Origin of the sequence: Achromobacter sp. HZ01 (assembly GCF_003267925.1) — a bacterium.
Classification (GTDB): Bacteria; Pseudomonadota; Gammaproteobacteria; order Burkholderiales; family Burkholderiaceae_B; genus Achromobacter; species Achromobacter pulmonis_A.
In genome coordinates this window covers 1,143,773-1,256,004 of sequence record NZ_LWKV01000002.1, presented here as the reverse complement: position 1 = coordinate 1,256,004, position 112,232 = coordinate 1,143,773, and the positions used below count along the sequence as shown (strand labels likewise).

General features: G+C 68.2%; 107 protein-coding genes (2 of these 107 running past the window's edge). 74 read left to right on the top strand and 33 right to left on the bottom strand.

Annotated elements, in window-relative coordinates; translation table 11 throughout:
* The 3 genes from A6B37_RS14805 to A6B37_RS14795 all read left to right on the top strand — a co-directional run.
* Window positions 1-1,022, top strand: the 3' portion of a protein-coding gene (locus A6B37_RS14805) for an MFS transporter (protein ID WP_102773077.1). Its footprint begins 358 nt before the window's first position; 1,022 of the gene's 1,380 nt are visible here — the last part of the coding sequence; its start codon lies beyond the left edge, outside the window; the stop codon is at window positions 1,020-1,022.
* A gap of 91 nt (window positions 1,023-1,113) precedes the next feature.
* Window positions 1,114-2,436 carry a UDP-glucose/GDP-mannose dehydrogenase family protein gene (locus tag A6B37_RS14800; RefSeq protein ID WP_111826181.1) on the top strand — a complete coding sequence of 441 codons (1,323 nt, stop codon included), beginning with the start codon at window positions 1,114-1,116 and terminating at the stop codon, window positions 2,434-2,436.
* A complete protein-coding gene (locus A6B37_RS14795; protein ID WP_102773079.1) occupies window positions 2,433-3,491 on the top strand; it encodes a glycosyltransferase family 4 protein in 1,059 nt (352 codons plus the stop codon). Before A6B37_RS14800 ends, A6B37_RS14795 begins: the two co-directional genes overlap by 4 nt.
* A gap of 9 nt (window positions 3,492-3,500) precedes the next feature.
* On the opposite strand, the gene A6B37_RS14790 is transcribed toward A6B37_RS14795, so the two are convergent.
* Window positions 3,501-3,989: an Lrp/AsnC family transcriptional regulator gene (locus A6B37_RS14790; protein ID WP_102773080.1), complete on the bottom strand. Its 489-nt coding sequence runs from the start codon at window positions 3,987-3,989 to the stop codon at window positions 3,501-3,503.
* A 151-nt stretch (window positions 3,990-4,140) separates the two neighbouring features.
* Here A6B37_RS14790 and glmS point away from each other — a divergent pair, with 151 nt between their 5' ends.
* The 14 genes from glmS to A6B37_RS14720 all read left to right on the top strand — a co-directional run bounded on the left by glmS (window position 4,141) and on the right by A6B37_RS14720 (window position 16,818).
* Entirely contained in the window at window positions 4,141-5,973 is a 1,833-nt protein-coding gene (gene glmS / locus A6B37_RS14785) for a glutamine--fructose-6-phosphate transaminase (isomerizing) (RefSeq protein WP_102773081.1), read from the top strand.
* A gap of 392 nt (window positions 5,974-6,365) precedes the next feature.
* Entirely contained in the window at window positions 6,366-7,031 is a 666-nt protein-coding gene (locus A6B37_RS14780; RefSeq protein WP_246842476.1) for a Crp/Fnr family transcriptional regulator, read from the top strand.
* A gap of 97 nt (window positions 7,032-7,128) precedes the next feature.
* Window positions 7,129-7,878 carry an SDR family NAD(P)-dependent oxidoreductase gene (locus tag A6B37_RS14775; RefSeq protein ID WP_111826179.1) on the top strand — a complete coding sequence of 250 codons (750 nt, stop codon included), beginning with the start codon at window positions 7,129-7,131 and terminating at the stop codon, window positions 7,876-7,878.
* A gap of 67 nt (window positions 7,879-7,945) precedes the next feature.
* Complete coding sequence (locus tag A6B37_RS14770) at window positions 7,946-8,923, top strand: tripartite tricarboxylate transporter substrate binding protein (protein ID WP_111826178.1); 978 nt, start codon at window positions 7,946-7,948, stop codon at window positions 8,921-8,923.
* Window positions 8,924-9,116: 193 nt separating this feature from the next.
* Window positions 9,117-9,617 carry a cupin domain-containing protein gene (locus tag A6B37_RS14765; protein WP_111826177.1) on the top strand — a complete coding sequence of 167 codons (501 nt, stop codon included), beginning with the start codon at window positions 9,117-9,119 and terminating at the stop codon, window positions 9,615-9,617.
* Window positions 9,618-9,656: 39 nt separating this feature from the next.
* Window positions 9,657-9,971, top strand: a complete 315-nt coding sequence (locus tag A6B37_RS14760) for an NIPSNAP family protein (RefSeq protein ID WP_111826176.1) — start codon at window positions 9,657-9,659, stop codon at window positions 9,969-9,971.
* A gap of 10 nt (window positions 9,972-9,981) precedes the next feature.
* Window positions 9,982-10,923, top strand: a complete 942-nt coding sequence (locus tag A6B37_RS14755) for a 3-hydroxyacyl-CoA dehydrogenase (protein ID WP_111826175.1) — start codon at window positions 9,982-9,984, stop codon at window positions 10,921-10,923.
* Window positions 10,920-11,444 (top strand): TRAP transporter small permease, encoded by a 525-nt coding sequence (locus A6B37_RS14750; RefSeq protein ID WP_111826174.1) that lies wholly within the window; start codon window positions 10,920-10,922, stop codon window positions 11,442-11,444. Before A6B37_RS14755 ends, A6B37_RS14750 begins: the two co-directional genes overlap by 4 nt.
* 2 nt (window positions 11,445-11,446) lie before the next feature.
* Entirely contained in the window at window positions 11,447-12,715 is a 1,269-nt protein-coding gene (locus A6B37_RS14745; protein ID WP_111826173.1) for a TRAP transporter large permease, read from the top strand.
* 27 nt (window positions 12,716-12,742) lie between these two features.
* Window positions 12,743-13,726, top strand: coding sequence for a TRAP transporter substrate-binding protein (locus tag A6B37_RS14740; RefSeq protein WP_111826172.1), 984 nt, complete (start codon window positions 12,743-12,745; stop codon window positions 13,724-13,726).
* A gap of 13 nt (window positions 13,727-13,739) precedes the next feature.
* Window positions 13,740-14,534 carry an alpha/beta hydrolase gene (locus A6B37_RS14735; protein ID WP_111826171.1) on the top strand — a complete coding sequence of 265 codons (795 nt, stop codon included), beginning with the start codon at window positions 13,740-13,742 and terminating at the stop codon, window positions 14,532-14,534.
* Window positions 14,531-15,337, top strand: a complete 807-nt coding sequence (locus tag A6B37_RS14730; protein WP_111826170.1) for an aspartate dehydrogenase — start codon at window positions 14,531-14,533, stop codon at window positions 15,335-15,337. Before A6B37_RS14735 ends, A6B37_RS14730 begins: the two co-directional genes overlap by 4 nt.
* 10 nt (window positions 15,338-15,347) lie before the next feature.
* Window positions 15,348-16,115 carry an SDR family oxidoreductase gene (locus A6B37_RS14725; protein ID WP_111826169.1) on the top strand — a complete coding sequence of 256 codons (768 nt, stop codon included), beginning with the start codon at window positions 15,348-15,350 and terminating at the stop codon, window positions 16,113-16,115.
* 82 nt (window positions 16,116-16,197) lie between these two features.
* Window positions 16,198-16,818: a TetR/AcrR family transcriptional regulator gene (locus A6B37_RS14720; protein ID WP_111826168.1), complete on the top strand. Its 621-nt coding sequence runs from the start codon at window positions 16,198-16,200 to the stop codon at window positions 16,816-16,818.
* 95 nt (window positions 16,819-16,913) lie between these two features.
* On the opposite strand, the gene A6B37_RS14715 is transcribed toward A6B37_RS14720, so the two are convergent.
* Window positions 16,914-17,219 (bottom strand): hypothetical protein, encoded by a 306-nt coding sequence (locus A6B37_RS14715; protein ID WP_146748011.1) that lies wholly within the window; start codon window positions 17,217-17,219, stop codon window positions 16,914-16,916.
* Between A6B37_RS14715 and A6B37_RS14710 the strand changes: the two genes are divergently transcribed.
* The 7 genes from A6B37_RS14710 (at window position 17,218) to A6B37_RS14680 (ending at window position 25,341) form a co-directional block, all read left to right on the top strand.
* Window positions 17,218-18,627 (top strand): PLP-dependent aminotransferase family protein, encoded by a 1,410-nt coding sequence (locus A6B37_RS14710; RefSeq protein ID WP_111826166.1) that lies wholly within the window; start codon window positions 17,218-17,220, stop codon window positions 18,625-18,627. The genes A6B37_RS14715 and A6B37_RS14710 overlap by 2 nt on opposite strands.
* 96 nt (window positions 18,628-18,723) lie before the next feature.
* Complete coding sequence (locus tag A6B37_RS14705) at window positions 18,724-19,902, top strand: acetyl-CoA acetyltransferase (RefSeq protein WP_111826165.1); 1,179 nt, start codon at window positions 18,724-18,726, stop codon at window positions 19,900-19,902.
* Window positions 19,903-19,919: 17 nt separating this feature from the next.
* Window positions 19,920-21,470 carry an AMP-binding protein gene (locus tag A6B37_RS14700; protein WP_111826164.1) on the top strand — a complete coding sequence of 517 codons (1,551 nt, stop codon included), beginning with the start codon at window positions 19,920-19,922 and terminating at the stop codon, window positions 21,468-21,470.
* A gap of 37 nt (window positions 21,471-21,507) precedes the next feature.
* Window positions 21,508-22,602 (top strand): C4-dicarboxylate TRAP transporter substrate-binding protein, encoded by a 1,095-nt coding sequence (gene dctP, locus A6B37_RS14695; protein WP_102773097.1) that lies wholly within the window; start codon window positions 21,508-21,510, stop codon window positions 22,600-22,602.
* A gap of 72 nt (window positions 22,603-22,674) precedes the next feature.
* Entirely contained in the window at window positions 22,675-23,208 is a 534-nt protein-coding gene (locus A6B37_RS14690; protein WP_102773098.1) for a TRAP transporter small permease, read from the top strand.
* 9 nt (window positions 23,209-23,217) lie between these two features.
* Window positions 23,218-24,534 (top strand): TRAP transporter large permease, encoded by a 1,317-nt coding sequence (locus A6B37_RS14685; RefSeq protein WP_102773099.1) that lies wholly within the window; start codon window positions 23,218-23,220, stop codon window positions 24,532-24,534.
* Window positions 24,535-24,561: 27 nt separating this feature from the next.
* A complete protein-coding gene (locus tag A6B37_RS14680; RefSeq protein ID WP_111826163.1) occupies window positions 24,562-25,341 on the top strand; it encodes an SDR family NAD(P)-dependent oxidoreductase in 780 nt (259 codons plus the stop codon).
* Between the two features lie 16 nt (window positions 25,342-25,357).
* On the opposite strand, the gene A6B37_RS14675 is transcribed toward A6B37_RS14680, so the two are convergent.
* Window positions 25,358-25,918, bottom strand: coding sequence for a LuxR C-terminal-related transcriptional regulator (locus A6B37_RS14675; protein ID WP_102773101.1), 561 nt, complete (start codon window positions 25,916-25,918; stop codon window positions 25,358-25,360).
* Window positions 25,919-26,035: 117 nt separating this feature from the next.
* On the opposite strand from A6B37_RS14675, the gene A6B37_RS14670 reads away from it, so the two are divergent.
* Window positions 26,036-27,385: a sodium:alanine symporter family protein gene (locus A6B37_RS14670; protein ID WP_102773102.1), complete on the top strand. Its 1,350-nt coding sequence runs from the start codon at window positions 26,036-26,038 to the stop codon at window positions 27,383-27,385.
* Between the two features lie 19 nt (window positions 27,386-27,404).
* Here A6B37_RS14670 and A6B37_RS14665 read toward each other — a convergent pair whose 3' ends face one another.
* Window positions 27,405-28,517: an FUSC family protein gene (locus A6B37_RS14665; protein WP_246842475.1), complete on the bottom strand. Its 1,113-nt coding sequence runs from the start codon at window positions 28,515-28,517 to the stop codon at window positions 27,405-27,407.
* 114 nt (window positions 28,518-28,631) lie between these two features.
* Window positions 28,632-29,099 carry a GNAT family N-acetyltransferase gene (locus A6B37_RS14660; RefSeq protein ID WP_111826162.1) on the bottom strand — a complete coding sequence of 156 codons (468 nt, stop codon included), beginning with the start codon at window positions 29,097-29,099 and terminating at the stop codon, window positions 28,632-28,634.
* Between A6B37_RS14660 and A6B37_RS25980 the strand changes: the two genes are divergently transcribed.
* From A6B37_RS25980 to A6B37_RS14595, 14 genes are all read left to right on the top strand, one after another.
* Window positions 29,098-29,337: a hypothetical protein gene (locus A6B37_RS25980; protein WP_146748010.1), complete on the top strand. Its 240-nt coding sequence runs from the start codon at window positions 29,098-29,100 to the stop codon at window positions 29,335-29,337. The two genes, A6B37_RS14660 and A6B37_RS25980, sit on opposite strands and share 2 nt — an antisense overlap.
* Before the next feature lie 175 nt (window positions 29,338-29,512).
* Window positions 29,513-32,464, top strand: a complete 2,952-nt coding sequence (locus A6B37_RS14655; RefSeq protein WP_111826161.1) for an autotransporter domain-containing protein — start codon at window positions 29,513-29,515, stop codon at window positions 32,462-32,464.
* A 186-nt stretch (window positions 32,465-32,650) separates the two neighbouring features.
* Window positions 32,651-33,178: a sigma-70 family RNA polymerase sigma factor gene (locus A6B37_RS14650; RefSeq protein WP_111826160.1), complete on the top strand. Its 528-nt coding sequence runs from the start codon at window positions 32,651-32,653 to the stop codon at window positions 33,176-33,178.
* Complete coding sequence (locus tag A6B37_RS14645) at window positions 33,175-34,137, top strand: FecR domain-containing protein (RefSeq protein ID WP_111826159.1); 963 nt, start codon at window positions 33,175-33,177, stop codon at window positions 34,135-34,137. The genes A6B37_RS14650 and A6B37_RS14645 overlap by 4 nt, the downstream gene beginning before the upstream one ends.
* 75 nt (window positions 34,138-34,212) lie before the next feature.
* Window positions 34,213-36,678: a TonB-dependent siderophore receptor gene (locus A6B37_RS14640; RefSeq protein ID WP_111826158.1), complete on the top strand. Its 2,466-nt coding sequence runs from the start codon at window positions 34,213-34,215 to the stop codon at window positions 36,676-36,678.
* Window positions 36,679-37,234: 556 nt separating this feature from the next.
* Entirely contained in the window at window positions 37,235-38,494 is a 1,260-nt protein-coding gene (locus A6B37_RS14635; protein WP_111826157.1) for a nucleotide sugar dehydrogenase, read from the top strand.
* 39 nt (window positions 38,495-38,533) lie between these two features.
* Window positions 38,534-41,014 carry a hypothetical protein gene (locus tag A6B37_RS14630; RefSeq protein ID WP_111826156.1) on the top strand — a complete coding sequence of 827 codons (2,481 nt, stop codon included), beginning with the start codon at window positions 38,534-38,536 and terminating at the stop codon, window positions 41,012-41,014.
* Window positions 41,011-43,068, top strand: a complete 2,058-nt coding sequence (locus A6B37_RS14625) for a glycosyltransferase (protein ID WP_111826155.1) — start codon at window positions 41,011-41,013, stop codon at window positions 43,066-43,068. Before A6B37_RS14630 ends, A6B37_RS14625 begins: the two co-directional genes overlap by 4 nt.
* Before the next feature lie 42 nt (window positions 43,069-43,110).
* The gene (locus tag A6B37_RS14620; protein ID WP_102773112.1) at window positions 43,111-44,271 is read left to right on the top strand and encodes a polysaccharide biosynthesis/export family protein; all 1,161 of its coding nucleotides are present in this window, start codon (window positions 43,111-43,113) and stop codon (window positions 44,269-44,271) included.
* A 7-nt stretch (window positions 44,272-44,278) separates the two neighbouring features.
* Complete coding sequence (locus tag A6B37_RS14615; protein WP_102773113.1) at window positions 44,279-45,616, top strand: ABC transporter permease; 1,338 nt, start codon at window positions 44,279-44,281, stop codon at window positions 45,614-45,616.
* A 9-nt stretch (window positions 45,617-45,625) separates the two neighbouring features.
* Window positions 45,626-46,345 carry an ATPase gene (locus A6B37_RS14610; protein WP_102773114.1) on the top strand — a complete coding sequence of 240 codons (720 nt, stop codon included), beginning with the start codon at window positions 45,626-45,628 and terminating at the stop codon, window positions 46,343-46,345.
* Window positions 46,346-46,466: 121 nt separating this feature from the next.
* A complete protein-coding gene (locus A6B37_RS14605) occupies window positions 46,467-47,495 on the top strand; it encodes a sugar ABC transporter (protein WP_168202219.1) in 1,029 nt (342 codons plus the stop codon).
* Complete coding sequence (locus A6B37_RS14600; RefSeq protein WP_111826154.1) at window positions 47,488-49,392, top strand: CDC27 family protein; 1,905 nt, start codon at window positions 47,488-47,490, stop codon at window positions 49,390-49,392. The genes A6B37_RS14605 and A6B37_RS14600 overlap by 8 nt, the downstream gene beginning before the upstream one ends.
* Before the next feature lie 13 nt (window positions 49,393-49,405).
* Window positions 49,406-50,623, top strand: a complete 1,218-nt coding sequence (locus A6B37_RS14595) for a polysaccharide lyase family 1 protein (protein WP_111826153.1) — start codon at window positions 49,406-49,408, stop codon at window positions 50,621-50,623.
* Window positions 50,624-50,668: 45 nt separating this feature from the next.
* On the opposite strand, the gene A6B37_RS14590 is transcribed toward A6B37_RS14595, so the two are convergent.
* From A6B37_RS14590 to A6B37_RS26335, 3 genes are all read right to left on the bottom strand, one after another.
* Window positions 50,669-51,163: a DUF305 domain-containing protein gene (locus A6B37_RS14590; protein WP_111826152.1), complete on the bottom strand. Its 495-nt coding sequence runs from the start codon at window positions 51,161-51,163 to the stop codon at window positions 50,669-50,671.
* Window positions 51,164-51,189: 26 nt separating this feature from the next.
* On the bottom strand, window positions 51,190-52,059 hold the full coding sequence (locus tag A6B37_RS14585; RefSeq protein ID WP_111826151.1) for an alpha/beta hydrolase: 870 nt from the start codon (window positions 52,057-52,059) through the stop codon (window positions 51,190-51,192).
* 109 nt (window positions 52,060-52,168) lie between these two features.
* Window positions 52,169-52,393, bottom strand: coding sequence for a CrpP-related protein (locus A6B37_RS26335; protein ID WP_111826150.1), 225 nt, complete (start codon window positions 52,391-52,393; stop codon window positions 52,169-52,171).
* 170 nt (window positions 52,394-52,563) lie between these two features.
* On the opposite strand from A6B37_RS26335, the gene A6B37_RS14575 reads away from it, so the two are divergent.
* Entirely contained in the window at window positions 52,564-53,367 is an 804-nt protein-coding gene (locus A6B37_RS14575) for a nucleotidyltransferase domain-containing protein (protein WP_111826149.1), read from the top strand.
* Window positions 53,368-53,370: 3 nt separating this feature from the next.
* Here A6B37_RS14575 and A6B37_RS14570 read toward each other — a convergent pair whose 3' ends face one another.
* Complete coding sequence (locus A6B37_RS14570) at window positions 53,371-54,171, bottom strand: LuxR C-terminal-related transcriptional regulator (RefSeq protein WP_102773123.1); 801 nt, start codon at window positions 54,169-54,171, stop codon at window positions 53,371-53,373.
* Between the two features lie 150 nt (window positions 54,172-54,321).
* Between A6B37_RS14570 and A6B37_RS14565 the strand changes: the two genes are divergently transcribed.
* Genes A6B37_RS14565 through A6B37_RS14545 form a run of 5 tightly spaced genes read left to right on the top strand, consistent with a single transcriptional unit; the run spans window position 54,322 to window position 58,673 of the window.
* On the top strand, window positions 54,322-55,911 hold the full coding sequence (locus A6B37_RS14565) for an FAD-dependent monooxygenase (protein WP_111826148.1): 1,590 nt from the start codon (window positions 54,322-54,324) through the stop codon (window positions 55,909-55,911).
* Window positions 55,911-56,111 (top strand): hypothetical protein, encoded by a 201-nt coding sequence (locus A6B37_RS14560; protein ID WP_102773125.1) that lies wholly within the window; start codon window positions 55,911-55,913, stop codon window positions 56,109-56,111. The genes A6B37_RS14565 and A6B37_RS14560 overlap by 1 nt, the downstream gene beginning before the upstream one ends.
* A gap of 31 nt (window positions 56,112-56,142) precedes the next feature.
* Window positions 56,143-57,117: a tripartite tricarboxylate transporter substrate binding protein gene (locus A6B37_RS14555; protein ID WP_111826147.1), complete on the top strand. Its 975-nt coding sequence runs from the start codon at window positions 56,143-56,145 to the stop codon at window positions 57,115-57,117.
* A gap of 18 nt (window positions 57,118-57,135) precedes the next feature.
* A complete protein-coding gene (locus A6B37_RS14550; RefSeq protein ID WP_102773127.1) occupies window positions 57,136-57,669 on the top strand; it encodes a VOC family protein in 534 nt (177 codons plus the stop codon).
* Window positions 57,670-57,686: 17 nt separating this feature from the next.
* A complete protein-coding gene (locus A6B37_RS14545) occupies window positions 57,687-58,673 on the top strand; it encodes a fumarylacetoacetate hydrolase family protein (protein WP_210405806.1) in 987 nt (328 codons plus the stop codon).
* A gap of 39 nt (window positions 58,674-58,712) precedes the next feature.
* Here A6B37_RS14545 and A6B37_RS14540 read toward each other — a convergent pair whose 3' ends face one another.
* The 5 genes from A6B37_RS14540 to A6B37_RS14520 all read right to left on the bottom strand — a co-directional run bounded on the left by A6B37_RS14540 (window position 58,713) and on the right by A6B37_RS14520 (window position 63,553).
* A complete protein-coding gene (locus tag A6B37_RS14540; protein ID WP_111826145.1) occupies window positions 58,713-58,931 on the bottom strand; it encodes a hypothetical protein in 219 nt (72 codons plus the stop codon).
* Window positions 58,932-58,961: 30 nt separating this feature from the next.
* A complete protein-coding gene (locus tag A6B37_RS14535; RefSeq protein ID WP_111826144.1) occupies window positions 58,962-59,183 on the bottom strand; it encodes a hypothetical protein in 222 nt (73 codons plus the stop codon).
* 230 nt (window positions 59,184-59,413) lie between these two features.
* Entirely contained in the window at window positions 59,414-60,502 is a 1,089-nt protein-coding gene (locus tag A6B37_RS14530) for an HlyD family secretion protein (protein ID WP_111826143.1), read from the bottom strand.
* A gap of 4 nt (window positions 60,503-60,506) precedes the next feature.
* Window positions 60,507-62,036 (bottom strand): MFS transporter, encoded by a 1,530-nt coding sequence (locus A6B37_RS14525; protein ID WP_281492766.1) that lies wholly within the window; start codon window positions 62,034-62,036, stop codon window positions 60,507-60,509.
* Window positions 62,033-63,553, bottom strand: a complete 1,521-nt coding sequence (locus A6B37_RS14520) for an efflux transporter outer membrane subunit (protein WP_348639090.1) — start codon at window positions 63,551-63,553, stop codon at window positions 62,033-62,035. Before A6B37_RS14520 ends, A6B37_RS14525 begins: the two co-directional genes overlap by 4 nt.
* Before the next feature lie 168 nt (window positions 63,554-63,721).
* Here A6B37_RS14520 and A6B37_RS14515 point away from each other — a divergent pair, with 168 nt between their 5' ends.
* The 3 genes from A6B37_RS14515 to A6B37_RS14505 all read left to right on the top strand — a co-directional run bounded on the left by A6B37_RS14515 (window position 63,722) and on the right by A6B37_RS14505 (window position 66,809).
* The gene (locus tag A6B37_RS14515; protein WP_111826347.1) at window positions 63,722-64,519 is read left to right on the top strand and encodes a helix-turn-helix transcriptional regulator; all 798 of its coding nucleotides are present in this window, start codon (window positions 63,722-63,724) and stop codon (window positions 64,517-64,519) included.
* Between the two features lie 85 nt (window positions 64,520-64,604).
* Window positions 64,605-66,044, top strand: coding sequence for an MFS transporter (locus A6B37_RS14510; protein ID WP_111826142.1), 1,440 nt, complete (start codon window positions 64,605-64,607; stop codon window positions 66,042-66,044).
* 174 nt (window positions 66,045-66,218) lie between these two features.
* Complete coding sequence (locus tag A6B37_RS14505; protein WP_111826141.1) at window positions 66,219-66,809, top strand: YceI family protein; 591 nt, start codon at window positions 66,219-66,221, stop codon at window positions 66,807-66,809.
* A gap of 80 nt (window positions 66,810-66,889) precedes the next feature.
* Here A6B37_RS14505 and A6B37_RS14500 read toward each other — a convergent pair whose 3' ends face one another.
* Both A6B37_RS14500 and proP read right to left on the bottom strand, forming a co-directional pair.
* On the bottom strand, window positions 66,890-67,729 hold the full coding sequence (locus A6B37_RS14500) for a hypothetical protein (RefSeq protein ID WP_111826140.1): 840 nt from the start codon (window positions 67,727-67,729) through the stop codon (window positions 66,890-66,892).
* 98 nt (window positions 67,730-67,827) lie between these two features.
* Window positions 67,828-69,360, bottom strand: coding sequence for a glycine betaine/L-proline transporter ProP (gene proP / locus A6B37_RS14495; RefSeq protein WP_111826139.1), 1,533 nt, complete (start codon window positions 69,358-69,360; stop codon window positions 67,828-67,830).
* 155 nt (window positions 69,361-69,515) lie between these two features.
* Between proP and A6B37_RS14490 the strand changes: the two genes are divergently transcribed.
* The 6 genes from A6B37_RS14490 to A6B37_RS14465 all read left to right on the top strand — a co-directional run bounded on the left by A6B37_RS14490 (window position 69,516) and on the right by A6B37_RS14465 (window position 73,694).
* Window positions 69,516-70,526, top strand: coding sequence for a TerC family protein (locus A6B37_RS14490; protein WP_111826138.1), 1,011 nt, complete (start codon window positions 69,516-69,518; stop codon window positions 70,524-70,526).
* On the top strand, window positions 70,523-70,942 hold the full coding sequence (locus A6B37_RS14485; protein WP_102773140.1) for a universal stress protein: 420 nt from the start codon (window positions 70,523-70,525) through the stop codon (window positions 70,940-70,942). The genes A6B37_RS14490 and A6B37_RS14485 overlap by 4 nt, the downstream gene beginning before the upstream one ends.
* An 83-nt stretch (window positions 70,943-71,025) precedes the next feature.
* Window positions 71,026-71,787 carry a fused MFS/spermidine synthase gene (locus A6B37_RS14480; RefSeq protein ID WP_111826137.1) on the top strand — a complete coding sequence of 254 codons (762 nt, stop codon included), beginning with the start codon at window positions 71,026-71,028 and terminating at the stop codon, window positions 71,785-71,787.
* 146 nt (window positions 71,788-71,933) lie between these two features.
* Window positions 71,934-72,611 (top strand): CsgG/HfaB family protein, encoded by a 678-nt coding sequence (locus tag A6B37_RS14475; RefSeq protein WP_111826136.1) that lies wholly within the window; start codon window positions 71,934-71,936, stop codon window positions 72,609-72,611.
* Between the two features lie 10 nt (window positions 72,612-72,621).
* Window positions 72,622-73,047, top strand: coding sequence for a DUF4810 domain-containing protein (locus A6B37_RS14470; protein ID WP_111826135.1), 426 nt, complete (start codon window positions 72,622-72,624; stop codon window positions 73,045-73,047).
* Window positions 73,044-73,694: a GNA1162 family protein gene (locus A6B37_RS14465; protein WP_111826134.1), complete on the top strand. Its 651-nt coding sequence runs from the start codon at window positions 73,044-73,046 to the stop codon at window positions 73,692-73,694. The genes A6B37_RS14470 and A6B37_RS14465 overlap by 4 nt, the downstream gene beginning before the upstream one ends.
* 6 nt (window positions 73,695-73,700) lie before the next feature.
* On the opposite strand, the gene A6B37_RS14460 is transcribed toward A6B37_RS14465, so the two are convergent.
* Together A6B37_RS14460 and A6B37_RS14455 are read right to left on the bottom strand one after the other, a co-directional pair.
* Complete coding sequence (locus A6B37_RS14460) at window positions 73,701-74,642, bottom strand: ornithine cyclodeaminase family protein (protein WP_102773142.1); 942 nt, start codon at window positions 74,640-74,642, stop codon at window positions 73,701-73,703.
* Window positions 74,643-74,694: 52 nt separating this feature from the next.
* Window positions 74,695-75,630, bottom strand: coding sequence for an N-carbamoyl-D-amino-acid hydrolase (locus tag A6B37_RS14455; RefSeq protein WP_111826133.1), 936 nt, complete (start codon window positions 75,628-75,630; stop codon window positions 74,695-74,697).
* Between the two features lie 290 nt (window positions 75,631-75,920).
* Here A6B37_RS14455 and A6B37_RS14450 point away from each other — a divergent pair, with 290 nt between their 5' ends.
* Window positions 75,921-77,747, top strand: coding sequence for a tetratricopeptide repeat protein (locus tag A6B37_RS14450; protein ID WP_111826132.1), 1,827 nt, complete (start codon window positions 75,921-75,923; stop codon window positions 77,745-77,747).
* A gap of 43 nt (window positions 77,748-77,790) precedes the next feature.
* On the opposite strand, the gene A6B37_RS14445 is transcribed toward A6B37_RS14450, so the two are convergent.
* The gene (locus A6B37_RS14445; RefSeq protein WP_111826131.1) at window positions 77,791-78,900 is read right to left on the bottom strand and encodes a GTPase; all 1,110 of its coding nucleotides are present in this window, start codon (window positions 78,898-78,900) and stop codon (window positions 77,791-77,793) included.
* A gap of 49 nt (window positions 78,901-78,949) precedes the next feature.
* Window positions 78,950-79,747, bottom strand: a complete 798-nt coding sequence (gene panB, locus A6B37_RS14440) for a 3-methyl-2-oxobutanoate hydroxymethyltransferase (RefSeq protein WP_246842494.1) — start codon at window positions 79,745-79,747, stop codon at window positions 78,950-78,952.
* Window positions 79,748-80,085: 338 nt separating this feature from the next.
* Here panB and A6B37_RS14435 point away from each other — a divergent pair, with 338 nt between their 5' ends.
* Entirely contained in the window at window positions 80,086-81,090 is a 1,005-nt protein-coding gene (locus tag A6B37_RS14435; protein ID WP_102773147.1) for a hypothetical protein, read from the top strand.
* Window positions 81,087-82,229, top strand: coding sequence for a glycosyltransferase (locus tag A6B37_RS14430; RefSeq protein ID WP_102773148.1), 1,143 nt, complete (start codon window positions 81,087-81,089; stop codon window positions 82,227-82,229). The genes A6B37_RS14435 and A6B37_RS14430 overlap by 4 nt, the downstream gene beginning before the upstream one ends.
* A gap of 6 nt (window positions 82,230-82,235) precedes the next feature.
* On the opposite strand, the gene A6B37_RS14425 is transcribed toward A6B37_RS14430, so the two are convergent.
* The 3 genes from A6B37_RS14425 to A6B37_RS14415 form a co-directional block, all read right to left on the bottom strand.
* Window positions 82,236-84,176, bottom strand: a complete 1,941-nt coding sequence (locus A6B37_RS14425; RefSeq protein ID WP_111826130.1) for a 5'-nucleotidase C-terminal domain-containing protein — start codon at window positions 84,174-84,176, stop codon at window positions 82,236-82,238.
* Between the two features lie 151 nt (window positions 84,177-84,327).
* Window positions 84,328-85,437 (bottom strand): S-(hydroxymethyl)glutathione dehydrogenase/class III alcohol dehydrogenase, encoded by a 1,110-nt coding sequence (locus A6B37_RS14420; RefSeq protein ID WP_102773150.1) that lies wholly within the window; start codon window positions 85,435-85,437, stop codon window positions 84,328-84,330.
* Window positions 85,438-85,464: 27 nt separating this feature from the next.
* Window positions 85,465-85,755, bottom strand: coding sequence for a metal/formaldehyde-sensitive transcriptional repressor (locus tag A6B37_RS14415; RefSeq protein WP_102773151.1), 291 nt, complete (start codon window positions 85,753-85,755; stop codon window positions 85,465-85,467).
* A gap of 127 nt (window positions 85,756-85,882) precedes the next feature.
* Here A6B37_RS14415 and hutC point away from each other — a divergent pair, with 127 nt between their 5' ends.
* The 3 genes from hutC to hutI all read left to right on the top strand — a co-directional run bounded on the left by hutC (window position 85,883) and on the right by hutI (window position 89,643).
* Complete coding sequence (gene hutC / locus A6B37_RS14410; RefSeq protein WP_281492765.1) at window positions 85,883-86,626, top strand: histidine utilization repressor; 744 nt, start codon at window positions 85,883-85,885, stop codon at window positions 86,624-86,626.
* Between the two features lie 234 nt (window positions 86,627-86,860).
* Window positions 86,861-88,402, top strand: coding sequence for a histidine ammonia-lyase (gene hutH, locus A6B37_RS14405; protein WP_102773152.1), 1,542 nt, complete (start codon window positions 86,861-86,863; stop codon window positions 88,400-88,402).
* 14 nt (window positions 88,403-88,416) lie between these two features.
* Window positions 88,417-89,643 carry an imidazolonepropionase gene (gene hutI / locus A6B37_RS14400; RefSeq protein ID WP_111826129.1) on the top strand — a complete coding sequence of 409 codons (1,227 nt, stop codon included), beginning with the start codon at window positions 88,417-88,419 and terminating at the stop codon, window positions 89,641-89,643.
* Here the strand turns inward: hutI and A6B37_RS14395 are convergent.
* The 6 genes from A6B37_RS14395 to A6B37_RS14370 all read right to left on the bottom strand — a co-directional run bounded on the left by A6B37_RS14395 (window position 89,622) and on the right by A6B37_RS14370 (window position 96,563).
* Window positions 89,622-91,226: a methyl-accepting chemotaxis protein gene (locus A6B37_RS14395; protein WP_111826128.1), complete on the bottom strand. Its 1,605-nt coding sequence runs from the start codon at window positions 91,224-91,226 to the stop codon at window positions 89,622-89,624. The genes hutI and A6B37_RS14395 overlap by 22 nt on opposite strands.
* A 131-nt stretch (window positions 91,227-91,357) precedes the next feature.
* Window positions 91,358-92,782, bottom strand: coding sequence for an MFS transporter (locus A6B37_RS14390; RefSeq protein WP_102773155.1), 1,425 nt, complete (start codon window positions 92,780-92,782; stop codon window positions 91,358-91,360).
* A 7-nt stretch (window positions 92,783-92,789) separates the two neighbouring features.
* Window positions 92,790-94,475 (bottom strand): MFS transporter, encoded by a 1,686-nt coding sequence (locus A6B37_RS14385; protein ID WP_102773156.1) that lies wholly within the window; start codon window positions 94,473-94,475, stop codon window positions 92,790-92,792.
* Between the two features lie 100 nt (window positions 94,476-94,575).
* Window positions 94,576-94,905, bottom strand: a complete 330-nt coding sequence (locus A6B37_RS14380; protein ID WP_102773157.1) for a sulfite:cytochrome C oxidoreductase subunit B — start codon at window positions 94,903-94,905, stop codon at window positions 94,576-94,578.
* 10 nt (window positions 94,906-94,915) lie between these two features.
* Complete coding sequence (locus tag A6B37_RS14375; protein WP_111826127.1) at window positions 94,916-96,151, bottom strand: molybdopterin-dependent oxidoreductase; 1,236 nt, start codon at window positions 96,149-96,151, stop codon at window positions 94,916-94,918.
* A gap of 190 nt (window positions 96,152-96,341) precedes the next feature.
* Window positions 96,342-96,563 carry a hypothetical protein gene (locus A6B37_RS14370; RefSeq protein ID WP_102773159.1) on the bottom strand — a complete coding sequence of 74 codons (222 nt, stop codon included), beginning with the start codon at window positions 96,561-96,563 and terminating at the stop codon, window positions 96,342-96,344.
* 226 nt (window positions 96,564-96,789) lie between these two features.
* On the opposite strand from A6B37_RS14370, the gene A6B37_RS14365 reads away from it, so the two are divergent.
* The 4 genes from A6B37_RS14365 (at window position 96,790) to A6B37_RS14350 (ending at window position 98,567) form a co-directional block, all read left to right on the top strand.
* Window positions 96,790-97,521 (top strand): iron-containing redox enzyme family protein, encoded by a 732-nt coding sequence (locus A6B37_RS14365; protein ID WP_102773160.1) that lies wholly within the window; start codon window positions 96,790-96,792, stop codon window positions 97,519-97,521.
* A 67-nt stretch (window positions 97,522-97,588) separates the two neighbouring features.
* Window positions 97,589-97,888: a 2Fe-2S iron-sulfur cluster-binding protein gene (locus A6B37_RS14360; protein ID WP_102773161.1), complete on the top strand. Its 300-nt coding sequence runs from the start codon at window positions 97,589-97,591 to the stop codon at window positions 97,886-97,888.
* Window positions 97,889-97,893: 5 nt separating this feature from the next.
* Window positions 97,894-98,220 carry a ferredoxin gene (locus A6B37_RS14355; RefSeq protein WP_111826126.1) on the top strand — a complete coding sequence of 109 codons (327 nt, stop codon included), beginning with the start codon at window positions 97,894-97,896 and terminating at the stop codon, window positions 98,218-98,220.
* Complete coding sequence (locus A6B37_RS14350) at window positions 98,217-98,567, top strand: 2Fe-2S iron-sulfur cluster-binding protein (RefSeq protein ID WP_111826125.1); 351 nt, start codon at window positions 98,217-98,219, stop codon at window positions 98,565-98,567. The genes A6B37_RS14355 and A6B37_RS14350 overlap by 4 nt, the downstream gene beginning before the upstream one ends.
* Window positions 98,568-98,587: 20 nt before the next feature.
* On the opposite strand, the gene A6B37_RS14345 is transcribed toward A6B37_RS14350, so the two are convergent.
* Both A6B37_RS14345 and A6B37_RS14340 read right to left on the bottom strand, forming a co-directional pair.
* A complete protein-coding gene (locus A6B37_RS14345; RefSeq protein WP_102773164.1) occupies window positions 98,588-99,289 on the bottom strand; it encodes a GntR family transcriptional regulator in 702 nt (233 codons plus the stop codon).
* Between the two features lie 67 nt (window positions 99,290-99,356).
* The gene (locus A6B37_RS14340) at window positions 99,357-100,100 is read right to left on the bottom strand and encodes a sulfite exporter TauE/SafE family protein (RefSeq protein ID WP_102773165.1); all 744 of its coding nucleotides are present in this window, start codon (window positions 100,098-100,100) and stop codon (window positions 99,357-99,359) included.
* A 227-nt stretch (window positions 100,101-100,327) separates the two neighbouring features.
* Here A6B37_RS14340 and A6B37_RS14335 point away from each other — a divergent pair, with 227 nt between their 5' ends.
* The 4 genes from A6B37_RS14335 to A6B37_RS14320 all read left to right on the top strand — a co-directional run bounded on the left by A6B37_RS14335 (window position 100,328) and on the right by A6B37_RS14320 (window position 104,993).
* Window positions 100,328-101,860 carry a hypothetical protein gene (locus A6B37_RS14335; protein ID WP_102773166.1) on the top strand — a complete coding sequence of 511 codons (1,533 nt, stop codon included), beginning with the start codon at window positions 100,328-100,330 and terminating at the stop codon, window positions 101,858-101,860.
* Window positions 101,861-101,982: 122 nt separating this feature from the next.
* On the top strand, window positions 101,983-103,443 hold the full coding sequence (locus A6B37_RS14330) for an aldehyde dehydrogenase family protein (protein ID WP_111826124.1): 1,461 nt from the start codon (window positions 101,983-101,985) through the stop codon (window positions 103,441-103,443).
* Between the two features lie 47 nt (window positions 103,444-103,490).
* Window positions 103,491-103,970: a heme-binding protein gene (locus A6B37_RS14325; protein ID WP_102773168.1), complete on the top strand. Its 480-nt coding sequence runs from the start codon at window positions 103,491-103,493 to the stop codon at window positions 103,968-103,970.
* A 12-nt stretch (window positions 103,971-103,982) separates the two neighbouring features.
* A complete protein-coding gene (locus A6B37_RS14320) occupies window positions 103,983-104,993 on the top strand; it encodes a 2Fe-2S iron-sulfur cluster-binding protein (RefSeq protein WP_111826123.1) in 1,011 nt (336 codons plus the stop codon).
* A gap of 3 nt (window positions 104,994-104,996) precedes the next feature.
* Here A6B37_RS14320 and A6B37_RS14315 read toward each other — a convergent pair whose 3' ends face one another.
* Complete coding sequence (locus tag A6B37_RS14315) at window positions 104,997-105,434, bottom strand: universal stress protein (protein ID WP_102773170.1); 438 nt, start codon at window positions 105,432-105,434, stop codon at window positions 104,997-104,999.
* Window positions 105,435-105,670: 236 nt separating this feature from the next.
* On the opposite strand from A6B37_RS14315, the gene A6B37_RS14310 reads away from it, so the two are divergent.
* From A6B37_RS14310 to A6B37_RS14290, 5 genes are all read left to right on the top strand, one after another.
* A complete protein-coding gene (locus tag A6B37_RS14310) occupies window positions 105,671-106,981 on the top strand; it encodes a DUF3300 domain-containing protein (RefSeq protein WP_246842493.1) in 1,311 nt (436 codons plus the stop codon).
* Window positions 106,982-106,986: 5 nt separating this feature from the next.
* A complete protein-coding gene (locus A6B37_RS14305) occupies window positions 106,987-107,850 on the top strand; it encodes a DUF2950 family protein (protein WP_102773172.1) in 864 nt (287 codons plus the stop codon).
* 173 nt (window positions 107,851-108,023) lie between these two features.
* Entirely contained in the window at window positions 108,024-109,004 is a 981-nt protein-coding gene (locus tag A6B37_RS14300) for a YncE family protein (protein WP_168202196.1), read from the top strand.
* The gene (locus A6B37_RS14295; protein WP_111826120.1) at window positions 108,988-109,794 is read left to right on the top strand and encodes a polysaccharide deacetylase family protein; all 807 of its coding nucleotides are present in this window, start codon (window positions 108,988-108,990) and stop codon (window positions 109,792-109,794) included. Before A6B37_RS14300 ends, A6B37_RS14295 begins: the two co-directional genes overlap by 17 nt.
* Window positions 109,795-109,796: 2 nt before the next feature.
* On the top strand, window positions 109,797-110,753 hold the full coding sequence (locus A6B37_RS14290) for a sterol desaturase family protein (RefSeq protein ID WP_102773175.1): 957 nt from the start codon (window positions 109,797-109,799) through the stop codon (window positions 110,751-110,753).
* Between the two features lie 19 nt (window positions 110,754-110,772).
* Here A6B37_RS14290 and A6B37_RS14285 read toward each other — a convergent pair whose 3' ends face one another.
* Window positions 110,773-111,282 (bottom strand): acyl-CoA thioesterase, encoded by a 510-nt coding sequence (locus tag A6B37_RS14285; protein ID WP_102773176.1) that lies wholly within the window; start codon window positions 111,280-111,282, stop codon window positions 110,773-110,775.
* A gap of 130 nt (window positions 111,283-111,412) precedes the next feature.
* Between A6B37_RS14285 and selD the strand changes: the two genes are divergently transcribed.
* On the top strand, window positions 111,413-112,232 hold the 5' portion of the coding sequence (gene selD, locus A6B37_RS14280) for a selenide, water dikinase SelD (protein ID WP_111826119.1). It continues 242 nt past the right edge of the window; the window shows 820 of its 1,062 coding nt (coding positions 1-820); its start codon is at window positions 111,413-111,415; its stop codon lies beyond the right edge, outside the window.

Genomic DNA, 112,232 nt, shown 5'->3' with positions numbered 1-112,232 from the left:
CGGCGCGGGTGTTCCAGGGCATAGGCGCGGCCACGCTGATGTGCATGTTCGGCGGGCTGGTGCGCAACATCTATCCGCTCAAGCTGCTGGGCCGCGGCATCAGCATCAACGCCACCACGGTGGCCATCATGTCGGTGCTGGGGCCGACCATCGGCTCGGCCATTCTCTCGGTGGCGCCCTGGCCGTGGATCTTTGCGGTCAACCTGCCCATCTGCGTGCTGGCCATGCTGGGGCTGCGCCACCTGCCGGAAGTGCCGCGCAACGACGTCAAGCTGGACTGGATCAGCGCCTTGCTGTGCATGCTGACCCTGGGCGTCTTCATTTCCGGCGTGGACATGATGGGCGAGGACCTGCTGCGCGGCATCGGCCTGGTGGCCATCGCCACGGTGGTCGGCCTGCTGCTGGTGCGCCGCGCCAGCCGCCAGCCCGCGCCGCTGGTGCCGGTGGACCTGCTGCGCATCCGCCCGCTGGCCTTCGCCGTGGCGGCCTCGGCCTGTACCTTCGCGGCGCAGATGGCGTCGTATGTGTCGCTGCCGTTCTATTTCCAGCAGGTGCTGGGCCGGCCCTACCTGGAGGTCGGCATGCTGATGGGCGCCTGGCCGGTGGGCACCGCCATCATCGCTCCCGTGGCGGGACGGCTGTCCGACCGCTACTCGGCCGCCACGCTCAGCGGCGTGGGCGCGGCCACCATGGTCATCGGCATGCTGTGGCTGGCCGTGCTGCCGGCCAGCGTCTCGAACTGGCCGGTCATCCTCGGGATGTTCGTGGCCGGCGTCGGCTTCGGGTTCTTCCAGACGCCCAACAACCGCGCCCTGCTGTCGTCGGCGCCCCGCTCGCGCAGCGGCGCGGCCGGCGGCCTGCAGGCCACCACCCGGGTGTTCGGCCAGAGCTTCGGCACCGCGCTGGTGGCGATCGCGTTCAGCATCAGCCTGGCCCACGGTCCGGCCCTGGCCCTGGTGCTGGGCATGATCTGCGCCGGCCTGGCGGTGGTGGTCAATACGGTGCGCTTCGCCAAGCTGTAGGGCGTCGGCCCCGCGCCGCTTCTATAATGGCGGCCTGCGCCCGGCTGCCGATGCCGGGCGCGGGACTCGTCCATTTTTAAGGTGTGCAGGCATGAAGATCACGGTCGTGGGTACCGGTTACGTGGGTTTGGTGTCGGGGGCGTGCCTGGCCGATATGGGCAACGACGTCATGTGCCTGGACCTCGACGCCGACAAGATCGCCCTGCTGCGCCGCGGCGGCATCCCCATCTACGAGCCCGGCCTGGAAGACCTGGTGCGCCGCAACGTGCAGGCCGGCCGGCTGCATTTCACCGACGACGTGGCGCAAAGCGTGGCCTTCGGCGACGTGCAGTTCATCGCCGTGGGCACCCCGCCGGGCGAAGACGGCTCGGCCGACCTGAAGTACGTGCTGGCCGCCGCCCGCAACATCGCGCGCCACATGACGGCGCGCAAGCTGATCGTGGACAAGTCCACCGTGCCGGTGGGCACGGCCGACAAGGTGCGCGAAGTGGTCGCGCAGGAACTGGCCGCGCGCGGCGTGGACATTCCGTTCAGCGTCGCGTCCAACCCGGAATTTCTCAAGGAAGGCGCGGCCATCAACGACTTCATGAGCCCCGACCGCGTCGTGGTCGGCGCCGACGACGAATACACGATCGGCGTGATGCGCCGCATCTACGAGCCGTTCCAGCGCACCCACGACCGCCTGATGGTGATGGACGTGCGCTCGGCCGAACTGACCAAGTACGCCGCCAACGCCATGCTGGCCACCCGCATTTCGTTCATGAATGAAATGGCCAACCTGGCCGAGGCGCTGGGCGCCGACATCGAGCAGGTGCGCCGCGGCATCGGCGCCGACCCGCGCATCGGCTACCACTTCCTGTATCCGGGCGCCGGCTACGGCGGCTCGTGCTTTCCCAAGGACGTGCAGGCGCTGGTCAATACCGCCGCCGAGAACGCGCTGCCGATGCGCGTCATCGAGGCGGCCGAGGCCGCCAACCACGCGCAGAAATTCCGCCTCTCCGAGAAGCTGGTGAGCCACCTGGGCGAAGACCTGCGCGGGCGCAGGATCGCGCTGTGGGGCCTGTCGTTCAAGCCCAATACCGACGACATGCGCGAAGCGCCCAGCCTGACCGCGATCGCCGAACTCACGCGGCGCGGCGCCGAGGTGCGCGCCTACGACCCGGTGGCCATGCACGAGGCCGCCCGCGTGCTGGCCGGCCAGCACGGCGTCACCTTCGCCACCGACATGTACGACGCGCTGGACGGCGCCGACGCGCTGCTCATCGCCACCGAATGGAAAGTGTTCCGCGCGCCCGACTTCGATCGCGTGAAATCCCTGCTCAAGACCCCGCTCATCATCGACGGCCGCAACCTGTACACGCCGGCCGACGTGCGCGCGATGGGCTTCCAGTACTCCGGCATCGGGCGCGCATGAAAATCCTGCAGCTGAACTTCGAGAAAGGCTGGCGCGGAGGCGAACGGCAGACCCTGTACTGCATGCGCGCGTTCCGCAAGGCCGGCCACGAAGTCGAAGTCATGTGCCGCGAGGGCGCGCCGCTGGCCGAGCGCGCCCGCCAGGAAGGCTTCATCGCCCACACCTGCCGCAATGTGCCGGGGCAGCTGGCCTTTCTGGCCGGGGCCGGGCGCTACGACATCGTCCACGCCCAGACGGCCAACACCATCACCTGGGCGGTGCTGACCAAATGGCTGCACCGCCGCCCGGTGGCGTTCTCGCGCCGCACCTCGTTCGCGGTCAAGCCCGGCGACGAATGGAAGACCGGCTTCAAATGGCGCCACGCCGATCTGTTCGTGGCGATCAGCGAAATGGCCGCGGGCGAGCCGCGCCGCCTGGGTATCGAACCCGTCATCATCCGCAGCGCCGTCGAGCCGCACCGGATCGACGCCGAAAACGTCGCCGGTCTGGTGCGCGAATTCGATCTGGACGGCAAGAAGGTCATGGCCACCTCGGCCGCGCTGATCCGCGACAAGGACCCGGTGACGCTGGTGCGCGCCGTGGGCGAATTGGCCAGGACGCGCCGCGATTTCGTGTTCCTGCACTTCGGCGCCGGCGGCGACCGCGAACAGCAGGCCAAAGACGAGGCGCGCAGGCTGGGCATCGAGGACGTCTACCGCTTCGCGGGTTTTCGCAAAGGCGTGGAAGACTTCTACAGCATCCTCGACGTGTTCGTCATGAGCTCCGAGGAAGAAGCCCTGGGCAGCAGCGTGCTCGATGCCTTCCTGCAGCGGGTGCCGGTGGTGTCCACCGACGCCGGCGGCCTGAAGGAAAGCCTGGCCGACGGCCGCGGCGTGCTGGTCGCCGTGGGCGACTTCAAGGCCATGGCCCAGGGCATGGCGCGCTGCCTGGACGACGCGGCCTTCCGCCAGGAAGTCACCGAGCGCGCCTACGAATACGTGCGCAGCGAGCACGACGTGCAGGAAATGGGCAACCGCTACCTGGCGCAGTTCGAGCGCCTGCTGGCGCGCCGCTGAAGCCCGCGTTCAGGCGCGCAGGTCGATGCGCGTCTCGAACTTGGCGCGATGCACCGAGAAGAACGTGCGCACGTTGCGCACATTGGCCTGGGCGGTGAACGCCCGGTGCGCCAGCGCGTGATAGGCCGGCATGTCCCGGACCTGCGCGATCACCACGAAATCCGGCCCCGGCGAGACCCGGTAGCACTGCAGCACCGCGCGCTCGGCCTGCAGGCTTTGTTCGAACTCGTCCAGGCGCTCGGCCGCCTGCACGTCCAGCGTGATTTCCACGATGGCCGTCAGCGTGCTGCCCAGCTTCTCGGGCGCCAGGATCGCCACCTGCCGGTCGATCACGCCTTCGTCCACCAGCCGGCGCACCCGCCGCAGACAGGTCGGCGGCGAGGCATGCACGCGCAGCGCCAGGTCCTGGTTGGTCAGCGAGCAGTCTTCTTGTAACTGTTCAAGAATGCGCCGGTCCAGATCGTCCAGCTCAGGCAGCGTAATCGGCGGGTTTTGCATGATTAATTTCAAAATCGTCGTCTATACGAAAGATAATTTAATCACAAATATGTAAGGGAATTAACTTACATATATGGCCAGATAAAGAAATCAAATTTCTTGCCGTCGCGAGCACAATGCGTCCGTACCTGAACTTTCCGGAGCTCATCCTATGTGCGGCATTGTTGGCGCCGTCGCCCAGCGCGACATCACCCCGATCCTGGTCGAAGGCCTGAAGCGCCTGGAGTACCGCGGCTATGACTCCTGCGGCGTCGCCGTCTACGCCGACGGCCACCTGCGCCGCACGCGCAGCACGCAGCGCGTCTCCGAGCTGGCCGCCCAGGTCGAGCAGGACAAGCTGCAGGGCTATACCGGCATCGCCCACACCCGCTGGGCCACCCACGGCGTGCCCGCCACCCACAACGCCCACCCGCATTTCTCGCACCTGGGCAACGACGAGCCGCGCATCGCGCTGGTCCACAACGGCATCATCGAAAACCACGACGAACTGCGCGCCGAGCTGCAGGCCGTGGGCTACGTGTTCGAGAGCCAGACCGACACCGAGGTCATCGCCCACCTGGTCAACCACCTGTACGCCGGCGACCTGTTCGAAGCCGTGCAGAACGCCGTGCGCCGCCTGCATGGCGCCTACGCCATCGCCGTGTTCTGCCGCGACGAACCGCACCGCGTGGTCGGCGCGCGCCAGGGCTCGCCGCTGGTGGTGGGCGTGGGCCAGAACGAAAACTTCCTGGCCTCCGACGCGCTGGCCCTGGCCGGCACGACCGACCAGATCATCTACCTGGAAGACGGCGACGTCGTCGACCTGCAGCTGGCGCGCGTCTGGATCGTCGACGCCGCCGGCAAGAACGTGCAGCGCGAAGTCCACACCGTGCACGTGCACACCGGCGCGGCCGAGCTCGGCCCCTACCGCCACTACATGCAGAAGGAAATCTTCGAGCAGCCGCGCGCCGTCGGCGACACGCTGCAGGACATCGAGGCGATCACGCCCGAACTCTTCGGCGACGACGCCTACAAGATCTTCAAGGACATCGACTCCCTGCTGATCCTGGCCTGCGGCACCAGCTACTACGCCGGCCTGACCGCCAAGTACTGGATCGAATCGATCGCCAAGATCCCGGTGGCCGTGGAAATCGCCAGCGAATACCGCTATCGCGACAGCGTGCCCAATCCGCGCTCGCTGGTCGTCACCATCTCGCAGTCCGGCGAAACCGCCGACACGCTGGCCGCGCTCAAGCACGCCCGCTCGCTCGGCATGGAAAACACGCTGACCATCTGCAACGTGTCCACCAGCGCCATGGTGCGCGAGTGCAAGCTGTCGTACATCACCCGCGCCGGCGTCGAAATCGGCGTGGCCTCGACCAAGGCCTTCACCACCCAGCTCACCGCGCTGTTCCTGCTGACGCTGGCGCTGGCCCAGGTGCGCGGGCGCCTGAGCGACGAGCAGGAGGCCGAACACCTGAAGGCCCTGCGCCACCTGCCGGTGGCCATCGGCTCAGTGCTGGCGCTCGAACCCCAGATCATGGCCTGGGCCGACCGCTTCGCCTCCAAGGAAAACGCCCTGTTCCTGGGCCGCGGCATGCACTATCCGATCGCCCTGGAAGGCGCGCTCAAGCTCAAGGAAATCAGCTACATCCACGCCGAAGCCTACCCGGCCGGCGAACTCAAGCACGGCCCGCTGGCCCTGGTGACCGAGCACATGCCCGTGGTCACCATCGCGCCCAAGGACGAACTGCTGGAAAAGCTGAAGTCCAACATGCAGGAAGTGCGCGCCCGCGGCGGCGAACTGTACGTCTTCGCCGACGCCGACAGCAAGATCCAGAGCGCCGAAGGCATGCACGTGATCCGCATGCCCGAACACTACGGCAAGCTCTCGCCCATCCTGCACACGGTGCCGCTGCAGCTGCTGTCGTATCACACGGCTTGCGCGCGGGGGACGGACGTGGATAAGCCGCGTAATTTGGCTAAGAGTGTGACGGTGGAGTGAGGCGGGGAAGGGGTGCAGAAGGGCCGCTTGGCGGCCCTTCTTTTGTTGCCCCACGCTCATCACGCGGTATGCCATCAAATGACTTGGGCTGGGTCCAGGACTGGATGTGTATGAATGAAAGAAGGGCTTGTCTCGGCCGATAGCAAATTCATCGTGAGATGAACAGGCTCTTTCTCTACAGGAGGGGGACCGCTGAGGATGCCTCCCCCCAAAAGACATGCGGCGTCCGTGTACAACGCAACCCGCTAGCTTCTGCAATGGAAGCTGCAACCGACTCCATACCATCCTCGGTGTGATGCATCGCTTGGAAAAGGGCATTGGGATAATAGGCGCACCTTTTCAGGTAATCTGCGATCGCGCGTCGTCAGGCGCGCTTGCACGTAGGAGCGGCCGTGGTTATCGATGTCAATTATTCATCCTGGGATACATCGCGCAAATTCGGCGCAACCTGGCTGCTGCATACCGAGTTGGGGCGGGTGCGCGCGATCGCCGAAGGTCAGACGCTGTACAGGCAAGGCGATGTACATGATAGTTTCTTCCTGGTGCGGTCAGGTTTCTTGCATACGATCGTGCACGGCACCAATGGCGGAGTCCTGCTATTGGAAATCTTCGGGCCGGACGCGATTTTCGGCGAAGCCTCAGCCTTCGTCGGTGAGCCGCGCTATGTCACAGCCAGGGCGGTGACGCCCGCCGTTGTATCTGAGTATCGGGTCTCCGAGCTGTTGCCAGTGCTGGCCACCGAACCCGCTCTGGCCGTCTCGTTGATCCAATTGCTGGGCATCAAGCACCGTATTCTCATCGGTAAATTGCTGCGGGCTACATCGGCCAGTCCACGTGAGCGGCTGGAAGGCCTGCTCGGTCGCATTGCAGCAGGCTCGGAAGAGACCCGATCGCTGCGCTTAACGCACGAGCAGTTGGCCAGTATGACCGGCCTGAGCAGGGTGACGGTGACCCGTACGCTGAAAGCCATAGCCGCCGATGGGCTGATTTCCACACGTGGCAAAGGTGTGGAAATTCGCGACATCGAGCGCCTGCGCGAGCGGCTGGAGCTGTTCTAACGGCGCGGTGAAAATCCCGGCGATTTTGTAGCCTGCGATACAGGCTGTCGTCCGCTTCGCTTCTAGAGTGATGGCTTTCACGAGGAAAGCTGGCGGCATGCTGCTGAACAATGTACTTGCTTTGGTGACGGGCGCCGCGCAGGGCAACGGTCGAGCGATTGCGCAGGGCCTGGCCGCGCAGGGCGCGATGATCGCCGTGTGCGACATCAATCGGGCCGGCGCGCAGCGCACGGCCGCAGCATTGCGTGCCGAAGGTGCACGCGCCATAGCCTATGAACTGGATGTGCGCGACGCAGCGCGCTGCGTCGCGATCGCACGACAGATCGAAAAGGAAATGGGGGCGATTTCCGTGCTGGTGAACAATGCTGGGGTGCGTCCGAGGCATGCGTTCGATAGCGGCGAGCGCGATGCGCTTTGGCGCCAGGCCATGGATGTGAATGTAGACGGCATCCGCAGCATGACGTTTGCCTGCCTGGAGAGCCTGGCGGCCACGCGTGGCGCAGTGATCAACATCACCTCGATCGCGGCAAGCCGTGCCTCGGCGCAGTCCATTGCCTATTCAACGTCCAAAGCGGCTGCTCAGATGCTGACCAAGGTGCTGGCGCTTGAGCTGGCGCCGCGCGGCATTCGTGTCAATGCGGTGGCGCCCGGCGTGATCGAAACGGCCATGACGCAGTCCAGCAGAGACGATCCCGAGCGATGCCGCGCCCTGATGGCGCGTATTCCGATGCGCCGGTTCGGCAACCCGCAGGACCTGGTGGGTCCAGTGACGTTCCTCGCTTCGCCAATGTCGGCCTATGTCACCGGCGCCGTGCTGGCGGTCGATGGAGGATTTCTGGCTGTTTGAATACTGGCGCCCACGCCGATAACGAAGCCCGTCCAGGAGGACGGGCAAATACTGGAGGAGATCCACCATGAAATCGCTGTTCCGTACCCTCTCTGCTGCGACGCTCGCACTGGTCGTGGTGACGCCGCAGGCGCTGGCGCAGGACGTCTATCCAACGCGGCCGATCCGCATCGTGGTTCCGTATCCGGCGGGCAGCGCATTGGAGTCGGTGGCGCGTACCGTGTCGCAAACCTACAGCGATAACCTGGGTCAGCCGGCGGTCATCATTAACAAGCCGGGCGGCTCGGGAATCATCGGCACCCAGGAAGTAGCCCGCGCGCAGCCTGACGGGTACACCCTGCTGCTGGGCACGAACCAGACGCACGGCGCGAACTCTGCGCTCTATTCCAACCTGCCGTACGACGCGCTGGGCGATTTCACGCCCATCGCCGGGTTGGCGCGCATGCAGCACGTGCTGGTGGCGCGCAAAAACCTGGGCGTGGACAGCGTGCGCGGCCTGATCGAGCTGGCCAACAAGCCCGGCGCGAACCTGAACGTGGGCTCCAGCGGCAATGGCTCGGCCTCGCACCTGGTTGCAGAGATGTTCATGCGCAGCGCGGACGTGAAGATGGCCCATATCCCGTACAAGGGCTCAGGGGAAGTCGCCCAGGGCTTGCTGGGCGGGTTCGTGGATGTGTCGTTCGCCACTTTGCCCAGCGTCCTGCCCTTTATCAATGATGGCTCGATTGTGGCACTGGCCGTGGCCTCGAAGGACCGCGCGCCGCAGCTCGATCATCTGCCCACGCTGGCGCAGGAAGGTGTGCCCGATGTCGAGGCCGATGCCTGGACGGCGCTGTTCGCACCGGCCGGCACGCCGCCGGCGGTGCTGGCCAAGATTTCGGCGGTCACGATCAACGCTTTTAAGGATCCCGGCGTGGTTGAGAAGATCGGCGCCACCGGCTTCGTGCCGGAGGTCTCAGATGGCGGATCGTTCAAGGACTTCCTGGCGCAGGACATGCAGCGCTGGGCGTCCGTGATCGAGGCGGCCAACGTCAGGCTGGATTGAGCTTCGCGACGGCCTGCCAACCGGACGCACACTCGCTTTCCTGCGAAAAGGAATTCTAGAGCCGCTTCATAGGGCACGGAACCGTCGCCATAACTGACTTTCATGTCAGTTTTATTGGGGGAATTCCCTACTATATGCCGTTCTCGCCGCTCCCATATACTGACTATCATGTCAGTAATTTGCGGAGTGCGAGATGGTTTCTGAACATCAGCCCGGCGTGGCCGTGGTGATCGGCCCGGACGAGGGAGATAGCTATTGGCAGCCCGTACCGGCCAACGGTTTCGTGCGCACCTTGCTCAATCGCGCCAATACCGGCGCCTCGATCGACTTCAGCGCTGGCACGCAGACGGTGGCGCCTGGCTGCCACGTGCGCGAGCACTTCCACGACGACCGCGAAGAGGTGATCTACGTCACGGAAGGTCAAGGCCTCGCGTTCGTGGACGGTAAGGAATACCCGATGGCGCCCGGAACATGCCTGTTTCTGGGCAAGCAACGCAAGCACCGCTTTCACAACGATGGCCAACAGCCGCTGACTTTTTTCTGGATGCTGATGCCCGGGGGGCTGGACGATTTCTTCCGCCAGATCGGCCGGCCGCGCACACCGGGCGAATCCGCTCCCGCGCCTTTCCCGAGGCCGGACGATATCGAACGCATCGAAGCCAATACGGTTTTCGGCTGGACCGCCAAGTCCTGAGACTGCCGCCTCCCTCTTTTCCCTCGACGGATGTCCCCAGTGTTTATCGAAGAACGCGATTACCGCATCAAGCCCGGCAAGGCCGGCCTGTTCGTGTCCACCTATGAGCAATACGGCCTCGGGCTGCAAAAAAAATACCTGGGCAAATTCCTGGGCTATTTCATGACGGAAGTCGGCGAGCTGAACCACGTGGTGGCCTGGTGGGCCTACGACAGCCTGGACGAGCGAGATGCCGCGCGCACGCGCATGCTGGCCGATCCCGAATGGCAGTCGTACCTGGACCGGGTCACCGACCTGATCGACATCCAGCAAACCCGGATCCTGAAGCCGGTCTCGTTTTCTCCGATCCGCTGAGCAGCAAACCATGAAGCATGCAGTCGTTGTGGGGGGAGGCATCATCGGCGCCTCCTGGGCCGTCGTGTTCGCGCGCGCCGGCTGGCGCGTGACCGTCGTGGAGCGAGACACCGCCAGCCTGGTGGATCTGTCCGCGCGCCTGGTCAGGATGCTGGAAGACAGCGCGGGCCTGCTGTGCGGCGGCGATACACCGGCCATCGCCGCCGCGCGCATCGGCGCCACGGACGATCTGGCCGCCGCGGTTCCCCAGGCCGACTACCTGCAGGAAGCCGTATCCGAAGACCTGGAGCTCAAGCGCCGCCTGTTCGCCGACCTGGACGCGCTGGCGCCGCCGCATGCCGTGCTGGCCAGCTCCACCTCGACCTATGGCGCCAGCCAGTTCACCGCCGACCTGGCCGGGCGAAGACGCTGCCTGGTCGCGCACCCCATGACACCGCCGCACCTGTCGCCCGTGGTCGAAATGTGCCCCGCTCCCTGGACCGATCCGGACGTCCTGGCCCGGGCCGACGCTTTCATGCGGGAACTGGGGCAGCACCCGGTGCGCATCAATAAAGAGATTCCGGGCTTCGTGCTGAATCGCCTGCAGGGCGCCCTGCTGATGGAGATGTTCCGCATGATCGCGGGCGGCGTGATCGCGCCGGCCGACGCCGATGCGCTGATCAGCCAGGGACTCGGCCTGCGCTGGGCGACGCTGGGCCCGCTGGAAGGTGTGGACCTGAACGCCCCTGGCGGCATTGCCGATTATCTGCGGCGCTACGGCCACATCTTCAACGACATGGCCGCCGGGCAGGGCCTGCCGGCGCCCGTGGATGAAGCGCTGATCACGGCGCTGGACCAGGCCCTGCGGCAGGCGCTGCCGCTCGACGGGCTGGCTGCCAAGCGGCAATGGCGCGACCGGGCGATCGCCGGCGTGCGCGTGGCGCTAAGAGATTACACAGGGGAAAAACCATGAAATTGATAGGCGCCGTGGACGGACTCAACCGCCTGGTGTGCTGGCTGCTCGCGGCCATGATGCTGGGCATGACGCTATGCACGTTATGGCAGGTGGCCGTGCGCTTCCTGTTGACCGGGCTGGGATGGAATGTGGCAGCGCCATGGACCGAAGAGGTGGCTCGCTACCTGATGATCTGGATCATCTTCCTCGGCGCGGGTGTGGCTTGCCGCCATGCGCAGCTGATCGCGCTCGAACTCGTAGTCACGCGGCTGCCGGCGGCGCTGGGCCGCCTGCTGCGCTATGCCGCGCTGCTAGGCTGCCTGGCTTTCTTCGTCCTCATGATCGCGCTGGGCCTGCAGTTCGTGGAGTTCGGCGAGATAGAGACGAGCCCGGTGCTGTCGCTGTCCAAGGTCTGGGTTTACCTGGCGATGCCGTTCGGATTCGGCCTCATGTTCCTCAACACCCTGACGCTGATCGGCGAATGCCTGCTGCAGCGTGGCGATATCCGCCACACCGGTCAGGCCCATGCTGCGGAGTAATCATGCTATCTGCCGTCGTATTGCTGTTGCTGTTGTTCGCCGCCAGTATTCCGGTGGCGCTGAGTCTGGGCATCGCCCCGCTGCCGGCGCTGCTCGCGCGCGACGTCCCGCTGCTGGCGGTTCCCCAGACCATGTTCGAAGCGATGGACTCGTTCGCGCTGATGGCGGTGCCCTTCTTCGTGCTGGCTGGCCGCCTGATGCAGACGGGTGGCATCGCCAGCCGCCTGATGGACCTGGGGCTGGCGTTGATCGGCTGGGTCAAGGGCGGGCTGGGAGGCTCCGCGGTGCTGACCACGATGTTCTTCTCGACCATTTGCGGCTCCTCGTCGGCCACCACCGCCGCCATCGGTTCAGTGATGATCCCGGAGATGGAGCGCAGGGGCTATCCGCGTCCGTTCGCGGCGTCGGTGATCGCCTCCAGCGGCGAGCTGGGCGTGATCCTGCCGCCGTCGGTGCCGATGATCATCTACGCCATGCTCACTGGCGTTTCGGTGGCGGACATGTTCGTGGCCGGCGTTCCGGCGGGTCTGCTGATCGGCCTGTCGCTCATCGCCACCATCATGGTGATGTCGCGCCTGCACGACTACGGCGCCTCGCAAAAGCTCGGCTTCGGCGAATGGGCCGGCAATGTCTGGCGCGCGCTGCGCCATGCCAGCCTCTCGCTCTTGATGCCCGTCATCATCCTCGGCGGCATCTACGGCGGTTTCTTCACCGCGACCGAGGCCGCAGTCGTGGCCGTCGCGTACACCTTCATCGTCAGCGTCTTCATCTACCGCGAGATCAAGTGGAAGGACCTGCCCGCCATCTTCTGGTCATCGGCGGTCACGTCGGGCATCGTCCTGCTGATCGTGGGTTTCGCCTCGGTGTTCGCCTATGTGCTGTCGCTCTACCAGGCCCCGCAACAGGTGGCGCAGGCGCTACTGAGCGTGTCGGACAGCCCGCTGGTGTTCCTGCTGCTGGTGAACGTGGCCCTGTTGGTGGTTGGCCTCTTCATGGAGACCTTCGCCGCGATCCTGATCCTCGCGCCGGTCCTGGCGCCGGTCGCCGTCAGTCTGGGAATCGACCCCGTGCATTTCGGCCTGATCGTCATCGTCAACCTCGCGGTGGGCATGGTGACGCCGCCGGTCGGCGTGAACCTGTTCCTGGTTTGCGGCATCGCCAAGGTATCGATGGAGCGCCTGATGCGGCCGCTCTCGGTGTTCCTGGCCGTGCTGTTGCTGGACCTGATGATCATCACCTATGGGCCGACGCTCTACGCCCGCTTTTTTTAAACCCGTAAGTTCCAGAGGAAGTGCTCAATGACTATCGTCAAATCCCTGCTCGCCGCGCTGGCCCTGGCCGGTGTTTCCCTGGGCGCCGCCGCCCAGCCCATCCAGATCAACATCGGGCATGCCCTGGGCGACACCAGTTCGTACCAGGCCGCCGGCCTCCACTTCGCCGAGCTCATGAAGCAGAAAGTCGGCGACAAGGTCAATGTCACCCTCTATCCCTCGGGCGGCCTGGGCGGCGAGCTCAAGCTCGTCCAGGGCACGCGTACCGGGGTGGTGGATGCGATGATCGTCGCGCAGGCCTCGCTGGAGAACACGGTCAAGGAATACCGTGTGCTGTCGCTGCCGTACCTGTTCAATGACTACCAGGAGGCCAACCGCATCATCCAGGGACCGGTAGGTGACCGCCTGCTGGGCGTGCTACCCAAGTACAACATGGTGGGCCTGGGCTGGGGCGCGGTGTATGCGCGCAGCCTGGCCTCCATGAAGCCGATCCCGGACCTGAACGCAATGAAGGGTCTGAAAGTGCGCGTGATCCAGTCTCCCGGCTTCGTCGAGGCTTACAAGGCGTTGGGCTCGCAGCCCACGCCGACCGCCTACGCCGAACTGTTCCTGAGTCTGCAGAACGGCGTGGTGGACGCCGCCGAACTGAGCCCCGATCAGACCGTGGCCGACGGCTTTGCCGAAGTGATCAAGTACTACTCGGCAACCGCCGTGCACCAACTGCCCAGCCTGTTCATCATTTCCAAATCCAAGTTTGACCGCCTGCCCGAGGACGTGCGCGCGGCGGTGGTGGAAGCGGGACGTGAATCCATGAAGGTGGCCGTGCAGTTCCAGGACAAGAAGCTGGCCGAAGCCTTCGATGTGCTGAAGCAGCGCGGGGTGAACGTGCAGTATCCGGACCTGGCGCCGTTCCGCGCTGCCGCGCGCGGCTCCTGGCCGGAGATCGCGAAGGCGGCGCCTGGGGGCGAGCAGTTCCTGGCCGAAATCGAGGCCGCCCGGGCGGCGAAGTAAGGCGGCCCCGGCCATGACCGACTTCATCGTGCCCCTGCCGGACGGGGCCAGGCTGGCGGCGAGCGAGACGGGCGAAGGCGAGCCAGTGCTTTTGGTCAGCGGACTGGGCGGCACCGGCGGGTTCTGGGCGCCCGTCGTGGCCACCCTGCCGCGGCGCCGTTGCGTGGTGTTCGATCAGCGTGGCGTTGCGGCTTCGACCCGCGGCGAGGCTTGCGTCGACATCGCGCAGCTTGCCCGTGACGCCTGGGCTGTGCTGGACGCGCGCGGCATTTTCCGCGCACACCTGGTAGGCCACTCCACCGGGGGCTGTATCGCGCAGGAAATGGCCTTGCAGGCGCCCGACCGCGTGGCAGGCCTGGTGCTGGGCGGAACCTGGGGCGGGACCGACGCCTATATGCAGGCGCTGTTCGCCATGCGCCTGACCCTGCTGGATGCTTCCCCGGCCTTGTACGAACAGACCGGCGCCTTTCTTTCCTACCCGGCTCGATGGCTGATGGAACACCCCGCGGCCATCCAGCCGTCGGCGGGAGACTGGCCAGCGGCGCGCGTCGCCGTCGTGCGCGAACGCATTGCCGCACTGCTGGCCTACGACCGCCGGGCCGACCTGCCGCGCCTCGCCGCGCCCGCGCTGGTGCTGGGCGCGCGCGACGACCAGATCGTCCCGTTCGCGCTGCAGCAGGCGCTGGCCGCGGCGCTGCCCCGCGCGACGCTGCACGGCTTCGACGGCGGCGGCCACTTTTTCCCCGTCGTGCGCACCGCAGACTACACCGCGGTGCTCACGGATTGGCTTGGACAGTATTCCCTATGACGCACCGCATCGCATTCATCGGCCTCGGCGCCATCGCCTCGGACGTGGCCGCCGGCCTGTTCGCAGATCTCGGCTCGGCCTTCACCCTCGCCGCGCTTACCCACACGCCGGCCGCCTCCGGCCCGGATCCATGGGCCGGAAGGATCGCGCCGCTTGCCACGCTGGACGACCTGCTGTCCTGGCGACCCGACCTGGTCGTCGAGATGGCCGGCCAGCCCGCGGTCCAGCAGTACGGCGAGGCCTGCCTGGAGGCCGGCCTGGACATGGTGATCTGTTCCGTCGGCGCACTGGCCGACGACGGGCTGCTGGCGCGCCTGATCGCTGCCGCGGAGCGCGGCCGTGCCCGCATCCGCGTGCCGTCCGGCGCCGTGGCGGGCCTGGACTACCTGCAGGCGCTGGCGGGCCGGGCCGATGCCCAGGTGGTCTACGAATCCCGCAAGCCGGTGGCCGCGTGGCGAGCCGAATTACTGGCCCTGGGCATCGACCCGGAAACGCTGGACGCCAGCCGCGTACTGTTCAACGGCCCAGCGCGGGAAGCCGCGCTGCGCTTTCCGAAGAACCTGAACGTGGCCGCCACCCTGGCGCTGGCCGGCGTTGGCATGGAACGCACACGCGTGGAGGTCGTCGTCGATCCCCTGGCTTGCGGCAACCAGCACACCGTGCGGGTCACGAGCCCGTTAGGCGACATGCAGATCCAACTGGTCAACGCGCCGGCGCCAACCAATCCCAAGACCTCCTGGCTGGTAGCGCAGAGCGTCCTGTCCACCATACGGCGCCACCTGGCGTCTTTCACCATAGGCTGACGGAGCATCCATGTCTCAACGCTTGAAGGACAAGATCGCGATCGTGACGGGCGCGGGTTCCGGCATCGGCGAGGCCACTGCGCGCCTGATGGCGCGCGAAGGCGCCACCGTGATCCTGGCCGACCGCTTTGCGCCGGCCGCCGAAGCCGTGGCCCGCGACATCTGCACGCGGGGAGGCACCGCCGAAGCGCGCGAAGTGGACGTGGGCGACGCCGCCGCCATGCGCCGCATGATAGAGGCGGTCGCGCAGCGCCACGGACGCCTGGACGTGCTGGTCAACAATGCCGGCTATGGCATCGCCGCCAACGTCGTCGACACCGACGAGCACGAGTGGGCGAAGCTCATGCGCGTCAACGTCGATGGCGTCTTCCATGGCTGCAAGTACGCCATTCCCATCATGCGGCGGCAGGGCGGCGGCGCCATCGTGAACACCGCCTCCGCGGGCGCGCTTGTGGGCCTGCGCGAGCGCGCCGCCTATTGCGCCTCCAAGGGCGCCGTGGCCGCGCTGACCCGCGCGATGGCCCTGGATCACGCCGCCGAGGGCATACGCATCAACTGCGTGGCGCCCGGCACCATCGAGTCGCCGTACTTCCGCGACATCTACGCGCGCAGCCCCGATCCCGAGGCCTTGCGCGCCACGCTGGCGGCGCGCCAGCCCCTGAACCGGCTCGGCACCCCGGAAGAGGTCGCCCGGGCGATCGTCTTCCTGGCCAGCGACGACGCGTCTTTCGCCACCGGCAGCACCCTGGTGCTGGACGGCGGCCTGACCGCCGCCTAGCGCCGGCGACACGGATCGGATGCCCTAAAATGCGGCAGGTCCGCGCCTGGCGGAGCGCCCGCATGCAGGAGGAATTCATACGGTGAAAGAAACCCAGACTCAGGTGCCGATGAAGGAGCGCATCAAGGAAGTCGCCACCGATATGCTGATCGAGCATGGAAGCTCCGGCTTCCGTTTTCAGCAGATCGCGCAGGCGCTCGATTGCACCCGGGGCAACGTTCACTACCACTACCGGCACAAGCACGAGCTGGTGGAGGACGTCACCATCGAATACTGTCAGCGCACGATCGGTCATTTCGACCAGATCTGGCTGTCGGCCTCCTCGCTGTCCGAGAAAATCCGGCTCAGCATGCAATTCAACGAAATGCGCTACCTGAAGCGCAACCCGCAGGGCAACACCAGCAATCCGTGGAGCCTGATCGCGCGTATGCGTCTGGAAAGCGCCCTGATCACCCCGGCCGCGCGCGAAGCGCTGGCGCGCTATTCGCACGACCTGCAGCGCAGTGTGGTGGCGGGCGTGAGGCAGGCCGTGGAAGCCGGCGAACTCAAGCCCGACACACCGGTGGAACTGGTGGCGCTGCCCATCATCGAAATGGCCAATAGCGCCGACCCCATCACCCGGGACGCCGGGCGTTTCGATCGCCTGCGCCTGATGTACGAAGCTATCGACCGCCTGGTCCACGACGCCTACGGCGCGCTGTAGGCACCGGACAGACAGCGGCGCCGCTGTCACTGGTTGAGCATGGGCGCCGGAACAGGCCGCCGACAAACTCGCAGCTTAGCGACAAAGGACCGGCCCTACGGCGCCTTCATCTCCTGCTTTTTCTTCTTCTCCTCTTTTTCTCCGTCGTAATGGGACTTGATGGCGAGATACATGCCCGTGCCCAACACGAGGAGCTTGAACGTACCGAAGACTACAGGGATCCAAAAATTCATCATTTCCTCGAAACGAGCGCAGGTCGGACGCGCGGAGTGAACGCTATACTCCCTACAAACCAGCCGAATTTTAGCGTCAAAATCCATACAAACTGTTGAATTTCTCGGTTTGTATGTTTTTTCCTGCCTGTGCAGGGTGCAAAAACCCCATACATCAAGATAAGGCATGTCTCTCCCACGTCGCCTGAAGAAAGCAAACACGTCTTGGGTGCGGCCCCTGACCGCGGGCTCGGGCCCCCGGTACCAGCAGATCGCCGCGCAAATCGTCACGGCGGTGGAGGACGGCGTGCTTCGGGCGGGTGACCGCCTGCCCCCGCAGCGCGAGCTGGCCCAGGCATTGGGCGTCGATCTCACGACCGTCACCCGGGCGTACACGGAGGTCCGCCAGCAAGGCCTGCTGGAAGCCCAGGGGTCGGGCGGGACTTATGTGGCCTATTCGGACTCCGAAACGGCGGGGACGATCGACCTGGGCATGAATATCCCGCCGTTGCTCGGCAGCGCGGAGTTTCTGCACATGCTTGCGCAAGGCGGCGGCGCGACGCAGGCGGCGGCAAGCTCGATGGACCTGATGAGCTATCACGTGGGGGCGGGGGCCAGCCGGCATCGGGCAGCAGCGGCGAAATGGCTGCGGCCGATGATAGGCGACACGGAGATCGAGCGGATCGTGGTCTGCCCGGGCGCCCAGACCGCCATCGCGGCGCTGCTGCTGGCCAGGAGCCAGTCCGGAGACGCCATTGCATGCGATGAGCTGACTTATCCGGGTTTCCTGGCCGCGGTACGCGTACTTCAGCGCCAGGCCGTCGGGGTGAAGTCGGATGAACTCGGCATGGACCCCGCCGACCTCCAGCGCGTGTGCGAGCAGCATCGTCCCGCGATGCTGTACCTGAATCCGACGATCCAGAACCCCACTGCGCTGACGCTCTCCCACGAGCGGCGGACGGCGCTGTTGCGTGTTGCCGAGGAATACGCGCTGCCGGTGATCGAGGACGATCCCTACTGGCTGTTGAGCGATCGTGCGCCGAGCACGATGTTCTCATTGGCCGCCAACACGTCCGCGGCCCCGGTCTACTACGTCTCGACGCTATCCAAATGCATGGCGCCAGGGCTGCGAACGGCTTACCTGGTCGTGCCTGCCGGTGAGCCGTTGAGTCCGGTTCTCGATGCCCTGCGTTCGCTGGCCCTGATGCCCGCTCCCTGGATGACTGAAATGGCTTCGGCCTGGATAGCGTCGGGGGCTGCCGCTCAATGGCTTGCACAGGTCAAGAACGAGCTGCGGCATCGGCAGGCCATTGCCGCATCGATCCTGCCCGGCAATATCCAGGCCGACCCGAACGGGCTGCATCTCTGGCTCCAGTTGCCGCGTCATATCGACCTCTACCGGCTTACGCAAACGGCGCTGCAACAAGGGGTGAGCGTCACCGACTCGGAGTCGTTTTCCACGGAGGCCCACAGCCCCGCAGCGCTTCGTGTGTCGTTGGGCGGAGCCATCGACCGGAATCGCCTGACGCAGGGCCTGACCCGGTTGGCGGAGCTGCTCAAGGGCGATCTTGCCAGGCGGGTGTCCAACGTCGTGTGATCTTTCTGTACGTATTTTTGTACGTAGCTGCACGTATGGATATACGGGGTACGTCGTCCGATACTGAAAAAACCAGAAAAATCAACGGAGACGACGATGCCCGGCATACCGGTATCCATCGTGGGCAGCGGCCATACGCCCTTCGGCCGCCTGGACGCCCTGAACCTCGAACAGCTTATCGTCATGGCCGCCACGGAGGCGATCGAGGATGCCGGCGTGGACCCGGCCAGCATCGACGCAGTGTTCCTGGGCAATTTCAACGCCGGCCTGGTGCCTGACGCCTTCGCCGCCTCGCTGATCCTGCAGGCCGCGCCGGCGCTGCGCTTCAAGCCGGCCACCCGTTGCGAGAACGCCTGCGCCTCCGGCTCGGCGGCGCTGCATGCCGGCATGCGCGCCATCCAGGCGGGCGCTGCGCGCACCGTGCTGGTGGTGGGCGCCGAGAAAATGACCTCGCGCACCACGGCCGAGGTTACGCAAGCGCTGGCCGGCGCGGGCTACAAGAACGATGCCGCCGAGGCCGGGCTGAGCTTTCCGCAGCTGTTCGCCCTGGCGGCCGGCCAGTACGCCGAGCGATACGAAGATCCGCTGCCCGCCATGGCCCGGATCGCCGCCAAGAACCACGGCAACGCCATGGACAACCCGCTGGCGCAGATGCACCGGCCCATGGACGCGGACTTCTGCAATACCGTGTCCGACAAGAACCCCCTCATCGCGCCGCCCTTGCGCCTGACGGACTGCTCGCTGGTCACCGACGGCGCGGCGGCGGTCGTCCTGACCGCCGCCGAACATGCGGCGCCGTTCGCCCGCGAAGTGCGTATTCGCGCGGCCTGCCAGGTCAACGATTTCCTGCCGCTGCGCGGCCGCGACCTGCTGGCCTTCGAAGGTCCGCGCCGCGCGATTTCGCAGGCCTATGCCGACGCCGGAATCGGCGCGGGCGACCTGGATTTCGCCGAGGTGCACGACTGCTTCACGATCGCCGAGCTGCTGATCTACGAGGCGATGGGACTGGCCCCGGCGGGACAGGGGCGGCGGGCCCTGGACGACGGCACCGTGCTGCGCGACGGCAGCCTGCCGGTGAACCTGTCCGGCGGCCTGAAGGCCAAGGGGCATCCGGTCGGCGCGACCGGCGTGTCCATGCACGCGCTGGCGTTCCGCCAGCTCACCGGCCGCGCCGGCGGCATCCAGCGTCCCGGCGCCGAACTCGGCCTGGTGTTCAACATGGGCGGCGCGGCGGTGGCCAACTATGCCTCGATCCTGCAGGCAGCCCGGGCCTGAGTTTTCGCTCCCGCATCATGAATATTTCGAACTGGCTGCACGCCGCGGCCTTGCTGCATCCCGACAATCCGGCCCTGTTCCAGGGCGACCGCCTGCACGCCGACTACCGGTCCTTCGCGCTGCGCGCCGGCGGCCTGGCGCGCTGGCTGGCCGGACACGGCGTGACCGAAGGCGACCGCGTCGCGCTCTTCATGAAGAACCGGGTCGAGTACCTGGAGCTGTTCTACGCCTGCTGGTGGATCGGCGCCATGGTGGTGCCGGTCAATCCGAAACTGCATCCCAAGGAAGTGGCCTGGATTCTGGACGATTCGCAGGCCCGGGTCGTACTGACCGACACCGCGCAGGATCTGCCGGGCGATTGCGTGCCCGCGGCGTGCCTGCATTTGGAACTCGACGGCCCTGCCTATGAAGAGGCGGCCCGCGCCGGGCTGGCCGACGGCCTGCGCGCGCCGCTCGCCCTGGCGCCCCAGGCGCTGGCGTGGCTGTTCTATACGTCCGGCACCACCGGCCGTCCCAAGGGGGTGATGCTGACGCATCGCAACCTGGTGGCCATGTCGCTGTGCTACGCCGCCGACGTCGAAACGGTGGCGGCCGGCGACAGCATGCTGTATGCCGCGCCCATGTCGCACGGCGCCGGGCTGTACCACTTCGTGTACGTGCGCCGCGCCGCGCGCCATATCGTGCCCGCCAGCCGCGGCTTCGATCCGGCCGAGATCCTCGACACGGCCGAGGCCTGCGGTTCGCTGTCCTTGTTCGCGGCGCCCACCATGGTCAAGCGGCTGGTCGAGCAGGCGCGCCGCGACGGGCGCGACGGACGCGGCCTGCACACCGTCATCTACGGCGGCGGCCCCATGTACCAGGCCGACATCCTCGACGCCCTGCAGGTGCTGGGGCCGCGCTTCGCCCAGATCTACGGCCAGGGCGAAAGCCCCATGACCATTACCGCGCTGGCGCGCGAGATCATCGCCGACCGCGCGCATCCGCGGTGGCAGGCGCGCCTGGCCTCGGTCGGCGTGGCGCAGAGCTGCATGGAAGTGCGCGTGGTCGATGCGTCCATGGCGGACGCGCCGGCCGGCGTCGAAGGCGAAGTGATCGTGCGCGGCGACGCCGTCATGGCGGGCTACTGGAACAACGAAGCGGCCACGCGCGCCACGCTGGTCGACGGCTGGCTGCGCACCGGCGATATCGGCCGGCTGGACCAGGAAGGTTTCCTGACGCTGACCGACCGCAGCAAGGACGTGATCATCTCGGGCGGCTCGAACATCTATCCGCGCGAAGTGGAGGAGGTGCTGGCCCGCCATCCGGCCGTGCTCGAAGTGGCGGTCGTGGGGGCGCCCAGCGCCCAGTGGGGCGAGGAAGTGGTCGCCTTCGTGGTGTTCAGGCCGGGCGCGCAGGCGCCGGCAGAGGAGCTGGACCGCTGGTGCCGCGCCGAGATCGCCGCGTTCAAGACCCCCAAGCGTTATTGCTTTCGCGCGGAGCTGCCCAAGAACAGCTACGGCAAGATTCCCAAGACGGAGTTGCGCGAAGCGCTGCAGGCCGAAACGGCAGCGCGCCCCGGCACGGCCTGACGCACAGGCCGGCCCAATCAACCACCAGGAGACAACAATGAGAAGACGCGATTTCATCAAGACCGCCGGCCTGCTGGCCGGCGTCTCGGCCCCCGCGGTCTGGCCGTCCCGGCTGCTGGCGGCGGACAAGCCCGTATCCATCAAGTTCGACAGCTACATCGCCGAGACGGCCGGGCCTTCGCGCCTGGACGACTGGTTCCTCAAGCAGCTGGAGACGCGCAGCAACGGCGCCGTCAAGGTGCGCCGCTACTGGGCGCAGTCGCTGAATAAAGTGGGCGAGCACCTGTCGGCGGTGCGCGACGGCACCTCCGAGATGTCGCTGATCTCGCCGGGCTACTACCAGGCGCAGCTGCCGGTCACGCGCGGCCTGGAGTGGTACTACCGCATGAACCGCGCCGACGCGCTGCACCTGGTGTGCCGCGACGTCTACGAGCAGTTCCAGCCGCTGCGCGATGAATGGGAAAAGCGCTACCGCGCCAAGGTCATGTACTGGACCAACTGGTACTACGCGCCGCTGGTCACGCGCGAGCCGATCAAGTCGGTGGAGGACATCCGCGGCAAGCGTATCCGCGGCTACGGCGTGGCCAATGACGTGATCCAGCGGCTGGGCGGCACCGCCGTGCCGATGGCCGCGCCCGAGGTCTACACCGCGCTCGAACGCGGCGTGCTGGACGGCGTGTACGGGTTCGACTTCATCACGGCGGTCGGCTACAAGCTGCACGAGATCGCGCCTTACTTCACCGATATCGGCGACGGTCCGCACGGGCCGTCCGCCACCATCATCAACATGCGCACCTGGGAAGCCTTCCCGGAGCCGGTCAAGGCGCTGTGCAACGACATCGTGGGTGAAATCTACGGCGGCAAGTACACCGAGATTTTCGACGCGGCCGCGCGCCAGTACGTCAAGACGGCGCTGGCCGAAGGCGCGAAGTTCTCCTCGCTGTCCGACGAGGAAAAGCGCAAGGCCAAGGCGCTGGTGCAGCCCGCCGAAGTCCAGGCCTGGCTCGACAACGTCGCCAAGCCCGCGCGCATCGACGGCGCGCGCATGCAATCGCTGATCGACGCCGCCATCGCCAAGTACGACCCGCAGGGCACGCTCAAGCGCTTCGACGAGCTGGCCGCCCAGGCATGACCCACGGCGGCCGCGGCCAGGCGCCTCCTGCGGGGCGCCGCCGCGCCGCCTTCTTCTTCGAACGGCCTCCACATGAATGAAGAAACCCCGCTCGGCAAGCTGCTGCTTGCCCTCTCCAATATCATGGGCGCGATCGCCCTGGCTTTCCTGCTGTTCATGATGCTCGGCACCACCATCGACGCAGCGTTTCGCACCATCGCCGGCAGTCCGCTGCCGGGCCTGTTCGAGATGTCCGAGCTCAGCATGGTGATGATCGTCTTCATGGGCCTGGGCTGGACGCAGCTCGATGACGCGCACATCCGCGTGACCATGGCCCGGAAATGGCTGCCGGAGGCGGCCGGGCGCGCGCTCGACTGTCTGGCCTGGTTGCTGGCGGCCGCGATGCTGGCCGTGCTGGCCTATCCGGCCACCGGCGAGGCGATCGAATCGGTGGCGATCCGCGAGTTCCGCTGGGGCTATGTCGAGGTCCCGATCTGGTGGGCCAAGGCGGCCGTCGCCATCGGCCTGTGGTTCGGCGCGCTGCAGATGCTTTTCTGCGCCGTCCGGGCGCTGTGCAGCCGCGCGCCCAGGCGCGCGGCCGACGCCGCGACCGCCGCAATGCACTGAGGAGCCGGCATGGACACCACTACCGCCACGCTGATCGCCACCGGCCTGATCTTCGTCCTGATGCTGCTGGGCACGCCGGTGTTTGCCGCGTTGGGCCTGGCCGGCGTCGCCGGCATCGTCATGGTCGAGGACTTCGGCTTCGTCCTCAACCGCCTGAAATCGTTTTCGTACGCGCAGTCGGCCTCGTACCTGCTGACCGTCATCCCGCTGTTCATCCTGATGGGCGCGTTTGCGCATCATGCGGGCGTGGGCGCGCGCCTGTTCAACGTGGCGCGCAAATGGGTGGGCCATTTCCCGGGCGGCCTGGCGATGTCGTCGGTGCTGACCTGCGCCGGCTTCGCCGCCACGTCCGGCTCCAGCGTGGCCACCGCCGCCACGGTCGGGGCGGTGGCCATTCCGGAGATGAAGCGCGCGGGCTACGACCCGCGGCTGTCGGCCGGGGCCGTGGCCGCCGGCGGCGTGCTGGGCGTGCTGATTCCGCCCAGCGTGCTGCTGATCTTCTACGCCGCGCTGACCGAAGTCTCGGCCGGCAAGATGCTGGTGGCCGGCGTGCTGCCGGGCCTGCTGTCCACGCTGGTGTTCGTGGCGGGCATCTGGGTCGTCGCGGCCAGCGGCCGCGTCGGCGCGGCCCCGCTGCCGCGCCATGGCTGGGGCGAACGCCTGGCCTCGCTCAAGGACGGCTGGCAGGTGGTGATGCTGTTCGTGATCGTGCTGGGCGGCATCTACCTGGGCATCGTGACGGCCACCGAGGCGGCCGCCGTGGGCGCGCTGGCCGCGCTGATCATGCTGCTGTGCGCGGCGCAGGCGCGCGGTTCGCTGCGCGGCAAGCTGTACGAGAGCTTCCGCAACGCCATCACCACCACCGTGATGATCCTCTTCACCATGCTGGGGGCGGGCATCTTCAGCTTCTTCCTGAGCCTGGTGCAGGTGCCGCAGCAGATCGCCGAAGTGATCGTCGCATCCGACGTCTCGCCCACCCTGATCGTGATCCTGCTGCTGCTGGCCTATGTGCCGATGGGCATGTTCCTGGACGCATTCTCGATGCTGGTGATCACCTTGCCGATCATGTTCCCCACCGTCGTGTCGCTGGGATTCGACCCGATCTGGTTCGGCATCCTGGCGGTCAAGATGTGCGAAATCGGCCTGATCACGCCGCCGGTTGGCTTGAACGTCTTCGTCATCGCGGGCATAGACCGCAGCACGCCGCTGACCAAGATCTTCCAGGGCGCCTGGTGGTTCGTCATCATGGAATTCATCGCCACCGCCATCCTGTTCGCCTTCCCGGCCATTGTCACCCTATTGCCCGAAATGATGCTGGGCAAATGACGCCGCGCATCCGGCAAGGGAGCTTCCATGCAGCAAGAACGAACCCATGTCGCGCTGGTCACGGGCGGCGCCTCGGGCCTGGGCCGGGCCGCGGCCCAGGCGCTGGCCGCGCGCGGCGACAAGGTGGCGGTGGCCGACCTCCATCGCGACGGCGCGCTGGCATGTGCGCAGGAGATCGTCGCGGCCGGCGGCCAGGCCGTGGCGCTGGCCATCGACGTGACCGACGACGCCTCGGTGGCGCAGGCCTTCCGGGAAGCCGAGGCCGCGCTCGGCCCGATCGACGTCCTGGTCAATAGCGCCGGCATCATGGGCGTGGCGCCGCTGCTGGACTACCCCATCGCGGACTGGGAGCGGATTCTCGCCGTCAACGTCACCGGCACCTTCCGCTGCGCGCAACGCGCGGCCGCCGGCATGGCCGCGCGCGGCTACGGCCGCATCGTCAACCTCGCCTCGATCAGCGGCGTGCGCGCCGGCATCGGCCGCGCCGCCTACGGCACCTCCAAGGCCGCGGTCATCGGCCTGACCCGGCAACTGGCCATGGAGCTGGGCCCGCTCGGCATCACCGCCAATGCGGTCGCGCCCGGGCCGGTGGTCACCGCCATGACGGCCGACGCCTATACGCCGGAAACCCGCGCCGCGTTCGAGGCCATGCTGCCGGTGGGCCGCCTGGGCACCGCGCAGGAGATCGCCGAGGCCATCGTCTTTCTGGCCTCGCCGGGCGCGGGCTACATCAACGGCCACATCCTGGCCGTCGACGGCGGCTACCTGGCGGCCGGCGTGAGCCGCACCGGCAGCGTCTCGCGCTGACGGCCGGCCGCAAGCCTCAGGCCTTGCGGTCGACCATGATGATGCGCGAGACCAGCTCGGCGGTGTTCTTGACCTCCAGCTTGCGCATGATGCGGCCGCGGTGCACCTCGACCGTGCGGTGCGAAATCTTCAGGCGCGCGGCGATCTCCTTGCAGCTCAGGCCGTTGACGACGTAGCCGGAAATCTCGCGCTCGCGGCGGGTCAGGTTGGCGGTCTTGACCGGATTGTCGGCGATCCGCTCGAAGCTCCAGATCATCAGGTCGAAAGGATCGTCGGAGGTCAGCGTGATGCCGCGCGCGCGGGCCCAGAAAATTTCGCGGTTGCGATGCTGCATGAAGCGTTCGTCTTCGTAGTAGCAATTGCTCTGCAGGTGATTCAGGCAGCGCTGGCCGATCTCGTGGTAGTCCGCCCGCGACGGATACAGCTTGAGGATCGATTCGCCCACCAGCTCTTCGCGCTTGTAGCCGAACAGGTGCGCGAACGCGTGATTGCACTCGGATATCTTGCGCGAACGACAGACGACCTGCGGAGCAGGCGATTCCGTGAATGCCAACAACGCCAGATTGTGGTCCCGCATGCCTGTCTCCGTTTATCGCTCTATCGAGGACATATATACCGCAGCCGCGGCCGGCCCGACAACGGCCAGGCCGCGGGGCTCGTGCACAATCTAGGCTTGTTCCAAGAGGAGACACATATGGAGACTCTCGATTCGATAGTGAACGGCGTCAACGGCCTGGTGTGGGGGCCGCTGATGCTGGTGCTGATTCTGGGCACGGGCCTGTTCCTCATGCTGCGGCTGGGCTTCATGCCGCTGACCAAGATCGCGGCGGGCTTTCGCCTGGCGTGGCGCAGCCGCGCCAAGGGCGACGAATCCACCGGGGAGATCAGCCCGTTCCAGGCGCTGATGACCAGCCTGGCCGCCACGGTGGGCACCGGCAATATCGCCGGCGTGGCCACCGCCATTTTCCTGGGCGGTCCGGGCGCGCTGTTCTGGATGTGGGCGACGGCCCTGGTGGGCATGGCCACCAAGTACAGCGAAGTGCTGCTGGCCGTGCACTTCCGCGAGAAGGACCCGCGCGGCGAATTCACCGGCGGGCCGATGTACGCGATCCGCAACGGCCTGGGCCCGAAATGGGCCTGGCTGGGCGCCTTGTTCGCGCTGTTCGGCGGCCTGGCCGGATTCGGCATCGGCAACATGGTGCAGGTCAACAGCATGGCCGACGCGCTGGGCGCGTCGTTCGGCGTGCCCGACTGGGTGACCGGCCTGGTCTCCATGGCGCTGATCGGGCTGGTGGTGCTGGGCGGCATCCGCCGCATCGGCGCGGTGGCCGAGGCGCTGGTGCCGTTCATGTGCGTGGCCTATATCGTGGCGTCGGTGATCGCGCTGATCGTCATGGCCGAGGCCATCCCGACCGCGCTGGCGCTGATCTTCACGCATGCGTTCTCGCCCGTCGCGGCCACCGGCGGCTTTGCCGGGGCGGCGGTGATGGCCGCCATGCGCTACGGCGTGGCGCGCGGCATTTTCTCGAACGAAGCCGGGCTGGGCACCGCCGGCATCGTGCAGGCCGCGGGCACCAGCAAGAGCCCGGTGCGCTCGGGCATGATCGGGATGATCGGCACCTTCATCGACACCATCGTCATCTGCACGATGACCGGCCTGGTCATCGTGTGCTCGGGCTTGTGGACCAGCGGCGCCAGCGGCGCGGTGCTGTCGGCCGCCGCGTTCGACGCGGCGCTGCCCGGCATCGGCCGCTACGTCATCGCGGTGGCGCTGGCGATCTTCGCCTTCACCACCATCCTGGGCTGGAGCTATCTCAGCGAGCGCTGCTGGGAGTTCCTGGTGGGCGTGCGCGCCATCCTGCCGTTCCGGATCGTCTGGGTGATCGCCGTGCCGTTCGGCGCCATCGCCCACCTCGATTTCGCCTGGTTGCTGGCCGATACGCTGAACGGGCTGATGGCGGTGCCCAACCTGATCGCGCTGGTGCTGTTGTCGCCGCTGGTGGTGAAGCTGACGCGCGAGCATTTCGCCGCGAACCGCGAATAGCCCGCCCGCGCCGGCCGTGTTACCGGCGCGCGGAGCCGCCGTCGAGGTGCTCGGCCAGCGCGTCCAGTTCGCGCGCCACTTCATGCAAGGCCCAGCGGATGACTTCGACGGACTCCCGTTCCGTCGGGTCGAAGCCGCCGTCGCCCATGGCGGCCTCGATGATGCCGTCCAGCTGCCGCAGCGGCGAGCCGAAACGGGGCGGCGGCGCCGAACGGCGGTCCTCGCGCAGCGCCTGCGCCAGGTCCTCGACCTGCGCCCGCGCCGCTGCGGCGATCTCGTCCAGCGCGGGCCCCAGGCGTCGGCAGATGTTGTCCGTGAGCGGCACGTCGCCGGCGCGCTCCATCAGGGTGACGGTGCGCCACAGGCGGTCTATGCCGTCATGCAGCCGATAGGCGGCGCCGTGCGGGTACAGCAGATCCATGGGAAAGGTGCGCGCCTGCGATGACATGTCGCGCGCGCGCTGGCGCGCTTCTTCCATGGCCGTCCGGCCGTGCAGGCAGGGGCGCTGGCTGCCGTCATTCAAGGCGGCGGCCCATTGCACCAGCAGGTCGCCGAAGGCCTCGATGGAGGCGGCCAGGCTGGTACGCACGCTGCGGCGCGCCGACAACGGCAGTACGGCCGCGGCAGCCAGGATGCCCGAGGCCGAGCCGATCATGATGGCGACGGTTTTATGCATGGCGCCGGCCAGGATGTCGGCGTCCGGCGTGACGGTCAGGATGGTGACGGTGACCAGGCTGTAGCTCAGGGTCGGCCAGCGCATCGAAATGTAGGCCGTAAGGCCGACCCCGATCACGATGCTCCACCAGATCGCCAGTCCGCCCACCTGCGACAGCACGACCAGCGAGACGCCGATCGCCACGCCGATCAGGGCGCCGAGCACGCGGGCCGTGCCTTCGCCGATGGTTCCTTCCACGCTGGCCCGCACCACGAACAGGGCGGAAAAGGCGCCCCAGGCGATGTCCGGCAGGTTCAGCCACTGCATGCAGGCATAGGCCAGCAGTACCGCTGCGACGGTTTGCACCGGCAGGCGGATGATGTCCCGCCCCAGCGCGCCGTCGACGGACCGGCGGTTCAGCAGGGCGAGGAACGCGGCGGGAGCGCGGGAGCGGCGTGGCGAAGCAGGGTTTTTCAAAATATCGGCGGCTGGCGTGTACCGGTACCCCGGCGAGCAAGCGACATGCCCGGGCAGGACGATGCGCTTGCAGCGCCCAGGCCATGCTTGCCCGCTTTTAGGGCGGCGGCGCCTTCAAGCCGGTTCGAGGCGCAGCGTCAACTGCGGCCTGACGCGGGCCGGCTCGCCGTCGATGGGCGCGGCCACCGCGCCCAGGCGGCGGGCGCCGCGCGACAGGTAGAACGGTTCGGCATGGGGCTCGGCGTCGATGTGCATTTCCGTCGCGCCCAGCGCGCGCGCCCGATCGGCCGCGTGGGCGAACAGGCGGTGGCCGAAGCCCTGTCCGATCAGGCCGGGGCGGATCCACAGATTGTCCAGCGCGCAGATGCCGTCGCCGCCAGGCTCCAGCGTGTAGAAACCTATCAGGCCGTCATCGTTTTCGGCCACCACGAACGGCCGCGCGCCGATCCACGACGCATGCGGCGTCAGGTCGTCGCGCCATTGCTCCAGTTGCCGGGCCGAATAACCCCAGTGAGCCTTGGAAGCCAGCGCAAGCGCGCCCAGCGCGGGCAGATCGGAAACGGTTGCGGAGCGAAAACGCATGAAGATTCTCGAAATCGGGTTGCAGGGACGCCAGCCAGGTTTATTTCCAGTTATTTCTGAATTGCTTCAGAAAAACTGCGATCCGGCCTGGAATTCGTGGATCAGGATGGTATCCGAATATCGCCGCTTCGGTAATAAAGATGGTATCCGTAGATGCACGCTGAACAAACCGGATGCCATCCATTTAGCTAATGAAATCATGCGGTTGGTATCCAATCGCACTATTTCAATTATCTAGCCCTTGTTTGATCGCTAATTCTTTTTATTGCCAAAAAAGCGGTATACATTGCGTCCTTTTTTCGCGGAAGCCCATTCAATTTCAGGCAGGCCGGATTGTTACGTAAAAACACTTTTACAGCAATTCGGTAATGCGGAATTAATGCGGCGATTAATCGAGATAGGGAGTATCTACGTTGATACAGGGCACGAAGAAATGGCTGACGGCGACGCTCGCGCTGAGCGCGTCCTACGGAGGTAGCGTCATCGCTGCGGACCTGACCGTGACGTCGGGCGATACGCGGGTGTTTGACGGTTCGGTCAATTTTCCCGGTGGGGTCGACGTCAGCGGCGGCACGCTGGTGATCGGCGGCAATGGCGGCGGGGCGGGCGTCACGCTGGGCGGCGGCGTCAACGCGACATCGAACGGCACCATCGCGGGCTTCGGTTCGATCAACGGCGATCTCAATGTGAGCAATGCGCGCGTGGCGCCCGGTTATTCCGTGGGCACGCCGACCGGGGTCTCCAACGGCAATCTGGTCGTCAACGGCAATGTGTCGATGAACAACGCGGTGTTCGACTTCGAGACCGGCTACGCGGGCCTGCCCATCACGCAGCCCGGCACCGGCGACAACATCACCGTGCGCGGCGACGTGGCGCTCAACAACACGACGCTGAATGTCTCGGTCAACACGCTGGGCGTGAACGCCGGCTACTACCGGATCATGTCGTACACCGGTTCCCTGAGCGGCAACGGCCTGACGCTGGGCCCGGTCACCGGCGACTCGACGCCCGGCGCGACCATCCAGACGCTGACCGGCGACAAGCAGATCAACCTGATCCTGGGCCCGAGCACGACCAATCTGTGGAACGGCGACGGCCTGGCCTCGGCCACCCGCGCCGGCGGCGGCAGCGGCACCTGGAGCGCGGGCAGCGCGAACTGGAGCAGCCCGACCAACGCCACCGGCGCCTTGCCCGACGCGGGCTACGCCATCTTCGCCGGCCAGACCGGCGTGGTGAACGTCGAAGGCCCGGTGCGCGTGTCCGGCATCCAGTTCGCCACCGACCGCTATCGCCTGCAGGGCGCGCCCATCACCCTGGTGGGCAGCGGCGGCAATCCGCCGGCCATCGTCGTGGGCGACGGCACCTATGCTTCCGGCCAGTTCGTCGACATCATCGACAACCCGCTGCAAGGCACGCAGGGCTTCGTCAAGACCGGCCCGGGCTCGGTGATCCTGACCGCCGACAGCAGCGGCCTGACCGGCCCGATCCTGATCGCCGACGGCGCGCTGGAAATCGACGGCAAGCTCAACGGCCCGGTCGATATCGGCCGCGAAGTCGTGCTGGCCGGCGTCGGCCAGCTGGGCAGCACCACGCTGTATCCGACCGCGGTCGTGTCGCCCGGCAACGACGGCTCGCCCATCGGCACGCTGACCATCAACGGCAACCTCGACTTCGGCGAGAACACCATTTATCGCGTGCACGCCGATCCGGCCAGCAACGCCAGCGACCGCATCCACGTCACCGGCGTGGCCAGGCTGGACGGCTCCGTGGCGCACGTGGGACCCAATGGCAACTACGCGCCGCGCACCACCTACAACATCCTGACCGCCGACGGCGGCGTGCAGGGCCGCTTCACCGGCGCCACCAGCTCGTATGCGTTCCTGACGCCCACGCTCAGCTACGACGCCAACAATGCGTTCATGACGCTGGCGCGCAACGACGTGCCGATCGGCGACATCGGCGACACCGACAACGAAAGCAGCGTGGGCGACGCGCTGGACAAGGAAGAACCGCCGGCGACGGGCGGCGACAAACCCTCGACCGGCGGCGACAAGCCCGCGACCGGTGGCGACCAGCCCGCGACCGGCGGCGACAAGCCCGCGACCGGCGGCGACAAGCCTGCGACCGGCGGCGACAAGCCCGCGACCGGCGGCGACCAGCCTGCGACCGGCGGCGACAAGCCCGCCACCGGCGGCGACAAGACCCCCGTGACGGGCAGCGGATCGTCCACGCCCACCGCCGGCGAATCGCAGCTGGTCGGCAGCGGCATCGCCGCGGACAAGACCACGGGCGCCAGCCAGGTGGCGACGGCCGTGCTCACCATGACGCCGGAGCAGGCGCGCTCGGCCCTGAAGCAGCTGTCGGGCGAAGCCTACGCCAGCACCGCCAGCGTGCTGCAAAGCCAGGCCGACACCGTGCGCTCGCTGCCGCTGGCGCATCTGCGCGGCAACCTCGACGCGCCGATGCTGGCGGGACGGCCCACGGCGCAGCTGGGCGCGTCGTCGTCCGACGCCATGCCGCAAAGCGGCGCATCGCCGATCTGGGCGCAGGCCTTCGGCAACTGGAGCCATTTCGGCGGCGACGGCAACGCCTCCAGCCTCAGCCAATCGGCCGGCGGCCTGTTCGTCGGCGGCGACGGCGAGGTGGGCGGCGGCTGGCGCCTGGGCGGCGCGGTCGGCTACACCGGCAGCCATGCCTCGATCGACGACGTGGCCTCGCGCACCAGCATCGACAGCTATACGGCGACGCTGTTCGGCGGCCGCAACTTCGCGGCCGGCCCCGGCCACATCCGCTTCATGGCGGGCGCGGCCTACACCTGGCACGACATCGACACCAAGCGCGACGTCGCGGCCGGCAGCCTGAACCAGCAGCTCAAATCGTCGTACAGCGCGTCCTCGACGCAGCTGTTCACCGAACTCGGCTACAAGCTGTCGCTGGGCGACGCCTACACCGTCGAGCCGTTCGCCGGCCTGGCCTGGAACCAGGTCCGCACGCGCGACTTCGAGGAATCGGGCGGCACCGCGGCGCTGCACGGCAAGGGCAGCACCGATGACGTGACCAGCACCACGCTGGGCCTGCGCGGCGCATGGCAGTTCGGTTCCGACCGCGCGCCGGGCCGCCTGACCGCGACCCTGGGCTGGCGCCACGCCATGGGCGACGTGAAGCCGCGCCAGGAACTGGCGTTCGACGGCGGCAGCACGTTCTCGGTAACGGGCGTGCCGATCGCGCGCGACGCCGCGGTGCTGGGCCTGGGCGCCGAAGTGGCGATCACGCGCAACACCACGGCCGGCTTCGCCTATGACGCCCAGTTCGGCGGCGGCAATCGCCAGCAGTCCGGCATCTTCAGGCTGGCCGTGCGTTTCTAAGGCCGTGCGTTTCTAAGGCCGTGCATTTCTAATGCCTGCGCGCCCGATCCGCGCGGGCGCCGCGAGCCGCGGCGGGCCGGTTTCGTCCGGTCCGTCGCGGCTCTTTTTCGTTCTATTAACAAAAAGAATCAATATCATTTAGAATTCGGAGCACTCTACTCACGCAGCCATCGCACAGTCCGTTCCATGTCTTTGCTCAAGCGTCGCAGCACTTTCGACCTGTTCTACAGCGAGCATCATGCGTGGCTTTTCGGCTGGGTCCGGCGCAAGCTGGGCTGCCGTTCGTCGGCGGAAGACCTGGCCCAGGACACCTTCCTGCGCCTGCTGCAGCGGGGCGGCGTCGAAGATGTGCTGCAACCGCGCGCCCTGCTGGCCACCATCGCAAGGCGCCTGATCATCGACGAAAGCCGCCGCCAGGACATCGAGCGCGCGTACCTCGACACTTACGCCGCCCTGCACGCGTCGGGCTGCGCGCCCTCCTCGGAAAGCGTGGCCGCGGCGGTGCAGGCCCTGACCGCGCTGAGCCTGGCCATCGACAGGCTGCCCGGGCAGGCTGGCCAGGCCTTCCTGATGAGCGTGTTCGACGGCATGCTGCACAAAGACATCGCGCTGGCGCTGAAAGTGTCGGAGGCCACGGTGCGCCGGCATATCGCGCTGGCCTTGCTTGCCTGCCGCGACGCATTCGTGCAGGCGGGCTGGAACCCGGCGCCGTGAACGACGACAGCGTCCAGCGCAAACTGCTCGAAGAGGCTGCCGACTGGCACGGCCTCATGAGTTCGGGCGAGGTCAGCGCGCAAGACCGCGAAGCCTGTCGCCAATGGCGCGAACGCAGCGCCCGCCACGAGGCCGCCTGGCAGGAACTGGACCGCGTATGGGCGATCTTCGCGCAGCAGGCGCAGGCGCTGCCCGGCGGTCGCGCGCGCGCCATACTTTCCGCCGGCCGGAAATCCCGCCCCAGGGGCCGCCAGGCCCTGCTTGCGCTGGCGCTGCTGGCTCCCCTGACCGCCTTGTTGCTGCATTACGCGCCGCCGGCCTGGCTGCTGGCCGACCACCGCAGCCACGTGGGCGAACTGCGCGAACTCTGGCTGGCCGACGGCAGCACACTGGTCCTGAACACCGACAGCGCGGTCGACGTGGTCTACACCGGTACTGAGCGCCGCGTCGTGCTGCGCCAGGGCGAGGTGCTGGTGAAAGTGGCCGCGGACCCGGCGCGCCGTCCTTTCGTGGTCCGCACCGAACAGGGCGAGGCCACGGCCCTGGGCACGCGCTACGTGGTCAGGCAACTGCGTGGCGCCACCGAAGTCCTGGTGACCGAATCGCAGGTCAAGGTCTGCCCGGCGCAGGCCGAACCGTGCGCCGCCGTGCCGGCGGGCCAGGCGGTGCGCATGACGCGCCAGGGCCTGGGGCCTTTGCGCGCGATCGACGCCGACGGCGCCGAGGCCTGGGCGCATGGGCGCATCTCGGTGCGCGATGCGCCGCTGCCCGACGTGCTGGACCAGCTGGCGCGCCATCGCCGCGCCTATTTCTGGTTCGACCGCCAGGCGTTGCAGGGCCTGCGCGTGTCGGGCGTCATGCCGCTGCAGGGCGACGAGGCGCTGCAGGCCCTGGAGGAGCTGCTGCCGATCCGCGTCGAGCGGGTGCTGCCCGGCGTGCTGCGCATTACGCTCCGCTGATTTGTAACGGCATTGCGCGCTTCTCGATGCCCGGCCGTCCTGTCCTTCAGTTCCACACCTGAAGGGTTCCACACCATGAAGCACCTACCTCGCCGACACGCGTTCCGCGGCATTCTGCATTGCGCGCTGACGCTGGGCGGCGCAGCGGCCGCCGCGCTGCCGGCCGCCGCCCTGGCGCAGGCCGCCGCGACGCTGGACGTTCCGGCCGGTCCGCTGGACGCGGCGCTCAACCGCTATGCGGCGCAGGCCGGCCTGGTGCTGGTCTACGACCCGGCCCTGATGCGTGGCCTGCGCAGCCCCGGGCTGCATGGCTCCTACCCGCCCGACGCCGCGCTGGCCGCGCTGTTGCGCGACACCGGCCTGATGGCGCGCCGAGGCGACGCCGGCCGCTACGCCATCGTGCGCGAGCCGGCGGGCGCGGCGCAGCTCGAAGCGGTCACCGTCGACGGCTACTCGCTGGGCGAAAGCAGCGAGGCGCTGGGCGGCTACGCCATACCGGCCAGCGCCACCGCCACCAAGCTCGACCTGTCGCTGCGCGAAACGCCGCAGACCGTCAGCGTCATGACGCGCCAGCGCATCGAGGACCAGAACCTCAACAGCGTCAGCGACGTGCTGCAGCAGGCGCCCGGCATCTCGGTGCAGAACATGGGCAGCGAGCGCTTCAACGTCTATTCGCGCGGCTATGCCATCGACCAGTACCAGCTCGACGGCGTGCCCACGGTGGTCGAGGTTGGCACGCAGGACGTCGCGCCCAGTTTGGCCGACACTGTGGTCTACGACCGCGTCGAGGTCCTGCGCGGCGCCGCCGGCCTGATGAGCGGCGTGGGCGAGCCGGCGGGCACGCTCAATTTCGTGCGCAAGCGCCCGACCACGCAGTTCCAGGGCCATGTCTCGGCGGGGGCCGGCTCCTGGGACCGGTTCCGGCTGGAGGCCGACGTGGCCGGCCCCTTGAACCCATCGGGCAGCGTGCGCGGTCGCGCCATCGCCGCGCAGCAGCGCGGCGGCAGCTTCATCGATTACTACCGCGAAAAAAAGGACGTGCTCTACGGCGTGATCGAGGCCGACCTGACCGCCACCACGCAACTGACCGCAGGCATCGACTACCAGCGCAAGCAGCCCACCGGCACGCTGGGCGGGCTGGGCACGCCGCTGTTCTACAGCACGGGAGAACAGGCGGACCTGCGCCGGTCGCGCAGCGTGGCGGCGCGCAACAACTTCTTCGACGTCGAAGCCGTGACGGTGTTCGGGTCGCTGCGCCAGGAACTGGGCGGCGGCTGGACCGGCAAGCTCTCCTTCAACCGGCTGGAAAGCCAGCGCGACTTCCAGACCGCGATGGCTTCCCTGACCGCCGGCTTCGCCAACCCCGTCACCGGCGCCGGCGTGCCGCTCTGGATTCAAGGCGGCAACAGCCGGCAGGTGCAGACCGGCCTGGACCTGCATCTCGAAGGGCCGTACACGCTGTTCGGGCGCGAACACCAACTGGTGGCCGGCGTGTCGTTCACCGAGTCGGACACCAAGTCGGACGTGATGCGCGACGTCAGCGGGGCGGCCGCGGCCAATCCGTTCAATCTCTACGGCTGGCGCAATCAGTCGGTGCATCCGGACCTGGTCAAGAACTACGACAACGACACCTATACGCGGGAAAGCGGCGCCTACCTGGCCACGCGGCTGCGTCCGACCGACAGGCTTTCGCTGATCGCCGGCGCCCGCGTCAGCAACTACAAATGGCACTACCAGCAGTTGTTCGCCGCGCCCGCCAGCCGGCCCTTCGACCAGGACATGCTGGCCGAGGAAAACGGCCGGGTCACGCCTTATGCCGGCGTGCTCTACGACCTGGACGACAGCTCCACGATCTACGCCAGCTATGCGTCGATCTACAAGCCGCAGTACTACCGCGACCGCAACGGCCGCATGCTGGACCCGCGCCAGGGCGAGAACATCGAACTGGGCTGGAAGGGCGAATTCGCCAATGGCCGGCTGGAGGCGTCGGCGGCCGTCTATGAAATCCGCCAGGACAACCTGGCGATCGCCGACGACGGCCAGATCGTGCCGGGCACCGACAACGTGGCGGCCTACCGCGCCGTGCCGGGCGCCAGGACCCGCGGCCTGGACCTGGAACTGACCGGTGAACTGAGTCCCGGCTGGCAGGTGTCCGCGTCCTATGCCTACAACCGCAGCGAGGATGCAGACGGCAAGCGCATCAAGACCGTCATGCCCGAACATCTGGTCAAGGTCTGGACCACGTACCGCCTGCCGGGCGACTGGAACCGCACGGTGGTGGGCGCCGGCGTGAACTGGCAGAGCAGGATCCATTACTCCGCCACGCCCTGGCAGCTCGGCCGCACGGTCACGGCGAGCCAGCCGGCCTACGCCGTGGTCAACCTGATGGCCAGCCACGAGTTCAGCCCATCGCTGACCGCGACGCTGAATCTGAACAACGTGTTCGACAAGAAGTATCTCGATAGCCTGGACACGACCTTCAACACCGGCTACTACGGCGCGCCGCGCAACGCCATGCTCAACCTGAAATACCGCTTCTAGGTCCTGCCGGATCCGCTTGCCCGAAGGCCCGCCTGCGCGCGGGCCTTTTTCATTCCGGCCGGCCCTGCGCGGCCGCGTCTTTATTTCTGAAATATTGCCGTGGTGGTGACTTGAATTTGAAGGGGTGACATTTCATTGGGTAATCAGCAAATAACCCCAGGTCAGCGCGCGCATGGTTTCAGCCAGATTAATCAAAATCAACAAAAACCAATTTCAATATTTACTAACAATATCCGGGCGCGATTATGTTGCCATTTATGTAATGGATGTAATCGTTTGAGGGATTTCCCGGGGTTTATTGCGACCGATCCGATTTATTTCCACAGCAATATAAATTTTTAGAAAGAAATTTGCTGTTCGGCCCATCTACGATTCGTGGGCTCGTCGCTCGGCAAGCTCAGCCGGGTATCTGGATGTAAACAATCTACAAGCAATACGCCCGTCCAAACACGAACGTATTTCGATGTCATGTCGATTGCTCGTCTTTGGATGTCAATTTCTAGTGTCGCACGACACGACGAAAACAGTGAGGTCCCCCGTGGTAAAGAGAATCGCAGTGTGTGGCCTTGGATATGTCGGCCTGCCGGTAGCAGTGGCATTTTCCAAGCGCTTTGATGTCATCGGTTTTGATGTGGACAAGCGGCGAATCGCGCGACTGAAAGAGGGTGATGACTGGACAGGCGAGATCGAACGCGATGCATTGCTTGCTTCCCCCATGCAGTTCACCCACCAGGTCTCGGAACTGGAAGGCTGCGATTTTTTCGTGGTCGCCGTGCCGACGCCCGTCGACGAACGCAATAACCCCGATTTTTCGCTGCTGGTGCGCGCCTGCCAGTCCATAGGCCCGGTGCTGCGCCCCGGATGCATCGTGGTCTTCGAGTCCACCGTCCATCCCGGCGCCACCGAGGAAATCTGCGGTCCCGAGCTGGAACGCGCCTCGGGTCTGCGCTGCGGCGTCGATTTCAAGCTGGGCTACAGCCCCGAACGCATCAACCCGGGCGACCGCGAACATCCGCTGGAGAAGATCGTCAAGATCGTGTCCGGCCAGGACGAGGCCTCGCTGGAAGTCATCGCCGGGGTCTACGAACAGATCATCGACGCCGGCGTGCACCGCGCTTCCTCCATCAAGGTGGCCGAGGCCGCCAAGGTGCTGGAGAACACGCAGCGCGACATCAACATTGCGCTGATGAACGAGATGTCCAAGATCTGCGACCTGGTCGGCATCCGCACGTCGGAAGTCCTGGCCGCCGCCGGCACCAAGTGGAACTTCCTGAAGTTCACCCCCGGCCTGGTGGGCGGGCACTGCATCGGCGTGGACCCGTACTACCTGACCTCCAAGGCGCAGGAGATGGGCTACCACCCCGAGGTCATCCTGTCGGGCCGCCGGATCAACGACGGCATGGCCAGCCACGTCGCTTCGCGCGTGGTCCAGACCCTGGCGCGCAACGGCCGCCTCGACGCCTCCACCCGCGTCGGCATCCTGGGCATGACGTTCAAGGAAAACGTGCCCGACATCCGCAATTCGAAGGTGGTGGATCTGTACAACGCCCTGGGCGCCTACGGCATCACGCCGACGGCGTGCGACCCGATGGTCGACGTCGAGCAGATGGAGCACGAGTACGGCATCAAGCTCGTGCCGCGCGAGGAGTTCCGCGACATGGACGTGCTGATCCTGGCGGTGCCGCACCGCGAAACCATGGAAACCATCTGGGAAGACCTGCCGACCCTGGTCAAGCGCGGCGGCATGGTCTGCGACCTGCGCTCGGTGCTCGACAGCAAGCGCCTTTCCTCCGACCTCTTGTACTGGACTCTTTAAGTTCGGGCTCGTCATCCATCACTACAGGAGAGACCCTGAATGGCTGCATTTACCATTGCTCCGATAGGCACCTGCCGCATCCACACGCCGCTGCGCGATGCGGTGGGGCGTTACCCGATCAAGCTGCAACTGGGGCGCAACTACGGCTTCGTGCACACCAGCACCGAGGCGCTGCAGCAGGCGCGCTTCATGTTCGGCGAACGCGACATCCCCACCGACGTCCAGCGCCTGATCTTCCGCCCGTCCAACGGCGAGCAGGCCCGCTACGGAACGCACAAGCCGGCCGACCTCTACATGGTCGAGCTGTCCTCGCGCAAGCTGCTGACCATCGACGGCTATCCCATCCAGTCCAACTACCTGGTGCGCTACTTCAGCGAGTTCTTCGCCGACCGCACGCGCACCCGCATGTTCTGGTCGCTGGCCCATCCCGACCGGCTGGAAGAGCGGCGCGCCCAGCTGGAGCAGGACGCGGTCTACAAGAGCCTGTCTGCCGAGGACGCCAGCCTGCTGGCCCGCATCGTCAAGCGCGACCTGCCCGACGAAGAGGTCGAGCAGGAAATGCAGCAGCTGGTCGACCTGCTGGGCAAGGACAAGGTGGTGTTCGTCACCCACGTCAACGCCCTGACGCCTGACAACGTGCCGATCGAACAGCGCCAGCAGCTGATCGCCGCGATGACCGCCGGCGCCGAACGCATCGGCGTGCCCTGCTACGATCCGACGCCGCTGATGAACAAGATCGGCCAGGCCGAGGCGATGGAGCACGGCGGGCTGGACCTGACGCACTACACCTCGGTCTTCGCCGAGCGCCTGGGCGCCGAATGGTTCAAGAACTACATGCGTCCGCGCATGGGCGCGTCCACCTCGCAGCCCACCGCGGCCAAGCTGAGCGCCGAGGACAGCGCCGAGCGCATCGAGAAGCTGTGGGATTCGGGCGAGCTGCGCGAAGCCTCGCGCCGCCTGCGCGATGTGCTGCGCCGTCATCCCGGCCTGCCCGACCACGTGCTGCTGTCGGCCCGCATCCAGGAAGAGCTGGGCGATTACGAAGGCTCGCTGGCGCTGCTGGGCAGCGCCGACGGTTCGGTCGCTTCCGGCAGCAAGGCCGAGCAGATCCTGATGCGCAATCATTTCAAGCTGGGCCGCCACGACCTGGCCTATCCGCTGGCCGCCGGCCTGCTGGGCGATGAAATCGAAACCCCCGAGATCGTGCGCACCGCCGCCGTCTGCGCTGGCCAGCTGGGCTATGCGGACGAGGCCCTGAGCAACTGGAAGCGGCTGTTCCGCATCTCCGCGCCGCAGGACGCCTGGGCGCTGGAGGCGGCCGACACGGTGCTGTCGCTGCTGCAGGCCAGCGGCGACATGGAGGCCGCGATCCGCTGGGTGCACGAGGTGCGCGCGGCCAATCCGTCCTACGGCCGCGGTTTCGCGGTGCTGTGGCGCGACCGGCTGGTGGCCGGCGACCGCGCGGGCCTGCGCGCCCTGGCGTCCGAGACGCCCGCGCTGGAGCCGATGGAAGCGCTGGAGCTGGTCAAGGAAGCCTCGTGGCGCGGCAGCATCATGGCGGCGGCCACGCTGGCGGTCTCTTGCGGCTTGAACGACAGCGAGAATGAAGAGATCCAGTCCTGGCTGCAGTCGCAGTCGCCGGTCTGGGCGGAAGAAGGCGCCCGCGCGCTGGAAGAGGGACGCCTGCGCGACGCGGCCGAACGCATCTGCGCGCATCGCCTGCTCAATCCCGAGGCGCTGACCGGGGTGCGCGCCCAGCGCGCGTTCGAGCGCGCCATGCGGCTGGGCGTGCGCGCCGCGCTGCTGGCGGGCAACCACAAGGAAGTCATGGACCTCACGGACATCGCCCTGGACACCCAGGCCGATTTCCCCGAGCTCGACGCCATGCGCGGCCGCGCCGCCGACGCGCTGGGCGACAAGCAGACCGCCATGCGTCATCTCCAGCGCGCCGCGGCCGCCGAATCCGCGCCGTTCAGCGCCAAGCTGTTCTTCGCGCGGGCGGCGTTCAATGGCGGGTGGTTCGGCGAAGCCATCGACGCCTACAAGGCGGTGCAGGCCCATGCCTCGGCCGACCAGGGCGCGAAGGAAGAAGCGGAGCGCCAGCTCGGCCGCCTCGGGCCGCGCGCGATCCGCGGCGCCCGCGAAATGCTGTCTGCCGGCGACCACCAGGGCGCCTGGACCCTGCTGGACCGGGTCGGCCGCTCGTGGCCGGAGATGACGGAAATCGACCACGAAAAGCGCCGCGTGCTGGCCGTGCTGTACGCCGAGGCGCGGGCGCTGGATTCGTCCAGCACCAATGAGCGCCTGGCGCTGGGCGAACGCATTCTGCAACTGGTTCCGGACGATCCCGTCGGCCTGCGCCTGGCCGCCGTCGGCGCCATGCGCCTGCACCGCTTCGAACAGGCCCTGCCGTACTGGCGCCTGCTCAAGGAACGTTCCGACAACCCGGCGCAGTTCGACCACTACATCCAGCGTTGCCTGGTGTGGATCGAAAAGGCCAATCGCAGGAAGGCGGCATGAACCCACCATTGATGACCGAACAGGAGGACCAGGCCTCCCAGCTCCAGCACGTCCAGGCGCAGCTCGAGGAAATAGTCGCGGCGTCGGGGCGGGTTCAACTGGCGCAGGAAAACCTGGTGCGCGCCCACGCGCTGGCGCGCGGCCACATGGCCGACTCGAAGGTGCGCTATCTGCTCTTGCGCCTGAAAGAGGCGGCCGGCCTGAACGAGGGCATGTCCGAGCAGTGGTCCACGCTGCTGAACGAATGCCCGGACGACCTGGAGATCGTGCGCTATTGCGCGACCCGGCTGGTGAAGGAACGGCACCTGGACGACGCGCTGGCGCTTGTCGACCGCCATCTGCCCGAGACCTCGAAAAGCCCGGCCCGGCTGTTCGCGCGCGCCAAGCTGCTCAGCGACATCCGCGCCCATGAGCAGTCCGACGCGCTGTTCCGCAGGCTGATCGCGCACTACCCGGATCGCAACATGCGCATCGAGTTCGCCAAGCGCCTGCGCAAGCGCGGCCTGGTGGCCGACGCGTTCGAGGCCATCGCGCCCGTGGCCGACCAGCTCGCGCCCGGCAGCAAGGCCGAGGAACTGGCCAGCGGACTGGCCAGCGACTACGCCTTCTACCAGGCCCTGGAGCCGGACCGCGAGCTCAGCGGCAAGGACGTCCGCATCATTTCGATGAAGCATGCGATCCTGCACTTCCGCGGCCGGGAGATTCCCGAGCAGTCGCCGGACAAGCCGGTGTCGGTTGCGCTGGTCACGGGCAGCCTGGGACCGGGCGGCGCCGAGCGGCAGTTGACGCGGCTGGCCAACGAGCTGACCCGCATGGCCGAGTCGCCCGAGCGCCGGCCGTCCTCGGTCGTGATGCGGCCTGAGAAAGTCGAAGTGATGGTCAAGCAGCACACCGAGCCCGCGGGCTCGCCCAAGAAGCAGGGCCTGGACTTCTTCCTGCCGGTGCTGACCAAGGCGCAGATTCCGGTCACGGAGATCAACAAGCTGCCCGCCGTCTCGGTGTCGCACCAGCAGGTGCCGGACGCCGGCCTGGGCCGCCTGCTGGAGCAGCTGCCGCCGCCGGTGCACTACGGCGTGACGCGGCTTGCGCCGGTGCTGCGCACCAATCCTTTCGACGTGGTCAGCCTGTGGCAGGACGGCACCTGCCTGTTCGGGGCGCTGGCGGCGCTGCTGGCCGGCGCGCCCACCATCCACCTGGTGTTCCGCGGGCTGCCGCCCAACATCCGCAAGGACCGCTTCCGCGAAGAATATCCCGAGCTGTACCAGGCCCTGGCCCAGGTGCCCGGCGTGTACTTCGTCAGCAACAGCCGCAAGGCCGCCGAGGCCTATGCGGAATGGCTGGGCATACCCATCGTGCGCTTTCACGTGCTGTACAACGGCGTGCCGGACCTGGCGACCGACGCTTCGGCGACGGACGAGGAAAAGTGGCGCGCCTTCCAGCAAAGCACGCCCGACGCCACCGAGACCATCGGCGGGGTGTTCCGGCTGGAGCCGGACAAGCGGCCGCAGCTCTGGATCAAGATGGCCGCGCAATACCTGAAGCGGCGGCCGCAGGCGCGCTTCGTCATCGTCGGCGACGGCCGCCTGCACGACAACATCGTGTCGCTGGCCGAGGAGCTGCGCGTGACCGACAGGCTGCTGCTGGTGGGCCTGTCCAACCACGTGGGCTACTGGTATTCGCAGATGGACACCAGCGTGCTGCTTTCGCGCTACGAGGGCCTGCCGAACGTGCTGATCGAGGCCCAGCTGCTGGGCGTGCCGGTGGTGTCGACACCGGCCGGCGGCGCGGGCGAGTGCTTCGTGGAGAACGTCACGGGCCATCTGCTCAGCGACGTCGAGCATCCGGACATGCACGAGGCCTGCGACAAGGTCGCCTCCATGGTGGACCTGGCGCGCAGCGACGCAACCATCAAGGAACAGAGCCGCCATCGCGCGCAGAAAGTGTTTTCGCTCGACGCCATGCTGCGCAAGTTCCTGAGCCTGTGCGTGCCGGTCATGCCGGTGTCCGAGAACGACGAGCGCATCGATTTCCCGATGCAGCGGATGCTGGCCTGAGTCCGCACCGATCCAACCGATGTCCTGGAGATAAAGGTAGTTATGCAAATGAACGTCCCGGCCTGGGGTCCGCGTAGAAAGGCGGCCCTGGCCATGCTGCTGCTTGCCACCGCGACGCTTGCGGGGTGCCAGCTGCCGCGTTCCGGGCCGATGCTGAGCGAGATGACGGGCGCCCACGACGACAAAGACGTCGTGGTGATGCCCGTCTCGCGCGAGCTCGCGCAGGCCAGCAGGGTGCCCGACGTGGCCGATTTTCCGGTGAGCTACCGCGATCTCACGCAGGCCGGGTTCGACCGCCTGGTTCCCGGCGACGGCATCAACGTGAAAGTGTGGGAGCGCGGCGGGCTGGGCGTGTTCGCGGCCGACCCGTCCGGCGTGAGCGACCTGGGCAACCAGGAAATCAATCGGCAGGGCTACGTCCAGTTCCCCATCCTGGGCAAGTTCCAGGCCGCCGGCATGACGCTCGCGCAGCTGCACGACGCCATCGTGGCGCGCCTGAGCAAGCTGGTCATGGGGGCCGACGTCAGCGTGACGCGCGCGGCCGACGCGCGCGGCCAGATGGTCACCCTGCAGGGCAACATGACCAAGCCCGGCATGTATCCCATCACCCAGACGTCGCAGCGCCTGAGCAGCGCGCTGGCGCAGGGCGCGCCGGTGCAGACCAATCCGGAGCAGCTGGTGATCAGCCTGCGCCGCGACAACCAGGTGGCCTCGGTGCGGCTGTCGGACATCTACCGCAACCAGAACAACGACATCCTGCTGCGTCCGGGCGACGTCATCACCGCCTACGACTCGCGCGAATACCTGACCGTGCTGGGCGCGGCCGGCAACCAGGGCCGCGTGGCCATCAGCAAGCGCAACTACAGCGTGCTGGACGCGCTGGCCGACGCCCGCGGCCTGGACGACAAGACGGCCGACCCGCGCTCGGTGTTCCTGTTCACGCCCGCCACCGCTGGCGTGGACGGCAAGCCGGACAAGCTGCCGGTGGTCTACCAGTTCGACATGACCCGGCCCGAGCAGGTGGCGCTGGCGCGCGAATTCACCGTGCACGAAGGCCAGGCCATCTATATTTCGGACGCGCCGTTCACGCAGGTGCAGAAGGTCCTGTCGGCATTCCGCGTCACCATGAGCGCCGGCTTCAGCGCCACGCGGGCGATCGACAGCGATTCGGGTTCCTCCAACTCGTCGGCCATCACCCAATAGCGTGTCGATGAGCAACGAGGACAGGATCAAGGGATGGCGCTCGCGCCGTAAAAGCAGCGACTACGCAGTAGGGTCCGGCGCCGCGGTCTGGCGCCTGGACCCGGCCGCGCTGTTCGAGGCCCAGGCCAAACCGGACGTGCTGCTCAAGCCGCTGCTGGCGCGGCTGCAGGGCGAGCCGCACGATTCGGTGGCGGCCCGGCGCGCGGTGTACGAGGCCGTGCAGGCCGAGCTGGACGCGGAGATCGGGCGCAGCAAGGTCGACGAGACGCTGGCCGACTTTTCGCGGCGCCGCCTGCGCATCATCGTGCGCCTGCTGGAGCAGGACATACGCGAGGGCGTGGAGGTGTTCGCGCCCGGCTACATGCCGGCCAGGCTGGTAGCCGAGGACGCGCGCCTGGCCGCGGCGCACGCGCGGCGCGTGGAGCGGCGCAAGCAGGACGAGGCGCGCGAGGCGCGCCGCCATGCCTCGCGCAACGACATCGCGATGGAGATCGAGCTGTCGCCCGACGAGGCCGGCGATCTCGCGACGCTGCGCGAGCGCCTGCAAGTGCTGCACGAAGCGCCGCAGCCGACGGCCGCGCGCGGCCGGCCGGTGGGACGCACGCTGCTGGCGATGGTCATCTACCAGCTGCACGTCATGCACGGCGAGAGCCGCATCGCGCTGCTGTGGGCGCTGGTCGGGCCCGTGGTGCTGCTGACGCTGATTTCGTCGCTGTACATCCTGATGGGCACGCACTTCATCATGGGCATGGACGTGCAGACCTTCTCGCTGCTGGGAGCCACCACCTGGATCATGTTCCGCCAGGTCATCTTCAGAAGCAGCGCGGCCTACGTGTCGGCCCGCGGGCTGCTGAATTTCCAGGGGGTGACGCCGCTGATGTGCGCGCTGGTGCAGGCGATGATCTATGTATCGGTGTACCTGGTGGTGTTCGCGGTGCTGATCAGCGCCGGCCATGCGCTGGAGCTGATCACGCTGCCGCAGAGCTGGGCGGGCTTCGTGCTGTACGTGGTGCTGATGGGATGCTGCGGCTCGGCCATGGGCCTGCTGTTCGGCTCGATCGCGACCTTCTGGCCGTTCTATCTGCGGCTGGCGCCGGTGATCGAGCGCTTCCTGCAGATCTTCGCGGCCGTGTTCTTCGTGTCGGAACAGCTGCCCGAGCAGCTGCGTCCGTGGATGCTGTGGTCTCCGTTCGCCCACGGCATGCAGCTGTTGCGCTCGGTCTATTTCGACGCCTACGAATCGCAGGACGCGAGCCTGGGCTACTTCCTGACGGCGCTGGTGTTCCTGTTCGTGGTCGCCCTGGCGGGCGAACGGCTGGCCCGCCCCAATGTCCAGCCGATGTGAGGCAAGACGATGATCCATCTCAATGGCGTGACCGACGAGCCTTATGCCTACGGAAGCCGGCAGCCGCTGCTGTCGCGCGCCACGCTCGACATTCCGGTGGGCCGCTACGCCCTGCTGTCGCCGGCGCCGGAAATGCACCGCCAGCTCGTGGACCTGCTGTGCAATCTGCGGCCGCCGCGCCAGGGCTTCGTCAAGCACGACGGCAACGTCTCGTGGGCGATAGGCCGCCAGGGCTTCATCCGCGGCAAGGCCAGCGGCCTGAGCATGATCGACTTCGTGTGCGAAATGTACGAACTGGACGCCGACGCCACCTACGAACTGGTCGCCGACCTGGTCAGCGACCCGAAGTTCCTGGCCAGGCCCATGGAGCACTGGCCGCTCTACGCGCGGCAGGAGTTTTCGTTCGCGCTGGCGCTGGCGCCGGCGTTCGACGTCTACGTGATCGAGGGGTCCATTCCTTTCGAACCCTGCCGTTTCACCCGGCTGTGGCTGGCGCTGTTCGAAGAGCGGCTGGTCGGCCGGACACTCATTTTCTCCAGTTACCGCCAGAACCAGCTGGCGGACTACTGCTACAAAGGCTTGATTTATGAACGAAGCGCCCTCCGCATCGAAGACGACCTCGACCAATGCCTCCAGAAGTACCCGCCGAGGCGATCAAGAGGCGACTCCGGCGGCGCAGGCGATGAGCTCCTCGCAGGAAACTTCGAGGAAAGCCAGTTCGGCTTCTGAAGGCGGTTCGGAGATCGCGCGCCGCCGCCGCGAGCGCGAGTCCGCGCTGCGCGAGCGCCGCCGCCACCGCTGGATCAACGCGGCCATCGTGGTCGCGCCGGTGGCGCTGGCGCTGGCCTACGTGCTGTTCGTCGCCACGCCGCGCTACGAGGCGGAGTCGCGCTTCTTCGTGCAGTCCGCCTCCGGCCAGCAGGGCGGCGGCGGGGCCGCCAGCCTGATCACCACGGGCAATATGGGCGGCATGCTGGGCGGCTTCGTCGACGGCTGGGCGGTCAGCGAGTTCCTCAAGTCGCGCGACTGCATGCGCCAGCTCGACCGCAAGGTGGGGCTGCGCCAGTTCCTGGCCAATTCCGGCCTGGACCCGCTGAACCGCCTGGACGAGGACTCCAGCGAGGACGAGCTGTACCGCGCCTACCGGGCCGCGGTGCACGTCTCGTTCAACGCGCTGGAGCAGATCGACGTGCTGCGGGTGAGCGCGTTCTCGCCGCAGCACGCCGAAACCCTGTCCAAGGAACTCATCGTCCTGGCCGAGGAGTTCGTCAGCTCCATGAACGAGAAAGGCGTGGCCGACAAGCTGAAGGTCAGCGAAGAGTCGGTCAGGCTGGCCGAGAAAGAGGCGCTGGCCGCGCGCGAAGCCCTGACGGCCTGGCGCACCTCGCACGGCAATATCGATCCGACCGCTACCGTGTCGATGCTGCTTAACCTGTCCAGCCAGCTCGAAACCGAGCTGAGCAGCGCGCAGACCAATCTCGACAAGATCCGCGCGCTGGGCAACAAGGACCACTTCATGCTCAAGCCGGCCGAACTCCAGGTGGCGTCGCTGAAGAAGCGGCTGAAATCGGTGCGCCAGCGCCTGAGCGGCCAGGGCAATACCGAGGCGCAGCAGCTCAAGTCGTACGAGGCGCTGCGTAACACCCAGGCCTTCGCGGATTCGAACCTGACCCTGGCGCAGCAGTCTTACCAGCAGGCGATGACCGACACGCTGCGCCTGCAGCGCTATCTGTCCATCATCGCCCAGCCGGTGCCCACGGACCGGCCCAGCAGCCCGCGCACCGGGATTCTGCTGCTGCAGGCGCTGGCGCTGGGCTTCGTATTGATGTTCATCGCCCGTGTCGCGATGGCTTTGCTGAGGGGATTGCGTCATGGCTGAAGCGCTTATCGAACAACGCCGCGCGCAGGCCGACGCCACGGCGCGGCTGCGCGGCGTCATCCAGGAAATCCTCGGCGCGGCTGATCCGGCGCAGGAAATGGCCCGGCTCGATCCGGCGCTGGCGCAGACGGGCGAGGGCTGGCGCGACGTGCGCCGGCTGCTGGTCGCGCCGCTGGTGCGCGAGCGCCGGCTGGAACCGGCCATCGCCGCGCTGGAGCGGCTGGCGGCCGCCTATCCGGCGCGCGCCGACGACCGCCGCCTGCTGGCCAGCCTGCTGGCGCGCACCGAGCAATGGGACCGCGCCATCGCCGAGGCCGACGCGGCCGCCGCGATCGAACCCGACACCGCGGCGCTGCATGCCGCCCGCATTCAGCTGCGCGTGCAGGCCGGCCGCAAGGCCGAGGCCGCCGAGGTGGCCCGCGCCACCGTGGGCCTGGCGCAGCGCGACGCCGACGAAACCTACTGGTGGCTGCTGGCTTTCGTGCGCAACGGCGACGCGGCCGAGGCCGCCCGCATCGCCGCGGCGCTGGACCCCGACCAGCTGCCGAACGAGCGCGTGGCCACCGTGGCCCTGCGCGCCCTGCTCGACGACGAACGGGTGGAAGCCGCCATCATGCTGGGCGAGGCGGCGCTGAAGGCGGGCCTCGACAGCGCGCCGCTGCGCACCTCGCTCGGGCTGGCGCTGCTGCGCCGCGGCGGCGAGGACGACCGCAAGACGCACGCGCCGGCGCATTTCGAGGCGGGCCTGCAGGCCGCGCCCGCCGACGTCAGGCTGCTGACGCTGTACGGCGAGACCCTGCTGCGCGCCGGGCGCTACAAGGAGGCCGTCGCGCCGCTCAAGCAGGCGCTGGACCTGGCGCCCGAGCTGGAGCAGACGCGCGCGCTGTACGCCCGCGCCCTGCGCTACACGCAGCAGTACGACGAGGCCGCCGACCAGATGCTGCATCTGGTGGAGAAATCGCCCGACAAGCAGATCTGGCAGCGCTCGGCCATCGGCGCGCTGTCGCAGGCGGGCCGCAAGCAGGAGGCCGAGGCGCTGTTCGAGCATTACGTCGCCCGCCGCAACCTGCAGCTGCCGCCCACCTTCGAGCAGGCCATGGCGCAGCTGGAGACGAAGCTCGACACCGCGCCGATTCCGCAGGCCCGGCTCGACTGGGCCTGGTCGCTGCGCGGCGACCAGAGCGTGGACCGCGCGCAATGGGAGCGCCGCGCGCGCTGGGGCCATCTGATGGACCATCTGCTGTTCGACTGGCTCGAATGCCGCGAGGACGACGTCGAGGACGCCATGCAGCTGCTGGGCGAACTCGACACCGGCGAGCGCTTTTTCGCGCCGCTGCTGGCGGCCGGCCGCGGCGTGGTGGTGGCCACCGCGCACGTGGGGCCGATGTACGCCGGTCTCATGGCGCTGGAGCTGCTGGGCATTCCGTCGCGCTGGCTGGCGACCGCGCCCAGCATCGCGCAGAGCAGCTATTCCGCCGCCCTGATCTCCACCGCCGACCAGACCGAGGCCCAGGTCGCCAAGGCCTGCATGCGCGCGCTCGGCTCGGGTTACGTGCTGTGCCTGGCGATAGACGGCGCGGCCAATCCGGCCGCCCCGCGCACCACCTTCGCGGGCCAGCAGGTCACCTACTCCGGTTTCGCCTCGCACCTCGCGCACCGCCTGGGCGTGCCTTCGGTGTTCTACGCGCCGCGCTGGGAGAACGGGCGCGTGGCCTATACGCTGGAGATGCTGCCTTCGGCCGCGCCCGGCGAGGACGCCGAGGCTTACGCGCAGCGCTGGCAGCAGGCCTATTTCGAACGGCTCAGGGAGCACCTGGCCGGCCCGCCGGAAGACCTGCGCCTGAGCGGCGGGATCTGGCGTCACGTCGCGGCCGCGGACCGATCGGCGCAACGATAGGGAGCGACACGCCATGAAGCCGATCTTGAGCGCAATGCGCGGCCTGCTGGTCCTGGCGCTGCTGTACGGCGGCACGGCCCAGGCCGCCGATTCCTGCGCGACGCCGGACGCGGACTGTCCGCTGGTCTCCGGGCTGCTGGCGCAGCGCGAAGGCTACGGCGCGCGCGCCACGGGCGGCCAGGGCGGACGCTGGATCGAGGTCACATCGGACCGGGACGCCGGGCCGGGCACGCTGCGCGCGGCGCTCGCGCAGGCCAAGAAGGGACCGGCGTGGATACGCTTCGCGTCCGACATGACCATCGTGCTGGAATCGCAGCTGCGCGTGCCGTCCGACGTCACCATAGACGGGCGCGGCAGGCGCGTGGCGCTGATCGACGACGGGCTGGGCGTGTACGGCAGCCGCAACGTCATCCTCACGCACCTGACCATAGACGGCCGCCTGAAGCGGCTGACGCAGGCGGTGAACGTGGCCAACGGCAGCCGCGACGTATGGGTCGACCATCTCGACCTGTCGCGCATGTCGGACCGGCTGCTGAACGTGAAGAACGGCTCGACCGACGTCACGATCTCGTGGACCAAGTTCCATGATTCCAACAAGGTCATGCTGCTCAACAACATCACCTCCAAGAACCTGTTCCAGAACTACGGCCGCGATTCGATAGCGCGGGTCACGCTGCACCACAACTACTTCTTCAACACCGTGCAGCGCAATCCGCGCGGGCAGTTCGGCACCTTCCACGTGTACAACAACCTGCTGGAGAACTGGGACTTCTATGGCATGAGCTTCAGCCTGGAGGCCAAGGCCCTGATCGAGGGCAACATCTTCAGCAACGATACGCGGCGCAAGTGCGTGGAGCCCGAGTTCTACCCCACGGTGGAAGGCGTCAACGTGAACTACTGCCGCTATATCCCCATCGCCTCCGAACGCAGCGCGCTGCCGAACGGCGAATCGGACCGCGGCGCGTACGAGCGGCGCAAGGCGCAACACGGCTACACGCAGGACCACAAGGCCTTTCTGCGGCTGAAGGACAATCTGTACCTGGGCGACGCCAAGCCGGTGCTGCAGGATTACCGCCCCGAGGCCGCGCCGACGCCGCCGTACTGCTACGGCTACGAGCGCGCCACGCCGGAGCTGGCAGAGAAGATCCGGCGCTACGCGGGCAATACCGGCGGCGATACGCCGTTGCCCGCAAGGCGCACCGGCGCGGATTGCGCCGACGCGCGGCGCTGAAGCAGGATTTCACTCTATCGGTATCCAGCGATGCCGGCGCCGCGTTCAACGGCCCGCATCGAGGCGCGCCGCGATGGCGTTCATCTGCTCGATCTCGCGCCGCTGCCCGGCGGCAATGTTCCTGCACAGCTCGATCAGTTCGGCGTCGGTCAGCGACGCCTGCCGGCACATGAGGATGGCGCCGGAATGGTGCGGGACCATCGAGGCGATGAACTGCCGGTCGTCGATCGCGGCCTGGCGGCGCGTGGCGGCGAACGACACGGCCGTCAGCACGAAGAACAGGCAGCCCAGCACGAGGTTCAGCGTCTTGCGCGGAAACATGCCGGGCATGGTCGCCAGCATGAAGATGCCCATGGGCGCCCACATGGTGACGGCCATGTAGAACATGTTCAGGTTGTTGCGGAAGTCGCGGCTGCCGTCGATCATCGAGAACATCACGAAGTACATGACGGCCAGGCCGAGCGCCATGTTGATCCAGAACTTCAGGTACGGACGGCCGGCGTGGCTGTCGTGGGCGGAATCGGTTGGGCTGTGCTTCATGGCTGGGGGTATCCGTCGGTGGCGGCCTACGGGTGCGACGCCAGCTCGCTCCAGCCGAATTCGGCGATGAAACCGGTGAGCAGGGCGGCGAGTTCGGCCGGCGCCTCGTCCGGGACGAAGTGGCCGGCGCGCGCGATGCGCGCCGTCTCGACCCGGGCAAAGCCCGCCTGCCGCAATCCGCTGGCATGGCTTTCGAGCGCGGCGGCGTCGTCGCCGCCCCGCACGTAAAGCAGGGGCACGGTGCAGGGGCCGGCGTCGGCGGCGTTGGCGGCGGCGTCTTCGTCGAACGCCCGATACCAGTCGAAGCCGGCGCTCAGGGCGTCGGGGCGCGCATAGGCGCGGCAATACGCCTGTCGGTTGCGCGCCGGCACGCCGCCCGCCGGGCCGCGCAGCGCCGTGTAGAAGAAATCGAAATACTCCGCGACGTGGTCGCGCACCAGTACTTCGGGCAGGTGTGGCACCCGGTGCAGGCCGAAATGCCATAGCGCCGGATCGGCGGCCACGTGCGTCCAGGGGGCTACGCCCGGCACCGACACGCCGATGATGGCGCCGCAGCTCAGCCGCGCGGGCTGCATGCGCATCAGCGCGTAGGCGATCATCCCGCCCACGTCGTGGCCGGCCACGCAGAACCGGTCGACCTGTAGGCGGTCGAGCGCTTGCAGCAGGATGGCGGCCAGGGCGCGCTTGTCGCCTCGCGGCGGACGTCCCGAAGAGGCGCCGACACCGGGCAGATCGGGCGCCAGTACCCGCAGGCCGCTCATGCGCGACATGGGCTCGAACCAGCAGCACGCGGATTGGGGCCATCCGTGCAGGGCCAGCAAGGTGGCGCCCTCGATTTTTCCGGAATCGTAGAAATGGACCGTCAGGTCGCCGACTTCGACATCGTGCTCGATCATGGCGCAGGCTCTTCAACAGCGGTGCCGGCGTGAGTCAGCAAGCGGCGTGCCGAAAGCCGCGCGCGCCCCGGCGAGGGCGCGCGTGCGGACGTATCGACGGGACGGGACACTAGGCGCCGCGCCGCCTGGCCGGCCGGCTGCGCGCCGGCGGCGGCCGGCGGATGCCGACCTCGGCTTTCCATCCGGCCTCCCAGGCTTCGACCTTGGCCCGCCATTTTTCGGGAGATTCGCCCGTGTGTCCGGGCATCGCATCCGCCCGGAAGTAGGGGCAGTCCCATAGGGTCAGCCCCTCGCGGGCGGCCCGCGCCCCTTGCTTTCGGATGTCGTCATACACCGCAGCACCTCCGTGGAAGTACAGGCCCGGGCTGGAAGTATGAAATTGACGGATATAAACCGCAATAGTATTGCCGCACGGGTATGCCGGGCAGCGCCGCCGCTATTGGGGACGCTTGCCCGCGGGGCGGCGGATTCGGTAACCTGGCCTGCCGGTTCGGAGGATTCGACATGGCAGACACGCTTCCCGCCCTGCACGGCGGGTTCCTGGAAAAAGTCCGCGCGGCGGTGGCGGCGGACCCGCGCATGATCGCGCTGCTGGTCGGAGGCTCGTATATCCACGGCGGCCTGGACCCGTATTCGGACCTGGACTTCGTCATCGTCTGCGACGACGCCAGCTATGACGACGTCATGGCCTCGCGCCTGGCGTTCGCCGAGCGCATCGGCGGGCTGCTGTCCGCGTTTACCGGCGAGCACGTGGGCGAGCCCCGGCTGCTGATCTGCCTGTATGGCCCGGAACTGCTGCACGTGGACCTGAAGTTCGTGACCGCGGCGGAGCTGCAGCGGCGGGTGGAGCGGCCGGCCGTGCTGTTCGCGCGCGACCGCCAGTGGATCGAGGCGCGGCTGGAGGCCGCGGCGATCGCATGGCCGGCCGCCACGCCCGAATGGTTCGAGCGCAGGGCATGGATCTGGCTGCATTACGGCGCCGCCAAGCTGGCGCGCGGCGAATTGTTCGAAGCCATCGGCATCCTGGGCCTGCTGCGCGACCAGGTGTTGGGGCCCATGCTGCACCGCCGGGCCGGCGGGCCGCAGCGCGGCGTCAGGAAGATCGAGAGGCTGCCGCCGCCGGCCAGCGCGCGGCTGGCGGCCACCGTGGCCGCGCATGAGCGCGAGTCCGTGCGCGCGGCGCTGCTGGCCGCGATCGCGCTTTACGTCGACTTGCGAAGCGACGCGCCGCCGCGTGATCCCGTGCAGGCGATGCCGGACGCACTGCTCGATTACGTGAACCGGCACGCGCCGCCGGCGGCGCCATAGCCGCTATCGGTAGTGCTTGCGGCGCGCAGGCGGGCTGCGCATCAGCGCAAACAGCTCGCCCAGCGTGCCCACGCCCAGGTGCCGGAAAGCCCGGTAGCGGTACGTGGCCGCCGTGGTCTGCGCGATGCCGATGCGCGCGGCGGCCTCTTTGGTCGTCAGGCCGTCCAGGATGTGGGCGACCATCTGGCGCTCGCGATACGACAGCGTGGAAATGAGTTCCTGTTCCGAGGCGCGGGGCGTGAGCGATTGCGGAAACAGCGTCACGTGCCGCAGCACCGCGGCCGCCAGGATCGGCGCCTGCAGCGACAGCCAGTGCATGTCGGCCACGCTGTAGTCGGGATATGAATGGTTGCGGTACAGGCTGAGCGAGATCCGGTAGCCGTCGGGAAAGACCGACAGCAGCGACAGGCGCTCGCGGATGCCGGGCACGTCGTAGCAAAGCTGGCGGTAGCGCGCGTGGGTCACGTCGCTGGCGAACTGGTGCCCCATCCAGAACTGGCGTTCGCGGCCCGGCTTGCGCTTGGACAGCCACAGCGTGTTTGAGTCGAGCTGGTCGAAGCCCATCTGCATGTAGTCCACCGCCGTGATGGTGGCGATCTGGCCGATGGCGCTGGCGCTGGACAGCGCCTCCATGCGGCCGTTGCTCTTGAGCCCGAAGATGGTGCAGTGGCTGGCCGGCACGAAGTCTTCCAGGGATTCCAGCACCTGCGTGGCGAATGCGTGCGAGCCGATGGCTTCGATCAGGCGCAGGGCGAGCTGCGGACTGGCCGAAGCGGCGTTCGAGGACAGGCGGGTGACTTTCATGCTCGGGCTAGTACGTCGTATTTTTGTATGACATTTTAAGCGGCGGCAAGCCAGATAATTGTTCGACATCAATGTACGAAAAACCAGGGCTTGCCAATCGTGCCGCTTACACATATCGGACCTTTCACGTATCAACGCTATGCGCCGCGGATGCCTGCCGGCCTGGCCGGGCGCGACGAGCCCGGCCGGCACCCGGTGCTGATCGCGGGCGGCGGCCCGGTGGGCATGGCCGTCGCCCTCGGGCTGGCCCGCCGGGGTGTGGGCAGCGTGGTGATCGAGGCCGACGATTCCGTCTGCGAGGGCAGCCGCGCCGCCTGTATCTCCCGGCGCAGCCTGGAGATCCTGGACCGGCTGGGCGTGGTCGCGCGCTTCATGGAGAAGGGCCTGGCCTGGACCCGCGGGCGCAGCTTCTATGGCGACCGGGAGGTCTTCCGCTTCGATATGCCCACGGGCGAGGCGGACAAGTTCCCGCCCATGATCAACCTGCAGCAGTACTACATCGAGCAGTACCTGCTGGACGAGATCGCCGCGGTGAACCGGAAGCGGCCGGGCACCATCGACTTCCGCTGGCAGAGCAGGATCACCGCGGTGCGGCAGGAGGCGGACGGGGTGGCCGTGACCGTCAGCAACCCCCTGGGCGACTACGACGCCCGGGCGGACTGGCTGGTGGCCTGCGACGGCGGCCAGAGCTTCGTGCGCAACAGCCTGGGCCTGGAACTCAAAGGCGTGGGATACCAGGGGCGCTACGCCATCGTCGACATCGAGCTGCCCAGCAAGTCGCCCACCGAGCGCCGGGCCTGGTTCGATCCGCCCTGGGCGCGGGGCACCACGATACTGATGCACCGCCAGCCGGACGACATCTGGCGCGTCGATTACCAGCTGGCCGCCGGGCAGGACGCGGCCCAGGTGATGGAGCCCGCGCAGATCCGGGCGTTCGTGCAGAACCACCTGGACGCGATCGGCGAAGGCCACCTGCCGTGGACGCCGGTCTGGACTTCGATCTACCGCGCCGGCGCCATGACGCTGGACAGCTACCGCCACGGCAGCATCCTGTTCGCCGGCAACTCGGCCCACGCCATGCCGATCTTCGGCGTGCGCGGCCTGAATTCCGGCTTCGACGACGCCGACAACCTGGCCTGGAAACTGGCCGCGCGCATCCGCGGGCAGGCCGGCGACGCGCTGCTGGACAGCTATAGCCAGGAGCGCATCGAGGCGTTTCACGTCAACGCGGCCAGCGCCATGCGCAGCACCGAATTCATGTCGCCGCCGCACCGCGGCTTCGAGCTGATGCGCGAGGCCGCGCTGTCGCTGGCGGGCGCGCATCCGGGCATCGCGCGGCTGATCAACCCGCGCCAGACGCACGCCATCCACTACCAGTCCTCGGCGTTGTCGGCGGCAAGCGATGCGTTCGAGGCCGGTCCGCCGCCCGGCGCGCCGCTGGATGACGCGCCGGTGCGAGACGGCGTTTTCGTCACGGATCTGCTGGCCGGCGACGCGTTCACGCTGCTGTGCTTCGGGCCCGAGCCGATGGCGCTGGCGCGGGACGCCGGCGCCGTGCCCTGTCGCGCGGTGGCGGCGCCGGCCTCCAGCCCCGCCGCGCGCGCCTATGGCGCAACCGAAGGAACCGCCTATCTCGTCCGGCCCGACGGCCATGTCTGTGCGCGCTGGCGGCGCGCCGACGCCGCCAGGGTGCAGGCCGCCATTGCCCAAGCATGCCAAATCCAGAGGAGTCCGTCGTGATGTTCGACGCCGCAGCGCAGGACCGCGTCTATACCTATTGCAGCAACGCGATCGGCCAGGCCGGCCGGGAGCGCGAGTCGCTGTTCCTGTCCAGGCTGGCCCTGCTGCTGTTCGAGCGGCTCGGCGACGAGGCGGCCTGCAAGGCCGCCATCGACGCCGCCTTGAAAGACCTGCCGCAGCCGTCGCTGTCGGCAGGCTGAGTCCAAGAAAAACACCGGGGGAGAACCATCCATGAATCGTCGTCACGTACTCAAGCTGCTCGCCGCCAGCGCCCTGGCGGGGCCGGCCTGCGCCGCCGCCCAGAGCGCCTATCCGGACCGCCTCATCAAGTGGGTGGTGCCTTATCCGGCCGGCGGCGGCACCGACAACCTGGCGCGCGCGCTGGCCGAAAGCATGCGGCCCAAGCTGGGCCAGCAGCTCATGATCGACAACCGGCCGGGCGCCTCGACCAATATCGGCGCCGACCTGGTGGCCCGGTCCAAGCCTGACGGCTACACCATCATGTCGGCCGACAACGCGCTGCTGTTCTTCAACGAGCACCTGTTCAAGAAGCTTGCGTTCAGCCCCGAGAACGACTTCACGTACGTCGGCGCCATTGGCCGCTTTCCGCTGCTGCTGGTGGTCCATCCCGACTTCCCGGCGCGCAGCCTGGCCGAGTTCCTGGCCTATGTGCGCGCCAACCCGGGCAAGGTCGACTTCGCCTCGGTCAGCAACGGCTCGCCGCATCACCTGGCCATGGAACTGTTCAAGAGCCGCACCGGTACGGACCTGACGCACGTGCCCTTCGCGGGCGCCGCGCCCGCCATACAGAGCCTGCTGGGCAACCACGTGCCCGTCATGTTCCTGGATCTCGCGTCCGGCATTTCCTACATCAAGTCCGGACGGGTGCGCGCGCTGGCCATCGGCACCGCGCAGCGTTCGGCCGCCGTGCCGGACGTGCCTACGCTGGCGGAGCAGGGCGTCAGCGACGTCGAGGTCTTCGCCCTGCAAGGCGTGCTGGGTCCGGCCGGCATGCCGGCCGAGGTCGTCGCGCTGCTGAACCGGCAGCTCAACGCGGCGCTGGCCGATCCGAACGTGCTGCAGCGCTTCAGCGATTTCGGCTTCGAGCCGCTGCCCAGCACGCCCGAAAAATTCAAGGCCCTGGCCCGCGCGGAGTCCCTCAAATGGGGGGCGGTCATCCGCCAGGCCAACATCGTTCTGGACTGATCCAGAAAGGAGTACGACATGAACTCGCCCCGTCCCGTACACGGTCTGCACCACTTCGCCTGGCGCTGCAAGAACGCCGAGGAAACCCGTCACTTCTACGAAGACATCCTGGGCCTGCCGCTGGTGCACGTCATCAAGAAGGACCATGTGCCCAGCACGGGCGACTATTGCCCGTACGTTCACATCTTCTTCCGCATGGCCGACGGCTCGCACATCGCCTTCTTCGACCTGGGCGACGACACCGCCGCGCTGCCTTCGCCCAACACGCCGTCCTGGGTCAACCACATGGCGCTGCGCGTCGACAGCATGGAGGACCTGGTGGCGATGAAGGCCAGGCTGGAAGCGCACGGCATCGAGGTGCTGGGCGTGACCGACCACGACGGCTACATCGAATCCGTCTACTTCTTCGATCCCAACGGCTTCCGCCTGGAGCTGACGGTGGAGGTGGCGCCGGCCGAGGTCGTCGCCGGCTTCGCCAAGACCGCCCACCAGACGCTGCGCGCATGGACCGACACCCAATCCGGCCGGACCGCCGGCAAAGGAATGCAATGACGCTGCCCAACCTGCCTTTGCGTCTGGCGACGCGCAAGAACGGCGCCCGCGACGGCCAGCTGATGCTGGTCGACGCGGCCGGCCAGCGCTGGACGGCCGCGCAGGCCGCTCCGACGCTGCAAGCGCTGCTGGATGATTTCGACGCGCTCGCGCCGCGGCTGCTCGCGCAAAGCGAGGCGCTGGACGCGGCCGGCTGGGCCGGCGCGCCGGCCTTCGAGGTGGCCGCCTGCATGGCGCCGCTGCCGCGCGCCTACCAGTGGGCCGACGCGTCCGTCTACCGCAATCACGCGCGCCTGATCTATCAATGGCGCAAGGAGCCCATTCCGCCGCGCTATGAAACCGAGCCGCTGGTCTACCAGGGCGGCTCCGACGTCATGCTGGGCGCCCAGGACGACATCGAGGCCGTCGACGAGGCGCACCAGATCGACCTCGAAGCCGAGGTCGCCGTCATCACCAAGGACGTGCCCATGGGCGTCAGCGTCGAGCAGGCCGAGCAATGCATCGCGCTGGTGGTGCTGCTCAACGACGTGTCCCTGCGCGGCCTGATTCCCGACGAACTGTCCAAGGGTTTCGGCTTCTACCAGAGCAAGCCCGCCACCAGCTTCGCGCCCATCGCGCTCACGCCGGCGGCGCTGGGCGCGCTGTGGAAAGACAGCATGCCCAACTTCCGCGTCCACATCTCGATCAACGGCGTGGCCTTCGGCCAGCCCCATTCGAACGTGGAGACCATCTTCAACTTCTCGCAGGTCATCGCGCACCTGGCCCGCACGCGGGCGCTGGGCGCGGGCAGCATCATCGGCCTGGGCACCATCAGCAACGAGGACCCGGCCGCCGGCAGCGCCTGCATCACTGAGGCCCGCGTGCGCCAGATCCTGGACGGCGCGCCGGAACAAGACCTGCGCCCCTACCTGCGGCACGGGGACCGGGTCCGTATCGAGGCGCTGGACGGCAGGCAATCGCTGTTCGGCGCCATCGACCAGGCGGTGAAGGTGCGCGGCCGCTGAGGCCGGCGGCAGACGCGGCGCGGGGCAGGCCCCGCGCCGCTATATTTTCAGGCGCCGCGCGTTGAGTTCCTCGGCCGTGTGCTTCACGCCGCTCATGGCGGCATGTTCATTGGCGAACACGCGATCGCCCGTGCCGATCTGCGTCCAGCTCTTGTGGGGCGAGGTGCGCACCCACACGTTCCAGCCCGGCCGCAACGAGACTTCGCACAGCTTGTACTCGAGACGGTAACCGTTGAGACTGATGACTCCGGTTCTCATTGTTTTTCCTCCTGTACGGCGCCCCGCCCGTCAAAGGCCGGCCCGCGCGCGGCGCGGACTGCGGGCCTCCAAAGGGCTGAGGTGCTTGCCACTGCTGCCGTGGACCCGGGTCACTTCATAGACCTCGAGCCCATCGTCCATCCACCTGCGGACTTCGCTGATCACATCGGTGAAGACGGGCCTGGGACCGTCCAGAATCCAGCCGATGATGAGCGCCTGTTTGTCGTGTTCCTGTTCACTGGCCCTGTGCATTTCTTCTTTCCTTTTTTTGGCAGCTTCAGGGCCAGCCTAGTCAGGCAAATAACCAGGCGCTATTAGAAAATCGCTTCAAATCCGACATTGTGTATGGGCGGGCCTTGGGGCCTACGGCGATTGCGGGGAAAACGCTGAAAATTGTCCTCACATGATTTGGTGAAAGTTTCGGTTCCAGTACTTGGAACACGCCACAGATACGCCGATATCCGGCCCGCAGGGGCTTCGAATCAGTCGGAATACGAGGTAGCGCCGCGCGCGGCGACCTTGTGGCCGGCGGCCGGCTCGGCGGACACGTCTATCTCGGGTTCGACCGACATGCCCACGCGCAGGCGCGCGGCCTGCGGCTGGTCCGCGTCCAGGCGTATGCGGGCGGTCAGGCGCTGCACGATCTTGGTGAAGTTGCCGGTGGCGTTCTGCGGGCCCAGCGGGGCATAGCTGGCGTTGCTGGCCGGCGCGAGGCTGTCGACGGTGCCGCGCAGCGTGACGCCGGGCAACGCGTCCACGCGGATCTTCACCGGCTGGCCGGGGCGCACGCGCGCGAGCTGGGTTTCGCGGTAATTGGCTTCGATGTAGACCGCGTCCAGCGGCACGATCGCGGCCACGGGCTTGCCCGTGGCGATGAAGGCCCCCACGCGCAGCGCGCGCTGGCCCACGGTGCCCGCGATCGGGGCGGTGATGCGCGTATACGAGAGATTCAGTTCCGCGGCGGCCTCTTCGGCCTTCGTCTGCGCCAGCGCGGCCCGCGCCTTGCGCAGTTCGGCGCGCAGGATGTCGAGCTGGCGCAGCGCGGCCTGATGGGCGGCCCGGTCCTTTTCCAGATTGGCGCCGTGGATGGTGGCCTGGGCCTGCGCGCGCTGCAGCGCCTGCACGGTGCCGGCGCCGTCCGCCGCCAGATTGCGGTAGCGCGCCAGATCGGCCCGGGCCAGGCGCAGGGATGCGCTGTCGGCCGTGACGGTGGCCTGCGCCCGCTCGATCTCGTTTTCCTGGCGGGCGATCTGGGCGTCCAGGCTGTCGATCACGGCCTGCGCGCTGGAGACCCTGGCGCGGGCGTGCTCCAGCGCGATGGCGAAGTCGCGGTCATCGATCACCGCCAGCAGCTGTCCCGGCTCCACGCGCTGGTTGTCTTCGACCAGCACTTCGGCGACGCGGCCCGAAACCTGCGGCGCGACCTGGGTGAAGTCGGCGCGCACGTAGGCGTAGTCGGTCGATTGCAGGTCCGACGCGCTTTCCGGACGGTTGATGTAGAAAAGCGCGGCGACGACGGTGACGGCGAGCAGGGCGCCGACGGCGGTCTTGCCGGTCTTGAGCTGAGGCATAGGTTCATCCATGAGAAGTAGTAGCGGGTTGCGGCGCCGGGATGTATTGCAGGCGCAGCACCAGGGGAATCATCAGAACGGCCAGCAGGCCCAGCGCCAGATAGGCGTCAGACGTGGCCAGCACGAAGGCCTGCTCGTGCAATGCGGAGGCGATGCGGGCCGGCTCGATCAGCTGCGTCCAGCCGCCATGCAGCAGGCCCGGGCTGTCGAGCAGGATGTCCGCATGGAAGCGCTCGCGCACCACCGTGAGCTGGCCGATGGCCGCGCTGCCGGCCAGGGTGCCGAACACCCGCAGCGCATTGATGGTGCCCGACACGTAGGGGCCTTCGGGCGGCTGCACCACGCTGGTGGCCAGGAACAGCAGGGATACCACCGCCATGGGCTGGCCCAGCGCCTGCAGCGTCTGCACCACGATGAACTGCTGCCAGACCCAGTCCGCCGTCAGGCGCGATCCGAGCAGGCAGGCCGCGGCGATCAGCGCCAGTCCCAGCGCGAACACGACGCGCGCGTCGACCCACTTGCGGTACAGCAGCGCGGCCACGCAGGGGCCGAGCAGCAATTGCGGCAGGCCGATGATCAGGCCGATGGGCGCGCTTTGCAGCGCCCGGTAGCCCCAGACGCGGCCGAGATAGGCGGACGGCACCGACGAGCCGGACAGCATCACGATCAGCAGGCACACGAACACCGTGAATCCCAGGCCCAGGTTGCGCCGGCCCAGCAGCTGCAGCTTGACGAAGGGTTCGGGGTGGCGCCATTCGCTCACCAGATAGGCCGCGGTGAAGACCAGGCCCACGGCCAGCGCCGCCGTGATCAGGCGCGACTCGAACCAGTCCAGCCGCACGCCCTGGTCCAGCGCCACCGTGACCAGGATCAGCCCGATCACGCCCATGGCCATGCCGAGCCAGTTGGCGCGCTTGAAGCGCTCGGCCTGCGACGGGGCGTCCGGCAGGCCCCAGCCCACCAGCGCGCCGGCCAGCAGCAGCAGCGGGATCGCCTGCCAGTAGACCAGGCGCAGGTCCGTCAGGCTGTCGGTCCACAGGCCGGTGAGCCAGGTCGAGACATTGGGCGCGAAGGTGGCGGTCATGGCGTAAAGCGCAAGCCCGTGCAGCCGGATCGGCGCGGGCAGGAACTTCAGCGCGGCCATCATCAGCACGGGGATCAGCGCGCCGCCGGCCAGGCCCTGCAGCCCGCGCAGCGCCAGCAGCAGCGGCAGGCTGTGGACGAACGGCAGCACCAGCGCGATCAGCGCGCACAGGCCCACCATGCCCAGGTGGAAGCGGCGCAGCGACAGCGTGATGGCGAACCACGAGGCGAACGGCATGGCGACCAGCTCGCCCGCCGCATAGACAGTGTGGAGCCAGGAGGCGTCGTCCAGCCCCTGGCCCAGCGCGCCGCGGATGTCGGCCAGGGCCAGCGCGCCGACGCGGTTGTTCAGGCCGGCCGTCATCGCGGCCAGGAAGATGCCGGTCAGCGCGACCAGCGGGCGCGCGCGGCGTTCGGGGACGGCCGGGGCGGCCGCTGCGTGCGCGCTCACCGGACCTCCCCGCCGTCTTGCGCGGCCGCGTCCCAGCCGCCGCCCAGCGCCTTGTACAGGGCCACCACCGTCAAGGTGGAGCGGGTCGCGCTATGGGTCAGCGCCAGCTGGCTGTCGAGCAGGTTGCGCTGTCCGACCAGCACCGGCAGATAGTCCGCCGCGCCCTGTTTGTAGGCGGCCTCGGACGCGCGCAGGGCGCGCAGATTGTGTTCGTAGGCGTGCCGCAGTTCGACGTGGCGGCGCTGTTGCGCGGCCCAGGCGTTGAGCGCGTCGTCGACCTCGTGCCAGGCGCGCAGCACCGTGCGCTGGAAGTCGATGGCGGCTTCCTGCTGGCGCGCCTCGGTGAGCGCCAGGGTGCTGCGCAGCCTGCCGCCCTCGAAAATGGGCAGGTACAGCGTCGGCCCGACGGTGAACTGGCGCGAAGCCCAGTTGCCCAGGTCGCTGCCGTGGAAGGATTCGACGCCCAGGCCGCCGCCCAGCGTCAGGCGCGGGTAGAAGTCCGCCGTGGCCACGCCGACCGCGGCCGTGGCCGCCTGCAGGCGCGCCTGGGCGCGCTGGATGTCGGGGCGGCGGCGCGCCAGTTCCGACGGCAGGCCCACCGGCACCGCCTGCGGCGGATCGGGCAGCTTGCGGGCCGGTCCGAGTTCGGCGTCGAGCTCGCGCGGCGCCAGCCCCAGCAGCAAGGCCAGCGCGTTCATGTGCGCGTCGCGCTGCTCGGCCAGCTCGGGCTGCAGCGCGCGCACCGTGGCCAGCTGGGCGCTGGCCGCGGCGGTGTCGAACTGCGTCGCCACGCCGTTGCGCGCGCGGCTTTCGGCCAGGCGCAGCGCGTGCTCGGCGATCTTCTCGTTCTGCCGCGCGATATCGATCTGCGCCTGGATGCCGCGCAGCTGCAGGTAATTGCGGGCGATCTCGGCGGCCATGGCCACGCGCACGGCTTCCTGGTCGTACCAGGCGGCGGCGCGCTCGGCGCCGGCCTGTTCGCGCAGCTTGCGCGCATGTCCCCACAGGTCGATTTCCCACGAGGCGTCGAAGCCGGCCTGCCAGTAATCATAGGGCGCTGACGGCGCGCCCAGCGCCACCATCTTGCCGTTCTCGCTGTCGGCCTGCCGCGCATACGAGCCGCCGACGCCGAGCCGCGGCAATTGCGCCGCGCCCGCGATGCCGAGCTTGGCCCGGCTCTGGGCCACGCGCGCCGCGGCGGCCTGCAGATCCAGGTTGGCCAGCGCGGCGCGGCGCTGCAGGCTGGACAGGATGGGATCGTCGAGCAGGTCCCACCAGGCGGCCGGCACCGGTTCGCGCCGCAGGGCGGCGGCAAGCGAGCCGGCGTCGCGCGGCTGCAGGGTCGCGGCGGCGGCGGAATCGGGCGGGGGCTGGAAGGCCGGCCCGACGGAGCAGCCTGTCAGTACCAGGCCGAGGAAGACGGCGGGCGTCCGGGTGCGGGAAAAACGGATCATGGGGCGGACGTAGCGCGGCGGCCGATCGCGCAGGCGGGCCGCCTTGGGGTTGGGAGAATGCAAGTATTCTCATTCTCTTTTAGGCTGGCGTCATTACACGAAATGGCCAATGTATTTATCAATCCGGCCATGTCGGCATGGCTGGATCGATAAACAAACTGGCCATCGATAGTGATGACGCCATCGGGCCGCTGCCGTATCGTGGCCGCTATCGCCACCTGTCCGCGCCCCATGCAACCGCAAGAACTTCCCCACTCCTACGCCGAGCCGCACCGGATCGACCGGCCCGTGGTCGCGGCCAGCATCTCGCTGGTCACCGAAGGCGGCGAGTATCCCTCGCACAGTCATCGCAAGGCGCAGCTGCTCTACACCGTTTCCGGCGTCATCACGTGCGAGACCGAGCGCGGGGTCTGGATGGTGCCGCCCGGCTGCGCGGTATGGATTCCGGGCGGCATGATCCATCGCGCCACGCCGTCGGGAAAAGTCCGCGGCTATGCGTTGTTCGTCGAACCCGACGCCGTCGCGGGCCTGCCGCAGACGTGCTGCAGCCTTGCGGTGTCGGTGCTGCTGCAGGCCCTGATAGACCGGGCCTGCGCGCTGCCGCGGCTGTACCTGCCGGAAGGCCCCGAAGGGCGCATCATGGCCGTGCTGCTGGACGAACTGGTGGCCGCGCCGCTGGAGCAGCTGCATTTGCCGCGGCCCTCGGATGCGCGGCTGGTGAAGCTGGCCGACGCCATACTGGCCGATCCCGCCGACGCCGCCACGCTGCCGCAATGGGCGGCGCGCATCGGCATGAGCGAACGCAACATGAGCCGGCTGTTCCGCCAGCAGACCGGCATGAGCGTGGGACGCTGGCGCCATCAATGGCATGTGATCGCGGGACTGCAGCGCCTGACCTCAGGGCTGTCGGTGCAGGCCGTGGCCTATGAGCTGGGCTATGACAGCGCCAGCGCTTTCGTGACGATGTTCAAGAAGGCGGTGGGCAAGCCGCCGGGCCGCTTCCTGGCCGAGCGCACGGGGCCTGCGTGAACGCGGATCGTTGACATCTAAACGTCCCCTTTTTAATATAACAAGACAATTCTTGTTTTATTAATCATTGCCTGGGGAGGGCGCCATGCCTGAGCAAGCGGGAAGCTGGGGGGATGTGCTCTCCGGCAGGAATCTGGCGCGCTCCGTCGCCCTGTCGGGCGGCGTCGCGCTGCATGCCATCAACATCTACATCGCCACCACCGTGCTGCCGTCGGTGGTGCGTGAAATCGGCGGCCTGGACCTGTACGCGTGGAACACGACGCTGTTCGTGGTGGCCTCGATCCTCGGCTCGGCGCTGACGGCCAAGCTGCTGGCCGCGGCCGGTTCGCGCGGCGCCTACGCGATCGCCGCGCTGTGCTTCATCGCGGGCAGCCTGGTCTGCGCGCTGACGCCCAGCATGCCTTTGATGCTGTTCGGCCGCACGCTGCAAGGGCTGGGAGGCGGGTTCCTGTTCGCGCTCTGCTACGCCATGATCTACGCGGTGTTCGAGCCGCGGCTGTGGCCCAGGGCGATGGCGCTGATCTCGGGCATGTGGGGCGTGGCCACGCTGTTGGGGCCCGCGGTGGGCGGCGTGTTCGCGGAAATGGACGCCTGGCGGGCGGCGTTCGGCATGCTGGCGCCGGCCACGGTGCTGTACCTCCTGCTGGTCTGGCGCGTGATGCCGGCGCGCAACCGCGACGCCGCGGCCCGCGCCGGCAGGCTGCCGCTGGCGCAGTTGCTGTTGCTGACTGCGGCGGTGCTGGCTGTCAGCGTCGGCAGCGCCTCGCCGGACGCGCGCTGGAACTTCGCCGGCCTGGCGCTGGCGGCGGCGCTGGTCGCGCTGCTGGTGCGCAGGGAATTCACCAGCAAGACGCTGCTGCTGCCCAGGGGCGCGCTGCGCCTGGACTCGCCGCTGCTGGCCTTGTACCTGACCATCGGCCTGCTGGTGGTGGGCATGACCAGCGAAACCTTCGTGCCGTACTTCCTGCAGACCCTGCATGCGCAGACGCCGCTGGTGTCCGGCTACCTCGCCGCGCTGATGGCCGCGGGCTGGACCGTGTCGGAAATCTGGAGTTCGGGCTGGCAGGGCAGCGCCATCCGCCGCGCCATCGTCGCCGGCCCGGTATTGGTGCTGGCGGGCATGGTGGCGCTGGCGCTGAGCCTGCCGCTGCACGCGCAGGGCGATTGGCGGGTGCTGGGGTGGATCGGCCTGGGCCTGGCGCTGGTGGGTTTCGGCATCGGCCTGGGATGGCCGCACCTGCTGACGCGGATACTGCAGGTCTCGCCCGCCGACGACCAGGACGCCGCCGCCACGTCGATCACCACGGTGCAGCTTTTCGCCACCGCGCTGGGGTCGGCGCTGGCCGGCATGCTGGCCAACCTGGGCGGCTTGAACTCGCCCGGCGGAATCGCGGGAACCTCGGGCGCGGCGTGGTGGCTGTTCGCGGTGCTGGCGGCGGCGCCGCTGTTGGCGGTGTTCAGCGCGGCGGCTGCCGCCAGACCCCTTCAGGCAGCAGCTGAGCCAGCGCCTCATGCATCGTCCTGACCGGGCCCCGTTGTCTTGTTATCGAAAATAGAACAGTGAGATCATTTTTTAACGACTAGCGCGTTATTGATGCATTTCTTATGCTTGTCGCATGTTTCAAGAGTGGGCTGATTGCTGCCCGCCCCATGACGAACCGAGGGCCCGCCGCGGGCCGCCAAGCACAGAGAGAACCGCATGAAGAAAACCTACGCCGCCTATCTTGCCGCCGCCGTCGTGGCGCTGGGCAGCCTGACCGCCCAGGCCGCCCCGGTCGACTACCAGATCGACCCGACCCACACCGAGGTCGTGGTGACCTGGGACCACCTGGGCTTTTCCAAGCCCACCGCCCATGCCGGCGGCATCACCGGCGTGGTCCGCTACGACGCGGCCCGGCCGTCGAATTCCTCGGTCGACCTGCGCGTGCCGGTGCCGCAGTTCACGTCGCACGTGGCCAAGCTGGACGAGATGTTCCAGAGCGCCGAATTCTTCGAGGCCGCCAAGTATCCCGACATCCAGTTCAAGAGCACCTCGGTGACCGACCAGGGCGACGGCAGGCTGCAGATCAAGGGCGTGCTGCGCGTGAAGGGCGTCGAGAAGCCCGTGGTGCTGCAGGCGCGCCAGAACAAGCAGGGCGTGCATCCGATGCTGGAGCGCCCGGCCATCGGCTTCGACGCCACCACGACCCTCAAGCGCAGCGATTTCGGCGTGGACGCGTTCGCGCCGGCCGTCAGCGACGAGGTCCAGCTGCGCATCACCGTCGAGGCCGTTGCCGACGCGGCGCGCTGAGGCCCGGCGCGGGCCCGGGGTTATCGCGCAAGCGAAAAAAAGGGGCCCCGCGGCCCCTTTGCTATTACCTTGCCATTGCTTCAGGCGGACTGTCGCGCCGCGGCGTCCTGGTGCTGTTCGAGCAGCAGGCTCAGCGTATTGAGGAACAGGTCCAGGCCGAGAATTCCCAGGCCGATGGTCGACAGCACCGTATTGCCGGCCGCGTCCTTGATGACGACCTTCTCGCTCCAGGCGTTGAGGTCGACGTTGCGCAGGCTGGACAGCGGCACCTTCTGGCCCTGCACTTCCAGCGCATCGCGCGTCATGACGATGGGCTGCGTGGTGATGTTCAGGAACTTGCCGCTCACGCGCTTGCGCCACACCTGTCCGGTGCTGATGTAGTTGAAGGTGACGGCGCCGCCGCGGGCCAGCGTTTCCAGCACGACGGGCTGGCGCTCGCGCAGGTAGAGTTCGCGGAACAGCTGCTGGAAGTCCATGTAGCCCGACAGGTGCTGGCTGATCCACTTGAAGGGTTCGCCCGCGTTGCGGCGATAGGCCAGGTTGGTGGCCATGCCGCTCATCACGGTCTGGCCGGAGCTGAACAGGTACAGGTCTTCGATGTCGGTAAACGGGGTGTACTGCCTCTGCGAGCCGACTATCTGCGCGACGCCGTTTTCATAGACCTCGTAGCTCGGCTGGCGCAGCTTCTTCTGCCACACGCTGGCGGCCAGTCCGCACACGCCGCAGAAGGCCAGGAAACCGGCGGTGCCGAAGAAAAGCGGGGGATTCTTCTGCGGGGCGATGGTGCTCAGGTAGACGACGAAGCCGGCCAATGCAAGGCACACGATGCCCAGCACCACCAGGAAATAAACAAAGAATTTTCCGTGGCGGAAAGTCTTGATCAGCTCGCCTGTCGCAGGCTGAGTGTGTTGTGTTGCCATTACTGCCATATCCTTGTTGTTAGAGAGCGGTCCGTCTTTCGGCCAGGGCGGTGCGCCCGCCGCGGACTGCGGCGATTGTAGAGGACGCGGCGCGCGTTTCACTCCAGGTCGGGATGGCGGTCGGCCAGGCGCTGGCGGCGCTGCCGCAGCGCGTCGAGCTTCTCTTCCAGCTCGGCGATCTCGGCTTCGATGTCCAGCACGCTTTGTTCGATATGCTCGTGGGCCTGCTGCAGCAGGGCGTGGGCCTCGTGCCGGCTGGCCGCATTGGGCGTGTCGCCGCGCAGCGGGCGGTTGGCGGTCTCGGGCAGGTAGAAGGACGTGACGATGCCGATCAGCGAGGCGGCCATCAGGTAATAGGCCGGCATCATCAGATTGCCGCTTTCCTCCACCAGCCATGCCGCCACCGTGGGCGTGAGGCCGGCGGCGATGATGGCCACGTTGAACGAGCTGGCCAGCGCGCTGTAGCGGATGCGCGTCGGAAACAGCGCCGGCAGCGTGGAGGCCATGACCCCGGTCATGCAGTTGAGAAACACGGCGATGAACAGCAGGCCCAGGAAAATCAGGCCGGTGTTGTCGCTGCCCACCAGCGTGAAGGCCGGCAGCGCGATCACCAGTATGCCGATGCTGCCGGCGCGCAGGAACGGCTTGCGGCCGATCTTGTCGCTGAAGAAGCCGACCACCGGCTGCACGAACAGCATGCCTATCATGACCACCACGATGATCAGCACGCCATGCTCTTCGGAATAGCCCAGGCTGCTGGACAGATAGGTGGGCATGTAGGTCAGCAGCATGTAGTAGGTGATGTTCGTCACCAGCACCACGCCGATGCAGACCAGCAGCGCCTTGCGGTACTTGGAGAAGATCTCGCGAAACGACACGGTGGGCCGTTCCTGCACGGCGTCGCGGTCCTCCTGCTCCATCTGCTCCAGCTGCTGGGTGAAGGCCGGCGTTTCCTCGGCCGCATGGCGCAGGTACAGGCCCAGCAGGCCCAGCGGGCCGGCCACGAAGAACGGCGCGCGCCAGCCCCATTCCAGGAAGGTCCGTTCGCCCAGCGTGGCCTGCAGCAGCACGACCAGGCCGGCGCCCAGCACGAAGCCGGCGATGGAGCCGAAATCGAGCCAGCTGCCCAGAAAGCCGCGGCGGCGGTCCGGCGCGTACTCGGCCACGAAGACGGCCGCGCCGGTGTACTCGCCGCCCACCGAGAAGCCCTGGGCCAGCTTGCACAGCAGCAGCAGGATGGGCGCCCACAGGCCGATGGACGCGTAGGAGGGGATCAGGCCGATGCAGAACGTGCTGATGGCCATGATGATGATGGTCAGCGACAGCACCTTCTGGCGGCCGTAGCGGTCGCCCATGACGCCGAAGAACACGCCGCCCAGCGGGCGCACCAGGAAAGGCACGGAGAAGGTTCCCAGCGCGGCGATGGTCTGGACCGCAGGCGAGGCCTCGGGAAAGAACACCTTGCCCAGCGCGAAGGCCACGAAGCCGTAGACGCCGAAGTCGAACCACTCCATGGCGTTGCCGAGGGCGGCGGCGGTGACGGCCTTTTTGAGCTTGGTGTTGTCGATGACGGTGATGTCGCCGATCTCCAGGGGCCGGACTTGCTGTGACGCTGGGGAACTCTCTGCCATGGTCAGTCTCCCGCGAAGGTGCAATACGAAAATTCTACCCCTGGCCCGCGCGGATTCGAAAAAACCTGACCATCGCTTCGCTTGGGCCGAATTGTTCGGCCGCTGGCGTCGCTCTAGACTGGATTCGTGCATACGCCTCGCAGCGGGAGGCCTCCATGAACCAGGTCGAAACCTTTGCCACCCCGGCGATGTGGGCCGGCTTCGTCGGCTTCGTGCTGGTCGTGCTGGCGCTGGACCTGTACGTGCTGGGCGGCAGGCGCGCGCATCGCGTCTCGGCGCGCGAAGCGCTATGCTGGGTGCTGGCCTGGGTGACGCTGGCGACGCTCTTCGGCGCGCTGCTGTGGGGCTTCCTGGACGCCACGCTGGACCGCGCCACCGCGAACCGCAAGGCGCTGGAGTTCTACACCGGCTACCTGATCGAACTGTCCCTGTCCGTGGACAATATGTTCGTTTTTTCGCTGATATTCGGGTACTTCGCGGTGCCGCTCGAATTGCAGCGCCGCGTGCTGCTGTACGGGGTGCTGGGCGCCATCGTGATGCGCGTGTCCATGATCCTGGCCGGGGTCTGGCTGCTGGCGCAGTTTTCCTGGATGTTCTACCTGTTCGGCGCGCTGCTGGTGGTGACCGGCGCCAGGATGCTGGCGCACGCCGATCGCCAGCCCGACATCGCGCGCAATCCGCTGGTGCGCCTGCTGCGCTCGTCCATGCGCATCACGCCGGACTATCACGGCGAATCGTTTTTCGTGCGGATAGGCGGCCTGCGCCACGCCACGCCGATGTTCGTGGTGCTGCTGATGATAGAGGCCAGCGACGCGGTCTTCGCCGTCGACAGCATTCCCGCCATCTTCGCCGTCACCACCGATCCCTTCCTGGTTTTTACGTCCAATATTTTCGCCATCATGGGCCTGCGGGCGATGTATTTCCTGCTGGCCGACATGCGGGAACGTTTCCGCTACCTCAAGCACGGCCTGGCCGCCGTGCTGATCGTGATCGGCGGCAAGATGCTGGCCGCGCCGTGGTTCCACGTGCCGGTACAGTGGTCGCTCGGGGCAGTTGGCCTTATCCTGTTGGCATCCGTGGGCGCCAGCGCGATACTGCCCGGACGGACTGCGGCAAACGCCGCGCGTTCCAAGGCCGATGCGTCCAGAACCGGAGATCCGCCATGAACACCATCATTCTCGCCACCGATGGGTCGAGCTACAGCGATGCCGCAGCGCGCTACCTGGTCGGAAGTTCCCTGCTCAACCGGGATTTCACCGTGCACGTGGTGCACTGCGCGCCCGACGTGACGGGCGACGTGCAGGCCTTCGTCGGCAAGGCCGAAATCGACGCCTGGCACCACGAGGAAAGCGGCAAGGCGATGCGGTCCGTCGTCGAGATCCTGACCGCGGGCAAGGTGGCCTTCGAATGCCACGAGCTGACCGGCCATGCGGCGGAGAAAATCATCGAATACGCGGTCAAGTCCCGCGCCGAGGCCATCGTGATGGGTTCGCATCACCGAGGCCAGCTGCTGGACGCCGTGCTGCGCTCGGTGTGCGGGCGCATCATCGCCGACGCGCCGTGCCCGGTGCTGCTGGTCTAGCGCTCGACGCCGGCCCGCGGGACGCCGGCAAGCCTGGCCGGGGTGGTATCGTCTATCCCTTTTTCGGCATTGCGCAGCGTCCCATGTCTGACTCCAGCATTCCCGCCGGCCCGCCGGCGGGCGGCCCCAGGCCTTTTTTCCGGGATTCCGGCAGCACGCGGACCCTGCATTTCACGGACAAGGAAATCCAGAGCAGCATGTCCCTGCTCAATCCCGATGCGCTCGACCTCGAGTACACCCGGATGATGATGGGTTTCGTGCTGTTCAACCCGCAGCCCGGCCGCATCCTGATGGTCGGCCTGGGCGGCGGGTCGCTGCCCAAGTTCTGCCACCGCTACCTGGCCCGCACCGAGATCGAGGTGGTCGAGATCGACCCCGACGTCATCGCCTTGCGCGACGCTTTCATGGTGCCGCCCGACGACGCCCGCCTGCGCGTGATCCAGGCCGACGCCGCCGCGCACCTGGCGGGCCTGGAGCAGCACGCCGACGTGATCTTCCTGGACGGCTTCGGCGTGGGCGGCATCCCCGCCGCCCTGTGCTCGGCGGAGTTCTACGCCGACTGCCGCCGCGCGCTGCGCGACGACGGCATCCTGGTGATCAATTTCCACGTCAATCACCCCGACCACCACGGATACCTGGACCGCGTGCGCGCGGCGTTCGGCTCGTCGATGTTCGAAGTGGTGGACGACGACATGACCAACAGCATCGTGTTCGCCTGTAAAGGCGACCTGCTGGACGACCCGGCCGCCGGTTCCCTGGCGCGGCCGCCGGCCATCCCCAAGGACGCCTGGCGCCAGCTGATGCCGACGCTGCGGGTGATCGGGGCCACGCTGGTGCTGAGGTAGCCGGCGCGCCAATCCGCCGAAATAACAGCAATATCCTATATTTCAATTGGTATCTAGTTTTACCAATTGTTTATAATTTTCGCTCGATCAAATCAAAGAGGATGCCGGCTTTGCGCGTTGTGGGCGCAGCCGCAGGAGAAAGAGCGATGTTCAAGAAGATGGTGGGAGTGGGCGCGTTGGCGGTGGTTTCCGTGCTTGTTTCGGGTTGCGCGACCGAGCGTTCGCAGGCCCTGGCGGTGCCGACCGTGGCGGCGGCGAGCAAGCCTTACCAGGGCGTGCGCAGCCCCATTTCGGTGGGCAAGTTCGACAACCGCACCAACTACCTGCGCGGCGTCTTTTCGGACGGCGTGGACCGGCTCGGCGGCCAGGCCAAGACCATCGTCATCAGCCATCTGCAGCGCAGCGGCCGCTTCCAGGTGATGGACCGCGACAACCTCTCCGAGATCGCCCAGGAGGCCGGCTTCAACAAGAAGGCCAGCCAGATCAAGGGCGCGCGCTATGTCGTCACCGGCGACGTGACGGCGTTCGGCCGCAAGGTCACGGGCGACCAGCAGCTTTTCGGCATCCTGGGCCGCAGCAAGGAGCAGGTGGCCTACGCCAAGGTCGACCTCAACGTGGTCGACGTGGCGACGTCCGAGGTCGTCTATTCCGCATCCGGCGCCGGCGAGTATGCCCTGTCGAACCGCGAGGTCATCGGTTTTGGCGGCACCGCCGGCTACGACTCCACGCTCAACGGCAAGGTCCTGGACCTCGCCATCCGCGAAGCCGTCGATCGCCTGGTCGACGGCATCGAGCAGGGCGCCTGGCAACCCGCCGGCAACTGAGGAAAGCACCATGCCGATTTCCCGAACCCGGCGCGCGCTGCGCGGCCTGGCGATCGCGGCGGGCGCCGGCCTGCTGAGCGCATGCGTGCAGCAGCCCAAGCCCATGTACAGCTGGCAGGCCTATCAGCCTTCGGTCTACGCCTATCTGCAGGACGACGGCGCGGACCATGCGGTGCAGGCCCAGGCCCTGGAACAGAACATCGAAACGGCCCGTGCGGCCAACGTGGAACTGCCCCCCGGTTTCCGGGCGCACCTGGGCATGCTGTACCTGAAGATGGGCGACGGCAACAAGGCGCTGGAACAGCTGCAGGGCGAGAAAACGGCCTTTCCGGAAGCCACGCCGTTCATGGATTTCCTGATGCGCAACGTGGGCAAGCCGGCCGCGGTTTCTTCCGCGCCCGCCACGGCGCCCACCTCGAAGAAGGAAACACAATGATCTCCAGGCTGTTTCGCATAGGCGCGCTGGCGATCGCCGCGCTGCTGGCCGGTTGCGCGGTGCCGCAGAAGAACGTGGACTATACGGCTTTCCGCGAGAGCAAGCCGGCCTCCATTCTGGTGCTGCCTCCGGTCAATTCCTCGGTGGACGTGGCCGCCAGCGCGGCCGTGCTGGCGCAGGCCACCCTGCCTCTGGCCGAGTCCGGCTACTACGTGGTGCCCGTGGGCGTCATGGACGAGACGTTCAAGCAGAACGGCTTGACCACGGCCGACGAGATCCGGGAAGTGCCCGCAGCCAAGCTGCGCGAGATCTTCGGCGCGGACGCCGCGCTTTACATGGCCGTCAAGCAATACGGCTCGAAGTATGCCGTGGTGTCCAGCACGGTGACGGTGGAGGTCGACGCCGAGCTGGTCGACCTGCGCAACGGCGCCAAGCTGTGGAGCGGTAGCAAGGTGGTCCAACAGGCCAGCGGCAGCGGCGGCGGCCTGCTCGGCATGCTGATCCAGGCGGTCGTGGACCAGATCGTCAATACGCTGTCCGACCGCAGCTATGCCGTGGCGGGCATGACCAACAACATGCTGCTCAGCGCCGGACAGCCGGGCGGCATTCTGTACGGTCCGCGTTCGCCGCGTTACGACACGCAATAACTCCAGCTAGCACGCTTCGCGCGTCGCCTCATACACCAGCGTGGCCAGCGTCAGGTCTTCCAGCGCGCTGCCCACGGCCTTGAACACGGTGATTTCCCGGTCGTCGCGGCGGCCCGCGACCTGGCCGGCGGCAAGCTGATGCAGGTTGCCGCGGATGTCCTGGCGCGTGAGCGCGCCGGCGGCGAAGGCTTCGATCAGGTCGCCGGACTTGGTGGGGGCCTCGTCGGTGTCGACGTAGACGGCCGTGCCGTCGAAGCAGGCGGCGTCGGTTTCGCGCATTTCGGGCTTGAAGCTGCCGATCAGGTCGAGGTGCACGCCGGGGCGCAGCCAGGCGCCGCGGATCAGGGGCTGGGTCGACAGGGTGGCGCAGCTGATGATGTCGGCCTGGCGCGCGGCGCCTTCGAGGTCGGCCGTGGCCTGGGCGTCGTAGCCCTGTTCGCGCAGCTCCCGCGCCAGGCGCTCGGCGCCGGCCGGCCGGACGTTCCAGACCAGGATGCGGCGGATCGGCCGCACGGCGCGCATGGCCTGCGCGACCAGGGCGGCGATGCGCCCGGACCCGACGATCAGCAGCACGCCCGCGTCGGCGCGCGCCAGGTAGTCCGCGCCCAGCGCGGCCGCGCCCGCGGTGCGGTAGGCGGTGACGACGTCGCCGTCGACCTGGGCGATGGGCACGCCGGTGGTGGCGCTGTACAGGTTGTAGGTGGCGTGCAGGCCCGGCAGGCCCTGGTGGGTGTTTTCGGGGAAGATGTTGATGATCTTCACGCCGAAGTAGCCGCGTTCGTTCCAGGCCGGCATGATGAGCGAGGTGCCGTGGGCGTTGCCCGACTCGATGGCGTGGACGTGGCGCGGCGGCACCGTGGCGCCGTCGCGGAAGGCCTCGCGCAAGGCGGGGATGACGGCGTCGAAGGACAGGGCGCCGCGGGTCTGTTCGGTGTCGATGAAGCGCATGGAATCGGTATCGGGCTGAAGACTACGGCCAGTCTAGCAGCCCGGCCGGCCGCTACCCCTGCACTGGCGGCGTGGGCAGCGGATCGCCGGCGCCGGTGCGCTCGACGATCAGGCGGTAGTGCTGCGGGCTGCGGTGCCTGGCGAAATTGAAGACGTGTTCGCGGAACATGCGGCCCATGTCCAGGTCGATGCGCGCGACGATCACTTCGTCTTCCTCGCCGCTGGCGCGCGCCACGATCTCGCCCGAGGGCGCGACGATCATGGAGCTGCCTATCATGTGGTGGCCGTCCTCGTGGCCGCACTTGGCGGCCGCGCCTACCCACACGGCGTTCTGGTAGGCGCTGGCCTGCAGCACGATCTCGTGCGTGGTGGTGCGCAGGTGGGCCGGCTCGTTCCAATGAATGTTGAGCGAGGGCGTGTTGTAGCCCAGCACGATGAGTTCGGCGCTTTGCAGCGACATGACGCGGTAGGTCTCGGGCCAGCGGCGGTCGTTGCACAGGCACATGCCGATGTTGACGCCTTCGGTGTTCCAGACGCCGAAGCCCAGGTCGCCCACTTCGAAGAATTTCTTCTCCAGGTGCTGGAAGGGCGCTTCGGTCTTGTGGTCGGCGTGGCCGGGCAGGTGGATCTTGCGGTACTTGCCGACGATGTTCGCGCCGCGGTCCACCAGAATGGCGGTGTTGTAGCGGCGGCCCTCGGGCGTCAGTTCGGCGTAGCCCAGGTAGAAACCGACGCCGAGCTCGCGCGCCGCGTCGAACAGCGGCTGGACGTCGGCGTTGGGCATGCTTTTCTCGAAAAAGCGCGCCACGGCCTCGGCCTCGTCCATCCAGTAGCGCGGAAAGAACGTCGTCAGCGCGAGTTCGGGGAACACCACGAACTCCGCCTGGCGGGCGGCGGCCTCGCGCAGCATCTCGACCAGGCGGCGCACGACCGCCGCGCGGGTATCTGCAAGATTGACGGCGCCCATCTGGGCGACGGCCAGGCCCATTTTGCGGGCGGGGGCGGTTCGGCTCACGGTATTTGTCTCCTGGTCGGCCCGGACGGGCATGCAAAGACGCAAGCATGCATGCGGCGGCGAGAAACCGGAACCGGCGCGCCGCCCGATACCGCCCTGCGGCCTGCGGCCCCGTCGCGCCCGCAAGGCGCTGATTTCACGGGGGATTTGCCCTGCCGGACGGATGCAGCGCATAACGCCGCGACATGGCAGGCCTGCAAAGTTTTATAGGGGGCGGGGAAACGTATACTGGCCCCCTTTCTTTTCGCAAAGGCAGAGGCCAGATGAGATCCGCTTACCGCCGGCTGCGCGCCGGCCTGGTCCTGATGGCCGCGGCGCTGGCGGCGGCGCCGGCCGGCGCGCAGGACGCGGCCGCCGGCCAGTCGCCCTTCATGCGGCATATGGACGACGCCCGCCGGCAGATCCGCGCCGCCTCGTGGGACGACGCCACCGGCTCGGCGCGCCAGGCGCTGGCGGCGGCGAGCGCGAACGGCAACCGCTACGAGATCTACGACGCCGCGGTGCTGCTGATCGATCTGTTGCAGAAGCAGGGCCGCCATGCCGAAGCCCGCCGCGTGGCCGAAACGCAGGTGGGGGATTTCGAGCGCCTGGGCGACGAGGACGGCATGGCCATCATGCTGTCGCGCGCGATCGAGGCCGGCGCGGCGGCGGCAGAGGCGGCCGAGGTCGCCCGGCTGCAGGCCCGGCTGGTCGGGCAGGCCCGGCCGTATCCGCCGCTATGGACCCTGGAATCCGGCCAGCGCCTGCGCTACGTCCCGGCCGGGCTGTCGCTGCCGCTTGCGCAGGACGGCTGGACGCTGCTCAGGTTCGAACCCGCCGATGCGCGCGAGGACTCCGCGCGGCTGGAGTACATCCGCAGGCTGGACGGGCAGGGGCGCATGGTGGTGCAGCTGCGCATCGGCTACATGGAAGCGCTGCGCGGACAGGACGGCGCGGCGCGGCAGGCGCGGGCGCAGGAACTGCTGGGCGGACCGAGCGCGATGTCCCCGGCGGCGCTGCCGGACCTGCCCTTCGAGAATGTGGCGCAGGCCAAGGAGGTGCAGCGTTCCGAGGAGCACGGACGCGGCGTGATCGAGGCGCAATGGGCGGCGGTGCGCGGCGACTGGCGCTTGCAGGTGCAGGCCTCGTATCCGGAAACGGCTCAGGACGGAGCTGGCCGGCATCTGCAGTCGCTGCTGGGCGCGATCGCGTGGGAGGGCGAACGCCGGCTGTTCCGCGAACAGACCATGGCCGAGCAGGCCCGGGCCATCGAGGCCGCGTGGGTGATGGCGCAGGACTGGCCCGCGGCCGACGCGCTGGCGCGGGCGGCGTTGCCGGACGCGGTGTTTCCGCTGGAAATCGCGCGGCTCGATACCGTGATGGCCACCGCGGCCTACCGGCGCGGCGAGATGGACCAGGCCCGCCGCGAGTACGAGACGGCGCTGGCGGCCTGGGCATACGCGGGCAAGGCCTATCACGACGAAACCCTGTACCAGACCGCGCTGGACCACGCCGCCGACATCGCGCACCGCCAGGGCCGCAAGAACGAGGCGGCCGCGCTGAACCGCCAGTTCATCGAATGGGTGGGCGACCGCGACCAGGCCTGGCGGCCGGACGCGGCGGGTGTCGAACTCAAGAGCGCGCTAAGCGGCCAGGCCTTGCCGCTGCGCGCGGGCGACTTCCGCCTCAAGCCGATCGGCCCCAAGCGCTTCCAGTACGAGGACCTGCGCACGGGCGCGCAACTGGGGCTGTCGGTGGAGCAGCGCGCCGGCGCCGACGACCGGGCGCTGGAAGGCTCGATGCGCGCCTTCATGCGCGACAAGCTCGGGCTGGACGCGGGCGCCATGCAGGCGGCCGCCTTCACGCCGCGCGCGCGGCAAGGCGCGCAAGGGGAACTGCGCGGCAGGCAATGGATTTTCGAAGTGGCGCCGTTGCGGGATGCGGGCAGGACGCTGCGGCTGGACGGCGGGGCTGATGCGCCCGCACCGGTGCGCATGGCTTTCTGGATCGTGGACCGCGGCGACAGCCGCTCGATCCTGCGCGCGCCGCTGACGGCGGACGCCGCCGCCGACGCGCGCATCGAACAGGTGGCGCAGGCGCTGGCCTGGTGAGCGGCCGGGACGATGAAGAAAGTATAGATCCGCCGCGGGCGGTTCAGAGCCTGACGCGCTGTTTCAGGGCCGCCGCGATCATGGGAATGTCGATGTCCTTGCCCGGGTTCTTCTGGCAGAAGTCGTACAGCACCGCCACGTAGGCATTGCCCAGCAGCTTGGTGATGGCGCCGGCGGTGGTGGCGGCGATGGTGCCGCCGGCGGCGCTGCCCGCGCCCGGAATGAATTTCAGCAAGCCCGAGACGACCGAGCGTCCGACCAGGGTGGCCGCCGAGGCGCCCAGCGTGGAGGTCACCAGGGTGGTGATGGCGGCGGTATCCAGCTCCATGCCGAAGGTGATGCCGATCTTGGCGATCATGCCGACCTGGATCGGCACCAGCGCAAAGGCGTCCGAGAACGGGATGGGGGCGGCGGCGGCCGAGGCGGCCAGGCCCGCAGCCACGTTGACCTCTATCTCAGCCCGCTTTTTTTTTACTTCCAGGGCCTGTTTGTTGCGCGTGGACAGAGCGTTGGCGTAGGCCCGCTGCTGCGCCTCGGGGATGTGCTGCGCGGTGACCTCGATCAGCCGGTCCAGGCCCATGGGCGGCAGTTCGGCGTCGAGTTCGTCTATCCATTCCGCCAGCGCGCGCACCGCCACCACCTGGCTGGCGCGCGGCAGCAGCTTGCGCGCCTCGTCGACGAAGGCGCTGTTCTTGCGCGCCTTGGTCAGCACCGCCACCACGGGGATGCCGGCGTCGGCCAGCATGCCGCACAGTTCGATCTCGGCGTCTTCCACGCGGTGGCTGCTGTCCTGGATGCAGAGCCAGGCGACGTGCAGGTGCCGGTCCTGGTCGGTGGAGGCGGAGCGCTCGCGGATCAGGTCGGCGAGCTCGCGGCGCGAGCGCTCGTAGTCGCCGACCTCCAGGCCGCGGGTGTCGATGATGGTGAGCGGATGGCCCGGCCGGGTGAATTCCTGGGTGGATTGGGTGACCGGCTTGCCCGCCCCGGTCCGGGCCAGGTCGCCGCGGAACACCGCGTTGATGAGCGTGCTCTTGCCCACGCCGGTCTTTCCGGCGACCAGGATGTTCACGCGGCCGGCGCCGCGCGTCGCCGTGCTGATGGCGTCGGCGATGGCGTCCTGCAGCTGGGGAGGATCGTTCTGGGGCATGCTCATGCGGAATCGGCGTGGGAGGGCATGGAGGCGATTCTATCCACGATTGCGCTCAGGCGGCGCCCGGAACGCCGTACAGGTGGGCGGCCTCGGGAAAGCTGCGCGAGCGGACTTCGGCGGCGTAGGCCTGCGCGGCCTGCTGGATGCGGCCGGACAGGTCGTCGTAGCGCTTCACGAAGCGCGCCGTGCGGTCGAACATGCCCAGCATGTCGTCCACCACCAGCACCTGGCCGTCGCAACGCGGCGAGGCGCCGATGCCGATGGTCGGGCAGGCCACGGCGTCGGTGATGGAGGCGGCCAGGGGCTCGACCACGCCCTCGATCACCAGCGCGAAGGCGCCGGCCTCGGCCACCGCGGCGGCGTCGGCGGCGATGCGGGCGTATTCCGCCTCGCCGCGCCCGCGCGCGCCGTAGCCGCCCAGGATGTTCACGGCCTGCGGGGTCAGGCCCACGTGGCCCATGACCGGGATGCCGCGGGCCGACAGGTAGGCGACGGTGGGCGCCATGCCCGATCCGCCTTCGAGCTTGACCGCGGCCGCGCCGGTTTCCTTCATGACGCGGGCGGCCGAGCGGAAGGCCTGCTCGGGGCTTTCCTCATAGCTGCCGAACGGCATGTCCACCACGACCAGCGCGCGCCGCGCGCCGCGCACCACGGCGGCGCCGTGGGCGATCATCATGTCCAGCGTCACCGGCACGGTGGATGGCAGCCCGTAGATGGTCTGCGCCAGGCTGTCGCCCACCAGCAGGGCGTCGCAGTGCGGGTCCAGCAATTCGGCCATGCGCGCCGTGTAGGCCGTCAGCATGACCAGCGGCTCCTGGCCCTTGCGGGCGCGGAACGCGGGAACGCTCATGCGGGGCGTGTTGGCGGTTGCCGCGGCGGCTGCCAGGGTGGCGGTCGTAGACATCGAAATTCTTCCTATCCAGAGTTGCAGTAGGTGTGTCGCAGCCGGCGACCGGGGGGCGCCGGCCTCTCCATCGTAGCGGAAGCCGGGCGATGGCAGCCGGGCGCTAATCTTTGCGGCAAAACGTAAATGATGGTGTGGGGCCGGCGCGCCCCGCAGGGCGGACGGGTCCGCCGGGGCACGCCAAAGCGTTACATCTCGCCGGTTTCTTTCGCGTTTGCGCGGCCTTGCCTGCGTAGAATTCGCCACTCGTCAAGCTACTTGCGGCATGCACGCAACATTTTTTCATGGGTAGTTCCGGGTTCATTCCCCGCCTTTTGCGCTCGCGCCCGGTCACCAAGGGCTTGCGCTATCTGTATCGCTGCACGCAGCCCCGGGCCTGCCGGCACAATGCCGCGCTATGGCCTTTCGTGGCCGTGCAGCGCGCGGCCGACGGCAGGCTGAGCGGCTGCCGGCTGCGCGGCGTGCGAGGCCCGGCCACGATACCGCTGGAGCAGGCGGCGCGCGCCATCGACGGCGATGCGCACCTGATTCTGAGCGGTCCTTCGGTGGCCGACATCGATTACGCGCGCTGCAGCCTGGGCGCGGTCATGGGCGTGAACGGCTCGATCGCGCTGCGGCAGCGGCAGCCCGGACTGCGTTTCGATTACTACGCGATGCTGGACGCGGGCTTCGTGCGGCGCCGCCGCGAACTGGTGGCGCAGGTGCTGGCGCAGGACCTGACGCTGTTCGTCACGCCCGAGGTCTACCGCTGGATCGCGCTGCTGTTCGACCCGGCGACCGTGCGCTGCCGTATCGCGCTTTTCGAGGAAGTGCACCAGCGCGCCATGCAGCCGCGGGCGCGTCCCGAAGACCTGGAGGCCGGGCTGGCCGGCGATGCCGGCCTGCTGCTGTTCGACGCCCGCCATCCGGTGCACGCGCACGGATTCAGCCTGGACCCGCCGCGCGGCCTGTTCGGCGGCGGCACCGTGGCCTACACCGGGCTGCAGCTGTTGGCGTGGCTGGGCGCGAAAACCATATACCTGCACGGACTGGACCTGACGGCGGCGGCCGGCCCGCGCTTTTATGAAAGCGCCGCCACGCAACTGGCGACCGCGCTGGACCGCCAGTTCGACGGACACATCGAGCCCGCGTTCCGGCGCGCCGCCGGCGTGCTCGGCGCGCGCGGGATCAAGGTCTACAACCTGTCGCCCGCCAGCAGGCTGGGCGCGGACATATTCGAGAAACGCCACTGGAGCTGCCTGCTGCCCCGGGCGGCGCAAACGCAACCCCTTATGGACGTGCAGCCATGAAGATTCTCTACACCAACTTCCATCAGGGCGACGGCGGCGGGCATACGACCTACGTGATGTCGCTGGCGCGCATCCTGTGCCACAAGTCCCAGGTCGCCGTGGCCGCGCCGGCCAGCAGCCGCCTGTTGGCCGAGGCCGGCGCGCTGCCCGGCGTGCGCGCCATCGCGCTGGATTTCAAGGGCCGGCCGCTGGCGCTACTCGGCGCGCTGCGCCGCCTGCGCGCGCTGCTGCGCGACGAGCGCTACGACGTGGTGCACGTCAACGGGTCGGCGGACCACCGGCTGTGCATGCTGGCGACCGTGGGCATGGGCGCGCGCCGCCCCTTCATCGTCTATACGCAGCACAACGACCGCAGCGCCAACAGCCTGGGCGCGCGCATCCGCGCCAAGTGGGGCACCAACCGCGTGATCTGCGTGTGCAGCCATACGTTTCGGCGCATGAAGCAGTCGGTGTTCCGCAACGAGGACCTGCGCGTGGTGCACAACGGCGTCGACACCGAAAAGTGCCGGCCCGCCACGCGCAACCAGGCGGCGCAGGCGCGCGACAGCCTGCTGCCCGCCAGCCTGCAGGGCAGGCTGGTGATAGGCAGCAACGCCGGCACCGCGTCCTACAAGAACTGGCTGGACATGGTGACCGCGGTTTCCATGCTGCCGGCCGCGCAGCGCGAGCAGGTGGCGATCCTGATCGCCGGCAAGCTGCCCGAAGCCGAGCAGATGCGGCGCGTCGAGGAGCTGGGCATGTCCGGGCAGGTGGTGTTCACCGGCCTGCTGGACGACGTGCGCCCGTTCCTGTCGGCGCTGGACGTGGGCTTCGTGCTGTCGTCGCGACTGGAGACGATTTCGTTCGCCTGCCGCGAGATGATGGCCGCCGGCGTGCCGGTGATCGTCAGCGAGGTCGGCGGCCTGACCGAGAACGTCACCGACGGCCGCGACGGCTGGGTGGTGCCGCCGGCCGACGTGCCCAGCGTGGTCCAGGCCCTGTCGAGGATCCTGGCGAACCGGCAGCAGCTCGCCCGGATGGGCGAAGAGGCGCGCAGCACCGCCTTGAAGGAGTTTTCGCTGACGGCCTTCGTCGGCAAGACCGAGAGCGTCTACCGCGAAGGACGGACGCAGCAGGCCTACCGGCTGCGCCCGTCCTGAGGACCGCTACTCGCTGTACGTCTTGGTGCTGTAGAGCGCGGCCGGCAGCAGGTTCAGCACCGGCAGGCCGCTGACGGGGTCCTTGGCCTGGCGGTCGATGTAGGCCTGCAGCACGTCCGCGTCGAGCACGCCGATGTCCTGGCGGCGCTCGGCGGGCACGGCGGCCAGGGTCTTGTAGCCGTCGCCGCCGGTGGCGTTGAAACTCAGCACGAAGAGCTTGTAGCTGCGCCCGGCGTCCAGCGGCAGCCAGTTGCCGCTGGCCCGGTCCAGCACCTCGATGTTGGTCACGCGGTTGCCCTGGGCCTGGACCGCGTTCACGTCCCAGCGCAGGCCGCCCGCGTACGGATACGGGCCGGTCGTTCCGCCCGGACCGAACACCGCCTGCATGCCGTCTTCCAGCATGCTCTTGACCTCGGCGCCGGTGACGTCCAGGCGCCACAGCATATTGCCGAACGGCACCACCTCGATCACGTTGGCCGCGGTCACGCTGCCCAGCAGCGGCACGCGCACGCCGCCGCCGCTTTGCAGCGTAATGTCGGCGCCGCCGTAATCGGCGTTGGCCACTTCCAGGTAGGCCTGCGCCACCAGCTGCTGGATGTCGCCGCCGCGCAGGCTGACGTTGCCCAGCGCGTTGCAGGCGGCGCTGGAACGGCTGTAGTCGCGCGAGCCCGGGCCGCCCGGCACGCGGCGCGAGCACAGCTCCTGCGGCACCGCGGCGACCACGCTGGCGCTGAAGGCGTCGACCTTGGCCTTGAAGGGCTGCAGCACGGCCGCGGCCTGCGCGTCCGGTTCCTGCACGCGCAGGAAGCCGCTGGCCCGCAGGTCCGCCTGGATGGCGGCCGCGTCGGCGGCGTCGGGCGTCGCGCCCGCCACCTTGAACTCGCCGCCGACCAGCACGTGCGGCGTGCCGGCGCAGGCGGTCACGTCGCCGTCGGCGTCGAAACTCACCTTCAGTTCGCCGACCACCTGCGAGTATTCCCAGGCCTGTACCAGGCACACGCGCTTGCCGTCGCGGTCCTGCAGCACGGTGGGGTAGGCGCCGGCGGGCGAGCCCACGCCGTAATCGGCCATGGCGTCGGGGCCCAGCAGGGTGTGGGAGTCGCCGCCCACCACCACGTCCACGCCGCTCAGGCGGGCGATGACCTGCCGGTCATAGGCGTAGCCGATATGGCTGAGCACCACGATCTTGTTCACGCCCTGCGCGCGCAAGGCGTCGATCTGCCGCTGCGCGGCGGCGGTCTCGTCGGAAAACAGCGTGCCGGGATCGGGGCTGGAGGATTGCTGGGTCTTGTTGGCGATGGTCAGGCCGACCAGCCCGATGGGCTGGCCGTCGCGCTGCAGCACGACCGAAGGCTGCACCATGCCGGGCGCGCGCGAGGGATTGAGCGGCGAGTCCGCGCCGAAGGTGACGTTGGCGCTCAATACCGGCGTCCGGCAGGCGCCCGCGTGCAGCAGCTCGACGAAGCGCTTCAGGCCGGCGTCGCCCTTGTCGAATTCGTGGTTGCCCAGGCTCATCGCATCGAAGCACACCGTGTTCATCAGCGCGGCGTCGGCCTCGCCCGGCTCGCCGGCGCGGTTGAAGTAGAGGGTGCCGGTGGTGGCGTCGCCGGCGTGCAGCTTGAGCACGTTGGCCGACTGCGCGGCCAGCGCGTTCATGGCGCCGGTGACGCGGGCGAAGCCGCCGGCCTCGGCGCTTACCGACACCGGCGCGCCGTCGGCCGCCTTGAGCTTGAGCGTCTTGTTCCTGCCGTCCAGCGTGGAGTGATGGTCGTTGATGTGCAGGATGGTCAGTTCCATCGGGCGGGCCGGGGCCGGCTGTTCCGGTGCGGGCTGTTCCGGCGCGGGCTGCCCGGGCGCGGAGGTGTCATCGTCGTCGCCGCCGCAGCCGGCCAGCAGCGTCAGCGCGCTCAGCATGACGGCCCCGGCGTTCCTCTTCCATGTGCTCATTCGAGTGCATCCCTCTGTCGTTGTCGGAGGGCGCATGGTCGCGGCTCAAGATGACGCCGGAATGAATGACAGGCCTGTCATGAAACGCCACGGGCCCGGCGCGATGCGCGCCGGGCCCGTGGTGCCGCCGGGTTCGGCGGAAGGACGCGGATCAGTAGTGGATCACCGTGCGGATCGACTTGCCTTCATGCATCAGGTCGAAGGCCTCGTTGATGCGCTCCAGCGGCAGCGTGTGGGTGACGAACGGGTCCAGGTCGATCTTGCCGCTCATGGCGTCTTCCACCATGCCGGGCAGCTGCGTGCGGCCCTTGACGCCGCCGAAGGCCGAGCCGCGCCAGACGCGGCCGGTCACCAGCTGGAACGGGCGGGTGCTGATCTCCTGGCCCGCGCCGGCCACGCCGATGATGATGCTCTCGCCCCAGCCCTTGTGGCAGCATTCGAGCGCGGCGCGCATGACCTGCACGTTGCCGATGCACTCGAACGAGAAGTCCACGCCGCCGTCGGTCATCTCGACGATGACGTCCTGGATCGGCTTGTCGTGGTCCTTGGGGTTGACGCAGTCGGTCGCGCCCATGGCGCTGGCCAGGATGAACTTGTTCGGGTTGGTGTCGACGGCGATGATGCGCCCGGCCTTGGCCTGCACCGCGCCCTGGATCACGGCCAGGCCGATGCCGCCCAGGCCGAACACGGCCACGGTGTCGCCTTCCTTGACCTTGGCGGTGTTGTGCACGGCGCCCAGGCCGGTGGTGACGCCGCAGCCCAGCAGGCACACCTTTTCGTGCGGGGCGGCCGGGTTGATCTTGGCCAGCGAGATCTCGTTGACCACGGTGTATTCGCTGAAGGTCGAGCAGCCCATGTAGTGGTACAGCGGCTTGCCTTCGTAGCTGAAGCGCGAGGTGCCGTCGGGCATCACGCCCTTGCCCTGGGTGGCGCGCACCTTCTGGCATAGATTGGTCTTGCCCGACAGGCAGAACTTGCACTCGCGGCATTCGGCCGTGTAGAGCGGGATGACGTGGTCGCCGGGCTTGAGCGAGGTGACGCCTTCGCCCACCTCGACCACGACGCCGGCGCCTTCATGGCCCAACACCGCCGGAAACAGGCCCTCGGGGTCGTCGCCGCTGAGCGTGAAGGCGTCGGTATGGCAGACGCCGGTGTGGGTGATCTGCACCAGCACCTCGCCGCGCTGCGGGGGCGCGACGTCGATTTCAACGATTTCCAGCGGCTTGCCGGGTCCGAATGCGACTGCTGCGCGTGATTTCATAGTTTGCTCCACGAGTGCCTGGCGGCGTTATTTCAAATACGAACGGACGAGCCGCATCAACAGGTCGATCTCCGCTTCGGGTTCGGCCTGGGCCTGGCGCGGGCCGCCCTGGGCGGACTGCAGGAAGGTTTCCCGGAGGTGGCTCTCCAGCACCTCGGCCATCAGGCCGGTGGCGGCGCCGCGCAGGGCGGCCAGCTGCTGCAGCAGCGCGCCGCATTCCGTGCCTTCGTTGACGGCGCGCTCGAGCGCCAGCGCCTGCCCCTGGATACGGCGCAGGCGGGTCACGACGCGTTTCTTTTCTTCCGGGGAATGGGGCACGGCGGGCTCCGATGAATACAGGGGGGGAGTATACGCAAGGCGCGCGCCGGCGTCCAGGCAGGCGGCATTTCATCTATACCTGTCTATACTTTATTCCCATCCGCAGAACAACCGCACAGGACGACTCTTGGCCTCCCCTCCCCCCAGCCTGCCGGCGCAGGCCGACGCCCCGCCCGCGCCGCTCTACGCCCAGGTCAAGCAGATGATCGCGCAGCAGATCCGCAGCGGCGCATGGCCGCCCCATCACCGCGTGCCGTCGGAGGCCGAGCTGGTGGACGAACTGGGCTACAGCCGCATGACCATCAACCGGGCGCTGCGCGAACTGACCGCGGAAGGCCTGCTGGTGCGCATGCAGGGCGTGGGGACTTTCGTGGCCCAGCCGAAGGCGCGCTCGGCGCTGTTCGCGGTCAACAACATCGCCGACGAGATCGCCGCCCGCAACCACCGGCACCACAGCCGGGTGCTGCGCCTGGCCGAAGAGCCGGCCGAGGGCGAGCAGGCGCTGGCGCTGGACATCCGTCCGGGACAGCCGGTGTTCCATTCCATCATCGTGCACTACGAGGACGACCTGCCGATCCAGCTGGAGGACCGCTACGTCAGCGTCAAGCTCGCGCCCGGCTACCTGCAGCAGGATTTCACGCAGAGCACGCCCTATGAATACCTGACCCGCGTGGCGCCGCTGACCGAAGGCGAGCACATCGTCGAGGCCATCCTGGCGCGGCCGCGCGAATGCCAGCTGCTGCAGATCGAGCGCGGCGAACCCTGCCTGCTGATCCGCCGCCGCACCTGGTCGGGCGAGCGCCCCGTGACCCTGGCGCGGCTGATCCATCCGGGGTCGCGCCATCGGCTGGAAGGGAAGTTCACGACCTGAGTGTTTGGGGGCAGATGGGTTACGCGCGCTGGATATTTGAGTTCTTGCTCAAGGACGCTCGCGCTGCACCCATCCTACGGCATTCGTCATATCCCGTAGGATGGGTGCAGCGCGCCGCCATCATCACAAGAACGCGACTGTCGAACGCGCGTAACCCATCTTGCAGCGCACCACGACATCCATCCAGCTTGTATATACAATCATAGTCATCCCCACGACGCCAGGAGTTCATGCATGGACCTGCAAATCCCCCCCGGCTGCCTGACGCTTGCGGATCTGCGGCGCGTCTACCAGGAGCCGGTGCGCGTGGCGCTGCATCCCGAGGCCGACGCGCCCATCGAGGCCAGCGTCGCCTGCGTCGAGCGCATCGTGGCGCAGGGGCGCACGGCCTACGGCATCAACACCGGTTTCGGCCTGCTGGCCAGCACCCGCATCGCGCCCCACGACCTGGAGGCCTTGCAGCGTTCGCTGGTGCTGTCGCATGCGGCCGGCGTGGGCGAGGCGCTGGACGACGCCATGGTGCGGCTCATCATGGTGCTGAAGATCAACAGCCTGGCGCGGGGCTATTCCGGCATCCGGCGCAAGGTGATCGACCATCTGATCGCGCTGGTCAACGCCGGCGTCTATCCGCATATTCCGCTCAAGGGCTCGGTGGGCGCCTCGGGCGACCTGGCGCCGCTGGCGCATATGTCGCTGCTGCTGCTGGGCGAGAGCAAGGCGCGTTGCGACGGCGCGTGGCTGCCGGCGCGCCAGGCCCTGGCCCGCGCCGGGCTGGAGCCCCTGACGCTGGCGGCCAAGGAGGGGCTGGCGCTGCTCAACGGCACGCAGGTGTCGACGGCGTACGCCTTGCGCGGCCTGTTCGAGGCCGAAGACCTGCTCGCCGCGGCGCTGGTTTGCGGCAGCCTCAGCGTGGAGGCCATGCTGGGCTCGCGCGCGCCGTTCGACGCCCGCATCCACGACGCGCGCGGCCAGCCCGGCCAGATCGACGTGGCCGCCGTCTACCGCGAGCTGCTGACCGAGGACAGCGAGGTCGGCCATTCGCACGCCAATTGCGGCAAGGTGCAGGACCCTTATTCGCTGCGCTGCCAGCCGCAGGTCATGGGCGCCTGCCTGACGCAGATACGGCAGGTGGCGCAGGTGCTGGAGATAGAAGCCAACGCGGTGTCGGACAACCCGCTGGTGTTCGCGCAAGACGACGAGGTGATATCGGGCGGCAATTTTCACGCCGAGCCGGTGGCGCTGGCGGCCGACAACCTGGCGCTGGCGCTGGCCGAGATCGGCGCGCTGTCGGAGCGCCGCATTTCGCTGATGATGGACATGCACATGTCGCAGCTGCCGCCTTTTCTGGTGAGCAATGGCGGCGTCAATTCGGGCTTCATGATCGCCCAGGTGACGGCGGCCGCGCTGGCCAGCGACAACAAGGCATTGGCGCATCCGGCCAGCGTCGACAGCCTGCCCACCTCCGCCAACCAGGAGGACCATGTCTCGATGGCGCCCAACGCCGGCAAGCGCCTGTGGCCCATGGCCGAAAACGTGCGCGACATCCTGGCGATCGAATGGCTGGGCGCCTGCCAGGGCCTGGATTTCCGCGCGGGCCTGAAGACGTCGCCACGGCTGGAGCAGGCCCGCGCCTTGCTGCGCGGGCGCGTCGCCCACTACGAGCGCGACCGCTTTTTCGCGCCCGACATCGCCGCGGCCAGCGAACTCATCGCGGCGCGCGGCCTGACGGCGCTGATGCCGGCCGGGCTGCTGCCCAGCGTATGCGCGCAGGCATGAAAGAGGAGGACGCGATGAGACAGGTCTGGCGCAACTGCCACGCGGCGACGATGGCGGACGGCAGCTATTGCGCGATCGAGCGCGCCGCCATCGTGACCCGCGGCGAACGCATCGAATGGATCGGCCCCGAGGCCGCGCTGCCGCCGGCCGAAGGCGCCGCGGTCCACGATCTGCGCGGCGCCTGGGTCACGCCCGGGCTGATCGACTGCCATACGCATCTGGTGTTCGGCGGCGACCGCAGCCGCGAATTCGAGCAGCGCCTGCAGGGCGTGGACTACGCCAGCATCGCCGCGCAGGGCGGCGGCATCGCCAGCACCGTGCGCGCCACGCGCGCGGCCAGCGAGGACGAACTGTATGCCGGCGCGCGCCGGCGCGCGCTGCAGCTGCTGCGCGACGGCGTGACCACGCTGGAAATCAAATCGGGATACGGGCTGGACCTGCCCAACGAGCGCAAGATGCTCAGGGTCGCGCGGCGCCTGGGGCAGGCCCTGCCGCTCACCGTGCGCGCCACGCTGCTGGCCGCGCATGCGCTGCCGCCCGAATACGCCGGGCGCGCCGACGATTACATCGACGAGGTGTCGCGCCGCATGCTGCCGGCGCTGGCGGCCGAAGGGCTGGCCGACGCGGTGGACGCGTTCTGCGAGCACCTGGCTTTTTCGCCGGCGCAGGTCGAACGGGTGTTCCGGGCCGCGCGCGACCATGGCCTGCCGGTCAAGCTGCATGCCGAGCAGCTGTCGTCGCTGCATGGCGCCGCACTGGCGGCGCGCTATGGCGCGTTGTCGGCCGACCATCTGGAATACCTGACCGAGAGCGACGTGCTGGCGATGGCGCAGGCCGGCACCGTGGCGGTGCTGCTGCCCGGCGCGTTCTATGCGCTGCGCGAAACGCGGGCGCCGCCGGTCGATCTGCTGCGCCGCCACGGCGTACCCATCGCGATCTCCAGCGACCTGAACCCCGGCACCTCGCCCGCGCTGTCGCTGCGGCTGATGCTGAGCATGGCCTGCACCCTGTTCCGCCTGACGCCCGAGGAGGCGCTGGCCGGCGCCACCGTGCACGCCGCCAGGGCGCTGGGCCTGCAGGACACGCATGGCGCGCTCCAGGCCGGCAAGATGGCGGACTTCGTCGCCTGGGAGGTGTCGCATCCGGCCGAGCTGGCCTACTGGATCGGCGGCGACCTGCCCAAGCGCATCGTCCGCCACGCCCGCGAGGTGGACGTGGCTCAGGCCGCCAGCGCGGCGTAGGCCTGGCCGGCGGCCGGGACCTGCACGGGCAGCCGGAACGCGCTTACCGCGCTTTGCAGGCGTTGCGCCTGGGCCTCCAGCGAGGCTGCGGCGGCGGCCGCCTGTTCGACCAGCGCCGCGTTCTGCTGCGTCACGTGGTCCATCTGCGTCAGCGCCGTGTTCACCTGGCCGATGCCGGCCGCCTGTTCATGCGAGGCGCCGGCGATGTCGCTGACCAGCACGGTCAGGCGTTCGATGGTCCGCAGGATGTCTTCCATCGTGCGGCCCGCCGTTTCCACCTGGGCCGAGCCGGCCTGCACCGTGGCGCCGGAGGCGTCGAGCAGCTGCTTGATTTCCTTGGCCGCGCCCGCGCTGCGCTGCGCCAGCGAGCGGACTTCGGCCGCGACCACCGCGAAGCCCTTGCCCTCCGCGCCCGCGCGCGCCGCCTCCACCGCCGCGTTCAGCGCCAGGATGTTGGTCTGGAACGCGATGCCGTCGATGACGCCGACGATGTCCTCGATGCGCCCGGCGTCCTGGGAGATCTCGCGCATGGTCGCCACCGCCTGCCGCACCGCCTCCGCGCCGCGCCCGACCACCGCGCTGGCCTCGGCGGCCATGCGGTTGGCCTGCTGCGCGTTGTCGGCGTTGCTGGTGACGGTGGACAGCAGCTGCTCCATGCTGGCGGCGGTCTGCTCCAGCGAGGCCGCCTGCTGTTCGGTGCGGCTGGACAGGTGCTGGTTGCCGGCGGCGATTTCGCTGGAGCCCGTATTGATTTCGACCACGCCGTCGCGGACCGCGCGCACGGTGCGCGCCAGGCTGTCCTGCATGTCGCGGATGTACGGAATGATCTGGCCCACGCAATTGCCGCCGAACAGCGGTATGGGGGCGGTCAGGTCGCCGTCGGCGATGCGGCGGAAGTGCGCCCGGATGTCTTCCAGCGGCCGCTTGACGAAGGCCACCACATAACGGTCGCCGAGCACGAGCAGCAGCAGACAGACGCCCAGCACCGCGCCCATGCCGGTATAGGCCATCTGGCGCCTGGCCGCGGCTTCCTGCAGCAGTTGCGCCTCGTGCTCCCTGGCGTAGGCGCCATAGGTTTTGATGCTCTCGGCATAGGCCCGGCTGGCCGCGGCCACGTCGCCGTCGGCCTGGCGGCGGGCCTGCGCGACGTCGCCGGCGGCCAGCTGCTGGCGTTGTGCGGCGAGGGCGCGGCCGACCACGGCTTCGTAGCCGGCTTGCAGCGCGGTCAGCAGGGCGGCGGGCGTGTCTGTCCTGGCCTGATCCATGAACGCCGCCTGCTGCCTGCCGGCTTCGCCGAGCGCGGCGTCGACCAGGCGCGCGTCTTCGTCGGCGTGGGCGGACCCGCCTTCGCCCAGGTCCTGCAGCTGATGGGCCAGGCCCAGCCGCGCGGCCGCGATGCGGTCGTTGATGCGGGACAGCGCCGTGACTTCCTGCAGGAGCGCGTTGCTGGCGCCCAGCGCCTGTCCGGCGTGGCGCAGTCCGTTGATGCTGATGGCCGACAGGCCGGCGAGCAGGACGCTGATCGCGAGCAGGGCGCTCAGGATCATGCGGCGGATCGTGATATCTCTCAGAAACCTTTTCATGTGTCGTTCCCAGGTACGGCAAGGAGGCTGCTGACCCGGCAACGGCAAGGCGTCATCAGATATTTAGGCGCTGTTTCATAATTTACGTATGTGTCGATTTAATGCGCAAATAGCAGCAAGATCGCGAAACATTATTGCGAGTTAGCGTGTTTTGGCGCGGATTCGGCATCGAGGTCCGGCGCGCTGAACCGCAGCCGCGAGAAGCTGGCGATGCTGGCCAGCGCGGCGCACAAGGCGCCCAGCCAGAGCGCGATGACCGCGCCCCGCGCGCCCGAGATATTGAAACAGGCCGCCACCAGCGCCGCGCCCGAGGCCTGGCCCAGCAGGCGCACGGTGCCGATCATGCCGCTGGCGCCGCCGGCCCGCGACGCCGGCGCCGACATCATGATGGCGCGCAGGTTGGGCGACTGGAAGAAGCCGAATCCGGCGCCGCACAAGGCCATGCGCCAGGCGATGTCCCACACTGGCGGGTCGGGCGGCATCAGGGCCAGCAGCGCCAGGCCCGGCGCCATCAGCGCCAGCCCCACGCCGCCCAGCACGCCGGCGGGATAGCGGTCGGACAGCCGCCCCGCGATGGGCGCCATCAGGGCCACCACCACCGGCCAGGGCGTGATCAGGAAACCCGTCTCCACCTGGGTGTAGCCCAGCGTGGTCTGCAGCAGGAAGGGCAGGGACACGAAGGCCAGCGCCTGGGCCGCGAAGGCGCAGACGGCGGTGGCGGCCGACAGCGCGAACAGCGGCCGGCGCAGCAGGTCCACGGCCAGGATGGGGGCGGGGTGGCCCGCCTGCCGCCACATCAGCAGGGCCAGGCTGGCGGCCGAGACGCCCCATTCCAGCGCCACCCGCGCGGGCGCTGCGCCTTGCGCCAGTTCATTGACGCCCAGCACGAACAGGCCGAGCGTCAGCGCGCACAAGAGCGCGGCCAGGCCGTCGAAGCCGTGGCGCGCGCGGGTGGTGCCCGGCAGGCCGCGCAGGCCCAGCACCGTGCACAGGATGCCGACGGGCACGCTGATCAGGAACAGCCAGTGCCAGGAGCCCAGCAGCAGGATGGCCGAGGCCACCGTGGGGCCGGCCGCGAAGGACAGGCCCACCACCATGGCGTTCAGGCCCAGGCCGCGGCCCAGCAGGTGCGAGGGATAGATGAAGCGCAGCAGCGCGCCATTGACGCTCATCACGCCGGCCGCGCCCAGGCCCTGCAGCACGCGCGAGGCCACCAGGGCCGGCAGCGACGGCGCCAGCCCGCTGGTCAGCGCGGTCAGCGTGTAGACCGCCAGGCCCACCATGAAGACGCGGCGGTGGCCCAGGATCTCGCCCAGCGCCGCGGCGGGCAGCAGGCCCGCCACCATGGCCAGCTGATAGCCGCTGACCACCCAGATGGAGGCCGCGTCGCTGGCGCCCAGGTCGCGGGCGATGGTGGGCAGCGCGGTGTTGGAGATGACGGTGTCCAGGCTGGTCATGCACAGCGCCAGCATGACGGCCAGCAGCGCGCCCAGGCGCTCCGAGGCAGGCAGGCCGACGCCGGCGGGATAGACGGTGTTGCGGGAGAAGGTGAGCATGTGCCGGCTACAGGGATTCGGGGTCGCGGCGCAGCGAGAAGCCCTGCGCCTCGTTCATGGCCAGATAGCTGATGCTGCGCGACACCACCGGCGGCTTGTCGCCGGCGTGCAGCGCGCGCACCTTGTCCAGCACCATCTTGTCGGCCAGCGTCATGCGGTCGGTCATGCGCAGGTACTGCATCCAGCTTTCCACCAGGAACGCCTCGCGCCAGACGCCGTCGCGCTCCAGGTCGCGAAACAGCTGCCATTGCTGCGCGCCGTTGCGCAGCCGCATGAGGCGCAAGGGGCGCGCGGCCTGGATCAGCTCCGACAGCCGCTCGCGCGGGATCTGGTATTCAACCGTGACCAGCACGGCGCCGTGCTGGGTGTTGAAGCCGGCCGCGGCCAGCGCCGGCTCGGTATTGTCAGCGCGCACCAGCGTCTGGGCGTCGACCTGCTCGGGCAGGCGCGACCGGTACAGCAGCGCCACGGTGATGCCCAGCATGATGCCGGCGGCCGCCAGCGCGCCCGAGACGCCCATGGTCTCGGCGAAGTGGCCCCACATGAACGAGCCCGCGGCCAGCCCGCCGAAGATGGCCGTCTGGTACAGCGCCAGCGCGCGCGCCTTGACCCAGTCGGGCACCAGCATCTGCACGGTGGTGTTGTAGGTGGCCAGCACGCCGATCCAGCAGCTGCCCGACAGCAGCAGGGCCGGAAACGCGATCCACAGCGTATCGGCCAGCCCCAGCGCCAGCAGGCAGGCGGCCAGCAGCCCGGCGGCGACGCTGACCAGGCCGCTGGCGCCCCAGGCCGCCTGGATGCGCCGCACCACGGCGCTGCCGAGAATGGCGCCCAGCCCCAGCGCGCCCAGCATGTAGCCGTACAGCAGCGCGCTGCCGCCCTCGTGTTCGTGCGCCAGCAGCGGCAGCAGCGCCCACAGCGCGCTGGCCGACAGGCCGAACGCGAACGAGCGCAGCATCACCACCCGGGTCACGGTGGAGTGCTGGGTATAGCGCAGCGCCGCCACCACGCCTTCGAAGATGCCCTCGGGCGGCAGCCGGCGTTCGGGCAGGTCGCGCTTCCAGCGCCAGATCGCCCAGATCAGCCCGCCGAAACAGAAGCAGTTCAGCAGGAACACCCAGGGCGCGCCCAGCGCGCCCAGCAGCAGCCCGCCGACGGCGGGTCCGACCGCGCGCGCCACGTTGAAGTTGACGCTGTTGAGCAGCACGGCGCTGCCGACGTGGGCGCGCGGCACCTGTTCGCCCACGGCGGCCTGCCAGGCAGGCGTGATGATGGCGCTGCCGATGGCGATGCAGAAGACCGACGCGATCAGGGTGATGGGATGCAGCAGCCCGGCGAAGGCCAGCACGGTGATGAACACGCCGCCGGCCAGCTCCAGCAGCATGCCGGCCAGCATGACCTTGCGCCGGTCGTAGTTGTCGGCCAGCACGCCGGTCACGATGGACAGCGCCACCAGCGGAAAGGCGGCGGCCACCTGGATCATCGCCACCATCAGCGGGCTGCTCTGCTCGGTGGTGATGATCCAGGCCGCGGCGACGGACTGCGCCCAGGTGCCCAGGTTGGCGAAGAGGTTGGCGATCCAGATGATGCGGAACGCCGGAAAGGCGAAGGGGGAAAGCGTGCTGACTTTCAGTACGGGCGCGGGCGGCGCGTCAGCGGGCAGATCGTTCGTGGCTGAAACGGGTTGCAGCATGGGAATGGGGGCGGGGCGCCTTCAGGGCGCCCCGGCGAGCGGTCCGGGTCGGGTAATGGTACGCCGAAGCGGATGGCAGGTGGGCCGGCCCGCCCGTCCCTCAAGGTTTGGCCGCCGCGGGCGGATAAGCCTGGTTCAGGTACTCCACGATCAACGGCACCTGGTCGGGCGGTATCGGGGCGCCGTAGGTGCCCACCATCTTCTTGACCTCGGCCTCCCAGAAGCCCAGCGGCATGGGCGGCTGCGACGACACGTAGTCCACGGAATGGCACATCAGGCACAGCGACGCGGCCTGGGCGCCGGCGCCGGTGCCGGGATGCAGCTTGGCGGTTTCCTGGGGCAGCTTGATTTCCAGGGCCTGGGCGGCAGGGGCCAGGCAGGCGGCGGCCAGCGCAAGCGCCGGCGCGCAACGACGGAATTGGCGGATCATGGCGGGCTCCTCAGGCGGCGGTGACGCGTACGGTTTCGACCACGTTGCGCATGTAGCCGGCCGGGTTCCACAGCGCCTCCAGCGGCTGCGTGTCGCCGGCCATGTTGGTGGCGCGCACCTTCAGCTCGTAGTCGCCGGCGGCCTCGGGCGTGAAGTCGGCATGCCATTCGCGGAACGAATAGCGGCCCAGGTCCTTGCCCAGCGTGGCGGCGCGCCAGGTCTTGCCGCCGTCGGACGAGAACTGCACCTCGCGGATGCCTTTGCCGCCGTCGAAGGCGATGCCGCGCACCTGCACGCGCTTGCCGCGGGCGACGCGCGCGCCTTCGGACAGGCTGGTGATGAAGCTGCGCACGTTGTAGCGGCCGATGGGACGCGTTTTCTCCGGCGCCTTGCCCGGCGGCGTGCAGGCGCAATCGTTGTCGGGAATGCGGTAGGCCTTCTGCATCCAGAAGCCGTCGAACTCTTTGTCCAGCACCTTGATGTCGGCCAGGTGCTTGACCCAGTAGGTGCCGTAATACCCCGGCACCACCAGCCGCACCGGGTAGCCGTTGAGCATGGGCAGGTCGGCGCCATTCATGGAGTAGGCCAGCATGACCTCGCCGTCCATCGCATGGGCGGTGTCCAGCGCCTTCACGAATTCCGGCGTGCCGGGCAGCACCGGGCGGTCCATGCCCTCGAACGTGACCTGGCGCGCTTCGGCGCGGATGCCGGCTTTTTCGAGCACGCGCTTGAGCGGGATGCCCAGCCAGCGGGCGTTGCCCATGGCGCCGTTGCCCGACTGCCCGCCGCCGACCCGCGGCGAGAAAAAGCCGCGGCTGTTGCCCGAGCACTGGGTCACGGCCACCAGCTCCACCGGCTTGCCGAAGTGCTGCTTCAGGTCGGACAGCGACAGCTCCAGCGGCTTGTCCACCAGCCCGCTGACCTTGATGCGGTAGGTGTTCAGGTCGATCGTGGTCGGGATGTTGCCCAGGTGGTAGCGCACGAAGAACGCATCGTTGGGCGTGAGGAGGTTCTCGTCGAAGACGGAGAACGGCGTTTCCAGTTGCGGCGGACGCGAGGTCTGGCGGATCAGGGGGCGCTTTTGCGGGTAGGCGATCAAGTCGCGCTCGCCGTTGGCGAAGGGCAGCGTGACGGTGGCGGGCGCCGCCAGACTGGTCAGCGTATGGCCGGCCAGCGTGCTGCTGGCGCCCAAAGTACAGGCCTGGCGCAGAAAGCGCCGGCGCGCATTCGGATCGAATGTGCTCATCTTCTGGTCTCCTCTTTCTTATTGGACGCCCTGCGCGGCGGCGTACAGGGATGAGACTACGCCCGGCGGGCTGACAAGTGCGTTAATTGTTGCATCGCCCGTTTCAAAATCCGGGATTTCCGCTCGGACGGCCCGCCAAACAAAAAGCCCCCAGCAAGGGGGCTCTGTGCGTGGGCTGCGGGAAGACGGATCAGCCGGCCTGGCAGACCGTCGCGTCGCCGCGGGCGGAACCGTCGCGCCGGCTTGCGGTTTCGCGCAGCGGCTGCAGGCGGGCGTTGCGAAACGGCGCGAAGCATTCGGCCCAGGACGAGGGCAACAGGGGCGTGGCATGGCGCACGGCGTCGCGGCGGGCGTAGTGGCTCAGCAGCTGCTGGCCGATGGGGGCGTCTCCCAGAGGATGGCGGGTGTTCATGGTATTTCCGTATTGCATTGAAAGTGTATTCAGTGTACCAGCATCGACCCCGATGCGCCAGCCCCGCCAAGCGTCCAAGTGCTTGATTTAAATAAGACTGTCCCTGTTTATCCCTGATGGACCTCGGGATTGCCCTAGGCCCTCAAAATAGTAGACGGTATACAATGTTCATCATGCCCAGGCCAGACCGGCCTGGAATCCTCCCTACTGGACCTTGGAGCGCGCCATGGCTGAACTGATGAACCGAGATGAATTCCGCACCGCGTTGGAAAACGCGATCAAGGGCAAGAGCGCCAACGCCTCGCCGTTTTCTATCGCCTGGGCCGAGGGCAAGCTCAGCCGCCAGCATCTGCAGCGCTGGGCCGAGAACCACTACCACTACGTGGGGCCGTTCGCCGACTACCTGGGCTATCTGTACGCGCGCACGCCGGACTCGTACACCGAGGCCAAGGACTTCCTGCTGGCCAATATGTATGAAGAGGAAATCGGCGGAGACCGCCACACGGACCTGCTGATCCGTTTCGCCGAAGCCTGCGGCACCACCCGCGAGCGCGTGGTCGACCCCGACAACATGTCGCCCACCACCCGCGCGCTGCAAAGCTGGTGCTACGCCGTGGCCATGCGCGAAGACCCCATCGTGGCGGTGGCCGGGCTGGTGGTCGGCCTCGAATCGCAGGTGCCCTCCATCTACCGCAAGCAGACGCCGACGCTGCGCGAGAAATACGGCTTCACCGACGAGGAAGTGGAGTTCTTCGACCTGCACATCGTGTCCGACGAAATCCACGGCGAGCGCGGCTACCAGATCGTGCTGGAGCACGCCAACACGGTGGAGCTGCAGCAGCGCTGCCTGAAGATCTGCGAGATCGGCGCGCAGATGCGGCTGCTCTACACCACGGCGCTCTACACGGACTACGTGCAGAACGACATCGCCCTGCCCGAACTGGGCCTGGCCGCCTGAGACAGCAACGCAGGCCGTCCGGCTTCGCGCCGAACGGCGAGAGAAGAGCGCAGGGGATCAGAGCACCATGCCTACAGTCGTGTTTCATAAAGGCGGCCAGACCTACACCGAGGTGGTGAAGGAAAACACCAACCTGGTGGTGCGGGCCGGCATCAAGCAGTTTCCGTATCCGCATCTGCGCTACGAATGCGGCATGGGCAAGTGCGCCAAGTGCGCCTGCCGCGTGCTGGCCGGGGCCGAGCAGCTGCCGCCGGTGAACTGGAAGGAAAAAAAGCAGCTCGGCGAGCGCGTCGAGCAGGGCTACCGGCTGGCCTGCCAGCTCTGGCTCAACAGCGACATCGAGCTGACCCAGGACGTGGAGGCGTAGCGGCGATGGAACCGGCATATGTCATCCTGACCTCCAAGCCCGGCGTGTTCCGCACCGAGGCCGGCGAGGACGTGGAGATCATCGAAACCTACGACTACCGGTTCTACGGCCGCGCGCTGGCCGAGTACCGCATCGCGCGGCTGCGCGGCGAGACCCGGCTGACCGTGACCGAAGAGACCCCGCCGTACGTGGTCAACCGCGTGCCTTCCAAGTTCCTCGAAAAATTTGCGTCGGTGGAAGCGGCGCGCAAGGAGCTGTCGCACCTCACGCGCTTCGGCAGCATGCAATCGACCCTGACGCTGCGCAGCGGCGCCGTCCCTGCGGAGCAATGACACCCATGGTCCAGATCACATTCATTTCCAATGGCGGCAAGGTCGCCACGGCGCCCGAGAACAGCAACCTGCTGCGGGTGTCGCTCAAGGAAAAAGGCGGCATCCCGTTCAAGTGCGGGGGCGGGCTGTGCGGCACCTGCAAGTGCCGGATCGAAGAGGGCCTGGAAAATACCGACGCCATCAAGCCCAAGGAGCGCAAGCACCTGCGGCCGGAGGATTTCGAGGCCGGCTACCGCATGGCCTGCCAGACCTTCGTCAACGGCGACATCAAGGTGTCCTGGGTGATCCAGAACGGCAAGGGCGTGGTGGTGGGCGCGCCCGCCGCCCCGGTGCAGGCGCAGGCCTGAACGACCCCCCGAGGCCCGGCCTACGCCACCGAGGCGTGCTGGGCCTGCTGCGCTTCGGTGTAGGCGCGGGCGGCGTTGTGCACGTGCTGGCTGGCCAGCAGGGCGGCCAGGTCCCCGTTGCCGGCGATGACGGCGTTCAGGATCTGCGAGTGCTCGTCCCAGTTCTGCTTGGCGCGCAGCATGTTGCTGGGCGCGAACAGCAGCGCCGTGCGGTCGCGCAGCGAGCGCATCAGGTCGGTCAGCACCACGTTGCCGCCGATGGTGGCCAGCATTTCGTGGAACTGCGAATTCAGCGCCAGGAACTTGTCCAGCTGCTCGCTGCGCGCGGCCTCGGTGCCTTCGCGCAGAAAGGCCTGCAGGCGCTCGACGGTTTTTTCGTCGCGGCGCTGGGCCGCCAGCTTGGCGTTCAGCCCTTCCAGCGTGGCGCGCACTTCCACCATGTCGTAGGCGACGGCGTCGGACAGCACCGACACGGACGCGCCGCGGCGCGGTTCGATGGTGACCAGGCCTTCGGCGGCCAGCGCGCGCAGCGCCTCGCGCACCGGGATGCGCGAAACGCCCATTTCCTCGGACAGGCGTCCTTCGACCAGGCGGTCGCCCGGCGTGAATTCGCCGCTCAGGATGCGTTCGCGCAGTTTGTCGCGGATGACGGCGAACAATTGCGGGTGCTGCTCGCCGATCTTCAGCGAAGCGGAATGCTGCGTGGCGGGAGTAGTGGTCATGGCGAGCAGGTTTTGCGTAATGGATACAGTCTCCATTGTATTACCGGACGTGACGGGCGACAGGCCCTCAGCCGCCCCAGAAGGCCTTTACCAGCACCCCCAGCGCGCCGATGGCGCACACCGCCAGCAGCACGCCGCGCACCGCGCGCGGCGGCAGCCGGTTACGCAGCCGGTTGGAGACCGCAAACCCGGCCAGCAGAAACGGCGCCAGGCTGAGCGCCAGCCCGGCGTGGTAACCCGTATAGCGCTTGGCCAGCGCCAGCATGGCCAGCGAAAACAGCGATCCCAGGAACAGCACCATGCCCAGCGTGGCGCGCAGGCGCGGCGGCGCCGCGTGCTGCATGACGATGGCCAGCGGCGGCGCGCCGACCGAGGTCATGGTGCCCATCAGCCCCGAGGCGACGCCCGCGCCGGAGACGCGCCGCGGGGTCGCGCTGAAGCGCAGGCCGGCCGCGCTGAGCGCCACGGCGGCCAGGATCAGCACGGCGAACAGCACCCCCAGCGCCTGCGGGGCGAAGCGCGTCATGGCGTAGACGGCGATCAGCGTGCCCACCGCCCGCCCGGCCAGGGCATAGGAAACCGAGGGCCAGTCGATGGCCGCGCGTTCGCGCAGCGCGGTCAGCAGCGAGATGAAGCCGCCCAGGGTCAGCAGCGGACCGGGGGCGAGCTGGGGGAAGAACATGGCCGCCACGGGGGCGGCGAACATGGCGAAGCCCACGCCGCCCACGCCCTGCGCGATCGCGGCGCCGAATACGACGACGGCCATGGTGGCGTACTGCAGAAGGTCGGGATAGGGCAGGGAGGGGCTCATGCCGGGGATGGGGTATTTATGTATACGATAGTCTATCTGTGATTCGGCGGAATTTTCCGTCCAGGGCGTAAATCCAGGGTAATCCCTTGGTTTTTGCTTGATATTCAACGATTTTTAAGAATTATCGCTTTTCCCAGGTCCTACATATTTTGATTGATATAGATCAAGGCGAAATATAGTATACCGTTGCTGCTCAACCGACAGTCATGCATACAAGGGGAAAAGCAATGCAACCGGACGTCGCGCTCAATGCCGCTCATTGGATGTACCTATTCAGCGTGGCCGCCATCATCCTGACGATGATCCTGCGGGCCAATGTGGTGGTGCCCTCGGTCATCGGTACTTTTCTGGTCGTGCTCGCCATCACCGGCAGCCCGGTCAGCGCACTGATAGGCATCTTCTCGGCCAGCTTCGTGGCCGCCAAGGAGCTGTTCAATATTTTCCTGGTGATCACCTTCATGACGGCGCTGCTTAACGCGCTCAAGACGCTGCAGGCCGACGTGCGCATGGTGCAGCCGTTCCGGCGCGTGATGCGGGGCGGGCATTCCTCCTTCCTCATCATCGCGCTCTGTACTTATGTGATCTCGCTGTTCTTCTGGCCCACGCCCGCGGTGCCGCTGGTCTCGGCCATCCTGCTGCCGGCGGCCATCGCCGCCGGCCTGCCGCCGCTGGCCGGCGCCATGGCCATCGCCATCGCCGGGCAGGGCATGGCCCTGTCGTCGGACTACGTGATCGGGGTGGCGCCCAGCATCAGCGCCAAGGCCGCCGGCGCGGCGGTCAGCGCCGCCGTGGTGGCCGACCGCGCGCTGGTGCTGTCGCTGATCACCGGCGCGGTGGCGCTGACCGCCGCCTATCTGCTGGTGCGCAAGCACATCGTTCCCGCCGACGCCGCGCTGCTGACGGCCTGGCAGGCGCGCGCGCAGGACGGCAGCCTGGCGGAGATCGAGCACTCGGGCTCGTTCGACAAGGCAGAGCTGGCGCGCGGCACCATGGGCGCCGACCCGGCCCTGCCGCGCGGACCGGCCCTTAGCGACGAAGAGCGCCGCCGGGTGCGCTGGTCCAAGACCTTCGCGGTGGTCACGCCGCTGGCGTTCCTGGGCGTGATCGCCGTGATGGTGCTGCCGCGCCTGTTTCCGTCCTTGCCGGCGCTGCGCGGCGGCGATGCGGCGGCCCTGGTGGGCGGGGTGGCCGTGGTCGTGATGATGCTGGTCACGCTGGCGGCCGAAGGCCCGCGCCGGATGCTGGACGTCTGTCCGGAGCACGTCACCGACGGCTTCGTGTTCGCCTTCAAGGCCATGGGCTCGGTGCTGCCGATCGCGGGGTTCTTCTTCGTGGGCGCCAACGAGACCGCCGCGCAGATCCTGGGCGTGCCCCAGGCCCAGGCGCCGGGGCTGCTGTTCGAGGTGATTTCCGCCGGCCAGCACCTGATTCCGGAAAACCATTTCCTGGTGGCCTTCGGCGTGCTGCTGGTGGGCATGATCACCGGCATCGACGGCTCGGGCTTCGCCGGCCTGCCGCTGACCGGCACGCTGTCCGGCGCCCTGGGCCCGGTGGTGGGGGTGGACCCCGCCACGCTGGCCGCGGTGGGGCAGATGGGCGCGGTCTGGACCGGGGGCGGCACGCTGATCGCCTGGTCGTCGCTGATCGCGGTGGCGGGCTTCGCGCGGGTCAATGTGCTGTCGCTGGTGCGCGCGCTGCTGTTGCCGGTGTTGCTGGCGTTGTTCACCTCGACGATCTGCGCGGTGCTGATCTGGCGCTGATCCGCGCGGGGCGACCAGGGGTTTTCACGTATCGCCCCATATAGATTAAAGTATACAATGTTCAGAAAGCCGACCCGCCGCCGCCCGGCGGCTCCCCGGCACAGTCTTGAGGAAGCGCTCCCGTGGATGATCTCTCGCAGCAAACTTTCCTGAACCACATCGGCGGCAGCTGGACGCCCAGCGCCAGCGGCAAGACGGCGCCCAACATCAATCCGGCGGACACCGGCGACGTGGTGGGCCGCTTCCAGGTCTCGGACGCGGCCGACGCGCGCCGGGCCGTGGAGGCGGCGCAGGCCGCGTTCGCCGGCTGGCGCGATACGCCGATCTCCAAGCGCGCCGCGATCCTGACCAAGGCGGCCCAGCTGCTGGAAGAACGCGCCGCCGACATCGCCCGCGAACTGACGCGGGAAGAGGGCAAAAGTCTGTCCCTGGCCAAGGACGAGGTCCTGCGTTCGGCGCAGACCATCCGCTTCTACGCCGTGGAAGGCCAGTCCTACACCGGCGAAACCTATCCCAACGACGATCCGGACATGGTCGTCTACAGCCAGCGCGAGCCGCTGGGCGTGGTCACGGTGATCTCGCCGTGGAATTTCCCGATCTCGATTCCGGCCCGCAAGATCGCCCCGGCGCTGATCGCCGGCAACACGGTGGTGTTCAAGCCTTCGTCGGACGCGCCGCTGTCCGGCTACCGGCTGGCCGAGGCCCTGATCGACGCCGGGCTGCCGGCCGGCGCGCTGAATTTCCTGACCGGTCCGGCCGCCGCCGTGGGCGAGGCCATCACCGCCGCGCCCGAAGTCCGCGCGATTTCGTTCACCGGCTCGACCGCCGCGGGCGAGCAGATCCATCGCATGGCCGGCCTGACCACGCGCACCCAGATGGAACTGGGCGGCAAGAATCCGCTGATCGTGCTGGCCGACGCCGACCTGGACCGGGCCGTGGAACTGGCGGTCAAGGGCGGTTTTTCGCTCAGCGGCCAGGCCTGCACCGGCACCAGCCGGGTGCTGGTGGACAAGCGCGTGCGCCAGGAATTCACCGAGCGCCTGCTGGCCCGGATGAAGGCGCTGACCATCGGCAACGGCATGGACGGCAATTTCGACCTGGGCCCGCTGGCCACCTCCAGGCAGCTCGACAACGTGCTGGGCTACGTGGCGCTGGGCAAGCAGGAAGCCACCCACCTGTACGGCGGCGAGCGCCTGACTGGCGAGGGCTTCGACCGCGGCTATTTCGTGTCGCCGGCGCTGTTCACCGGGGTCACGCAGCAGATGCGCATCGCGCGCGAGGAAATCTTCGGCCCGGTGATTGCGCTGATCGAAGTCGACGGCTATGAAGACGCCATCGCCAAGGCCAACGACACCGAATACGGCCTGGCCGCGGCCATCGCCACCACCGACGCCCGCTACGCGCACCGCTTCGCCCGCGACATCCAGGCCGGCACCGTGAAGATCAACCGGACCACCACCGGCAACCTGATCAACGCGCCGTTCGGCGGGCTCAAGCATTCCAGCACCTCGACCTTCCGCGAATCGGGACGCGCGGGGCTGGAGTTCTACACGCAGATCAAGACCGTCTATCGCGCCGGCTGAGGCCGCGCTCCCTTTCCCCATACGCAACCGGAAAAAAGGATATCGCCATGAAGCAGGTCTATCGCCTGGAACTGGAAGAAGCGCGCGTCATGGTGCGCGCCGCCATCGCCAAATCGGAAGAGATCGGCGTGCTGGAAACCATCTGCATCGTCGACGACGGCGGCTATCCCATCGCGCTGGAGCGCATGGACGGCGCCCGCATCACCGGCCCGCAGATCGCCTGGAACAAGGCCTTCACCGCCGCCGGCCACAAGCGCTCCACGCACCTTTTCAATACGCCGCCCAACGGTCCGGCGCTGCCCGGCAACGAGGCCTTCGGCATCCAGTGGAGCTTCGACGGCAAGTTCGCGGTGTTCGTCGGCGGCTTTCCCATCGTGGTGGATAACGAGGTGATCGGCGGGGTCGGCCTGAGCGGCGGCAACGGCGAGCAGGACACCAAGGCCGGCGTGGCCGCGCTGGCGGCGCTGGCCGCGCTGCTGGAGCCGCGCGGCATGAAAGTGCTGGTCGAGGCGGACATCAAGAAATAGTCGAGGCCGGCCATGGCATATCGCGTGCACATCCTGGAAACGGACGAGGCGTTCCACGTCGAAGAGGGCGAATCGGTGCTGCAGGCCGCCGAGCGCTCGGCGGTCAAGCTGCCGCACGAATGCACGTTCGGCGGCTGCGGCACCTGCCGCATCCGGCTCGAGTCCGGCTCGGTCTCATACGACGAATTCCCGATGGCGCTGACGCCCGAAGAGGCGGCCGAGGGCTATGCCCTGGCCTGCCAGGCGCGGCCGCTGGGCGACCTGTGCATCAGCGTGCCCGCCAGCCGGCAGTCGTTTCCCGAGCCGCGCCGCCTGCCGGCCACCATCCACCGCCTGGAACGCTACTGCGACGACGTCATCCACCTGACGCTGGCGCTGCCGCAAGACGGGCTGGAGTACGTGCCGGGGCAGTACATGAACGTGCTGCTGCCCGACGGCGAGACGCGCAGCTTCTCCATGGCTTCCGCGCCCTCGGGCAACCTGGTCGATTTCCACGTGCGCCGCATTCCGGGCGGGCGCTACACCGACCATTGGCTGGGCCAGGCGCAGGCCGGCGCCCGCGTCGAGATCGAGGCGCCGCTGGGCGTGTTCAGCTATCACGAGGAAGACTGGCGGCCGCTCATCATGATGGCCACCGGCACCGGCATCGCGCCGATCAAGGCCATCCTGGAGTCGCTGCTGGACAACCCCGACTGCCCGCCCGTCACGCTGTACTGGGGCATGCGCACCGAGGCCGATCTCTATCTGCGCGAGCAGATCGAAAGCTGGGCCGCGCGCCTGTACGAGTTCAATTTCGTGCCGGTGCTCTCGCGCGCCGGGGCCGGCTGGCAGGGACGGCGCGGCCACGTGCAGGAGGCCGTCGTGGAGGAGCATGACGACCTGTCGGAACACGCGATCTATCTGTGCGGCGCGCCGGAAATGATCCAGCAGGCCAAGCAGCTGCTGGCCACGCGCGGCGCCAGCCTCGATCATATGTATGCCGACAGCTTCACCTTCCAGCACGCCTTGGCGGCGGCGGGATAAACGCTACCGATACACCAGCACCGGCAGCCGCGTATGCGCCAGCACGCGCTGGGTTTCGCTGCCCAGCAGAAAGCCGGTCATTCCGTGGCGGCCGTGCGAACCCATGATGATGAGGTCGCAGCCCTGGCTTTGCGCGGTCTCGACGATCGCCTGGTGCGGGTGGTCGTTGACCGTGACGATGGCGTTGCAGGGCACCAGCGCGTGGCGGGCTTCGGTTTCCAGCCCGTCCAGATAGGCCTGCGCGTTCTTGCGCGCCTGGTCGGTGTGCTGGTTCTGCGTGGTGCCCAGCATCTCAGCCTGGTAGATCAGCAGATGGTCTTCCGGGATGGAGCGGATGAGCGTGATCGTGGCTCCCATTTCCTTGGCGAAAACAAGAGCGCGCTTGAATGCCGATTCGGACAGCAGCGAGCCGTCCACGGCGATGAGCAAGTGCTTGTACATGTTGCCTCTCCTTCAGGAAAGGGACTGAACAGCCGCGCAACCAGTATAGGCGCGCCGGGGACGGGCGGCCAGTCCCGCCTAAGGACGAGGCGGCGGACTTCCCCTGCGCCGCGGTTGAGCATATATTGTCAGCGCGATATCCGGCAGTTCCCTCCTGGCTTGTGGCGTCATGCTTTGCGATTCACGGAGAACGGAAAATGCGTCGATTGCAACAATGGTTCATCGGCTGGCTGTGCATGGGACTGGCGGCCTGCCTGCCCGCCGTGGCGCAGACCAAGCTGGACAACGCGCAACTGGACCAGCTCATGGCGCCGGTCGCGCTGTACCCGGATTCGCTGCTGTCCCAGATACTCATGGGCGCCACCTATCCCGACGACGTGGCGGCGGCCGCCAAATGGTCGGCCGCGCACACTTCCGAATCCGGCGACCAGGCCGTCAAGGCGGTCGAGGGCGAGGCCTGGGACCCCAGCGTCAAATCGCTGGTGGCGTTTCCCTCGGTCATGGACATGATGGGCCGGCAGCCGGATTGGGTGAAATCCGTGGGCGACGCCTTCCTGGCGCAGCCGGACGCGGTCATGGATTCCGTCCAGCGCCTGCGCGTGCAGGCCCAAAAGGCCGGCAACCTCAAGAGCACGCCGCAGCAGAAGGTCACTTCCAGCACCACCAATGACAAGACGGTGGTGGTGATCGAGCCGGCCGACCCGCAGGTGGTCTACGTGCCCAGCTACAACCCCAGCGTGGTCTACGGCACCTGGGCCTATCCCTCCTATCCTCCCTACTACTATCCGCCGCCGCCGGGGTCGGTGTTCGCCACCTCGCTGGTGGCCGGGCTCAGCTTCGGTCTGGGCGTGGCCGCCGTCAACTCGATGTGGGGCGGCTTCGACTGGGGCCACAACGACGTCGATATCGACATCAACCGCTACAACAACATCAACGTCAACCAGCGCATCGACCGCAGCAACTTCAACAACAACAGGGCCACCTGGCAGCACAATCCGGCCAACCGCGGCAGCGCGCCGTACGCCGACGCCGCCAGCCGCCAGCGCTTCGACGGCCAGCGCCAGGCCGGCCTGCAGAACCGCCCGCAGGCGCGCCAGGGCCAGGCTGCCCGGACGCCGGCGCCCGGTTCGCGCGACGCCGCCCGCGAGCGCGCGGCGCAGTCCTTCGAAGGCCGCACCGGCCAGCCCATCGCCGGGCACGCCCAGCCGGGCGGCGCGCGCGCCCAGGGCGGCGGCAGCCGCGGGGCGGGGCACCAGGCCGCGCCGGCCCAGCACAACCGGGCCTCCAGCGTGTCCACGCAGGACCGGCAGGCCGCCGCGCAGCGCCAGCGCGCCGACGAGTCCGCGGCGCGCAACCGCAGCCGCGCCTCCAATAGCGCCAATGCGCTTAGCGACGCCGGCAACGGCGAACGCATGCGCCAGCAAAGCCATCGCGGCGAGATGAGCCACGGCGGCGCAGGCATCCAGCGCGGCGGCGGGCATATGGGCGGCGGCGGCCACATGGGCGGCGGACGCGGCGGTGGCGGACATTTCGGCGGCCGGAGGTAAGCACCATGCAGAAAAGCGCTTTCCCGACTTTCTTTTCCCTGCGCGCGCTGGGCGCGCTCGCGCTGGCGCTGGGCCTGGCGGCGCCGGCCGCGGCCCAGAGCCTGTATCCCAGCCCGCAGGCGGCCGCCGACGCCTTCGTCGACGCCATCGCCACCGGCGACCTCGACGGCCTGGCCAAGGTGCTGGGCCCGAACCACCGGCGCATCGTGCCCGGCGGCGTGGCGCAGGAGGACATCTACCGCTTCCTGGCGGCCTGGTCGCGCAAGCACGAAATCGTCGCCGACGGCGGCCGTTCCTGGCTGGCGGTGGGCGATTCGGGCTGGACCCTGCCGGTGCCCATGGTGCGCGCCGGCAGCGGCTGGCGCTTCGACCCGGCGGCCGGCACGGCCGAGATCCGGCGCCGCGCCATCGGCCGCAACGAACTGGCCGCCATAGACACCCTGCGCCAGCTGCAGGCCGCCCAGGTCCGCTACCGCGACGGCGTCGGCCAGGGGCGCTACGCCGGCCGGCTGGTCAGCCGCGCCGGCGAGCGCGACGGGCTGTACTGGCCCGAACTGCCCGGCTCGCCGCCGCAGGCCTACGGACCGGACGCGCTGGCCATGGGGCCGGACGTGCCGCCGGAGGACGCCTATTACGGCTACCGTTACAAGGTGATTCCGGGCGCGCGCGCCGACTCCTACCGCATCGTGGCGTGGCCCGCCCGGTACGGGCAGACCGGCATCGATTCCTTCGTCGTCGGGCCGGAGGGCGGCGTGCTGGAGGCCGACCTGGGGCCGTCGTCGGCGGCGCGCGCGGCGGCGCTGCGCGAACGCGATATCGAGGCCGGCAACTGGGTTTCCGCCGACGCGCAACCCGTTGGCGCCAAATGACTTTATCGGTCTGAGGGGGAGCCGGCGGCCGGCTTGTTGCCGGACCGCAACAGGCGTGTGCGTTTGTGGCGAAACGGCGGGCTGATATGCATTTGTCAGGCCGCCGTGCCTACAATGGCGAGCAGTCGCGAGACTGACCGATTTCCCTTTGCCGGATCCAGAAATTGAACCCCATGCATTTTGTCCGCTACGCCCTGGTGGGCGTGGGGATGGCGCTTAGCGCCGCGGCGGCTTCCGCCCCGATCTTCGTCCTGAATTCTCTGGACGCCAACGTCAGCATCATCGACCCGGCCACCTACAAGGAATTGCGGCGCGTGCCCACGGGCAAGGAGCCGCACCACCTGTACCTGACGCCGGACGAGAAATCGCTCATGGTGGCCAACGCCACCGGCGACACCATCACGCTGATGGACCCGCGCACCGGCGACGTGCAGCGCACGCTGACCGGCATCGTCGATCCCTACCAGTTGCAGTTCTCGCCGGACATGAAGTGGTTCGTGACGGCGGCCAACCGCCTGGACCACATCGACATCTATGCCTGGAAGCCGCTGGAGCAGGGCTTCGACCTGACGCTGGTCAAGCGCATCCCGGCGGGCAAGACGCCCAGCCACATCATGATCGACAGGAACAGCACGACGGCCTACGTCACGCTGCAGGACAGCGACCAGCTCATCGCCATCGACCTGGCCACGCAGACGCCGAAGTGGACGGTGCCGGTCGGCAAGACGCCGGCCGACGTGTTCCTGACGCCCGACCAGAAGACGCTGCTGGTCGCGCTGACCGGCGATTCCTACGTGGAAGCCTACGACGTCAGTAACGGCCCGGCCAGGCTGGTGACGCGCATCAAGACCGCGGCCGGCGCGCACGCCTTCCGCGCGCAGGGCGACCAGCGCCACCTGTTCGTCAGCAACCGCACGGCCAATTCCATCAGCCGCATCGACATGCAGACGCTGACGGTCACCGACACCTTCGCGGTGCCGGGCGGCCCCGACTGTATGGACGTCTTGGCCGACGGCAAGACGCTGTTGGTGACCTCGCGCTGGGCGCGCAAGCTTACCGTGGTGGACCTGGAGCAGAAGAAGGTTTCCAGCCAGGTGCCGGTGGGCAAGTCGCCGCATGGCGTCTGGACGCTCAACCATGCGCCTACGCGCTGACGCTTTCCGGGCGCGCCTGGCGGCCGCCGCCGCGCTGGCGCTGGCCGTGTCGAACGCCGGCGCCGCGGGGCCGGCCGCCTGCGACAAGCCCGTCTACCTGACCTTCGACACCGGCCACATGGGCGTGGCCCCGCTGGTGGCGGAGGTGCTGGCGCGCCACCAGGTCAAGGTCACGTTCTTTCTGGCCAACGAACGCACGCTGACCGGCGGCGCTAGCCTGGACGAAGTCTGGGCGCCCTGGTGGAAGGCGCGCGCCGCCGAAGGCCATGCCTTCGGCTCGCACACCTACGACCACGTCTACTGGCAGGGCGACCTGCCGGGCGGGCGCTTCCGCGTCAAGCCCAGCGCCGGCCCGGACGCTGGCAAGCGCGCCGAATGGACGTCGGCGCAATATTGCGCCGAGATCAAGCGTTCGGCCGCGCGCTTTCGCGAAATGACCGGGCAGGACATGCTGCCCCTGTATCGCGCGCCGGGCGGCAAGACCTCGCCGGCGCTGCTGCAGGCCGCGCGCGCCTGCGGCTACGAACAGGTGGGCTGGGCGCCCGCCGGCTTCCTGGGCGACGAATTGCCCAGCGACAAATATCCCAACGCCCGCCTGCTGGATCAGGCGCTGCGCAACATCAAGCCGGGCGACATCCTGCTGGCCCACCTGGGCATCTGGTCGCGCCAGGACCCGTGGGCGCCGGCCGTGCTGGAGCCGCTGATTGAAGGTTTGCAGCGCAAGGGCTATTGTTTCGCCACCCTGAACACGCATCCGGCCTATAGCGGCTGGATCGCCACGCATCATTGATCATGGAAACGCTTAGTCGACTTTTCGGAGAATGCCAGCAATGGATCTTCGAGACGGCGGTTCAGCCCGCGCTGTTTCACCTGGGCCTGAGCAACTTCATCGAGGACGGCTATGACGCCACGATGTGGCTGCTGGTCGGCCTGCTGCAGATCGCGGTGCTGGTGCTGGTATTCGGTCCCTTGCAGCGCCTGCGCCCGGTCGAGCCCGTCACCGACCGCCGCCAGATCGGCGTGGACGTGCTGTACACGCTGATCCACCGGCTCGGCGCGTTCCGCCTGGTGCTGTTCTTCACCGTCGATCCGCTGTGGGACAGCGTGTTCGGCCAGCTGCACGTATGGGGCTTCGCCGCGTTCCAGCTCGACCAGTACTGGCCCGGCGTGACCGACCGCGCCTGGGTCAGCCTGATCATCTATCTGCTGCTGTTCGACGCGGTGGACTACTTCTACCACCGGGCCCAGCACCGTTTCGGCTGGCTCTGGGCGCTGCACGCCGTGCACCACAGCCAGCGCCAGATGACCATCTGGAGCGACGACCGCAACCATCTGCTCGACGACATGCTGCGCGACGTGCTGGTGGTGTTCGTGTCGCAGCTGGTGGGCGTGCCGCCGGCGCAGTTCGTGATGGTGGTGGCCATCACCCAGCTGGCGCAGAGCCTGTCGCACGCCAACCTGCGCATGCATTTCGGCGCGCTGGGCGACCGCCTGCTGGTCAGCCCGCGCTTTCACCGGCACCATCATTCCATCGCCTACGACGCCTCCTCGCCGGGGCCGGCGGGCGGCTACAACTTCGGCGCGCTGTTTCCGTTCTGGGACATGCTGTTTCGCACCGCGCGCTTCGGCGTGGGCTACGGCCCCACGGGCATCCATGACCAGCAGCCCGAAGCCGGCGGCCGCGACTACGGACGCGGCTTCTGGTCGCAGCAGTGGCTGGGCCTCAAGCGCCTGGCCGGCCGCCCCTGAGGGCGGACGCGGCGTTCTTTCAGGGCGCGGCGTGGCCGTCGTGCGTGGTTTCGCGCTTGATCTCGCCGTGCCGGCGTTCCATTTCCTGGCGCAGCTCGCGCCGCAGCCTGGCCGCCTCCATGCGCTGTTTTTCCTCCAGCGTGCGCGGCGCCAGCGGCGGCACCGCGGTGGGCGCGCCGCGCTCGTCGACCGCCACCATCGTGAAGTAACAGCTGTTGGTGTGGCGCACCAGCTTTCTGCGGATGTCTTCGGTGACGACCTTGATCCCGATTTCCATGGACGTGCGGCCGGTGTAGTTCACCGCCGCCAGGAAGGTCACGAGTTCGCCCACGTGGATGGGTTCGCGGAAGACGACCTGGTCGACCGACAGGGTCACGACGTACTGGCCGGCATAGCGGCTGGCGCAGGCGTAGGCCACCTGGTCCAGGTACTTGAGTATGGTTCCGCCGTGCACATTGCCCGAGAAATTCGCCATGTCCGGCGTCATCAGGATGGTCATCGACAATTGGTGGCTGAATGCGTCGTCCATGGCGGCATTGAATCTGGGATAAAACGCCTATGGTAGCGGCTGGCGCGTCCCGCGGTCGCGGGTTTTCTGCGTTTCCCGGATCGCCGCCGCGCCGGTGCTATCCTCTTCGCCGTATCGACCGGAGATAGAAATGACCCAGGATGTTGCGAGCGCGGCCGTGCCGCGGTTGACTTCGCTTTCGCACGGCGGCGGCTGCGGCTGCAAGATCGCGCCGGGCGTGCTGTCGGCGCTGCTGGCGCGCTTCGGCCCCGCCGCCAGTTTCCCGAACCTGATGGTCGGCACCGAGACCGCCGACGACGCGGCGGTCTACTGGCTCAACGACGAACAGGCGCTGATCGCCACCACGGACTTCTTCATGCCCATCGTGGACGATCCCTACGATTTCGGCCGCATCGCGGCCACCAACGCGCTGTCGGACGTGTACGCCATGGGCGGCACCCCGATCATGGCGCTGGCCATCGTCGGCATGCCGATCAACGTGCTGCCGCACAGCGTCATCGCCGACATCCTGCGCGGCGGCGAATCGGTATGCGCCGACGCCGGCATCCCGCTGGCCGGCGGCCACAGCATTGATTCGGTCGAACCCATATACGGCCTGGCCGCCATGGGCCTGGTGCATCCGGACCGGGTCAGGCGCAATGCCGACGCGCGCGCCGGCGACGTGCTGATCCTGGGCAAGGGGCTGGGCGTGGGCATTCTGTCGGCGGCGCTGAAAAAGAACCTGCTGGACGAAGCCGGCTACCGCGTGATGATAGACACCACCACCCGGCTGAACCGCCCCGGGCCGGCGCTGGCCGCGCTGGACGGCGTGCACGCGGTGACCGACGTGACCGGCTTCGGCCTGCTCGGCCACGCGCTGGAAATGGCGCGCGGCGCCGGCCTGACGGCGCGCCTGCGCCTGGACAGCCTGCCCTGGCTGCCGGGCGTGCAGGCCTATGCGGCCGACGGCG

What these genes read in the sequence shown, in the direction of transcription:
- A6B37_RS14790 (WP_102773080.1), bottom strand. Translation starts at nt 3,989, where the DNA reads ATGCAAAACCCGCCGATTACGCTGCCTGAGCTGGACGATCTGGACCGG.
- A6B37_RS14505 (WP_111826141.1), top strand. Translation starts at nt 66,219, where the DNA reads ATGAAGAAAACCTACGCCGCCTATCTTGCCGCCGCCGTCGTGGCGCTG.
- A6B37_RS14630 (WP_111826156.1), top strand. Translation starts at nt 38,534, where the DNA reads ATGGCTGCATTTACCATTGCTCCGATAGGCACCTGCCGCATCCACACG.
- A6B37_RS14585 (WP_111826151.1), bottom strand. Translation starts at nt 52,059, where the DNA reads ATGATCGAGCACGATGTCGAAGTCGGCGACCTGACGGTCCATTTCTAC.
- hutH (WP_102773152.1), top strand. Translation starts at nt 86,861, where the DNA reads ATGGACCTGCAAATCCCCCCCGGCTGCCTGACGCTTGCGGATCTGCGG.
- hutI (WP_111826129.1), top strand. Translation starts at nt 88,417, where the DNA reads ATGAGACAGGTCTGGCGCAACTGCCACGCGGCGACGATGGCGGACGGC.
- A6B37_RS14705 (WP_111826165.1), top strand. Translation starts at nt 18,724, where the DNA reads ATGCCCGGCATACCGGTATCCATCGTGGGCAGCGGCCATACGCCCTTC.
- A6B37_RS14535 (WP_111826144.1), bottom strand. Translation starts at nt 59,183, where the DNA reads ATGCACAGGGCCAGTGAACAGGAACACGACAAACAGGCGCTCATCATC.
- A6B37_RS14465 (WP_111826134.1), top strand. Translation starts at nt 73,044, where the DNA reads ATGATCTCCAGGCTGTTTCGCATAGGCGCGCTGGCGATCGCCGCGCTG.
- A6B37_RS14670 (WP_102773102.1), top strand. Translation starts at nt 26,036, where the DNA reads ATGGAGACTCTCGATTCGATAGTGAACGGCGTCAACGGCCTGGTGTGG.
- A6B37_RS14360 (WP_102773161.1), top strand. Translation starts at nt 97,589, where the DNA reads ATGCCTACAGTCGTGTTTCATAAAGGCGGCCAGACCTACACCGAGGTG.
- glmS (WP_102773081.1), top strand. Translation starts at nt 4,141, where the DNA reads ATGTGCGGCATTGTTGGCGCCGTCGCCCAGCGCGACATCACCCCGATC.
- A6B37_RS14540 (WP_111826145.1), bottom strand. Translation starts at nt 58,931, where the DNA reads ATGAGAACCGGAGTCATCAGTCTCAACGGTTACCGTCTCGAGTACAAG.
- A6B37_RS14460 (WP_102773142.1), bottom strand. Translation starts at nt 74,642, where the DNA reads ATGCGCTTCATCGACACCGAACAGACCCGCGGCGCCCTGTCCTTCGAC.
- A6B37_RS14775 (WP_111826179.1), top strand. Translation starts at nt 7,129, where the DNA reads ATGCTGCTGAACAATGTACTTGCTTTGGTGACGGGCGCCGCGCAGGGC.
- A6B37_RS14625 (WP_111826155.1), top strand. Translation starts at nt 41,011, where the DNA reads ATGAACCCACCATTGATGACCGAACAGGAGGACCAGGCCTCCCAGCTC.
- A6B37_RS14430 (WP_102773148.1), top strand. Translation starts at nt 81,087, where the DNA reads ATGAAGATTCTCTACACCAACTTCCATCAGGGCGACGGCGGCGGGCAT.
- A6B37_RS14700 (WP_111826164.1), top strand. Translation starts at nt 19,920, where the DNA reads ATGAATATTTCGAACTGGCTGCACGCCGCGGCCTTGCTGCATCCCGAC.
- A6B37_RS14425 (WP_111826130.1), bottom strand. Translation starts at nt 84,176, where the DNA reads ATGAGCACATGGAAGAGGAACGCCGGGGCCGTCATGCTGAGCGCGCTG.
- A6B37_RS14740 (WP_111826172.1), top strand. Translation starts at nt 12,743, where the DNA reads ATGACTATCGTCAAATCCCTGCTCGCCGCGCTGGCCCTGGCCGGTGTT.
- A6B37_RS14730 (WP_111826170.1), top strand. Translation starts at nt 14,531, where the DNA reads ATGACGCACCGCATCGCATTCATCGGCCTCGGCGCCATCGCCTCGGAC.
- A6B37_RS14770 (WP_111826178.1), top strand. Translation starts at nt 7,946, where the DNA reads ATGAAATCGCTGTTCCGTACCCTCTCTGCTGCGACGCTCGCACTGGTC.
- A6B37_RS14620 (WP_102773112.1), top strand. Translation starts at nt 43,111, where the DNA reads ATGCAAATGAACGTCCCGGCCTGGGGTCCGCGTAGAAAGGCGGCCCTG.
- A6B37_RS14565 (WP_111826148.1), top strand. Translation starts at nt 54,322, where the DNA reads ATGCCTGCCGGCCTGGCCGGGCGCGACGAGCCCGGCCGGCACCCGGTG.
- A6B37_RS14650 (WP_111826160.1), top strand. Translation starts at nt 32,651, where the DNA reads ATGTCTTTGCTCAAGCGTCGCAGCACTTTCGACCTGTTCTACAGCGAG.
- A6B37_RS14480 (WP_111826137.1), top strand. Translation starts at nt 71,026, where the DNA reads ATGTCTGACTCCAGCATTCCCGCCGGCCCGCCGGCGGGCGGCCCCAGG.
- A6B37_RS14340 (WP_102773165.1), bottom strand. Translation starts at nt 100,100, where the DNA reads ATGAGCCCCTCCCTGCCCTATCCCGACCTTCTGCAGTACGCCACCATG.
- A6B37_RS14375 (WP_111826127.1), bottom strand. Translation starts at nt 96,151, where the DNA reads ATGAGCACATTCGATCCGAATGCGCGCCGGCGCTTTCTGCGCCAGGCC.
- A6B37_RS14315 (WP_102773170.1), bottom strand. Translation starts at nt 105,434, where the DNA reads ATGTACAAGCACTTGCTCATCGCCGTGGACGGCTCGCTGCTGTCCGAA.
- A6B37_RS14350 (WP_111826125.1), top strand. Translation starts at nt 98,217, where the DNA reads ATGACACCCATGGTCCAGATCACATTCATTTCCAATGGCGGCAAGGTC.
- A6B37_RS14660 (WP_111826162.1), bottom strand. Translation starts at nt 29,099, where the DNA reads ATGCGTTTTCGCTCCGCAACCGTTTCCGATCTGCCCGCGCTGGGCGCG.
- A6B37_RS14290 (WP_102773175.1), top strand. Translation starts at nt 109,797, where the DNA reads ATGGAAACGCTTAGTCGACTTTTCGGAGAATGCCAGCAATGGATCTTC.
- A6B37_RS14610 (WP_102773114.1), top strand. Translation starts at nt 45,626, where the DNA reads ATGATCCATCTCAATGGCGTGACCGACGAGCCTTATGCCTACGGAAGC.
- A6B37_RS14420 (WP_102773150.1), bottom strand. Translation starts at nt 85,437, where the DNA reads ATGAAATCACGCGCAGCAGTCGCATTCGGACCCGGCAAGCCGCTGGAA.
- A6B37_RS14445 (WP_111826131.1), bottom strand. Translation starts at nt 78,900, where the DNA reads ATGAGCATGCCCCAGAACGATCCTCCCCAGCTGCAGGACGCCATCGCC.
- A6B37_RS14385 (WP_102773156.1), bottom strand. Translation starts at nt 94,475, where the DNA reads ATGCTGCAACCCGTTTCAGCCACGAACGATCTGCCCGCTGACGCGCCG.
- A6B37_RS14450 (WP_111826132.1), top strand. Translation starts at nt 75,921, where the DNA reads ATGAGATCCGCTTACCGCCGGCTGCGCGCCGGCCTGGTCCTGATGGCC.
- A6B37_RS14560 (WP_102773125.1), top strand. Translation starts at nt 55,911, where the DNA reads ATGTTCGACGCCGCAGCGCAGGACCGCGTCTATACCTATTGCAGCAAC.
- A6B37_RS14600 (WP_111826154.1), top strand. Translation starts at nt 47,488, where the DNA reads ATGGCTGAAGCGCTTATCGAACAACGCCGCGCGCAGGCCGACGCCACG.
- A6B37_RS14640 (WP_111826158.1), top strand. Translation starts at nt 34,213, where the DNA reads ATGAAGCACCTACCTCGCCGACACGCGTTCCGCGGCATTCTGCATTGC.
- A6B37_RS14475 (WP_111826136.1), top strand. Translation starts at nt 71,934, where the DNA reads ATGTTCAAGAAGATGGTGGGAGTGGGCGCGTTGGCGGTGGTTTCCGTG.
- A6B37_RS14530 (WP_111826143.1), bottom strand. Translation starts at nt 60,502, where the DNA reads ATGCCTCAGCTCAAGACCGGCAAGACCGCCGTCGGCGCCCTGCTCGCC.
- A6B37_RS14335 (WP_102773166.1), top strand. Translation starts at nt 100,328, where the DNA reads ATGCAACCGGACGTCGCGCTCAATGCCGCTCATTGGATGTACCTATTC.
- A6B37_RS14745 (WP_111826173.1), top strand. Translation starts at nt 11,447, where the DNA reads ATGCTATCTGCCGTCGTATTGCTGTTGCTGTTGTTCGCCGCCAGTATT.
- A6B37_RS14685 (WP_102773099.1), top strand. Translation starts at nt 23,218, where the DNA reads ATGGACACCACTACCGCCACGCTGATCGCCACCGGCCTGATCTTCGTC.
- A6B37_RS14765 (WP_111826177.1), top strand. Translation starts at nt 9,117, where the DNA reads ATGGTTTCTGAACATCAGCCCGGCGTGGCCGTGGTGATCGGCCCGGAC.
- A6B37_RS14320 (WP_111826123.1), top strand. Translation starts at nt 103,983, where the DNA reads ATGGCATATCGCGTGCACATCCTGGAAACGGACGAGGCGTTCCACGTC.
- A6B37_RS14570 (WP_102773123.1), bottom strand. Translation starts at nt 54,171, where the DNA reads ATGAAAGTCACCCGCCTGTCCTCGAACGCCGCTTCGGCCAGTCCGCAG.
- A6B37_RS14725 (WP_111826169.1), top strand. Translation starts at nt 15,348, where the DNA reads ATGTCTCAACGCTTGAAGGACAAGATCGCGATCGTGACGGGCGCGGGT.
- A6B37_RS14490 (WP_111826138.1), top strand. Translation starts at nt 69,516, where the DNA reads ATGAACCAGGTCGAAACCTTTGCCACCCCGGCGATGTGGGCCGGCTTC.
- A6B37_RS14345 (WP_102773164.1), bottom strand. Translation starts at nt 99,289, where the DNA reads ATGACCACTACTCCCGCCACGCAGCATTCCGCTTCGCTGAAGATCGGC.
- A6B37_RS14750 (WP_111826174.1), top strand. Translation starts at nt 10,920, where the DNA reads ATGAAATTGATAGGCGCCGTGGACGGACTCAACCGCCTGGTGTGCTGG.
- A6B37_RS14500 (WP_111826140.1), bottom strand. Translation starts at nt 67,729, where the DNA reads ATGGCAACACAACACACTCAGCCTGCGACAGGCGAGCTGATCAAGACT.
- A6B37_RS14755 (WP_111826175.1), top strand. Translation starts at nt 9,982, where the DNA reads ATGAAGCATGCAGTCGTTGTGGGGGGAGGCATCATCGGCGCCTCCTGG.
- A6B37_RS14595 (WP_111826153.1), top strand. Translation starts at nt 49,406, where the DNA reads ATGAAGCCGATCTTGAGCGCAATGCGCGGCCTGCTGGTCCTGGCGCTG.
- A6B37_RS14575 (WP_111826149.1), top strand. Translation starts at nt 52,564, where the DNA reads ATGGCAGACACGCTTCCCGCCCTGCACGGCGGGTTCCTGGAAAAAGTC.
- A6B37_RS14615 (WP_102773113.1), top strand. Translation starts at nt 44,279, where the DNA reads ATGAGCAACGAGGACAGGATCAAGGGATGGCGCTCGCGCCGTAAAAGC.
- A6B37_RS25980 (WP_146748010.1), top strand. Translation starts at nt 29,098, where the DNA reads ATGAAGATTCTCGAAATCGGGTTGCAGGGACGCCAGCCAGGTTTATTT.
- A6B37_RS14435 (WP_102773147.1), top strand. Translation starts at nt 80,086, where the DNA reads ATGGGTAGTTCCGGGTTCATTCCCCGCCTTTTGCGCTCGCGCCCGGTC.
- A6B37_RS14300 (WP_168202196.1), top strand. Translation starts at nt 108,024, where the DNA reads ATGCATTTTGTCCGCTACGCCCTGGTGGGCGTGGGGATGGCGCTTAGC.
- A6B37_RS14510 (WP_111826142.1), top strand. Translation starts at nt 64,605, where the DNA reads ATGCCTGAGCAAGCGGGAAGCTGGGGGGATGTGCTCTCCGGCAGGAAT.
- A6B37_RS14285 (WP_102773176.1), bottom strand. Translation starts at nt 111,282, where the DNA reads ATGGACGACGCATTCAGCCACCAATTGTCGATGACCATCCTGATGACG.
- A6B37_RS14690 (WP_102773098.1), top strand. Translation starts at nt 22,675, where the DNA reads ATGAATGAAGAAACCCCGCTCGGCAAGCTGCTGCTTGCCCTCTCCAAT.
- A6B37_RS14710 (WP_111826166.1), top strand. Translation starts at nt 17,218, where the DNA reads ATGTCTCTCCCACGTCGCCTGAAGAAAGCAAACACGTCTTGGGTGCGG.
- A6B37_RS14380 (WP_102773157.1), bottom strand. Translation starts at nt 94,905, where the DNA reads ATGATCCGCCAATTCCGTCGTTGCGCGCCGGCGCTTGCGCTGGCCGCC.
- A6B37_RS14370 (WP_102773159.1), bottom strand. Translation starts at nt 96,563, where the DNA reads ATGAACACCCGCCATCCTCTGGGAGACGCCCCCATCGGCCAGCAGCTG.
- A6B37_RS14455 (WP_111826133.1), bottom strand. Translation starts at nt 75,630, where the DNA reads ATGGGCCTGGCCGTCGCCCAGATGGGCGCCGTCAATCTTGCAGATACC.
- A6B37_RS14680 (WP_111826163.1), top strand. Translation starts at nt 24,562, where the DNA reads ATGCAGCAAGAACGAACCCATGTCGCGCTGGTCACGGGCGGCGCCTCG.
- proP (WP_111826139.1), bottom strand. Translation starts at nt 69,360, where the DNA reads ATGGCAGAGAGTTCCCCAGCGTCACAGCAAGTCCGGCCCCTGGAGATC.
- A6B37_RS14295 (WP_111826120.1), top strand. Translation starts at nt 108,988, where the DNA reads ATGCGCCTACGCGCTGACGCTTTCCGGGCGCGCCTGGCGGCCGCCGCC.
- A6B37_RS14800 (WP_111826181.1), top strand. Translation starts at nt 1,114, where the DNA reads ATGAAGATCACGGTCGTGGGTACCGGTTACGTGGGTTTGGTGTCGGGG.
- A6B37_RS14390 (WP_102773155.1), bottom strand. Translation starts at nt 92,782, where the DNA reads ATGCTCACCTTCTCCCGCAACACCGTCTATCCCGCCGGCGTCGGCCTG.
- A6B37_RS14550 (WP_102773127.1), top strand. Translation starts at nt 57,136, where the DNA reads ATGAACTCGCCCCGTCCCGTACACGGTCTGCACCACTTCGCCTGGCGC.
- A6B37_RS14305 (WP_102773172.1), top strand. Translation starts at nt 106,987, where the DNA reads ATGCAGAAAAGCGCTTTCCCGACTTTCTTTTCCCTGCGCGCGCTGGGC.
- A6B37_RS14325 (WP_102773168.1), top strand. Translation starts at nt 103,491, where the DNA reads ATGAAGCAGGTCTATCGCCTGGAACTGGAAGAAGCGCGCGTCATGGTG.
- A6B37_RS14470 (WP_111826135.1), top strand. Translation starts at nt 72,622, where the DNA reads ATGCCGATTTCCCGAACCCGGCGCGCGCTGCGCGGCCTGGCGATCGCG.
- A6B37_RS14675 (WP_102773101.1), bottom strand. Translation starts at nt 25,918, where the DNA reads ATGCGGGACCACAATCTGGCGTTGTTGGCATTCACGGAATCGCCTGCT.
- A6B37_RS14555 (WP_111826147.1), top strand. Translation starts at nt 56,143, where the DNA reads ATGAATCGTCGTCACGTACTCAAGCTGCTCGCCGCCAGCGCCCTGGCG.
- A6B37_RS14310 (WP_246842493.1), top strand. Translation starts at nt 105,671, where the DNA reads ATGGGACTGGCGGCCTGCCTGCCCGCCGTGGCGCAGACCAAGCTGGAC.
- panB (WP_246842494.1), bottom strand. Translation starts at nt 79,747, where the DNA reads ATGAGCGTTCCCGCGTTCCGCGCCCGCAAGGGCCAGGAGCCGCTGGTC.
- A6B37_RS14590 (WP_111826152.1), bottom strand. Translation starts at nt 51,163, where the DNA reads ATGAAGCACAGCCCAACCGATTCCGCCCACGACAGCCACGCCGGCCGT.
- dctP (WP_102773097.1), top strand. Translation starts at nt 21,508, where the DNA reads ATGAGAAGACGCGATTTCATCAAGACCGCCGGCCTGCTGGCCGGCGTC.
- A6B37_RS14395 (WP_111826128.1), bottom strand. Translation starts at nt 91,226, where the DNA reads ATGAAAAGGTTTCTGAGAGATATCACGATCCGCCGCATGATCCTGAGC.
- A6B37_RS14355 (WP_111826126.1), top strand. Translation starts at nt 97,894, where the DNA reads ATGGAACCGGCATATGTCATCCTGACCTCCAAGCCCGGCGTGTTCCGC.
- A6B37_RS14515 (WP_111826347.1), top strand. Translation starts at nt 63,722, where the DNA reads ATGCAACCGCAAGAACTTCCCCACTCCTACGCCGAGCCGCACCGGATC.
- A6B37_RS14365 (WP_102773160.1), top strand. Translation starts at nt 96,790, where the DNA reads ATGGCTGAACTGATGAACCGAGATGAATTCCGCACCGCGTTGGAAAAC.
- A6B37_RS14485 (WP_102773140.1), top strand. Translation starts at nt 70,523, where the DNA reads ATGAACACCATCATTCTCGCCACCGATGGGTCGAGCTACAGCGATGCC.
- A6B37_RS14795 (WP_102773079.1), top strand. Translation starts at nt 2,433, where the DNA reads ATGAAAATCCTGCAGCTGAACTTCGAGAAAGGCTGGCGCGGAGGCGAA.
- A6B37_RS14735 (WP_111826171.1), top strand. Translation starts at nt 13,740, where the DNA reads ATGACCGACTTCATCGTGCCCCTGCCGGACGGGGCCAGGCTGGCGGCG.
- A6B37_RS14715 (WP_146748011.1), bottom strand. Translation starts at nt 17,219, where the DNA reads ATGCCTTATCTTGATGTATGGGGTTTTTGCACCCTGCACAGGCAGGAA.